We start from the raw sequence: 115343 nt of genomic DNA, 5'->3' as shown, positions 1-115343 counted from the left end.
CTGGACAGCCTGCTGGATATTGAAAATTCACAAGCCGCCCGGGAAGCCTTGCAGGCTTTTCTTGATGCCCTGCTCTTACCCCTATCACAACTGTCTGATGCTCTGGCACACAGTCATTTCAGTCATGTCGAAAAACCCCGACAGTTGGTTAGCTTGCAAACTTAAGAACCCCCTGCCAACTAAAAAGCCCGGCTTAGAGCCGGGCTTTACCAACAGATTTAAGAGACTAGAAGAGCAGGTGCTTAGCCAGCAACCCAGCGCTCACACCAGCCTTTTGCCTCAACACGGAAGTTGTTGGGCTGCAGCAGAGAACAGCTTTCGGGTGGGTTGTTACCCTGCTCCCAGAAAATACAATTATCACAGTATTGACCTTCTGTGGTGCTCTCTTTGACATAGCCCAGGGCAGCTGCCGCAGGGTTATCTTCGGTGATCTGCTTTCTTTCTGCAAAAGCCTGGCTGGTCAAAGCACCCATTCCCAAAGGAAGAGCAGCCAAACCAAACAAACCTTTTTTCATAAAAGCGCGACGACTGGATTGAAAAGCCATAGGTCACCTCATCATCTTTTATAAGTGTTCCTGCAGTTCAAGCTGCAGGGAGAATTTAATATCAAGCACCCTGAAAGTAGGGATTTAAATACCGGGTTCCAAGTGTCTCTAATTAAAGACAAAAGCTAAGCTGGCTTTCCTGTAGCAAAAACCGGACAATACTAATTAACCTATCGATACAAGGTATTAAGAGCCAGCCCATGGAATACCTGCTCGAACACAGCACCCGCTATCAATATGCTGCCAATGTCACCCTAAGTCATAATGAAGCGAGGCTTTTGCCCCGCAACCTTCCCTGGCAGACCTGCAAAAACACCCAACTAAATATTTTTCCAACACCCTTGCGTCAACATGAACGTCGGGATTTCTTTGGCAACCGGGTGGTTTATTTTGCAATTGAAGAGCTGCATTCCAGCCTGGAAGTCACCGTAACCAGTCAAGTGACCACCTACGCACCACCTCAGTTTCAATACGGTACAGGGCCCACCTGGGAAGAAGCCAAAGCCCTCTTGGCTCCAGGTAGCCACAAACACGCTCTGGCTGCAGATGTAGCCACGCTTGAAGCCCGTATTTTCACTCTCGACTCCCCTTTTGCGAAAAGGCACTCCCAGCTTGCTGACTTTGCCCGCAACAGCTTCTCTTCAGACCGTTTGTTAATTGATGCCTTACAAGAATTCAACCAGCGTATTTTTCAGGAATTCACCTACCAGCCTCACTTTACAACGCTGGCCACTCCTGTTTTGGAGGTATTGGAAAATCGTAAAGGGGTTTGCCAGGATTTTGCCCACTTGGCGATAGCTGCACTCCGCTCTCTGGGGTTGGCAGCCCGCTATGTCAGCGGTTATCTGGAAACCCAACCACCGACTGGCCAGGAAAAGCTGAAAGGAGCTGATGCCAGTCATGCCTGGCTGAGTGTTTTTATTCCCGGCTATGGCTGGATGAACCTTGACCCAACCAATGGCATTCTACCCAACCAGCGCTATATCACTCTCGGCTGGGGCCGGGATTATGCCGACATTACTCCGCTCAAGGGAGTCATGAATGGAGGCGGTCATCATCACCTGGAAGTGGCCGTTGATGTACTCCCCCAGAACCCATGACCGGGCAGGCATAAATTCAGCCACTGAAGTATGGTAAATCCGAGTAAATTAGGGAAGAATGCTGGAAAGATCAGCCTTTATTGGAGCTTGCATGCTGCTCACTTTTTTATACCGATTGGCATGTACACGAATAGCTTGGCTACTTCTGATCGGCCTGTTTTGGTCACTGCCCTCTGCTGCAAGCAGTCTTCACCTGGTAGGTTGGGAGTATCGCTGGGGAGATTCACCTTTTAACGAACAGGGCCCTGAATGGACTCAGGCTGATGAACCTGAAGCTTGGCATTCCCTAGCCTTTCCTTCCAACCCACCCAACCGCTCAGGCCAAGAGCAGGTTTGGTATCGTACCCAGCTCCCCGAGAATCACTGGCAAGACCCGGTAATCTATATTTACAGCATTGATTTACTGGCTGAAGTCTATCTGGGCGAACAAAAAATCTATCACTTTGGAAAGCTGGATGAAGAAGGCAAGGGGCGCTTTGCAGGCTGGCCTTGGCACCTGATAGAGCTACCCGAAGACTTTGCAGGCCAAACACTCTATTTTCGAGTTTATTCAGACTATACCGACATAGGCCTTTGGGGCGAGGTCAAGCTCATCGAAAGAGCCGATCTACTACTCAGAATCATTGACACCTCCTGGTTTGATTTACTGGTGATTCTGTTTTGTGTGCTGGTCGCTCTCTTGGCACTGGTGTTTGCGGCCATGCAGGCCACGACCCGCAAGTCCTTTTTATACCTGAGCCTGTTGCTCCTGGCTGCCGCTGGCAAGCTGCTCGGAGAAAACCAGGCCGTTCAGTTGATTCTGGATGCGCCACTTTTTCGTACCTATTTAGCAGCCGCCTCCTATTTCAGCCTACCCTTGTTTATTTACCTGTTGCTTAAGGAATGGGTTGGCAGCCTGGACCGCCAGTTAGCCACTTATATGGTCTTTGTACATCTGGGATATTTGGCCTTGGCGACTCTTGCTTCTGTATTGGGCTGGGTGCAACTATCCATCACCTACCCGGTTTTTGATCTGCTTTTCACCTTAAGTCTTGCCTTGCTGCTTTACCTAACCGCCCGTCATTTCAAACAACTGCAACAAGACGAAATGCTGGTTATTTTGGCCTTCTGGGTACTCTCTGTTTTCCTACTAGTAGACATGGCAGTGGCTCATGGCTTTTTACCCTGGGGTCGCTTCCCGCTCTCTCTGGGGGTGCTGATTTTTGGACTGACTTTGCTGGTCCTGGCGCTTACTGACTACAAGCGTACCCAAAAACAAATTCAAGAACTCAATACCACTCTGGAAGAACGCATCAGTCAGCGTACAGCCTCCCTGCAAGCCTACGCCCAACTGGAAAGACAACGTTCTCACCAGCTCCATTTACTCAATCGCTATAACCAGGAATTGGAAGAAACGGTAACCCAATTGGAGACTTGCAACCATTTGGAAGAGGCCTGCAAATTCCTGGAGCAAAGATTTTCAGAACTCTTCCGGCCTTATCAAGTGATTTTTAAGCCCTTTGATGTCCACTCCCAAGTAGCCAACGATCACATGAAATGGATGCTAATGATCGAAGATATGCAGCTGGGCCGTCAGCCTCTCGCCTGGTTGCAGCTGCAGCCAGATACCTCTCTGGATGACCAGCAGCAACTGGAACAGCTAACTCAATTTATCGGGCGGGCTGCTGATCGCCTCTCGATGACCTTAACCGGCATCAAACTACGTCAGGATTTGCAACGCCTTTCCTATGAAGATGCCCTGACCGGATTAAAAAATCGTCGTTACCTGGATGAATCTCTGGAGCGCGAAGTCAGCTTGGCCAAGCGCAATAAATCAACGCTTGCCGTGCTCATGTGCGACCTGGATCACTTCAAAAGTTTCAACGATGCCTATGGTCATGATGCTGGTGATCAGGCGCTGCGCAATCTGGCCAGCCTACTGCAAGAGCACTTTAGAGAAACAGACCTTCCCTGTCGCTTTGGGGGAGAAGAGTTTGTCATCATCATGCCCGGTGCCAGTGAAGCCATAGCCTTGAAACGGGCCCAGGAATTGCTCTCTCAGCTAGCTGCAAGAAACCTCTACTATCAGGGCAAAAACCTGGGCCAAATGACACTTTCAGCAGGCATTGCCATCTGGCCCTGCAAAGCCCTCACAGCTCAGGAGCTGCTTAAAGCTGCCGACCGGGCGCTTTATCTGGCTAAACAAAAAGGGCGCAACCGGGTGGAGATGGCTAATAACAAAGATGCTTAGTGATCGTCTGACTGCTCAGCTGCCGTTGGCTGCTGATTTTTAGCCAGGCCAGCTTTCATCAGGGCGACCGGGAAAAATACGGCCAGCGGCTGTTGAGCTATGGCTCCTCCCAGGCTGGAAAATAACTCACGAAAACTGCTGATCTGAGTTCCTCTGGCTTTAAGAGCAACACTTAAAGCCAGTGAAAAGCTCACCCAGAGATTCACAAAACCGATCATCAGCACCCACAGCAAATTGAGCAAAAACTCCAACACGCCCAAAGAACCACTAATACTGGCATAGCCCAGGTTGGCTGAAGAAAAGGCAACGTGGCGTATATCCAGAGGCAGGCCCGTGAGATACCCCAGATAACCCGTCATGCCCAAGAGAACTCCAAATAAGAAATTCCCCGCCAGGGCACCATAATTATCGTGCAGATAATCAGCCAGGCGTTCCCGATGCCTTTCACTGAAAAGCTTAACCATAAGCGGGTGGTAACGGAGGCGTAGACGTAGTTCCAAATAGTCAGCCCGGTTATCAAAAAAACCAGCCAAAATGCCGGAACAGAAGAGCCAGACACCGGCAATTGCCGCATAAAAGAGGGCCAGGCCAGTGATTGGGGCCAAGGCACTGAGTTGGTAAGCGACCTGCTGCTCAGTCAGCAAGGGCTGATTCAATAGCCAATAACTAAGCAGCGATAACCCCATCGCCAACAAAATAGCCGTACTTACATTTCCCCACACAGCTGCCCATTGAGAGCGATTCACATCGATGAGTAGATCTGCCAGCTTGCGGTTGCTGGCTCGTGCATTTTCACCCTTTTCCACTTCAGCCGCAAAACTGGCTGCGGTCATCGCTGGCTGTTTGGTGGCAATAGTAAAATGCAGCAGATGCACCAGGACAAAACCCAGACCATAATTCAGGCTGACCAAAAGAGCTTCTACACCTCGGGACAGCCCCAGGCTTTCCAGCATAATTTTAATCCAGGCCATGAGGGCAATGATCAAGCCAGCCCCGGCAGCCGATTTAATTAAAGCCCAATAGTTTTTCCTGTCCTTGGCAATATAATGCTCACCGTGGTCACTTTTATTCTGGGTAATACTGCGCGAGAGCATCCGTGTAGAGTTTTGCCAGAGGGAACGAACTCCTTTTTTCTCGATGCTGGCTTCCACTAGCTCTTGAATTAGCTTGGCTTGAACCTGGTACTTTTCTTCAGGTTGGTTGCTAGTTAGCAACTTCAGTAGCGTCTGCATACGGTTTAAAGTTTGGTCCAACCGCTCCAGCAAGTGAGCCAAACCAACCGATGAGCCTGAACCAGCCCCCCGGCGGCGTAATCGCGCCACCTGTTCATGACTTTGATCCAGCATGACCCATAAATGAGCCGGATCCTGAAGCGGATATTCAGGCTCTTCCAGTCGCTTCCAGGCACTGGCAACCATCAGCTGCATTTCACGCTGCAAAGCCACCAGTGGAGAGTCCAGCTCAATTAAGCGCTTATCCAAACGCATCAAATCAGGCTCCAGTTCCTCGGCTGCAACCCAGATCGACAACATTTCGAGAGCATGGAGCCCTTCCTTGTAAAAGTGCTTGTCCAAGGTTACCCGTTCACTGACATCCAAATAGCGATGAATAGCCTGAAAAACTTGCAGCCAAGCATCCCTTGGCAGAGTGGCAAACCATAGAGCATCCTTACTGTCATCAAACACCAGGCCCAAAACATCTTTCAAGTTATCCAGGTCGCGAGGTGCTGGATTGACTCGGTCATAAAGGCGGCTGATAAATTCTCGTGTAAATCCACGACGCGAAAAAATACCCAGGGTCACCAAAGCAGGATAGATATGGGTTTCCTGAAGACCTAAGCAGAATTCATGAGCTAGGTGAGAAGCCAGCTCCGGCTGCCGCTGTAAACACTCCAGAAAAGCCGTAAAAGCTTCAGGAGCCTGCTTGGGGCCAGCTTCACGAAACCAGCTTACCAAGAGTTTTGCTAACTGCAGAGCACCTTCAGTGGCTTGCAAATTGTCTAGAAATTCATCCAACGGGGCCGACTTCGACACGATTACGTCCCTTTTCTTTTGCAGAATAAAGTGCCTCATCAGCTGCTTCGATCAAGGCTTCAACTGAGTTCAACTCTTCTGAACCCATCACCCCTACTGAAACAGTTACATCAATCATTAATTCATCATCACCCATAGGCTTGGATGCAATGGTTTTTCGCAGGCGCTCCAGCACACCTACAGCTGCTTTCAGAGGGGTATCTTGCAATAAAACCAGAAACTCTTCACCACCGTAGCGATAAATTCGGTCATAGGGTCTGACGCTTGCTTCCATGTTATCAGCCAACTGCTGCAAGATTTTGTCACCAAAGGCATGACCATGAGTATCATTAACCGCCTTGAAATGATCCAGATCCAGCATAGCTACTGAAAAAGAACGCCCACTTCGCCTTGAAGATTCCAACTCATCTTCAATATCTCTTTCCATAACATTGCGGTTGTAAAGACCGGTTAATTCATCCAACTCGATCAGTGATGAAGTAATTTGCACACGTAGCTGATCGCCCAACTCATTGAAACGCTGCACCGCTCTGAGGAAGGTCGCAAAGTCTGCTGAATCCAATTGCTGCTCACTGGCCTTGATGAGCAGCTCTTCAGTCATTTTCCGTATCTGTTCCTGTTGTACCAATAGCCGTCGATAGAAGGGGCTGGAGTCCACTTCTTCCAGATAAACATCGCTCAGCCATTCCTGAAAGCCACTACTTGCTTCTATCGAAAATCCAGGATCCAGGCCACCTTCAAGATCAGGAAATTGCAACTTGAAGATCACATTCAAAAAGTAGCGTTCCTGCGCTTTTAAGGCACGCCTCAGATCACCTAGAAAGTGATCCATATCCTTCGTTTCCTGCTTGGTCATCACCTAAGCCTTTAATTGTTAAGGTTGACTGCTTATACACGAGACATCAAAACCTGTCGACCGTTGTGTTTTACCCTATACTGGAGAAAATTTTCTAGCGATCGGAGGTAATATGGGACTTCTTGTTGAAGGCCAATGGCATGACCAGTGGTATGACACGGACTCAACAGGTGGGCGCTTTGAGCGCTCCAAAAGCCAGTTTCGTAATTGGGTAACCCCTGACGGAAGTGCTGGACCCAGTGGTAAAGCCGGGTTCAAAGCAGAACCTGAGCGCTACCATCTTTATGTTTCCCTGGCCTGCCCCTGGGCGCATCGGACGCTGATTTTCCGCAAGCTCAAAGGCCTGGAAGAGATGCTCAGTGTTTCCGTCGTGCATTGGTACATGGCAGAAAATGGCTGGACCTTTCAAGATGGGCCCGGTGTTATCCAGGACAGTGTTAATCAAGCTAAGTTTATGCACCAGGTTTATACGACGGCGGACCCCCACTATTCAGGCCGCGTAACTGTGCCTGTGCTTTGGGACAAAAAGCAGAACACCCTGGTCAGTAATGAATCGGCTGAAATTATTCGGATGCTTAATTCTGCCTTTGATGAAGTCGGCGCTTTGGAAGGGGACTACTACCCTGAAGAACTGCGCGAAGAAATTGATCGAGTCAATGCGCGGGTCTATGACGAGGTCAACAATGGCGTTTACAAGTCGGGTTTTGCCACCAGCCAGCAAGCCTACGAAGAGGCGGTCATTCCTCTATTCAAGGCCTTGGATTGGTTGGATACGCGACTGAGCAAGCAGCGTTATCTGGTAGGTGACCGGGTGACTGAAGCAGACTGGCGACTTTTTACCACGCTGGTTCGTTTTGATCCCGTCTATGTCGGCCACTTCAAGTGCAACCTCAAGCGTATTGCCGACTACCCGAATCTCTCTGGCTATCTGCGTGAGCTTTACCAGTGGCCTGGGGTGAAGGAAACGGTTGATTTCCAGCATATCAAAGGCCATTACTATCAGAGCCACGATATGATCAATCCGACCCGCGTGGTACCTCTGGGCCCTGAACTGGATCTGGAGCAGCCGCATCAAAGGGATCACCTCTGAATCAGTGCAACCGCCTTTTTCCAGTTAAGCTGGTTGCTGACTGATTCCAGCTCCCCTGCTTCTCTCCCGGCCAGGCCAGAGTGTACCAAAGCCCAGCCTGAGCCGGGACAGCGACCAGCAAGCTGAGTAGGCGCTGACTAAAAATATCCAGTAACTCATCCCGGTTTTCGGTTTCATTCATAAAAAAGTTGTAGCCCGCCAGCAGTGCCTGGGCAAAGTCTGCCCAGCCATGGTATTCACTGGTAATTTGTTTACGGACTTTGGCCAGCCACTGTTGCAGAGCTTCTTCATCCAGCCAGTCTACCTGATAGCCAGCAACTGCCAAGTCAACCAATTGCGCCATGTCCCAGGCAGTCAAATCCAAATCATTGATGCCCAGCGCATTATTTTTCACTCTTAGCAGTCGCTGGTAGTAGGCTTCTTGTTCTTCATCCCGTTCATCCTGTTCCTGGATTTCGATTTCCATATCCAGGCGTTCGCTATTCAGGGTAAAGGGAGAAAAGGCAATCATGTATTCCTGACGATCTCCGGCAAGCAACAGATGATTGAGAAAATCAGTCAGATCTTCAGCATCCTGAAAAAGATGGGTTTCCTGAAGCAGATTTCTTAATTCCTGACGCGGGTGCTGAGGCAGTTTTTCCGGCCAGGACCAATGAATACCGGTTAAAGGCCCTACCAGATTCAGAGTCGCTAAATCCGCTTCGCTAACCGCCTTGCCGGGTTCAGTAAAGCGTACTGGTGGCCGTTTCCAGGGTAAAAAGCGAAACAGACTTCCTGGATCCTTAAGATGCCAAGCCAGCTCAGCAAGCAGCGGCTTTTCTTCACCACTCAAACTCAGCACTTCATCCCAGCCCAACCAGGCTTCTACCAGAGCCTGAGCGGAAGGATAATGCCAGCTTAAGTATTCTTTTAAAGCCAAGGCCAGCTGCTCAATTTCTTTCAGCGAGTAGTGCCCTGTCTCCAAGGCTTTAACCAGATAAAACGCATACTTCTCTGCCATCACGATACCGGCAGGATGCTTAACCTGATCGGCCAGCAGCGGAGACTGCTCTTGCCAGGCTTCCCAAACCTCATCGACGGCAGCCAGGTTGGCAGGTAAAACCGGAACTTTACCAACCCGGCAGTTCAGTGCCAGTTGGTCATAATGATGGACGCGTCCAGGTTGCCAAAAGCGCGCCAGAGTAGGCGTCAATTTCTCATCCGGGTGAATATCCAGACCCGCAAAAAGATAGTCTCTGGCCTCGTGACGGCGACTCTCCGGCAGGTCATCCACAGCCAGACCTGTTAGTAGGCTCACATCATCCCGTAAGCTGGCAAGAAGGCTGGCCAGCATCAGCGGATCATCCAAACGTTTTGAATAATGACTCAAAGCATCCCGAAAATCCGGATGATCCAAAGACAATGCCTGCCAATCCAACTGCTGCATAGGTGAAAAAGGCAGTGTCAGTAGCTGTTGCCAGGTCGTTTCCAACTCAGGGCTCAGAGTAAAATCAGCCTGAGTCTGCCAAAAACGATAGCCTTGCAAATAACTGGCAGCCACCTCTTCCCAGGAGCCATAACGGCTACGCAGTAGCCAAAGCGCAACCAAAGCAAAGCTTCGCCATTCAGTTGCGGTAAAATAGCCCGCCAGATAGCCTGCCAAAGCCAGGTCCGCCATGCGCACCCAGTCCCAGGCTGCCACGTCCAGGGTTTCCAGGCCGGAGCCAACACTTTCTTCCATCAGCTCGGCATAGTTTTCCATGCCTTCAGGCAGTTCTTGTCGCCACTCCAGACGTTCTTCGTCTGAAGCTGTTTTTAACCATTCAAAATCCAGCTGCCAGGCATAACGCTGGCCTTGACCACCCAACCAATAGATTAATTGCTGACAGTCACTGGCATTATGCACCTGCCAATAGTTATTCAGCGTGGCTTGCACATCCGGCCAAAAACGCTCCCGCAAATAGGCGGCATCCTTCAAGGGCTGTCGATACACAACAAAGCTGGACGAGCGCACTGCCAGAGCATAACCCAGAGGGGTGGAACGCACTTGCAGCTCAGGGGGTAAATGACGTTGATCCGGTCGCAGCACCCAGGGAACATCCAAAGGCTCTGACCAACAATCCAGTTGGGCTTCTCGCAGTAACGCCAAACGTAATTCAGGGTAGCCACTGGCCTCAAGTTCATTGAAGAGGCTGCCGATATCGGGACATATCTGCTGCAAGCGCTGTGCAAAGAGTGCCAACCAAGCCTGGCTTTCATTTGCTTCCAACCAGTGCAATCGCTCCAGGGAAGCGATAACCTGTATACTGGTTAGCAGTTTATTGGCAGTCTTATCCTGCCAGGCTTGGTACAAAAAAGCATAGGCATCTGCCAACTGGCTCAGGCGGAGTTCAGCCAAAATCTCGGCGTTCTCACGATCATCCTGAGACAAGTGCAAAAGAGGACTTAACCAGGTGGACAAGGAAACAGACAAACACTACCCCCAGGGGAATTAAAGACTTAACAGCCAGCAGAAAAGCTGTCTATTCTAACTGAGTGAGACGCGGCCTTCACTGAAGAATCACGGAAAAAGACCATGAAATACCCAATTTTTGTTAAATGGATCTATGCGCCCCGAGAAGAAGATGACGGTATCCGCATTTTAGTCGATCGTCTATGGCCTTATGGACGGGATAGAGATGAGTTGGGTGTTGATCACTGGTGGCGGGATACCGCACCCAGTAGCGCCCTTAAGCGCCAATATTCACAAGGCGAAATCAATTGGAAGGATTTTGCCCGACTTTATCGTAATGAACTCTATACCCACCCTGAGCGACTACGCTCGCTGAAAAGCCTGGCTGAGAAAGGCAAGGTGACTCTGTTGGCTCTGGAAAGAGAACCGGAACAGAGCCACGTCTCTTTGTTGCGTGAATCCCTGGAACTGTGGCATGACCAGGAAATTAGCGAAGAATCAAAGTCGACGGTGATTCAAGGCCGGTAGCTGGCGGCGTATTTCAGCCAGCCGCTGGGCATTTAGCTCACCACTGACCAAGCCTTCCCCTTCGGGCAAACAGGACATAACCTCGCCCCAGGGGTCAATTAAGAGGCTATGGCCCCAGGTTTTACGGCCATCGGCGTGGCTTCCGACCTGAGCAGGTGCCAGAACATAACACTGATTTTCAACTGCTCTGGCCCTTAATAGCAGCTCCCAATGCGCCTGCCCGGTAGGCACCGTAAAGGCTGAAGGGACAACTAGCACATCCACTTGATGCAAGGCACGGAAAAGTTCAGGAAAACGCAGGTCATAGCAAATCGCCAAACCGACTCGGCCAAAAGGGGTATCAAAGGTCACCGGCTGATCGCCAGGTACAAAGGTCGCGCTTTCGTTATAGCTTTCATCACCTTTTCGAAAGCCAAACAAATGAATTTTGTCGTAACGTACAACCTGGCGGCCATCGGGACCATAAACCAGACAGGTGTTGGTTGTTTTGTCTTCAACATAGGTTTTTAACGGCAGGCTGCCAGCCACCAACCAAATTCCCAAGCGAGCAGCCAGGGCTGACAAGGCCTCCTGTAAAGGCCCCTGCCCTTCTTCTTCAGCCAAGGCCAGGCGATCTTCCAGTTTTTTGCTCAGTAAGGGAAAAAACTCCGGCAAAGCAACCAGTTGGGCACCGGCTTCAGCCGCTTGAGTAATCAGTTTCTCGGCAGTCGCCAGGTTGCCCTGCCAGTCATCACTGGTATTCATCTGCACTGCTGTCAGGGTAACAGCAGCATCCAGGTGGGAAAAACTTCTTGGATGCATCATAGGACTAGGCACTCCTGGGCTAGAAAAGCAACATAGTTAACCGGCTATTTCTAAGTTAAAATGCCAGTTTACTCTTGAGTCTTACCGCCAACAACTTCAGGAAGCGTTATGGCACCCAGCATTTTCTTTTTGCACTTCATCGGTTTGGCCATCGTTATCCTTGGCCTCAACCTGCGCCCCAAACGTAAACTGCTGGGCACCAGCATGGCAGTCCTTGGTTTTTTGGTGGCCACCAGCCCGGTATGGTACGGGCACTTCATCGGCCCCAGTCCCAGTGAACTGCGCCAACAACAAATCCAGGAATACATGATTCCCGATCGGGAACCGACAAGAGACTGATTGCATGCAAAACGCACTACTGAAAAACAATGACCTTCTTGCCCAGCTCAAAGGTCAATTGCGCGAATCCACACCTCGCGTTGAAGGTCGCATTAAAGCCACGGATAAAGGCTTTGGCTTTTTGGAAACCGACAAGGGCGAGCGCTATTTTATTCCGCCCCCCTATATGAAACAGGTGCTCAATGGCGATCAAGTCAAAGCTATCCTGCATGAAGAAGCAGACCGCAAGGGCGAAAAACGTGAAGTCGCTGAGCCTGAGGAACTGCTGGAAGCCGGGCTTGGCCGTTTTATCGGTCGCGTTCAGAAGATCAAAGGCAGATTAGCAGTAGTGCCCGACCAACCCAACTTTAACCTGGCGCTGAAAGGCAAGTGCGTATCCGGGCTCAATGAGCAAGACCTGGAAGATGGTGATTGGGTTGTTGCCCACCTGGAACGCCACCCCCTAAAACCCAAGGACAACAGTTTTTTTATTGAAGTCACTGAGCTGGTTGCCAAAAAGGACGATCACTACGCCCCCTGGTGGGTGATTTTGGCGCGTCATGCCCTACCCCATGAGCAGCCAGTCATCGAAGAAGACTGGACCCTGACCGACCTTGAAGGCCTGGTACGGGAAGACCTGACCAACATTCCCTTCTTCACCATCGACAGTGCTTCCACCAAGGATATGGATGATGCGCTTAGCATTACGCCGCGCACTGAAGGCGGCTGGCAGCTGCAAGTGGCTATCGCTGACCCTTCCGCCTATGTACCCGAAGGCAGTGCTGCGGATATCGAAGCCAAGGCGCGGGCCTTTACCCTCTACCTGCCTGCACGCACCGTGACCATGCTACCCAAACAGCTTTCTGACGATCTCTGCTCACTGAAAGCGGGTGAAAAACGTCCGGCCCTAGTCGCTACCCTAAACCTGGATGCAGAAGGCAAGTTGCTGGAAACCACTGAATTCAAGGCAGGTTGGATTCAATCTCAAGCCAAGCTGGATTATCAGGAAGTCTCCAACTGGCTGGAAGGCCAGGGAGACTGGCAGCCAGAAAATAATGTGATTGGCGAACAACTCAAACACCTGAAAGCCTTTGCTGAACAGCGCTTGCAGTGGCGGCATGACAATGCGCTGGTCTTTAAAGACCAACCGGATTACCGCTTTATTCTTGATGGTGAGGGTCGGGTCACCGACATCGAGGTGGAAGAAAGACGCCTGGCTCATAAAATGGTTGAAGAAGCCATGCTGCTGGCCAATGTTGCCGCAGCAGACTTTCTGGCCCGTGAAATAGGCCAGGGTATTTACAATGTGCATCAGGGTTTTGATCCTGAGAAGGTCGCCAATGCCCTCAAGCTAATCGAGGAGCAGGGCCTGGCCTACCATGAGGAAGCCTTCACTGCTGAAAATCTGGACACCCTGGCGGGTTTCCGCCACCTGCGTTTGGCGCTGGATGATCTGCCTTCCGGTTGGCTGGATTCGCGGCTTCGTAAACACCAGGGCTTTTCCCTGCTGTCCACGCAACCCGGACCTCACTTTGGCCTGGGCTTTGAAAGCTATGCCACCTGGACCTCGCCCATTCGCAAATATGGTGATCTCATCAACCACCGCTTGATCAAGTCTGTGCTGGCCCAATCTCAACCGCCACACCTGGAACCTGAACTCACCGAAGAGTTGACCGCCGCACGCAAAATCAATCGCATGGCGGAAAGAGATGTTAAAGACTGGCTTTATGCCCGCTTCTTAGAGCCTAAAGTCGGTGAACGCTTTCAGGCGCAAATTATCAGCATTAACCGGGGTGGTTTGAGAGCCAAATTGCTGGCTAACGGCGCGGTAGTCTTTGTGCCCGCTTCCAGTATTCACAGCAACAAGGATGAGCTCACCTGTGATGCTGAGCATGGCTGGATCCTCTTGAAGGACGAAGTGATTTACCGACTGACCGATGAAATCCAGGTTGAGCTCAGCGAAGTTCGTGTCGATGAGCGTAATCTGATCGCCCGTCCGGCTGCTTAATTTTGGAAGCTATCTAACAATGACTTTTGCTGCCTGGTTGTCTGTCGCCAGTATCTGCCTGCTGGGTGCTGTTTCCCCCGGCCCCAGCTTGGCGATGGTATTAAGACATACTCTGGAAGGGTCGCGCTGGCAAGGCATGCTGGCGGCCCTATCGCATGGTGCCGGGGTTGGCCTCTATGCCCTCTTGGTCGTACTCGGCTTGGGTCATCTCCTGGCCGAGCAGCCACTGGTTTTCAGCCTGCTCACCTATGCAGGCGCTGCCTACCTGGCTTGGTTGGGCTGGAAAGCACTAAGTGCCGCCGGTTCCGGGCAGCTACAAACACCGCAAGGCTTGGGTGAAGGCTCCTTACTGGCCGCCATTAGAGATGGCTTTTTGGTGGCTTTTCTTAATCCCAAAATTGCCATCTTTTTTGTCGCCCTCTTTGCTCAGTTCCTTCAGCCCGGGCAGGCTCTGGAAGGTAAACTCATTCTGGCAGCCACGGCCTGGATGATTGATACCGGCTGGTATCTGCTGGTCGCCTACGGGCTTTCCCACTCCCTGGTACTCCCCTGGTTACAGCGGCATGCTCTCTGGATCAACCGTATTACGGGGGTATTGTTATTGTTGTTGGCACTCAGAGTGGTGACCCTGTAGAAAAACTAGTAATCACCAAAGAGCTGATTGGTAAACTGAAAGCCAATACTAATCCGATAATTCTCGTGGTCATAGTCAATCAGGCTTTCGCCATAGCCGGCATAACCCTGTATCAGACCTCGTAAACGCCCATACACCGGAAAAGACCAATCCAATTGAGCGCCTGCCTTTTCAGTCTGGGGATTGCCCTTGAGAGTTAGCACATATTCATGCCTGGAACGGGTGTAGGCCAAACTCAAATCCAGATAGCCAATATAATCTTCCAAATCAGGATTATCGTCTTCACCCCGAAATCTTGGCAGTTTAATGCGCGGTGTCGCTTCCAGCATCCAGTTACCCCGCGACAGAACTGAGCTGACATATAAATAATTCCAGCTACGGGACTGAGGTTCGGTGCGGCCATTGGATTGATGCGCGTACCCAAAACGGTTCCAGTTATTGTTCAAGCCGAGAAAGCGGGTTCCATTGGCATAGGTAAAAAAGATTTCAGGGGTATAGTTGGTTTCCCGGAAGGGCTTGGAAGCATCATTGTTGTAGGCCTGCCACCAGGAAGTCTGAGTATAGGCAAAGTGAATACTGCCGCGATTATCAAACAAATCTTCCATTAAAGGGACTTTGACACTCAACTGAAACTTGATTTCTACCGGGTCCAGGTCCGTATTTTCTTGAATATACTCAAAGCGCTCCTGATTGGGGTTGCTTGAATAGCTAGCAGGAAGGATATAGTTGCGTCTGTGTGGAGTAAAAGAGAAGGGATTAGCTGCTAGCTGACGCTCCTGATTGAGACGCCTTTCCAAGCTGGTTTCCTGATATTCGAATTCGTAATCTCTAACCAACTGGCTGTATTCCACCAGGGTTTCACGCAACAATAGCTGATACTCTGAAATGCGACTACGCAGATCTTCAGCCTGATCAGCAGTCGCAGCTTCCTCAGTATCAGGGCCTTGAGATTCAGAAGACTCCTCTGCAGCCACCCAAAGCGGCCAACACAAAAGAAGTGCCAGAAGAAAGCGAAACGTCATTTAAAGGGTCCTTAACTTGTCCACTGTGGCTCTTGCTGCCAACGCCGTGTCCATTCTAACAGTTGTTCAGCGGGCAAGAGCCGGGCAATCCCATAATCCTGAGCCAGCTCACACCCCAGTTCAAGCAAGCGTTCACCATGGGCAAGTGTTTCAAATTCTTTAGCGTTGAATTAACGTTCAAAAAAATGGCTTACGCTTTAGACGCTGGACATCTTCCGGTCGGTCAACATCCCAGACCACTTGCGGTTCAGACCAGTGGACTCCTAGTTCTTGCATGATTGCTCGTGTCTGTTGCATCACCTGCTCAGTCCCCCAGCTTAGATTCTGAAAAATAGCCGGGCAGGGTTGATTTAAACCAACCAGAGCATAACCCCCATCTTCAGCAGGCAAAAAAACCGCATGTTTTTCGCTCAAGGACTGAGCACAGATTTCTAGCAGTTCTGGGGTAATCAGAGGGCAATCACTACCCATCAACAAGGTAGGCCGGTTATTACTGACAAACACCTGATGCATGCGCTGACCCAGATCACCTTCGGGTTGCGGGCATCTTTTCAGGGTAGGCCAGTCGCTGTTTAGTTGCTCAAAAAAAAGATGCTGAGGGTCACCGGCTGTCCAGAGAGTCACCTGAGCTGAAGGTAGCTGCATCGCCTGGTTTAGCGTGTGTCTGACCAGCCGGGTATGCAAGTCAGCTGCGCCTTCGGCCCCGAGCGCGGGAATCAGGCGAGTTTTACACTGCCCCGGCACCGGTGCACGGGCCAGCACTGCCAAGTCTAGATTCATGAATAATAATCCTTAACCAGCTGTTGTGCCGAAACACCTCGCCAGTAGCGCCAACGCAGGGACCACATTAAACCCACAGTGCGCCAAAAGCCTTGTTCATCCCAGCGCCTGCCCGAGGTGATTACTTTTTCTTGGCAGCTAAGCGGTTTTCTTAACTTTTTCAGCCGCTTGCTTATTTCCACATCTTCCATCAGGGGTTGGTCAGGAAAACCACCAACCGCCTGGTAAAGGGAAGAGTGCATAAACATCAACTGATCACCCGTTGCTATGCCTGTCAGCCGTGAACGCGCATTCATCAAGCCTGCGACCAAAAACAACAGGGGATGCCGCCCCTGAATAACCACATCAAAACGCCCCCAGGCAGGGGTTGGGCTGGTTGCCAATTGCATTAGGCGTGCTTCAGCAGCAGGCGTCAATCGAGTGTCGGCATGCAGAAAAAATAGCCACTCACCTTGAGCCGCTTGAGCCCCTGTATTCATCTGCCAGGCACGCCCTCGGGGACTGGTTAGTAACTGATCCACCTGCTCTCTAGCGAGATCCAGGCTGGCATCCGTACTGCCCCCATCCACCAAAATCAACTCACACCCCTGATTGCGAAGCCTCTGAAGACCCGCTAAGAGTTCAGGCAACTGCCTGGCTTCATTACGCACCGGAATAATAATGCTGGCTGCAACCAAAGTGATTCATCCTCTTGTACTCTTGTAAGAAAGAGTTTTAGTTAACGACTAAGGAAAACCCCTTAGATACTATTTTTCAGGAGATGTTGTCATGCAGGTTTTCTGCCTTGCCACACCGATCAAGCTTTTAGTGCTGGGCCTTTTCGCCGTTGGTGCTTATGCCGACCAGCAGCAGCCCCCCGCTTTTTCCCAAACCGGATTAGAAGGCTGGGAAACAGAAAGCTTCAAAGGCCAAACGGACTATAAAATAGTCCAGGCCGGTGACCAGCAGGTGCTCTTTGCCCATACCCAGCAAGCCGCTTCAGGCCTGGGCTGGGAAGGTGAACCTGACTTAAAGCAGACGCCCTGGCTACATTGGTGCTGGCGGATCAGTAACACCTATCCTGGCCTGGATGAAACCACTAAAGCAGGTGATGATTACCCAGCCAGAGTGTATGCGGTGGCTTCAACCGGTTTTTTCCGCTGGCAGGTACAGGCTTTGAACTATGTTTGGGCCAGTGAAAAACCTCAAGGCAGTGACTGGCCCAATGCTTTTACTTCGCGTGCTCATCTGGTCGCTCTGCAATCGGGCGATGATCAGCTCAGTCAATGGGTTGCTGAGAGCCGTAATCTCATTGAGGATTTTACCAGCTACTTTGACAACAGTGATCCTCAGATACAGGCCCTGGCACTGATGAGCGATGGTGACAATGCTCAGGTCGAAGCCCAGGCCTGGTATTCCGACCTGATCCTCAGTGCCAGTGAAACTCATCCGGGTTGTCCAACCGAACCGCCGGAAAATTCAGCGGCGGGTGAAGGACGTCCATAAAAATAACCCTGAAAACTCAGGCAACCCAGGTGCATCAGCAGATCTGCCTGGGCCTGGGTTTCCACACCCTCGGCCAGTACTTTTAGATCCAGGGCTGCACCTATGGAAATCACTGCCTGACAGAGTGCCTTGTCCTGCAAGTCATCCGGTAAGTCCTTGACGAAAGCCCGGTCAATTTTAATTTTACTCACCGGCAGGCTTTTCAAATAAGCCAGGGATGAATGTCCGGTACCAAAGTCATCTACCGACAGGCTGACTCCCAGGTCGGCGAGCTGATTCAAAACCACCAGGGCTTCTTGGGTGTTATCCATCACTGCACTTTCGGTGATCTCCAATTCCAGCGCCTCAGCTGGTAAACCTGTTGCTTCCAGCACGGCTTTCACCTGGTGGACTAATTTTGAGTCACTCAACTGCACGGTGGAAAGATTCACCGCTATCTTAAAAGCTTCCCAACCGGGTTTTTGCCGCCAGAGCACCGCCTGACGGCAGGCCTGCTCCAACACCTGCTGACCCAGCTCAATCACCAGACCGGTTTCTTCAGCCAGGGGAATAAATTCTGCGGGGGAAATCAGGCCCTCATCAGGATGACGCCAGCGCACCAGAGCTTCTGCACCCAGAATACGGCCACTGGCTCCATCCACCTGTGGCTGAAACCAGGCTTCCAGTTCGCCACACTGCAAGGCCAGTTTTAACTGCTCCAAACGCTGACTGCGTTTTTGCAGCTGCTCATTCAAGCCAGTAACAAAAAAGCTGACCTGCTGATTAGCGGCACCACCAGCACTGGTCAAGGCCAAATCAGCCTTGGCAATCAGGCTGGAATAATCCTTACCATCATCTGGATAGAGGGCTACACCAACACGAGCATCGCAATTAAGGGACTTGCCCTGCCATTGATAGGCAGGAACCACGGCAGCTATCATTCGCTCGGCCAAGCTGACCACTTCATTCAAATCCCGATAACCGGGCAAATAGACCCCGAAAATATCGCCGCCAATGCGGGCCAGAGTCATGCCCGGTTCCATTTGTGCTTGCAGACGTTGCGCCACTTCTTTCAAAACCTGGTCACCCGCTTCATGCCCAGCAACACCATTAATCGCAGCAAAGCCTTTGAGTCCCAATGCCAGAACCGCCAGGGGTTTATCCTCAGCCTGCATTCGGGTTAAGGCCTGCGACAAGCGATCCTGAAACAGGGCCAGATTGGGTAGGTTGGTTAATTGATCATGGTTGCGTTGATGCCTGAGGCTTTCTTCATAGGCCTTGCGTTCGGTGATATCTGAACCATAAAGATTGATATAACCCGCCTCGGGAAAAGGCACCAATTGAAAAGCAAACCACTGTTCCTCCAGCTGATACTCCAGCGAGTGACCCTTGTTTTGCTCCAGTACACTCAACACCACTTGCTGCCACTGCTGCGGCAAAAGCTCGTCCGTTTTCACTTGCCAATGATCCAGAAGGGGCTGACTGGCTTTATTGGCATAGAGCAAGCGCCCCTGGGGATCAACGCGCATTACCGGCTGGGTATTTTCATCAGGAAAGCGAGCCAAGGAAGCCAAGCGCCCAGCAGTGACTTGCAACAGTCGATCAAACTCTATCGACAGATCCCCCAACTCGTCCTGACGATCCAGGGTGCCCAAATAATTCAAGTAATGCTGCTGGTCTTCGGATGCTCTTTGCATCTGCTGGCGTAGTAAAAGAACAGGGCCCAGCACCAAATATTGCAGAACTAGCAGGGTTGTTACTGTGACCACCGAAGCAATCAACAGAATCAGGCCAATAATCCGCCAAACAAAAGCAATCAGTTCCCCGGCGACCTGCTCAGTATTCAGGCGCAGTAAAACCTCTTGTTCATTCAGCAACCGGCCTGCGGGGAAAATCACTTCGGTTCTCTGGCCTGCTTCGATTCTTTGCAGCCGCTCTCCAGGCTTAGGCCGAGTCTGTAGGGTTTCACCGCTTTGTAGAGTCACTTCGCCCTGAGGTGTTTGCACCCGCACACCTTCCACCAGCGTCTGGTCAACCAGATGCTCCAGATGGGCGGCATCCAGTTCCGGCAAGGCTTTGACCGCCTGATAGCCTGCTTCCTGAAGCGCCAGCAAGCGATCCCTTTCATAATTAAAATAGGAAGGCAGCAGGATAATGGCCTCAATCAGCAGGATGGCAGCAAAGACCGCCCCAGTCACTAGCCAACAGAGACGGCACTTCACCAGGCTTTTATTGAACTCCTGCATAACCTTCTCCTGCTACTTCAAGCGCCACTGATGGTATTTTTTAAGCCAGGCCAGAACCTTTTCAGGCGCATGGGCCTTTTTCCAATTGCCGGCAGCAAACTTATTGGCTTCGGTCATTGTTGGATAAATATGAATCGTACCCAGCAGCTTGTTCATCCCCAGGCCATGTTTCATGGCCAATACAAACTCAGCAATCAAATCCCCGGCATGGGGCCCCACCAGCGTCACTCCAAGAATTTTATCCTTGCCTGGTGGCGTCAAAACCTTCACAAAACCATAGGCCTGACCATCAGCCAGGGCACGGTCCAGATCATCAATGCCATAGTGGGTCACCTCATAGGTCACGCCCTGCTTCTGGGCTTCTTTTTCATTCAAACCCACCCGCGCCACTTCCGGGTCGGTAAAGGTTGCCCAGGGTAGAAAAGAATAATCTACTTTGAAGGATTTAAGATGACCAAAGAGCGCATTCACCGTGGCATGCCAGGCCTGATGCGAGGCAGCGTGAGTCAGTTGATAAGGGCCGACCAGATCGCCACAGGCATAGATGCTGGGATAAAGGGTTTGCAGATAGGCGTTGGTTTCCAGTGTCCTTCCGGGTTCAGGCAAGAGGCCCAGTTCTTCCAGGCCATAGCCGGTCAAACGTGGTTTACGACCCACCGCCACCAGAAGACGATCAAAGGCCAGCGTCACTTCTTCGCCCTGGTTATTGGTGGCAATCAATAAAGTTTCTTTGCCCTTTTTTTCAATGCGCACGGCCTGATGTTCCAGCCTGATATACACACCCTCTGCCTGCATTTTTTGTAGCACAGCGGCACTGGCATCGGCGTCTTCACGCGGCAGTAGTTGGGCACCTCTTTCCACCTGAGTCACCTGCGCACCCAGACGCTGAAAGGCCTGACTCAACTCACAACCGATGGGGCCGCCTCCCAAAACCAGCAGGCGCTCGGGCAGCTCCTGGAGATTCCAGAGGTTATCTGAAGTCAGATAATCCACCTGATCCAGACCCGGCAATTCAGGCACCAGCGGTTCTGCACCTGTGGCCAAAACAATACTGCGACTGGTCATCCGCTGGGTTTCACCGGAATTCAGAGTAATCTCCACTTCCCAGGGCGACAGCAAACGGGCTGTGCCTTCTTTAACCTCCACCCCCAGGCCGGTAAAACGTTCCACTGAATCATGCGGCTCTATCTGTTTAATAACCTGGTGAATACGCCCCATAACCTGTTGAAAATCCACCTCGGGTTCCTGGCTTTTCAGGCCGTAATTTTCCGCTTCACGCATTTCCTGGGCCAGACGGGCCGAGCGTATCAAGGCCTTGGAAGGCACACAGCCGGTATTCAGGCAGTCACCGCCCATCTGGTGTTTTTCCACCAGGGCCACCTTGGCTTTCACGGCAGCCGCAATATAAGCGGCCACCAGGCCCCCACTGCCCGCCCCTATGACCAGCAGATTGGTATCAAAGCTTTTGGGTTTGGACCAGCGACTGAGGTGTTTACGGCTCTTAAAGACGTTCAACAGTTTGCGGGCCAACAAAGGAAAGATCCCTAAGAGTGCAAAGGAAATCAGGAGCGAGGGTGAGAGCACATCACCGGGGCCACTGATTTGGGCCAACTGAGTACCGGCATTCACATAAACCACCGTTCCTGCCAGCATACCAACTTGACTAACCCACCAGTAGGTCCAGACCTTGATGGGTGTCAGACCCATGACCAGATTGATCACAAAGAAGGGGAAAGCCGGAACCAGGCGCAGAGCAAACAGATAAAAGGCTCCTTCTTTTTTCATGCCTGCATCCAACTTCGTCATGGATTTGCTGAAGCGCGTCTTGACCCAATCACGCAACAGAAAGCGGGACACCAGCATCGCCAGAGTCGCACCCAGGGTAGACGCAAAAGACACCAGCAACAGACCCCAGCCCAGACCAAAAATGGCTCCACCCGCCAGGGTCATTATTGCAGCGCCAGGTAAAGAGAGGGCGGTTACCCCAACATAGATTAGAAAATACAGTCCACTGAGCAACAGCGGCTGAGCAGCCCGCAAGGCAAGAAGTTCATCCTGCTGGCGTTTGAGGTTGTCAAAAGTCAGCGCATCCAGCCAGCCCAACTGCCAAACCAGCAGCACCAGGGCCACGACCAGAATCAGGAAAAAAAGTTTTTTGAACATGACCAGCATCCTTAATTTTTATTCAGTGTAATGCTTGGTCGCAGAAAAAGGGCAAAGCTTACAAAGCATTTATAAACAGCTGCAAAGGCTTAGTTAGCTCAAGACTTAACCCAAAAAAGGCGCTGCAGCGAGTAACAGTAACACCAAGGCCCAGGAAGGCAGTTTCCAAACCTGCATCAACACCAGACCCGTCAATACCAATGCCAGTTCCACCGGGCCATGCAGACTGGAAGTAATCAGAGGATCATAAAGGATGGCGCCTAAAATCCCGACGACTGAAGCATTGGCCCCTTTCAGCCCTGACTGCGCCCAGGACTCTTGGCGCAGTTGATTCCACCAGGGCATTACCGCCAATAACAACAGAAGGCCTGGCAAGAAGAGGCTAACCAGCGCCACTAGGGCACCCAACCAGGCAGATGTACCCGGAATCAGAGCGCCCAGATAGGCGGCAAAAGTAAACAAGGGACCAGGTATCGCCTGAGCGACCCCATAGCCGGCCAGAAATTCATCCGCAGCGACCCATCCCTTCTGTACGGTTTCTGCTTCCAAAAGCGGCAGGACAACATGCCCACCACCAAACACCAGTGCACCGGCCCGGTAAAAAGCATCCACTAGGGCCACTAGTGCAGATCCTGGCAAGGCCAGTAAGGGCAGCCCCAAGAAAAGAAGGACAAAAACCAGCAGACAGATTTTCGCCAGTCGCTTACTGACATAGCTGATTTCAGCAATGGCAGTTGTTGTTTCCTGTTGATGGGGTAAAAACCACCAGCCCAGCAGGCTGCCGGTAATCAGAGCCACCAGCGGCGTGACCACCCCCAACCAGGGGCTGGCTAAAAGGACGATCAAGGCCGCCAGCAGGCCCAAACTGGCTCTTGCCGGATCAGGGCAGAGATTTTTACTCATCCCCCAAACCGCATGAGCCACCACCACCACAGCAACTAGCTTAAGGCTGACAATCAAGCCAGTGCCCAAGACTTCTTGAAAGGTCAGGCTACCCCAGGCAAAAGCAAACAGCAGCAAGGCAGAAGGTAGAGTAAAAGCCAGCCAAGCCAAAAAACCACCGGCCAGCCCCGCTCTTTGTAAACCCAGCGCAAAACCAACCTGACTACTGGCTGGGCCGGGTAGAAACTGACACAAGGCCACCAGATCGGCATAATCCTTTTCTTGTAGCCAGCGACGCTTTTCAACAAACTCCTGACGAAAATAACCCAAATGCGCTATAGGTCCACCAAAGGACGTCAAACCCAAGAGCAGAAAAATACGACCCACTTCCAGGAGTCTTTGCATGCCAATAATCCTTCCCTCAGGCCACAGCCGGCCTTCTGAATTGCCACCAACCTATCACTAGGACGACCAGCAGCACCGGAGCCAGCATGGTCAAATTCAAAAGCTCCCAGCCCAGGTAGTGCATCAGCTGTCCGGACATCAACGAACCCAGGGCAACGAATGAAAAAATAATAAAATCATTCACACCCTGCACCTTGCCTCTTTCTCTTTCACTGTGCAGTCGGGTTAACAGGGCACTGCCACCGATAAACAGGAAATTCCAGCCGACACCCAAAAGCACCAAGGCGACCCAAAAATGCGCCAGCGTTTGCCCCTGAGTAGCAACAAGCGTCGTTGCCGCCAGCAGCAAGGCACCCACTAACAGTATTTTTTCTACACCAAAACGGGCGATTAGACTTCCGGTCACAAAAGAAGGCGCAAACATTCCCAGCACATGCCACTGCATGATGAAAGCCACCTGACTCATTTCAAAGCCTGCCGAACGCATCGCCAGGGGTGTTGCCGTCATCACCAGAATCATGACGGCATAACCCACAGCCGCCGCCATGACCGCAGCAATAAAAGCTGGCTGAGCGGCGATCTGTTTCATGGGGCGCAATTCATCACCTGGTTGAGGCTCACCACTGGGCGGCACCTGCAACTGACTCAACAGCCCCAGAGCCACCAAAGCCAGCAAGGCAATCATCAAATAGGGGCCGCCCAGAGGCACCCTGGCAATCCAGTCCACCAACAGGCTGGCATTCCAGGGGCCCAAAAAGGCAGCCACAACCCCGGCCGCCATGACCAAGGAAATCGCTCGGCTTTTGAAGGCCGGGCTGGCAACATCCGCTGCGGCAAAGCGGTAATACATGGCAAAACCTTGATACACCCCGAGCAGCAGATTACCCGCTGCAAATAGCCAGAAGGAATCCAGAGCAATTGCAGTGAAACTAAGCAGGCCTCCACCGAGACCACCCAGGGTAACTCCAACCAGAAAGCCCAGCCGACGGCCAACCTTTTTCATAAACAAGGAAGCTGGAAGGGTTGAAACCACCGTCCCCAGCATCATCATGGCAATGGGTAGCGTCGCCAAGGCAGGATCTGGACTCAAATGAGCTCCCACTACACCACTTAAAGTCATCACCGTGATGGAGGCAATCATAAACAGCATTTGGCTGGTCACCAGTATGGCAACATTACGTTTTTCATGGGCAAGGCCTGACATAATCAGTACCAACTCCTTAGCAAGACTCAATCGACTGCTTGAATAGTCTTTGATCAGAGCCCTAATATCAAGCCGATCACCCCAAAGGGGCTGCATCCTTCAAGGATAAAGAGGTTCCTTTATGAATCCTGGACCAATAGGAGGCCCAGGCATCCGAACCTTCCGGCCAGTAATTCAGAAACCACTCTTGCCAGGCTGAGGCATCATAATGCAAAGGCAAGGCTTCATAAATCAATCCCTGATAGGAGGTCGAATAAAGCGACTTGACTGGCCCCGGCTGGGCAGCAATACGTGTCACCACGCCATAAAGGCCATCATTAAAGTTGGGCATTCCGGCAGCACCATTATTAATAATCACACCTTCCGGATAGCGGCGACTCACGGGTTGGCAGGTGTGGGAAGAAGCAAAAGCATCTACTTTTGCTGCTTGCAACCAGCTGCGGATACTAGCCTCACGTTCCGGCTCATCAATACCTTCCCGATCCAGACCCCAACCCGCCAGGGAAGCGGGGTCACCATGTACCAGTGCCAAAGTTCGCCCGCCGACTTCAACCTTCATAAAGGAAGGCAAGGCTTTCAGGCTATCTAGAAGGGCTTCATCCTTTGGCATTTGCTCTTTTAACTTTTGGTGAATTCGATTGGAGCGCTCCACCAGAGCCTGATCAACTTTCTCCGGGTAGGCACAACCACAGCCCGCATCAGCGGCATCCCGTGCCAACTCTTTTTCCACATTACCCGCCAAAGCATCAAAAGCCCCAACCCCTTCCTGAATCCAATTAAACCAGTGATCTTCAGCATCAAACCAATGAAAGTCACCATTAAATACCACGCGCGCGCCTGGCTCCCTGGCAACCAATTCCTCAACCGCCTTGAGCGCAAAAGGATTGCCATACAAGCCGCCCACCACATAGAGCACATCACAGAAAAAGGCTTCGGGTGCTGCTGCTATATCTTCAGGCCGATACTGATAATCCAGGGGGCAGCTACGCCCGGCAATCAAATCACTCATCTTGCATCCCCCACCAAAAACTGATCATGCCCACTGACAAAATAAACACCGTCAGTAGCAAAAGCTTGCTGTAGTCATGCTCAACACCTGTCCAGTAACCTATCCAGTTCAGATAACCAGAGGTTTCCAGGAAATAAACCACTGAGCCACCCACAGCAAACAGAAAATTAACCAGGAAGCTCCACTGGGCCACCTGCCGATTCATCCAGATGCAAAAAATGATGATCGGTGTCAGAAATAGCGAAGCCGTGCCACTCACCGCAACCGCTGCATACAAATCATTGGTGCCGAAATACACCAACAACAAACCACCCAGGGTGAAGAGCAACATGGCGAGCCGCCCCCGGTTGGGTTCTACCCGGCCCATACCCATATCCACTATTGCCAGCTTGGATGCACTGGACAGAGTGGAATCCAGAGTTGAAGCGGCTGAAACGATCAACGCCAAACCCAACAGAAAAATAGCCGGCGTGCCCAAAAGTCGTTGCAGGGTTGCCATCATCTCCTCATCACCAACCCGGTGCAGGCCTGCAAAGACCCCCAGCAAACCAAACAAGACAATGAAGGCAGTGGAAATCCAGAAGGCTTGAATAAAGCTTTTACGGGTGGTTCTGCGATCAGCCAGGAAACCCCGATCCATCATCACCGGATCATGTAAGGGGTAGCTGATAACCTGCAATAGCGCTACCAAAAGTAGTATCCACCCTGGGCTGACCAATTCGGGTGAACTCGTAACCAGAGCAGGCAGATCAAATTGGCTGTGGCTAACCAGCATCACCAAAAGCACCACAAGAACTGCCACAAGCAGCAGCATCTGCTGCACATCGGTTCTCAGGGAAGCACTCAAACCACCCTTGAGTGAGTATAAAAGCGTGATACCCGCAACGGCCAGAATGGCCAGATTATAGGCACCCGAACCAGCAGCACCAAAAACGATACCCACCACCAGCAAATTGGCAAATACTTCTGATAGCAGGCGTAAGGAAACCAAAAGGTTGTAGCAAACCACACCCAGGCGACCAAAACGGTCACTGAAAAAACCCTGGATATTGCTATAGCCCTGCACAAACCTTAGTCGATCAATAATCAACCAACCGGTTAGAAAAGAACCATAATAAACGGCATAAGCCAGGGTTCCGGCTATCCCGAAAAAATAGCCCAGCAAGGCCGCATTCATCAGGGAGCGTGCAAAAATCCAGGTCGTGACCTGGGAAAGAGTCAAGGTCCAGACTCCGGGAGCATATCCTGGTTCCTGCCCTCTAAAAAAACCTTCTACCGTTCGCACACGAGGAGCAACCCACCAGCTCAGCCCGGCAATAGATAGTAAGACCGACAAAAGCATTGCAACCTGAAAAGAGGAAGTAATCATCTTCCTTATCCTCGAACAATTATTTATGGCTTGGTCGCATTTCTCCAATCAGTCTTACAAAAGAATCAAAAAATCTTTGTCCTTCTGTTCAATTAAACCCTTCATGCAAGGACACAATAAGCGGACAGGTGATTCTGCCTTGATACTCCTGGCATCGGTCAATCATCTCTCCCAGAGCCATCTCGATTTTCACTAACCCGTCGATTTTTTCACGCACATCCTGCAATTTGTGCTCCGCAAGAATGCGGGCTTCCTGACAAGAAGCACCATCCTCCAGGCGAAGCAAGTCGCCGACTTCATCAAGACTGAAACCCAGCTGCTGCGCCCTTTTTACAAATGCCAGCCTCCTGACATCCGTATCGCCATAACGCCTGACACCCCCAGGCGGGCGTTGTGGCTCCTGTAACAGCCCCCTACGCTGGTAATAACGAATGGTTTCAATATGAACCTTCGCTGCCTTGGCCAGGCCACCGATGGTCAATGAGTTTGCTCGATCTGACATAGTGCTTGACTCCGTAGCTCACTACGGAAGTAACCTTATCCCATCAAACAAAGCAATAAAAGGAGCTTCAAAATGGGTTATAACAAAAACCTGCATATCGCAGTCATCGGTAGTGGTGGAGCTTCCATGGCAGCTGCTTTGAAGGCGGTGGAGCGCGGGGCACGTATCACTCTAATCGAACGCAGCACTGTCGGCGGCACCTGCGTCAATATAGGCTGCGTACCTTCAAAAATCATGATTCGGGCTGCGCATATTGCCCAGCTACGCAAGGCAAGCCCTTTTGATGACGGGCTGAGTGCCCAACCAGCAATAGTGAACCGAGAAAAACTGCTTAAACAACAGCAAGCTCGTGTCGAAGAGCTGCGTGACAAAAAGTATCAAAACATATTGCACAACAACCCCGCCATCACTGTCTTCAGTGGTGAAGCTCAGTTTGTCGATACCAATAATCTGCTAGTCAAATCAAGTGATGGTAATGAGCAAAAAATAACCTTTGATCGTGCCTTTATTGGCACTGGTGCCCGTCCTGCAGAACCACCGATACCCGGCCTGGCTGAAACTCCCTACCTCACTTCCACCAGTGCGCTGCTACTGGATATCCTGCCCGAACGACTGATCGTCATGGGTGCCGGCTTCATCGCTCTGGAATTGGCCCAGGCCTTCGCCCGGTTGGGTAGCCAAGTCACCGTGTTGGCCCGAAGCGGCCTGTTGTCCAGCGAGGATCCAGCCATCGGCGAGGCTCTGGAAGTTGTATTAAAACGTGAGGGCATTGAGCTACTCAAACAGACCCAGGCCAACCGTATTGACTATACAGACCAGGAATTCATTGTGGATACTCATTCTGGCACCTTGCGGGCAGACCAATTACTGATAGCAACCGGTCGAACTCCCAACACTGAAGCGCTCAATCTGGAGAGCATCGGCATTAAAACCCAGCAGGGTGCAATTCTGGTGAACGATCAATTGCAAACCTCAGTCCCTGGTATTTATGCTGCTGGTGACTGCACCGATCAGCCACAATTTGTCTATGTCGCCGCTGCCGGGGGCAGTCGGGCTGCCATCAACATGACAGGAGGTGAAACAACCCTGGATCTCAGCGCCATGCCCGGGGTGATGTTCACTGATCCTCAAGTTGCAACCGCAGGTCTGACAGAAAGCCAAGCGCTGAAGCAGGGTTTCAACATTGATACCCGCGTACTTGACCTGGAAAATGTGCCCCGCGCGCTGGTGAATTTTGACACCCATGGATTTATCAAGATGGTAGCCGAACGTAATTCAGGGCGTTTGTTGGGAGTACAGGCAGTCGCACCAGAAGCTGGTGAGCTGATCCAAACGGCAGTCCTGGCACTAAGAGCAGGCATGACGGTACAAGACATCAGTAATGAGTTGTTTCCTTACCTGACCCTGGTGGAAGGCCTCAAACTTTGCGCACAAACCTTCACAAGGGATGTAAAACAACTATCTTGTTGTGCGGGATAAAAAACCACTTGTCTAAAAAGCAACCGAATGTGAGATGATGCACAAAACTTCTTGGGCCAGGATGTGTAAGAAAAGCAGCTCGATAGCGACGGAATAGAAAACAGGAGTCAGTCGCCATGCGTAACAACCAACCCGTCAATGCCACCGATTATCCTCTGGATGAGCGCAGCGTCATCATTTCTCACACGGATGCCAAGGGGCAGATCACCTATGTGAACGATGACTTCATTCACTTTTCCGGCTTCAGTGAACAGGAGCTTCTGGGACAGCCTCACAACATCATCCGGCACCCGGATATGCCACCCGAAGTTTTTCGGGATGCCTGGGCCACGCTGAAAAAAGGTCGCGCCTGGCAGGGTATTATCAAGAACCGCTGCAAGGATGGAGGCCATTACTGGGTCAAGGCCAACATGAACCCGGATGGTCAGGGCGGTTATATGAGTGTTCGCCTCAAACCAACAACTGATGAAATTCATCAGGCTGCTCAGCTTTACCAACAAATGCAAAAGGGTCGGAAAATCCGCTTTCATCTGGGGCATGTCATCACTCCGGGGATTCTGGGCCGTATTGGTCGCTACCTGGATAACCTGGATTTCCCCCGTAAGGCTATGCTGCTTTATTTAATCAGTTTTCTTGGCATGGCTTTGGCTGCCTTTTTCGAAATCCTTCGCTCCAGCGACCCTGCCCCTTTAATTCGCTTAGTCGTATTAATGGGCGCAGTGGGTACAACCGGCTTACTACTTCTCTGGTATCTGGTCACCAAACAGTTAACACGGCTCAAACAGTTGAGCCATATTGCACTGGAAATAGGTAAGGGTAACCTGCGCACTGAAACACCTTTAGGCAAAAGTGATGCCATAGGCCAGGTGTTTAATGCCATGCAAACCCTGCGCAATCGCTTTTATGAAATGGCCTTCCAATTCAGCCGTTCATCAACCTCCCTGAACCAGTCCGCTGATGAGCTGGTCGCTTCCAGCAAAAAAACCGCTTTAGGTGCGCAGGAACAATCTGAAGCAGCGGCAAGTATGGCTGCCGCTCTTGAAGAGCTGAGTGCTTCCGTTGAACAAATCGGAGAAAACGCCAAAGCCGCGCATGAAGCTTCAACCCAAGCAGGGCGGGCTGCCAACAGTGGTGCTCAAGCGGTCAATGAAAGTACTCAGGAGATTGCTTCCATTGCTGATGCTGTCCGAGAGTCCTCAGAAGAGCTGGAAGCCTTGGATGAACTTTCCAACCAAATAGGCAGTATCGTTGAAACCATTCGCGGCATCGCCGAACAAACCAACCTGCTGGCACTGAACGCAGCGATAGAAGCAGCCCGAGCCGGTGACCTGGGCCGAGGTTTTGCAGTTGTGGCTGATGAAGTTCGCAACCTGGCGGAAAGAACCTCTAATTCCACCGAAGATATTACCGGAATGGTTCATCAGGTTCAGGAAAAAACCAAACAGGCCGTGGTACGCATGCGTGAAGGCGTAGGACGTGTCGAGCAGGGCGTTAATACTGCCAGAGAAGCCAGCCACTCAGTGGCCAATATTGAAAATGAAACCAACCGCGTGGTTCAGGCCACTTTGGATATTCAGCAGGTGCTGCAAGAACAAAGTGTTGCCGCCAGAGAAGTTGCTGAAACCATCGAGAAGATTTCAACCAAAGCGGATGACAATGCTGCTCAGTCCGACCAAACTCAGGGAGCCAGCGAACAACTCAGAGCTATCAGCAGCACCATAGAAAACCTCACCCGCCAGTTGAAAATCTACTAGGCCCCAGACTTTCGGTGACTGAGTTCATTTTTAACAGCACTGTAGGTAGCAACACAGAAGGGAACAAGAAAATTCATAAAGAAGTGGGGCCAGCTGATGGATGCAGCGCCCCAAAGGGCACTGCCTTGATTGATTAGATTGAGAACAATACCAACAACCAAGGCTATTTTGATCGCATTGCGTATCACCTTAGGCAATAAACACAAGGAGCAGTAATAACCTAGCTTTGCATTCATGACGCCCCCTTCTCTTCATCACCCTGCAGACGCTTTTGCCACTCCGGCCCCAGTTGATGCAGCAGATTCAATTGTTGGTGACAGTTGCGGCAACCCTTGCAGAGCATTTCATGCATTTTCAGACTCCAATGCTCCTTGCGCGTCAGGCTTCTATCCTGGCTGGCCGACATGAGTTGGGTGGCTTGTTTACAGGTCAGCATTGGATACCTCCTCACTCAACCAACCTTTTTCCAAGCACTGGCGCAGCTTCATTCTGGCCCGATACAGAATCACCGAGCAGTTATTTTCAGAAATACCCAAGAGTTCGCAGATATCACAGATTTCCATTTCCATCAGTTCGCGCAAAGAAAAAACTCTAGCTGGAACATCTGGTAAATGAATCATGCAGGCATCAAAAACCCGCCAAAAATGGCTGGAAGCCAGGGCCGCTTCTGGGTCACCCCAGGTCTGGGGCCGGGCTTCACTTTCCCAGAAACCTGAGTTTTTAAACTGTCTGTCCAGTTCTTCTTCACTGGGCCAGGCTGCCTCGTCCAGCAACCAGTTGCCACGTTTTTTTTGGCTACGAAAGATATCCAGAATTTTAAATCGCAGAATACCAAACACCCAGGTTTCAAACTGGGAGCGGCCATCAAAACTATCCAGCTTATTAAAAGCGGCCAGCAGAGCCTCCTGCACAGCATCTTCAGCTTGATCATCAAACCTCAGCTGCAAGCGTGCAAACGCCAGCAACCTGGGTCGCAAAGCCTCCAGGCGCTGGCTCAAGTTTATAGAATCAACTGGCTTTCCATGCATTTTTGGCGAAGGCCTCATTCAAGGGTGGGTTGGTAAGGTGGTTAGTATAGTTGCTCAGTGTTTTCAAACCAGCAGCCAAAACCACTTCCATCACTTGTTGCTGCTCAAAACCGGCAGCTAGAAAAGCATCCACTTCTTTTCCAGCCCAACCCTGCTTATTAACAAGGGCTAGAGTAAACTCAGCTAACGCTTGAAGGCGCGGGTCACTGATTGGGCTTTCATCCCGCAATGCATTAATAACTGCAGCATCAACACCTGCACCCTGTGCCAAAGTGGTATGAGCAGCCACACAGAACTCACAACCATTGGCAACACTCACCGCCAGGAGCACAACCTGCTGCTCCTGAGCAGAAAGGCTGGAGCGCCCAAAAATATCTGAAAGCGTCTGATAGCCTTCCAGAAGTGTCGGTGCATTAGCCATCATCCCATACATGGAGGGGACAAAGCCCAGTTTATCCTGAGTGGCTTGCAGCCTTTCTTTAGCCTTATCTGGTGCGCTTTCCGGGGTATGTAGAGTAAAATCAGTCACGGGTAACTCCTTATTGGATTAAGCAAGCTTTCACTTTTCAGCTTAATCCCTGTTACCTACAAAAAACGGCTTTTGCGTCCATTATTTAGCCGAGTGCGTCCGCTTCACCTGACCCGGCGCATCCTGCCAAAAGTCTTTGAATGCTTTGCGAAAAGCACTTTCTGAACGATAGCCAACGTCCATAGCAACTTCCAGGACAGACTTACCCTGAGCCAATTCTTGCCTGGCTCGATGCATGCGAAGGTGACGCAGATAATCACCGGGAGTTTTGCCCAGGGTTTCATGAAACTGACTAGCCAACAGCGAACGTGCCACTCCCACTTCCCGCGCCAAGGCAGTGACCCCCCAGTCTTTTTGAGGTGTTTCATGCATCAAAGCCAGGGCAGTATCAATATAAGCAGGTACTGAATTTTCCAAAGCCTGGCGATTTACTGCACCCTGCTGCAAAGCAGCTCTCAACAAGTAAATAAGCAAGGGCTCAGCCAAAACTTCCAGAATACGGGAAGCAGCCAACTCCTGATGACTGGCTTCAGCTTCCAACAGCCTTAATAGATGCCCGAGAGGACTGGAAGCCTCCAAATGAGCAGGAAGATGCAGTAAGGGTGGAAGCAACCGAAACCAGCCAGGAAGGTAGCCCTGACAAAAATGAAAATAGCCGCAGATTAAACCCACACCAGGCAAGCTTGCCTGCAGAGGCACCTCCTGAGCGGCCTGATTAGCAGCAACCACAGGCTGCAATTGATGTCGGCGATCACGAGCAAAAAAGAGTAGATCACCTTGCTTTAACAGGATTTTCTCACCATCCGGCCAAACCAGGTAGCATTCCCCTTCTGTTACCAAATGAAAACTGGGATCTTGGGGAACATCATGTTCCAACAACCAATTGCCACAATGCTTACCAACATGAAACAACTGGCCGTGGATACCCAAAGGCTGTACCAGACGGGACAACCAGTCTTCCTGTTGCATACTGACCTCTCTCCCCTTAATAGGCTGGAAGAATGATAAACTTGCCTCTTTCAATCGCCAAGGAACCCTCATGAGCACCCCGGCAGACAGCATTCACTTCTTTAGTTGGCAAAGTCGTATTTCCCTGCTTCTGCCCGTCGGTTTTGAGGAATACCAGGAAAATGCATCCCAGCATAGCGTGATTTATGCCGATGATCTGGACCCAGCGGATGAACCCGGTGCGCGTATTCTCGCCAAATGCACTCAGCTTTTTCCAGGCCAACAGCAGGCCGATCTGAAGCTGGCAGAAGAAACCGCTGCCCTCCCCGGCCATCAGTTGGTGCAACGTGAGGAGCGCCTTCTGGCAGGTTTTCCTGGCATTGCTCAACAGTTAAACATCCAGGATGACCAGGGCGAAATCCTCGCCCTGGAGGCCTATATTCAGGTGGATGAGCAACTTTTTTCGCTTAACTGCCGGGCACCAGCTCAGCACTCAACAACCTACCTACCCATCTTCCAAAAGTTGCTGGAATCCATACGGCTGATCTTCCTGTCTGAAGATCGGCCCGCCAGCCTTAACCCGAATAGCGGTCATTTGGCACATCAACACCTGCGGCTCTCGGCCTGGTTGCCGGAAGGCTGGATGCCCCTGGAAGAAAAACCTGAACTGCTGCGTTTCTACGGACCTGCCGTTGCTGGCGAATCGGGCTACCAGCCTACTTTTAGCATTACCCTGGCTGAACCCAATGATTATTCCAACAGTGACTGGATGCAACAACTCATTGAGGAGCGGGTGGCACAGCTTCAGGAGTCGGCCAACTACCGTCTGCTGGAAGAGCGCAGCCTGCAACTGCCTGATCAAATGCCCGCCAGGCTGATCAGCTACCGCTGGCAACCTGATGATGACCACTATTTCCAGCTCTTGCAGGTCTTCATTCAAAGTGGTTATCGCGATTTCTACCTGATCAATGCCGCTACCCTGGAGCCCCTGGCCGAAGAACACCTCCCACTTTTCGACAAGATGCTGGAAAACCTGAGGTTTTTGCCTGCGTATTGAAGGCTGTTTAGCATAAATCAGGGTTTCCTAGGCAATAGCAGTAGCTGTGTAGAACGCCTGGTATCGATCTGGAAAACGGAAGGTCTTGATTGCTGTGCCTACAAGCTTCTGTCAGGATGATGCCAATAACTCAGCCTGGCAGGAGCTCAGCATGCCGCAAGAAAAGAATCGCCGCTATTCATCCCCCGTGGTCGATGGTATTGGTAAATCAGCTAGTCGCGCCATGTTAAGAGCCGTTGGCTTCAAGGATGAAGACTTTCAAAAACCCCAGGTAGGTATTGCCTCGACCTGGAGTAATCTGACCCCTTGCAATATGCACATCAACCGCCTAGCCGAAGAGTCAGCCGCCGGTGCCGACGAAGCAGGGGGTAAATCCCTGATATTTAATACCATTACCGTGTCGGATGGCATCGCCAATGGCACTGAAGGCATGAAGTATTCACTGGTCTCCCGCGAAGTGATCGCTGACTCCATTGAAACAGTCGCTGGCTGCGAGGGCTTTGATGGTTTGGTGGCCATAGGTGGCTGTGACAAAAATATGCCCGGCTGCATTATGGGTCTCGCTCGACTGAATCGACCCTCTGTATTTGTCTATGGCGGCACCATTCTGCCCGGCGAAAACCACACAGATATCATCTCTGTATTTGAAGCAGTCGGTGCCCATGCTCAGGGCAAGATGGATCTGATTGAAGTCAAACGCATCGAAGAAACAGCCATTCCCGGGCCAGGTTCCTGTGGCGGTATGTACACAGCCAATACTATGGCCTCGGCGATTGAAGCCCTGGGTATGAGTCTGCCGGGCAGCTCGGCACAGAATGCCGTATCCGACAGCAAATTGGAGGATTGCCGTGAAGCAGGTGCTGCGGTTCTCCAACTGCTGGAAAAGGACATCAAGCCTTCCGACATCATGACTCGAAAAGCCTTTGAAAATGCCATCACTGTGGTTATTACCCTGGGCGGCTCCACCAATGCAGTGCTGCATTTGCTGGCCATGGCCAATACAGTGGGCGTGGACTTATCCCTGGAAGACTTCACCGAAATTGGCAAACGTGTACCGGTACTGGCCGACTTGCGACCCAGTGGCCATTATATGATGTCGGAACTGGTGGCTATTGGCGGTATTCAGCCTCTGATGAAAATGCTGTTAGAGCGCGGACTGCTGCAGGGCGACTGCCTGACGGTCACTGGCAAGACGCTGGCTGAAAACCTGGCTGAGGTTGCACCCTACCCCGAAGAGCAAAGCATCATTCATGCCTTCGACAATCCCATCAAAGCCGACAGCCACCTGCGTATTTTATACGGCAACCTGGCACCCACCGGAGCGGTTGCCAAAATCACAGGCAAGGAAGGCACCCACTTTACCGGTCGGGCCAGAGTGTTTCATTCTGAAGAAGAAGCTCAGGAGAAAATTCTTGATGGCCAGGTGGTTGCCGGTGATGTGTTGGTGATTCGCTATGAAGGCCCCAAAGGCGGACCAGGTATGCGCGAAATGCTCAGCCCCACCTCGGCCATTATGGGCAGAGGCCTGGGCAGCGAAGTTGCCTTAATAACAGATGGGCGCTTTTCCGGGGGCAGCCATGGTTTTGTGGTCGGTCATATCACACCCGAAGCAGCCGAAGGTGGCCCCATTGCGCTGGTCGAAGAAGGCGATACCATCACCATTGATGCCGTTAACAACCGCATCGAACTCGAGGTTTCTGAACAGGAACTCGAACGCCGCCTGCAGGCCTGGCAGCCGCCCCAGCCTAAATACACCCGGGGAGTGCTGGCAAAATATGCACGCCTTGTTGGCTCCGCTTCCAAGGGTGCTTTAACCGATTAATAAAAAGTAGCCTAGTCGTATAAACTCTGAATAATTCGGCACTGGGCTACCTTGCCACCTCGGCACTGATGAGCGACCCCTCTTAGCTCGTCAGCCAAGGCTTGTAAGGAGGCAATGCGCTCTTCCAGTTGCTGCAGATGATGGCTAGCCATCTCGTCAGCCGCTGTACAGTCGGCATCTGGATTGTCTGAAAGCTCCAGAAGGTCACGAATGGCTTCCAGCTGCAAGCCCAGATGACGACCGTGGCGAATAAAGCCAATACGCTCCAGTGCCGCTTGGTCATAGTAGCGGTAGCCCTGCTCGCTGCGCTGAGGATGAGGCAAAAGACCAAGCTTTTCATAGTGGCGAATGCTTTCTGGTGAGCAGCCGGTTCGGGTAGCGACTTCACCAATACGATATTTCTCTGTCATGGTCTTGACCCTGTAACGATTACAGGGTTTAGGCTAGCTCTAAATACCTATGGCGACAAGCCCTATTGGAGAAGAGAAATGCAGTTTGCAATGGAAATCTTAAGTGTTGCTTTAAGCGCTGCCCCCTGGCTGCTGTTGGGTCTGTTTATTGCTGGGCTGATTAAAGCCTGGTTACCAGAACGGCTATTACAACGCTGGATGGGCGGTCAGGGACTGGGCAGTATTTCGCGAGCCGCAGTCATTGGCATGCCCCTACCCTTGTGTTCCTGTGGTGCGATTCCCACCGCGCTGGCCTTGCATCGCGGCGGTGCCGGGCGGGGGCCAACCACCTCCTTTCTAATTAGTACACCCGGCGTTGGGGTGGACTCAGTTTTGCTGACCAGTGTGCTGCTGGGGCCTTTTATGGCCGGGATGCGAGTTCTGGGTGCCCTGGTAACGGCGATCACCACCGGCCTGCTCGTTGGCTTAACCCACTCTAAAAACCAACCAACCGCTCAATCAGAATCCAGTTCCTGCTGTGCCTCCAGCAACTCAGGCTGTGGCAGCAGTGAGGCAAAAACCAGCGAACCGATAGGCTTGAGTAACGGCCTGCGCTATGCCTTTAGCGATCTGCTGGATGATATCAGTGCCTGGGTTTTTGCCGGTCTTCTGCTTGCTGGAGTGCTGGTCACTCTGGTGCCACCGGCAACCCTGTCTGGCCTATCCGGTGGCTTGCTCCCCTTGATGTTAATGGCGGTAATCGGTATTCCGCTTTACATCTGCGCAGCAGCAGCGACCCCTATTGCAGCTGGCCTGCTGTTGACGGGCATTTCACCCGGCATGGCTTTAGTGTTTTTGCTGGCCGGCCCCATTACCAGCCTGGCCACCCTGGGACTTTTGCGTCGGGAATTCGGCACCCAGGGCTTGCTGATTTATTTGGGCAGTATTCTGCTGGTCACCGTCACTCTTGGCTGGTTGCTGGATTATCTGTTAACTTTTACGGATCTCAACCCTGTGACTCAGGCCAGCCAGGTGCAGGAGCTACTGCCCTTTTTCCTGGAGATTCTAGCCCTGCTGCTACTGACTACCCTGGCTGTTCGACCCCTGAGACGACGACTGCTGGGTTTCTGAATCCGCTTTGGGAAGGGGTTTGAAGGGCATCAGCAACAGGTCTTTCAAACCCAGCTTTTCCTGCATTTGCTGGTAATCCAGCCCCAGAGTCATCTTTAAATGGCCGTCTTTGGGGTCCTGGGTATAGGTGCCCAGCAACCTGTCCCAGATGGAAAGAAAAAAACCATAGTTACTGTTGGTTTCCCGCGGGTGGATGGAGTGGTGAATCCGATGCATATCTGGGGTGATGACAAACCAGCGGATGACTCTTTCCAGACGAGGTTTAAGGCGGATATTGGCATGACTGAACATGGAAGCGGCATTGAGCAGAGCTTCAAATACCAGCACCGTCAGCGGATGCAGACCCAGGGCGGCAACCACGGCTACCTTGTAGATCAAGGACAAGAGGATTTCTAGAGGATGAAACCTTAAGCCGCTAGTAACATCCAGATCCAGGTCGGCATGATGCACCTGATGCAAACGCCAAAAAAACGGCAAAGCATGCGCCAGCACATGCTGCAGGTAGATGGCCAAATCCAGCAACAAAAGACCGATCAAAAAAGCCAGCCACCAGGGCAGCTCCACAAGGTTGAGCAACCCCCAGCCTTCAGCCTGAACATGCACAGCCATCAGTACAGCCGCTGCCCCCAAGGTGGCACGCTGAATGACCACATTTAAAGCGATCAGCCCCAGGTTAATACCCCAGCGTTTTTTGCGCGACTCGCGCCACTGGCGCTTGGGCTGCCAGAATTCCAGGCTGGCCACCAGCAAGAGTACTAGGAGAAAAATACCCAGTCTGAAGGTCGCTTCACCGTCCATTTTTACTCCTTATTGTGACAAGGCTCCACCGCAACTACTGCCCTGGCCTGCGGTGCAGCCATAGCAATGATCCGCGACACGAATGGGTTGGCCCTGCAGGTCAGCATCCAAAAGATCCTGCAGATGAACCGCTTGTTGGGCATCACCCAGGGGCAGTTGGAGTTGCTGGTTGAAATCACAATCATGTACCTGGCCCAAATAGTCCACCGAGAGGGTATTCAAGCACATCAGCCCCGGCAGGGTGGCATGATTAAAGCTGGCTTTCAGCAGATCCATATAGGTTTCAAACTCACCACGGCTGATCAGGGTGCTGCCAAAACGCTGAATCGGCATGTTGGCAAGAGTTAAAAGATGATTAAAATGAATACCAAAATGCTTGTACAACTCTTGTTTATATGCAGCCTCCAATTCCTGCTGAGCAGGCGGCAAACTGGGACCGAGCGGGTTATACACCAGATTCAACTGCAGGCCACTGCCTTCCTTGCCATAACCCAGATCATTAAGTTGCTTGAGTCCTTTCAAACTGGCTTCAAATACACCATCACCCCGCTGGGCATCGACATTTTTCGCCGAATAGCAGGGTAAAGAAGCCACCACTTCCACTTGGTTCTCAGCCAAAAATTCTGCAGTCGTTTCCTGTCCGGGTTCACAAAGAATCGTCAGGTTGCAGCGATCAATGACTTTCACATCCCGCTTACGCGCTTCCTGAACCAACCAGCGAAATTGGGGATGAAGTTCAGGCGCGCCCCCGGTAACATCCAGAGTATGAATGCTCGGGTTCCGATCCAGCATGGCTAACAAAAGTTCCAGCGTTTCCTGACTCATCGCTTCTTTGCGCTTGGGGCTGGAAGCCACATGACAATGAAAGCAAGACTGATTGCAGGTTAGGGTAATATTGGCCTGTAAAACTTCCAGCTGACCGCGAGCCAGGGCTGGAAAGTCGGTTGCTATCAAGCGTGGCAGGGTGGCATGCATCTGAATCTCCTTAAGAATTCGCTATCGTGTTCAGTTTAGTCGTTGCTTTCCTGCATATCTTACATAGGCCTGAAAAAAATCCATGAGTTCAACTACTTCTTACCTCGAAGCGGCCAAGCATTGGCAACTTTTGGACTCCTGGTTGCACCAACATCGGCCCTTCTGGATTGCTCAGCCTTTTACTAGCCAGCCTGACTGGACTCTCCATTATCCTGAAATGGCAGCCTGGCTGGAAAACCTGGGAACTGCTGATTGCGAAAATTTTGAGCAACACCCAGATCAACTCTGCCAGCCACTGCAAGCCTGGTTACCTGCGCTTGCAGATCGCAGCCACTTGCTTGAACTACCCCTGGTGGGCGGCAAAGACTGCAGTCTGCCAGAAAAATACGCTAAAGCCATGCCTGGTCGCAAACGCCTTCAAGCCGGTGCTCTGGTCGGTGCCCTACTGCCACTGCCAAGCCCTATCTTTGATTGGTGTTCTGGCAGCGGTCATTTGGCCCGTACGCTAGCCGCTCAAACTCAACACCCGGTTCTGGGTTTAGAAAAGGATATACAACTGGTCAACAAGGGTAATCAACTGGCAGAAGCCGCTGGGGATGCCGTCAGAATTCAACAGCAGGATGTCCTGGCTTTCAAAGAGGCTTGGCCCCAGGAGCCGCATGGCGTGGCCCTGCATGCCTGCGGTGATCTTCATCGCCAGTTAATCAAAAAAGCCATTCAACATCGCCTGCCACGTCTGAGTTTTTCGCCCTGTTGTTATCACTTGATTGCAGCCGATAGCTGGCAGCCCCTCTCCCAACAGGCCAAAAACAGCCTTTTACAAGGGCTGGATAAGAGCTTGTTACGTCTGGCCGTTCAGGAAACTGTCACTGCTCCCGAACGGGTAGCCCGCCAAAGAGATCAACTCAAAACCTGGCGATTGGGCTTTGATGCCTTGCAGCGCCAGCTATTTCAGCAGGATCAGTATTTACCCCTGCCCTCGGTTTCACCGCGCTGGCTGCAAGGCAGTTTTGCTGATTTTTGTCGCTGGGCTGCAGAACACAAGGGACTCCAACTGCCACCTCAAATCGATTTCAGTGAATGGGAAGAACGAGGCGAAAAGCGCCTGATTCAGGTTCAACGCCATGAGCTTCTCAGGCACCTGTTTCGCCGCCCTTTGGAGATCTGGCTGGTCCTGGACTATGTATTAGCACTTGAGGAAGCTGGCTATCAGGTCAAGCTGGGGCACTTCTGTAAGCGGGAATTAACGCCTCGTAACCTGTTAATTGATGCCTGGCTTCCAGAAATGAAAATGGCCCGCTCTCAAGAGCAGGCCTAAATCGAATTAAGGCAGGATCAGGCCGCTTTGTCTTCACTGGCCTGATGTTCCAGGGTCGACCGCTGTTGTTCATCCTGTTGGCTTTCAATAGTGATGCGCTTGGGTTTCATGGCTTCAGGAATCACCTTGACCAGATTAATTTCCAGAAGGCCATTTTGCAGGCGCGCACCCTTGACTTCGACATGATCAGCCAAGCTGAATTTGCGCTCAAAAGAGCGGAAGGCAATACCCTGGTGAACAAATTCACGTTCTTTATCCCCCTCTTTCTCAGCTTTTTGGCCTTTGATTGTTAACAGGCCGCCTTCAACCTGTACATCTAGTTCGCTTTCTTCAAAACCAGCAACCGCCAGGGTAACGGCATAGTGGTTTTCATCCACGACCTCGATGTTATAGGGAGGGTAACCACCGGCATTCTGCTCGGAACGCAAAGCCGAATCCAACAGACTGCCCAGGCGATCAAAACCAACACTGCTACGATAGAAGGGAGTCAGGTCAATTGAGTTCATCATCAGATCCTCCTCTAAGCAATCGATCAACAAACCCAGTTAACAACAGTCAGAAAGCCTCTGGAATCGACGACTTTCTTGGTTTTTTTAGATGGGGTCTTTGCTGTTTTTTTCAAGCCTAAAAAAATCTCTTAAAAATAATTGTACAATCCTTGACAGAAACCTATACATGGTCCACCTTATACATGGCGTAGCAAACCTATGAACACAACAACCCAGCAAATATCAGGAGTAACTCATGGAAGTTCTATCTTTCGGTTCCGACAACATTGAAAACAGCCTGGCCAATATGTCCAAGCAGCAGTTGGATGATGTTGCCTTCGGTGCGATTCAACTTGATGGACAAGGCAAAATCCTGCAGTACAACGCTGCAGAAGGTGATATCACCGGACGTGATCCCGGCAAGGTTATTGGTAAGAGCTTCTTTAAAGAGGTCGCTCCCTGTACTAACCGCCCCGAGTTCAAAGGTCGCTTTGATGAAGGTGTTAAATCAGGCAACCTGAACGTCATGTTCGAGTACACCTTTGACTATGAAATGAAGCCCACCAAAGTGAAGGTACACATGAAAAAAGCCCTCACTGGTGATAGCTACTGGGTCTTCGTTAAGCGCCTTTAATCACTTAAGGAAACAGGGGTCAGCATGTCTAATCTGGAACTCTCATCAACACAGCTATTTGAGGTCACTCGATCACTACTGGCTGATGAACTCAAGGGGCTTCGCCCTCATGCCGTTGAGGAGATATTTCCTGAAGATTGGAAGGCTGACACCTGGATTTCTACCCCACTGAGTGGTCATCAAGCCTTATCCCTTCACGCTGATTCTTTGGAGAGAATGGCACTGGCTACTCGGGTGGCTGATTTTTTTGAAATTCGTGAAAGTGGTTTGGAAGACTATCTACTGCGCTTCAAAACTCTGGGCGAATGGGTCGAACTGGTCCAGGAAGCACGCAAGCGCGGCTCGCGCAATTTAACCTTTCTAACCTCAGGCAGCAGCGGCGAGCCCAAACCCTGTCCGCAATCCTGGGACACCCTGGTCAATGAAGTTGATTACTTTCGTGAATACTTTACATCACTTCAAAAAGAACCCATCAAACGTATCCTGGTACTCAACCCCTGCCACCATATTTATGGCTTTCTATTTTCGGTGATTTTACCCGACCGCTTACAGGTACCTGTCATCCGGGGTCATCAGGCTTTTTTTCAGGTTCAAGGCCGCAAACTTTTGCCCGGCGATTTGATCGTTGGTTTTCCCTATGCCTGGAAACAGCTGGCACGCAGCCAAAAAACCTTTCCTGAAGGCATTATCGGCCTGACATCCACCGGCCCCTGTGATCCAAAGGTTATCGAGCAGCTTCATCAACAAGGGCTGCAATCACTCGTTGAAATTTACGGCTCCAGTGAAACCGGGGGCATCGGTTATCGTGCCAACCCCCAGCAACCCTTCCAGCTACTGCCCCGCTGGCAGCGTTTTGAAGACAGTAACGAGTTACTGCTGGAAAAAGCTTCTCATCAACCGGTTGCCCTGAATGACTTACTGGAATGGCAAAACCAGCAGGCCTTCTATCCACGAGGCCGACTTGATGAAGCCGTACAAGTCGGCGGAATTAATGTTTTTCCCCAACAGTTGGAAAAGCGCCTGCAAGACTTACCGGGTGTTGAAGCCGCCAAAGTACGCCTGATGTCACCCAGCGAAGGAGAACGCTTGAAAGCCTTTATAGTTCCTGAAGTAGAGGCAGCCAAAAACCCTGAAGCCCTTATTCGACAACTAGACAACTGGTGTCGACAGCATCTGGCTGCCGCTGAGCAACCCAAAGCCTTTACTCTGGGCAGCCAATTACCCGTCAATGACCTGGGTAAATCCTGTGATTGGCCCTTGCAAACCCGTCCGCTTCCATTAAATGAGTAACCATCCATGACTAGTATTCAACTGACCGGTGCGGGATCTCTAACCAGTCATCAACTGGAAGCCATCAGTTTGGGCAGCCGCTTGCAACTTGGAGAAGATCGCTGGCAAGCTGTTGAGCAATGCCGGGTTTTCCTGGAGCAACTGATTGATGACAAACGCCGTATCTATGGTGTAACGACCGGCTATGGCCCCCTGGCCAATACCTATGTTGATACAGCTGCTTCAGCCCGTTTACAGCAGGGTCTGGTTTATCATCTCAGCAGTGGCACAGGCCCGCTACTGAGCAAGCAACAAGTCAGAGCCATTATGGCCGCCCGCGCAGTGACCCTGGCTCGTGGCCATTCCGCCATTCGTCCTGAAGCCTTGCAACTACTGCTCGACTGCCTGAATCAAGACCTGATCCCTCAGGTCCCCGCCATAGGCACCGTAGGTGCCAGTGGTGACCTAACGCCTCTGGCTCATATTACTCTTGGTCTTATGGGTCAGGGTGATGTCTGGTGGCAGGGTGAAACCCTGAATGCCGCTCAAGCCCTGGAAAAAGCCGGACTTCAGCCTTTGAACCCTGAAGGCAAAGATGCCTTGGCACTGGTTAATGGCACTTCAGCCATGACCGGTATGGCGGCACTGAATACCTGTCAGGCTGAGCGTCTGTTAAAGCTTTCTGTCACCCTAACAGGTCTTTATGGCGAACTGCTGTCCGGTCATCTAGAAGCTTTACAGCCCGGCCTGGCTGAGCTGCGTCCTCACCCAGGTCAAGCCTGGGCTCAGCAAGCGCTTCTCAATGCCTGCCAAGACAGTCAGTTACTTCAGCAGGTAGAGCAGCCTCCACCCCGCTTACCTGCCGATTTACCCGAAGGCGAGGCACGACATCATCAGCCTTTGCCCCAGGATGCCTATACTTTCCGCTGCGCTCCCCAGCACTTGGGCGCGGTCAAAGACACGCTGGATTTTCATCAGCAGGTGGTTGACCGGGAAATCCATGCCGTCACCGACAATCCACTGTTTCTGCCGGAAAGTGGCGAAGTACTCCACGGCGGTAACTTCTTTGGTCAGCATATTGCTCTGGCTGCTGATGCACTCAACAATACCTTAATCACCCTGGCTGTACACAGTGAAAGACGTATTGCTAGGATTACCGACCCTTCAATGAATCATGGCCTGCCACCCTTCCTGCGTGGTAATAACAATGGCCTGCACAGTGGTTTTATGGGTGCTCAGGTAACAGCTACTGCCCTGGTTGCAGAAATGCGAACCCAGGCCAGCCCAGCCAGCATTCAATCCATCGCTACCAATGCCAATAACCAGGATGTGGTGACGATGGGTACTCTGGCAGCCAGGCGCTGTGCGACCACTCTTGAGCGTTTAAGTGAACTTCTAGCCATTGAAAGCCTGATTCTTAGCCAAGGCTATGAACTCAAGGGCGGTGCCTCAGCCGGCTTTTCCAAGTCAGCCACGCAACTGCATCGAGCGGTGCGCAAAACAGCCGATGGCCTGACCGATGACCGCCCACTTGCTGGCGATATTCAACAACTGAGCCAACAATTTACCAACCCCACCCTGATGGCACCTTTTTTAACATAATCAAGCTTGTAGTTTTATCAGAAAGCCTTCAGTCTAAGCCTCCTGTAAATCCATCTGGCCGCAAGGAGGCTAAATGACACCCCTCATCTGGATAGCTATTGGCCTGCTGCTGATTCTCTCTGAATTGCTGGCCACCAGTATTGTTGCTGTTTTTCTTGGCCTCGGTGCTCTGGCTGCGGGCATTGCCCTGCAGCTCGGCTGGGTCGACAGCCTGACAGCGCAACTGGTGGTGTTCAGTCTGGTCAGTGCCACCTCCCTGTTGCTTGCCCGTCGAAAACTGAAAACCTGGTTTGTCGGTGAAACGCGTAACACTCAAAATTCCAATCAGCACTTTCAACAGGAAATTGGACAAAGGGTCGAAGTCATCGAAGATTTTCAACAGGGTGCAGGACGCGTCCTTCTCAATGGCGTTCCCTGGGATGCTTACAGTGAAGACTCTCTCAAAAAAGGCGACATCGCCTGGGTAACTGCCAACCGCGGCATCCAGCTGTTTGTTACTCAGCAATCCCCCAACTCAGCAACATCCAAGGAGTAGTAGAATGACTAATGTGGATTTTGGTAGCCTTCTGGCCATTGGCCTGGCACTTTTTGTTGTTATTACTGTGCTCAAGTCAGCACGCATCGTTCCACAAAGATCCAACTTTGTAATTGAACGCCTGGGCAAATATAACCGGACTCTGGATTCTGGTTTTCACATCCTCATCCCCTTTATCGACAAGGTGGCCTATGCTCACACACTCAAAGAAGAAGTGATCGATGTTGAGCGCCAGGCTTGTGTCACTAAAGACAACATCCAGGTCGGTATCAATGGTGTCATGTACATCCAGGTGGTGGATGCTCACCAGGCCAGTTATGGCATTAACAACTACCGCTATGCTGCTTCCCAGCTGGCCCAGACCACCATGCGTTCGGTGATTGGTCAAACAGACCTGGATAAAACCTTTGAAGAAAGGGCCAAAATCAACGAGGAAGTGGTCCGCGCCCTGGATGACGCCGCCAAGCCTTGGGGCATCAAGGTATTGCGTTACGAAATCTCCGACATCGAACTGCCGGCCAGCATCAAGGATGCTTTGGAACAGCAGATGCGTGCCGAGCGTGAACGCCGCGCTGCCATTGCCAAATCCGAAGGTGAACGTCAGGCCATGATCAATGTTTCTGAAGGTCAGAAGCAGGAAGTGATTAACCTCTCGGAAGGTGAAAAGCTCAAACAAATCAATGAAGCTGAAGGCCGCGCCCAAGAAATTGAACTGATAGCAACAGCAACTGCTGAAGGTCTTCGTAAAATCGCTCTGGCAATCAAAGAAGAAGGTGGCCGTGATGCCGTCAGCTTGCGCGTTGCTGAGCAATACGTGAAAGAATTCGGTAATCTGGCGAAAACCAACAACACCATGATTATTCCAGCTGAACTGGCTAATATTGGTGGTGCCGTAGCCGGTATTACTGAGGTTCTCAAAACCGCTCAAGGCGTTAAATCAGCTTAACGCTTAAGGCCGACTTGCCCCAGCTGGAAGGCCTTTGTATGCTGGCTGGAATATCCTCTAATTCAGCCAGTATCGGGGCCAGAATGCAGCGTTTTTTCAACTACCTCAGCAATCTGCTGGGAATTGACAAGAACTCCACTTCGCATACAGAGAAATTAATTTCTGTTGCAGGTGTTCTGATCGGCCTGATTACCATCCGGGAAATATCCAGCTGGTATCTGGCCGACAGCAGCTCACTGCTCATGATCGCCTCCATGGGTGCCAGCGCCATTCTGATTTTTGGTATGCCTCATGGTGCCCTATCCCAACCCTGGCCGGTCATGGGCGGTCACCTGGTTGCTGCAACCATAGGCGTTACCCTGAGCCGCTTTTTCCCTATTGATTGGTGGACACCCGCCCTGGCTGTAGCCTTGGCCATGGGTGCGATGCACTATCTGCACTGCATTCACCCACCAGGTGGGGCAACCGCCATGATTGCGGTCATTGGTGGCGAACAGGTGCACTCTCTAGGCTATGCCTATCTCTTTACACCGGTATTAATGAATGTCGTCAGCCTCTTACTGGTTGCCATTCTATTCAACAGTCTCTTTCCCTGGCGTCGCTATCCGGTTTACCTGGCCTTGTCTTCTTATACCGAACCCCAGCTACCGAAGAATTTTTCTGCGGAACCCGAACCTGAAGACTTTGATGCTGCCCTGGCCGAGCTGGATTCCTATCGCGACATCACTACCGAAGAGTTGACCGAGCTTTACCAACGTGCCAAATACCAGGCTTCCTTAAGAATTGAAGAAGAAAACCGCAAGCGTCAAGAAGAAGCCAGGCGAAAGCGTAAAGTGAATCGACTGCTCAAGAAAACATCTTGAGAAACCTCGCTGATCCTTCCTGGTATCAAGCCAGGTGCTTTAACGAAACCTCGGTATTATCCACGACCTTACGCATTACAAAGCTGGAATGAACGCCTGTCACCCCGGGAATTTGGGTAATGGTATTCAATAGAAACTCCTGGTAGAACTCCATATCCGGCACCACCACCTTAACGGTGTAGTCTGCTGATTGTCCGGTCACCAGAAAACATTCCACCACCTCCGGGCAGCTGCTGACAATACGATCAAACTCGGCAAAACGATCCGGGGTATGACGATCCAGAGCAATTTGGATATAAGCCGTCAACTTCAGTCCCAGTTTGGACTGGTTCAAGCGCGCCACATAGCGGCTGATATAGCCTTCATACTGTAACTGCTTAACTCTGCGTGAACAGGGAGAAGGAGATAGGCCCACCTGTTCAGCTAACTCCTGATTGCTGATACTGCTGTCTTTTTGCAAAGCATCCAGGATACGACGGTCGGTACGGTCCAATTTCATCACACTCACCACCAATAAAAAAATGACCAGTGCAATCTATCACCCAAAAAACAATATATAAAGCAATTGGAAATCAAAATACTGAAAATAAAAAGCATATCCGCAATCTTTCATCCTTTGCTTTCAGCTACACTGATCTACATCAAATTCTCCATCCAACAGCCAAGCGAGCGATGACCATGACAGCTTTTGATCACACCAAGTATCGCCCTTTCCAACCCGTCAACTTGACGGATCGTCAGTGGCCCAATCAAGTATTGGATAAGGCACCCATCTGGTGCAGTGTTGATCTACGTGATGGTAACCAGGCACTGATCGACCCCATGACGGTTGAGCAAAAAAAGCGCCTTTTTAAGCTGCTGGTTAAAATAGGCTTTAAGCAAATCGAAGTCGGCTTTCCAGCAGCTTCCCAGCCTGATTTTGATTTTGTGCGGGCCTTGATTGACGAAAACCTGATTCCGGATGATGTCACTGTTCAGGTACTGACTCAGGCTCGTGAACACCTGATCGATCGCACCATTGAGGCTCTGAAAGGTGTCAAAAAAGCCATCGTGCACGTTTACAACTCCACCTCGACAGTCCAGCGCGAGCAGGTGTTCCAGATGAGTCGTGAAGAAATCACGGCTATTGCCGTTCAGGGGGTACGCTTGGTTAAAGAGCGGGTGGCCCAGCACCCGGACACTGAATGGCGCTTGGAATATTCACCTGAAAGCTTTACCGGTACTGAGTTGGATTTTGCAGTCGAAATCTGCGATGCAGTAGTCAAAGAATGGCAACCCACACCAGACAACAAAATCCTTCTCAATCTGCCAGCGACCGTGGAAATGTCCACGCCCAATGTTTTTGCCGATCAAATTGAATGGTTCTGCCGTCATATCCAGCAAAGGGATGCCGTGGAAATCAGTCTGCACACCCATAACGACCGCGGCTGTGCCGTGGCCGCTGCTGAATTGGGTCTGATGGCTGGGGCTGATCGGGTTGAGGGCACGCTGATGGGTAATGGCGAGCGTACCGGCAATATGGATGTGATCACCCTGGCCATGAATCTGTACAGCCAGGGTGTCGACCCAGAGCTTTATTTGGCCGATGCCGAAGAAATTGTTGAAGTCGTCGAAGCCTGCACCCAAATTCCTGTGAATCCACGTCATCCTTACGTGGGCGAACTGGTTTACACCGCCTTCTCTGGCAGCCATCAGGATGCCATCAAGAAGTCTTTGAGCCGACAAGAGCCTGAACAAGGCTGGAATGTGGCTTATTTGCCCATAGACCCCCAGGATTTGGGTCGCAGCTATGAGGCCGTTATTCGCATTAACAGCCAGTCTGGCAAGGGCGGTGTTGCCTATATTCTGGAAGCTGACCAGGGCTTAAAACTGCCACGCTGGTTACAGATGGAGTTTTCCCGCAAAGTTCAGGCAAAAACCGAAGCGGAAGCAAGAGAATTGAAGCGCCAGGAAATCTGGGACACCTTCAACGCAACCTATCTTGCTCATCCGGACTTAGCCGAATTGGTCAGCTACCAGTTGGAGCGCAGTGACCAGGATTATCTGACGGCAGTGATTCGCCAGCGGGGTGAAACCCGTGAACTGCGTGGCGAAGGCAAGGGGGCGATCCATGCCCTGACGGAAGCATTAAAAGACCAATTGGGCTGCGAAATCCAGGTCACCGAATACAATGAGCATTCCCTGGCAACCGGAAGCGATGCCAAGGCTGCAACCTATATTCAATTGCAAGTCGGTGAGCAAACCTTCTCAGGCGTTGCCATTAGCGAAGACACTGTTGCTGCCAACCTGAATGCGGTCCTGGCAGCAGTCAGCCCAGCTTTGGTCTCACGGCAAACCCAGGCGGCTTAATCAGCTACTGGCCTCATCTATCATTGAGGCCACCTGTTCAGCGGTTGCTGCCGCCAGGGTCCATCCCAAATGACCATGGCCGGTATTGTAATAAACACTGGGTGATTTACCTGGCCCAACCCTGGGCATCATGTCCGGGGTCATGGGCCGCAAGCCCGTCCAGGGAACCACGTCATTTGTAGCCACCCCAGGAAAGAATTCTTCAACCCAGCGAATCAGTGGCTGAATGCGGTCAGCACGAATATCCTTGTTGTAGCCATTAAACTCGGCCGTACCTGCAACCCGCAGGCGCTGAGCTCCCAGACGACTGGAGACCAGCTTGTTGGCTTCATCCAAAAGACTGACATTAGGCGCAGCAGCCCGGCTGTCTTTATCTTTGAGGCGTACCGTAATGGAATAGCCCTTAACCGGATAAATCGGCAAGTGGTCACCCACTTGCGCGGCTAATTTTTTACTGCCCACCCCGGCACAAATCACTACCTTGTCATAGCTAACCGGCTCTCTTTGTTGGTTGTTTTCACCAGCAACCACCCAGGTTTTGCGTTGGTCGGTCAGCAATTGAAAGACCTGCTGGCGATAGAGGATTTTTCCGCCCAAACGCTCACAGGCTGCAGCCAAGCCTTGTGTATACTTGTGAATATCGCCCGTCGCATCGCTGGGTGTGTAGTAGCCCGAATAGATTTTACCTTGCAGACTTGGCTCAATTTCTTTGATTTCTTCGGGAGTAACGGCATAGCGTTCAAGGCCGGACTCCACCAGGAGTCGGTGTACTCGCTCAGCTTCATGAAATTCTGCTTCACTGCGATAAATGTGTAGTATGCCCTTTTTCTTTAAATCAAAATCAATGCCTTCTTCCTTTGCCCAGCCGAACAAGTGCTCACGCGCAGCGAGTGCCAAGCGTACCGTTTCACAGGTGTTTTCATCATGCCTGGGAATAGCACCAACGAATTTTGCCATCCAGGATATTTTTTGCCAGGAGGGCTTGGGATTCACCAGCAATGGAGCTTCAGGTGTAAACAGCCAACGCATTCCTTTCAAAAGGGTCGGCCAGGAGTTCCAAACGGCAGCATTACTTGCAGAAAGCTGACCACCATTGGCATAGGAGGTTTCCATGGCAGCATAACGCTGAGATTCGTAAAGGGTGACTTCATAACCCCTGCGCAAGAGGGCATAGGCTGTAGTAACACCAGCAATACCTCCACCAATAACGGCAATTTTCTTCATGCTGCCTCCACTTAACAAATTTATTGTTAAGTCTAGACAAATTTATCTAGTTTTTTCGACCAAAAAAATTATTCAGACCAGCAAATCTATCTAAATAGAATGAAATGACAGTTTTTTCTTCGATCTACCTTTTTGGAACCAGGTTCCTTAAAGCCTGGCATGTCTTTTGTGCTCAAAAAACAGCATCACCCCTTCAACCTGTTGGTTGTGATTGGACTGGTAGGGCACCAAGCGCAAGAGCAGGTCTTCATTTTCAACCTTAACCGGAAAAGCCTCTTCGGCATTCTTTTCTATTGCATTCAAGAGAGCTTGACGAAAATTAGGCAGGTCCAAATTAATGCCCAGAGTAGTAATCGTCTGGCCCAGATCACTGCTGACCAAATCAAAAAACTCAGATGCGCGAGCAGTAAAGCGCTGCACCCTGAGACGATGATCAACCAGAATGATGTTTTCATTCATGTGAGCAAGCATATTCTCAAGGTGGCTATTGGCTTGCTCCAGCTCATAGGTTTTGACTTCCAGTTCTTCATTAACTGTAGAAAGCTCTTCATTGGTTGACTGCAATTCTTCGTTGGCTGTTTGCAGCTCTTCATTCGTTGACTGTAATTCCTCATTGGCCGATTGTAATTCTTCGTTCGTCGATTGCAGCTCTTCATTGGTGGTTTCCAGATCTTCTATAGACGACTGCAAACGTTCCTTGAAGACATTAATTTCCCGTCTCAAATTTTCATTGCTGATCTGGCCTTCTTCACTCAGCAAGCCAGTGCCACTGATAAATGCCTCACTAAGATCAACTTCTGTAAAGGTCAACACATACAACTTGCCGCTTTCTTCCAGTTCAACCTCTTTCATATTCAGAAATAGGGCTTTCTCGGCTTGGTTCTGGTTATAAAAAAGCGCTTGGGTTGAAGCTTGACCTTCTTGCCGCGCTTTTTGTAGCAGAGCACGGGTATCAATTTTCAGCTCATCCCGAATCAGGGACAAAATATTGGTATCTATACGGCCCTGAGGAAAGCTGAGGTACGGACTAACATTACCCCGCAGGTGCATTACCTGACCTTCAGAGTCCAGCACTGCGGCTGTGGGCAACAACTTCTCTATCAGCATGCGATCAATCTGTTCAGCCACATTCTTCTTTTCTTGCGATAAGGCTGGTTGCTGATCATCTTTATGCTTGCGCGATCCCAAGAGGCTAGCGGCACTGCTCGCTTGGTCCCTACGCTTAGAAATACTGGTTTTCTTGCGGACAAAAATCTGGCTTTGCTTTACCAAAGGCTCAAACAGCTCAGGGTCAGCTGCTTCTGACTTGCCAAGGAACAAATAGCCTCGGGAGTTCAGCGCAAAATGGAAGGTCTTGAAGACCTGTTTTTGCAGCTCTGCAGAGAAGTAAATGAGTAGATTGCGGCAACTGATTAAATCCAGGCGTGAAAAGGGTGGGTCCATAATCACATTCTGGCGTGCAAAAACCACCTGATCACGGATTCTCTTCTGAATGAAATACTGGTCACCCTTAAGGGTAAAATATTTCTTCAGCAGCTCGTCAGGCACTTCTTTAACTTGAGACTGACTAAAAATACCCCGTCTTGCTTGGGATAATGCAAACTCATCAATATCTGTAGCGAAAACCTGAAAAGGAACCTCTTTTTGCAAACGAGAACGGGCCTGCTGCAACAAAATGGCAATCGAGTAGGCTTCTTCACCGTTGGCACAGCCAGGAACCCAAATACGTAGCTGATCCTGATCCTCCGTTTCCTCCAGCAGCTTATCCAAAGTAAGAGCCAAGTCTTCAAAGGCCTGTTTATCCCGGAAAAAGGAAGTCACCGAAATCAGTAAGTCCTTGAACAGGCTTTCCACTTCCTTACCAGAAGAAAGAAACAGAGTGACATAGTCATCCAGAGTCACTACCTTGTGAACGGCCATCCGTCTTGCGATGCGCCTCTGGATCGTTTTCATCTTGTAGCCACTAAAGTCATAACCGGTCTGGTCATAGATTCTTTGAAAAATCTTTTCCAGACTGGATTTAACCTTGGGCACTGAGAGCTTACTGAGGGTTTTGCCTGCAGAAACAATAAAATCCTGAATTTCGTGGGCAATTGCAGCCGGTGGCAGGGTTAGGTCAACAAAGCCGGTATCCACCGCAGCTTTGGGCATCCCTGAGTACTTCGCAGTTTCTTCACTTTGGGTAATGACCAAACCGTTGGCTGACTTGATCGCCATAACACCTTCAGAGCCATCCGTTCCTGTTCCGGAAAGAATAACGCCGATGCATTGTTCACCCTGATCTTCAGCCAAACTGGTCATCAGCATACTCGCTGAAGGTTTGGGCCCCACTTCAGCGGCTGGTTTGAGTTGCAATTGCCCTTGTTCAACCAAGGCATTGTGGCCAGGCGAAATAATATAGATCTCACCTGGTTGGGGACGTATATTTTCTTCAACCAGATGAACTGGAAGCCGGGTGCTACGGCTGAGTAGATCTTTTAAAAGCGTTGGATGCTTGGGGTCCAGGTGCTGGGCAATAATAATGGTGGCATTGATATTTGTATCAAAGGCACTCAACAGGTCTTTCAAAGCATCTAGTCCACCTGCCGAGGCACCAACAGCTATCCAGTAGGGTTTCTGACTTTCATTTGCTTCTGAATCTGACAAAACCGTCGACTCATCTGTCATTCGTTCACCCTTTCATAAATATATAAAAAATAAGACTAGCAAACTGCTTTTCAACTTAACAACGAAAAAAACCGCCACTTAGGCGGTTTTGAGCATTATCTTAACTCTAAGTTCAGATAATTCGCTTACGTATGGCCGATGAAACCTGCTCTACTGCGATCACCACTACCAGGATAACCAGAATAATCGTCATCGCCTGATCAAAGCGGAACATGCGCATAGAGGTTGAAAGCTCTACGCCTATCCCCCCCGCACCCACTAGTCCCAAAACCACGGCTGAACGAATGGCTTTTTCAATACTATAGAGACTGGTTGCGGTAATGGAAGCCATGGACTCAGGAATAATGGCTCCAAAAATCACTGACATACGGCCAGCACCCGTTGAGCTTAAAGCTTCGGAAGGGCCGGGACGAATTTCTTCGATGCGCTCCGAAAAAAAGCGCGCGCAAAAACCTATGGTATCCATGATGATTGCCAATATCCCGGCTAAAGGCCCCAGGCCTACCGCCACCACAAAGATCAAGGCCCAAACCAGATCAGGCACAGTACGCAGCGTTGCCACGATCATTCGACTAACCCAGCGCACCACCGCATTCGGCGAGGTATTTCGTGAACAAAGAAGTGCAAAGGGCAGGCTAAGCAAAACTCCGAAAAACACCCCAACAATAGCCATATTCAGGGTTTCCAGCATGGCCCACATAATGGGTTCCAGGCGGCTGGTATTTGGAGGCCAAGCCTGAGCAAAAAAACCACCCAGGTTGTTAACCCCCTGCAGCATGCGGGCACCATTAATATCGGCTGAAGCAAAGCCCTGAATAAAAAAGGCAGCAAAAGTGATGATCACTACCCAGGTAAAAATTGAAGGCGAGGTAAAACGTGCTGGAGCCTTGAAGGCTCCCAAATCTACTTTAGACATGCTATTTATTTCCAATAATCGATCAAGCAGCGGAAGTCTGGAGTTCAGACACGCCCTTCCAGTTTTCAGGGGCATCAACCCGCACCTGACCCCTGTAAAGACCTTCCAGCTCTGCCTTGGTTATCGCGCCTTTGCGAGCATCTATATCCACCTGGCCCGCCTTCATGCCTATAAAGCGTTCACCATACTGAAGGGCAATATCCAGTTGATGCAGAGTGCAGATCACCGTTAAACCCTGCTCTTGCACCACGTCCCAAAGCAGCTCCATTACTTCCTGACCTGATTTGGGGTCCAGGCTGGCAATAGGCTCATCAGCCAAAACAATTTCTGGTTCCTGCATCAGCATGCGGGCAATAGCAACGCGCTGCTGTTGTCCACCCGAAAGCTCTTCAGCTTTACGGTCAGCCTTGTCAGCAAGACTGACTCTTTCCAGACAAGCCATCACCTTTTCGCGCTTTTCCTGGCTGGCAAAAGGCCCCATGCAGCCCAGCAGGCCCCAACGACTGGAACCCAAGGCACCATAGAGAACATTTTGAAAAACACTTAGGTTGCCAACCAGGTTGAATTTTTGAAAAACCACACCCACCTTGTTGCGCATAGCCATCACCTTGCGTCGAGATGCTTTTTGTAGGGATTGATCCTGAATCAGGATTTCTCCCTGATCGGTCGGCGTCAAACCGCAGATAGAACGCATTAAGGTGGATTTGCCACAGCCATTGGCCCCCAGAAGAATGACCCCTTCACCCTTCTGAACTTCAAAATCCAACCCACGAAGCACATGGACCTTGCCAAAACTCTTGTGCAAACCGCTCACTTTAATCTCGGACATTTTCACCTCACTGAATCTTAAAAGGCCCGATCAAGATCGGGCCGCTTGACCTGAATAACGAATTAATTCAGAGGAAAACCAACCAGTGCATAGGCTTCAGTAATCCGGTCATACTCGTCTTCGGTGAGATCATTTACAAAGCGTGAACCAACATATTTACGACGTTCGCCTGGGCCAAGAATCGCATCCATCAAGGCATCGCCATGCTCGTACATCTTCTCGCTGACATAGGCAACACAAGCATCACTGATGCCACCACGGGCAACAAAGATATCGCGCGGCATGGTGTCACTTTCAGCAATGACCCGGTAACGACCATTAGGATCACGCTCTTCAAGGCGGGCGACATCACGCACACCGCTGCCCATGGCATCGACATCACGATTGACCAGGGCTTCAAAGCGAGCACCATCCAGCAAAGAAATGCGCAGGTCGCGATCAATGTCAAAACCGGCTTCATTAAGCATCATTGAGGGGATGATGTGCCCGGTAGTGGAACCAGGGTCTTTCATGGCAATGTGCTTACCACGCAGGTCTTCCAGGCTGTAAATACCACTGTCTTCATGGACGACAAAGGCCGTGCCATATTCGGTACGCTCAATGCCGACCATCATTTTTACATCCTGACGCGCACGCATTACCGCATATTCAGAAGGACCAGCCAGAATCATATCTACCTGCTCAAATTGCAGAGCGTTAACCGTAGCCGTGCGATCACTGACCGGGAAGAATTCGATATTGATATCGAGGATACCGCCCAGCTTTTCCTGAAACTGGTGGTAGGTGCGCACCATTTCTTCCATGCCCTCAATGCCGGTATCGGCAAAACGCAAGGTGGAAGGGCAAGACTGAGGACCCGCCAGCGCCGAAGTGGCAAACAGGGTGGAAACAGCAAAAACGCCAGAGACAAGAGCTTTCAACTTCATCTTTCTACTCCAAGGATTAACAGTTAGTAAAAACAGTGCATCCTTGCAGCAATGTGCTTACCTTGAAGTAGAAAGATGACAGAAGCGTTAAGAAGAATTGACCCGTTAATGACGAAAACGTGAAATAGAGGGTTATTGCCAAAAATAGCGCGCTAGCATCACCAGGCAGACGGTGACCAATAACGGCTTAATCAAACGACTACCACCACGGATTACTGCATGAGTCCCTAACCAAGCGCCTAGCACCTGACCGATCAACATAACCAAGCCTGCCAACCAAAGAACTTGTCCACCGAAAATAAAAACGCCGCAGGCTGCTAAGTTGGTCGCAAAGTTCAACAATTTGGCTCGCACTGTGGCATCGAGCAGGCTATAACCCCTTAAAGCCACTGCTGAGGTTGCAAAAAAGGAGCCGGTTCCGGGGCCAAACATACCGTCATAAAAACCGATCACCGGAACCACTGCTTTACGATACCAGCCTTCACCGATGCGTGGACGCGTGGAGAAATCGCCTGCTTTTGGAGCCAGTAGATAGTAAAAAGCGATACCCGCCAGGACGAGGGGAATCGCCCAATCAAGAAGATCAGGATTAATAAAATGCACAGACCCAGCCCCTAAAGCGGAACCGATCAAGGCAGCCAGAAAAACCCCCCGCATCTCAGACCAAACCAGGAGTTTGCGTCTAAACAAGGTTAAGGAAGCGGTAAAAACCCCAAACACGCTTTGCAGTTTATTTGTCGCCAAGGCTTCCAACGGGGCGGCACCCGCAAGCAACAAAGCAGGAATGGTAATCAAACCACCACCACCGGCAAGAGTATCGATAAAGCCGGCCAGGAAAGCAGCCAAAAACAACCAAGCCAGTATCTCAAACGTGATTTCCAAGGAATTCTCCCCAAAAAAGCCCAAAGCTTAACTCAAAGCAAGCCAGGTGTTTTATAATCTTATAAATTCTTTGGCTTGGAGCTAGATCATGCCTGCTTGGTTATCCCAGTTTTTTATTCGTGATTCCGCAGTAGTAGAACTGATCCATGGGCATCATCATCTGGGTCTTACTCTAGTTTCCATTCTGATTGCAATCATTGCTTCTTACTCGGCTTTAACCCTGGCAGCCGCCGCACGTTCCCGAATGCTTGGCTCTATGCGTCGCCTCCACTTGATATCCGGTGCCCTGGCTTTGGGTGCCGGGGTTTGGGCAATGCACTTCATTGGCATGCTCGCTTTCGAGCTTCCCATTAATATTCACTATGACCCTTTGATCACCGCTTTATCTATGCTACCCAGCCTTCTTGCCGCCTGGATAGCCCTTAATCTTTTGGCTAAAGCCACTTTAACCATCTCTCGCCTTCTCTTGGGTGGGTTAATTGTGGGATTAGGTATTGGCAGCATGCATTACTTGGGTATGGGTGCCATGGTTATGGAGGTTCAGCTTCGCTATGACCCTAGCTGGTTTTTACTTTCCATCGTTATTGCCGCCTTACTGGCTATGCTGGCTTTGTGGATCAGCTTTGGTTTACGGCATTTGCTACTACCAAGCTACCAGATTCGCCTAATCGCTGCGGTAGTGATGGGTTTTGCAATCAGTGGTATGCATTACACTGCCATGCATGCCGCACGCTATGTCGTCATTGAAGGCCAACCCTTAATAAGCAGCCCAGATCACAATAACCAATTTGCATTGGGCTTGACTGTCGCTGGAGTCTCTCTCCTGATTGGAATCCTGATCACTGGTATCAATGCCTTGATCAGATATCGTGAACTCTATCGCAAAAGCCAAGAAACCACCGCCTACCTAGAAGCTATTTTCGATACTGCAGTTGATGGTCTAATCAGCATTTCCGAAAAGGGTAAAATTGAAAGTTACAACAAGGCCGCTGAACGTATTCTCGGTTACCCTGCCTCTGAAATTCTGGGCCGCAATGTTAGCCAGCTAATGCCTGAACCTCACCATAGCCAGCATGATTCTTATCTTGAAAACTATCTGAAAACCGGCCAAGCAAAAATTATTGGTAAAGGCCGTGAGGTGATGGCTTTGCATAAGGATGGCCATGAAGTTCCTATTCGCCTGGCTATTGGTGAATCCCGTGTTGGCAAGACGAGTCACTTTGTCGGTTTTATCACTGATATCAGTGAACGTCATGCCATGGAACAGGCCCTCCAAGAGCGTGAAAAACAATACCGAACCCTGATTGACAATATTCCAGGTGTTACCTTTCGCTGCAGGATTGATGAACACTGGAGTGCCATTTTCATCAGTGAATCCATTGAAGAACTAACCGGCTGGCAGCAAGAAGATTTTCTGAAAGGTCGTATCCATCTAGTCAACTTGATTCATCCTGATGATATGGAACTGGTTAATCAAACCATTGATGACGCTTTAGCAAAACGCCGCTCTTATACTCTGGAATATCGTTTAAAGCATAAACAAGGTCACTACCACTGGGTTTCCGAATCAGCAACTGGGGTTAGGGATGAAGCGGATCAACTGCAATGGATTGATGGCGTTCTGCTTGATATTACCGATGCCAAGAAGCGAAATGCTGAGTTTTCAGCTTTACTCAGAGCGGTTGACGATGCCACAGGGGTTTGTGAGCTGGATGCCTGCGGCCGCATTCGCCGAGCCAATGCAAACTACACCCAAATTCTGGGTTATCAACCCGGTGAGCTGAATGGCACCAACTACCATGAATTAGGCTCGACTGAACCAGCCCAGATTGAAGCTATGCAAGAACTTTGGGACGCGGTTCGCGCTGGTGAACTGGTACAAAGTGAGTGCGCCCGTGTTGGTAAAGATGGCCAAACACGCTGGGTGCGCATTTCACTCTGCCCGGTTCCCAGTCCCATGGATGAAGAGCTAAGAGTTATCGAACTCTGTTCAGACCTAACTCAGCGTCGACAAATGGAAATAGAATTAGTGGATGCCAAGGAAAGAGCTGAAGAGGCCGCCGCTGCCAAAAGTAGCTTTCTGGCCAATATGAGCCATGAAATTCGCACACCCATGAACTCCATCCTGGGCTTCACTGACTTGGTACTGGATACCTCGCTTTCCAAACAACAAAGAGAGCATCTGAACAGTGTTCGCAGCTCGGCTGGCTCTCTACTCAGTCTTCTCAACAGTATCCTCGACACAGCCAAGCTGGACAGCGGCGTCACCGAACTGGAAAATCGGGACTTTTCACTGCTGGATATTTGCAAACAGCTTCAAACCAGCTTTGGCCTGATGGTTTCAAAAAAAGGGCTGACTCTGCATTTAGACTATTCCGAACAGCTTTCCGCATTTTTTAAAGGCGATACCCTAAGAATTCGCCAGATACTGACCAACCTGCTTTCCAATGCCGTCAAATTCACTGAACAGGGTGAAATTCACCTTCATGCCAGGCCGCATGAACGGGGTAAGGGCGTACTTATAGAAGTTAGGGACACAGGTATCGGCATACCTCCAGACCGCCTGGATAAAATTTTTGATCCCTTTGCCCAGGCAGATGCCAGTATGACGCGACGTTTTGGCGGTACAGGCTTGGGCACGACCATTTCCAAACAGTTGGCTGAACTGATGGGTGGCAAGCTGGAAGTAAGCAGTGAGGTGGGAGTCGGTTCCTGCTTCCGCCTCTATCTACCCCTCACACTCGGGCAGCCTACAGATATTGAACAAACCTCTGAGCAGGAGCCTGAATTACCATCTCTCTCCTTGCTTATTGCTGATGATGTTCCCCAAAACCTACAACTGATTCAGACTCTACTGGAAAAAAGAGGGCATCAGGTCACCACAGCAGAAAATGGACGCCAGGCTCTGGAGCTCTGTCAGCAACAGCCTTTTGACTTAGTCCTCATGGATGTACAAATGCCTGAAATGGACGGTCACCAAGCCACCCAGGCTTTACGGGCCTGGGAAAAAGCCCAACACCGGGAACCGCTTCCTGTTATCGCCTTAACAGCCAGTGTGATGGAAGAAGACCGCCGTCTGGCAATAGATGCAGGAATGAACGGCTTTGCCAGCAAACCGCTGATTATTCACCAGCTCTTAAATGAAGTAGCCAGGGTACTGGGCATTAACACCTTACCCACTTCATCGTCTAAAAAATCAACAGACCATCTGATTCTAGACTCTGAAACCGGCCGCCAGCTTTGGGGTAGCCAGCAGGCTCAGGAGAAAGCCATTCAGCGTTTCTTGAAAGAACCCGACCATCAACCCCAAGCACTGGAAAAACTTTTATTGGAAAACCCCCAACGGGCAACAGCAGAAATGCATCGTTTAAAAGGCTTGGTTGCCAATCTCGGTTTACCGCGTTTGGCCAAAACCTTTGCAGAACTGGAGCAAGCCTTAAAGGACAAAAAGCTTCCGGCCTCCCATCGACTCTTTGAAGAATTAGCCGCTTGCCAGCAGGCCCTCAGCCAAGCTGATGCACAGGAAGAGGCTATGCTAGAATCATCCAAAACGGACACTTCGGCTAACAGACCAGAACTGGGAGCGGCTGATCACCAAGCCTTAACTCAGCTGATTCAGCTGTATCAACAGGGTGAAACCGCCAGCGCGCATCTGGAAGCCTTGGCCACTCACTTACCTGGCAAACTAGTGAACGAAGTGCGCCAGTTGATTGAAGAGTTCGAACTTGAAAAAGCAGCTGAATGTCTGCTGAATTACCAACAAGAAGTTTTCCAACAAGAGGCTGATCATGACTGATCAAAAAACCCTACTCCTCGTAGATGACGAGCCTGTTAACCTGCAAGTGCTTAAAAATATTCTTGAAGCAGACTATCGTCTTCTTTTTGCAAGATCCGGTGAACGTGCACTGCAGCTGGCACAGCAAGAAGAACCCGACCTTATTTTGCTGGATGTCATGATGCCTGGACTTTCCGGTCATGATGTTTGCCAGCAACTCAAAGCAAATGAACAAACGGCAGCTCTTCCCGTTATCTTCGTCACGGCTCTATCCGATGCAGAAAATGAATCCTTTGGTTTTGAACTGGGAGCCGTGGATTATTTAACCAAGCCCGTTAGCCCCCCGGTGGTTAAGGCCAGAGTTAAAAACCACCTTTCTCTGGTCCGTCTTGAAGAGCTTAAAAAAACCCGCCTGGCCGTCGTCCAGCGTCTCGGACGAGCAGCTGAATACAAGGACAATGAAACTGGCCTGCATGTCATTCGGATGAGCCTTTACTCTCAGGTACTGGCGCATCACCTGGGATTCAGTGAAAAGGATGCTGAAGAATTACTCAATGCAGCGCCCATGCATGATGTTGGCAAAATAGGCATACCTGACTCGATACTTCGCAAACCCGGCAAGCTGGATGCAGAAGAATGGGAAGTCATGAAAACCCACACTCAAATTGGCGCGGAAATCATCGGTGAAGATGGCTCCAGGCTGCTGCAACTGGCCCACAGTATAGCTTTACACCATCATGAAAAATGGGATGGCAGCGGCTACCCACAGGGCTTAAAAGGTGAAGCCATTCCGCTGGAAGCGCGTATTGTCGCTCTGGCTGATGTCTTTGATGCCCTAACTTCAGAACGGCCCTACAAAAAAGCCTGGACGGTAGAAGCTGCCTTAGACCTGATTCAACAAGAAACCGGCAAGCATTTTGACCCCAGGATTGTCGAAGCCTTCAACAACTGTCTGCCGACAATTTTGGAAATCCGTGACCAGTGGCAGGAAACCCGCTCAGACTCCTAAGAAGAGTCATCATTCTGTCATCAAGAACAGCCAGTCTGAAATCACCCTGACATCTAGGAGATCTGTTCATGGTGAGACTGGAAAAGAAAGCAACCCGCCTCTATGTTCTTGATACGAACGTCCTTCTGCATGACCCCTCAGCCCACATGACAGAATGGCAAGCTGGTGGCTCAATGATGACGGGTTGATGAAATGCCTTGTCACAGAAGCTTAAGGATTTAGTCGCCTGACTGTCATCCGAGTTTTGCACACTGCAAGCCAAGTAAACAACAGGATTTAATGATGCGCTTGGCTATGATTACCGAAACCTTTCTTCCCGATATCAATGGCGTCAGCAAGACGCTAGGCCAGCTTTGTCGTGGTCTGATCAGTAAGGGAGTTGAAGTGGATCTGGTTTGGCCAGGAGTCACCGATGCCAGCTTTGCCGGACTTTCCAGCTGGCAGGCGGCAGGGCATCAACTCCCCGGTTATAACACGCTGAAGTTCGGCTGGAAGCTACCGGGTCGAACCAAAAATTACTGGCGCGGCCATCCACCTGATATTTTTTATATCGCCACCGAAGGGCCCTTGGGCCTGGATGCACTGCGCTATGCAAGACGCAGGAAGATTCCGGTGATTACTGGTTTTCATACCAATTTTGACCAGTATTTACAGCATTACCGGCTGGGCTGGCTGAAAAAGCCCCTGCAGGCCTATCTGAAAGCTTTTCATAAAGCGTCCCATCTGACCCTCACACCGTCTTATCAACAGCAGCAGGAATTAATTCAACAGGGTTTTGGAGAAGTCGACCTTCTGGGGCGTGGCGTTGATACTCAGCTATTTCATCCGGATAGGCGTAGCTTGAGCTTTCGAAAAGAACTCGGCGTTGCTGAAGAAGACCTTTTGGTCGGCTATGTGGGCCGACTTGCCGGTGAAAAAAACCTTCCTTTGTTGCTTAAGAGCTTTGCAGCCATTGAAAAAAATCATCCCAGAGCCCGCTTACTCTTAGTTGGCGAAGGCCCTTGGGAAACTGAAATCAGTAAGCACTGTCCTTCAGCCATTCAAGTCGGCTGCCAACAGGGCGAGGCACTTGCCAACTTCTACGCCAACCTGGACTTGTTTCTCTTCCCCAGTCTGACAGAGACCTACGGCAATGTGGTTGCTGAAGCGCTAGCCAGTGGTCTGCCTGTTGTGGCTTTCGATCGCGCCGCTGCCAGGGAATTGATTCGTAATGGGCAAAGCGGCTGGCTGGTCAGTCTTGATGAAGGTGAGTCTGGGTTTGTGAATGCCTCCTTGCGTATGGCTGAGGAGGAGCACCTGCGTTTAGTAACCGGTCGCTTGGCTTTCCAGAGCATGCAACAGCGTGGCTGGGAAGAAGTAATTGAGCGTTTTTATCAGCTATTGATGGCTAACCTGCAAGGGGGAAGAACCCATGAGTATAAAACACAACCCACCGCTAGAACGCCCCAGTTGGATCGTAAAATGTGAACGCCTGGATTTGGAATTGGGTCGCTGGCTAAATTTTTGCAGTGTTTGGCCACTGGTCTGTCAGCCCTTCCGCTTGATTAGTCGCCTGGGAGATGGCTTGATCTGGTATACAGTGTTCTTGCTGTTACCCTTGATGTTTGGTTGGGCGGGCCTAATGCTGACTTTGCAACTGGCGGTCAGCGGCCTCTTTTGCACCTGGATTTATTTGCTACTCAAGCGTTCAACCAGTCGCCTGAGACCTTGTGATGCCAGTGATGCGATTCAGGCCAGGATGCCACCACTTGATAAGTACAGCTTTCCTTCTGGTCATACCCTGCATGCCGTTGCCTTTTCAACACTCCTAATCGCCGCCCTGCCTTCCCTGGCTCCTTGGTTACTTGGCTTTACTCTACTAATTGCCTTATCCCGCTTGGTATTGGGTCTGCATTATCCTTCCGATGTCCTGGTTGGTGCTCTCTTGGGCTGGCTGCTGGCACGCTTGAGTCTGGCCATTCATCTGCCACTACCCCTATGAGAAAACCGCATCGACTTCAGCCAAGTGCTTTTTCTTATCGGCTTCACTCAGCCAGGAGCCGGCAAAAGCATTGCGTGCCAGCTGATGCAGGTGTTCACGGGTCAGAGGAAGTTGGTCAATCACAGCCCGGTAGTTATCCATCATATAGCCGCCAAAATAAGCGGGATCATCCGAGTTAACCGTTGCCTTGAGCCCTTTCTCCAACATGGTGACCAGGGGGTGGTCCTGCATCGAATCAACAACACAAAGTTTTAAGTTGGAAAGCGGGCAAACCGTCAGCGTTTGACCTGTAGCGACCAAACGTTGAACCAGGGCGTCATCCTCCAGCGCACGGTTACCATGATCAATCCGATCCACCTCTAACTGATCCAGAGCTTGCCAGACATACTCAGGAGGACCTTCCTCACCGGCATGAACAGTAATGGGTTTACCCAGCTTCTTGCATTCAGCAAAAACCCGCGCAAATTTTTCCGGTGGATGCCCCTTTTCCGAAGAATCAAGACCAAAGCCATCCAGCTGGTTCAGGTAGGGCCGGGCCAACTGCAAGGTTTCTAAAGCACTCTCTTCTGACAAGTGCCTTAGGAACGACAGAATCAAGCGATAGCTAATTCCCAGGGTCGCCTTACCGGCTTCCAAAGCACCATGAATACCAGCCAACTGAATACTCAGAGGAACGCCTCTTTCCAAATGCGCCTGGGGGTCAAAAAAGATCTCAACATGAACAACTCTGTCCTCGTGCACACGCTTTAAATAGGCCCAGGTCAGATCATAAAAATCATCTTCGGTCAGAAGTACCGACATACCCGCATAGTAAACATCCAGAAACTCCTGCAGATTGTTGAAAGAATAAGCCGCTTTCAGTTCATCAACACTGGCATAGTTCAGCCGCACATTATTTCGCTTAGCCAGTTTGAAGACCAATTCAGGCTCAAGGCTACCTTCAATATGCAAATGCAGTTCGGCCTTGGGCATTTTTTCGGCAAGTTCTAGCAATTCGGATTTCATAAGCACCTCAAAATTCTTATTGGCGAGCTTGACGGGGATTAGGCGGCTCCACCGACAGGGTCGAACGCCAGGGGTTAATATCTAGCCCTCCACGGCGCAAATAGCGTGCATAGACGGTCAGTTGCTGGCATTGGCATAAACGCAAAAGATCAACGAAGATTTCTTCAACACAGTGTTCGTGAAAGTCGCCCTTTTCACGGTACGAAATCAAATAGGCCAGCAGAGATTCAGGATCAATTTTTGGACCCTTGTAATGAATTTGAACACTGGCCCAATCCGGCTGCCCGGTAACCGGACAGTTGGATTTAAGCAAATGACTAACCAGGGTTTCTTCAACCACCTCATCACTGGTCACCTTCAACAGCTCAGGTGCCGGGGTATAATGGTTCACTTCAATATCCAAATCATCCAGACACTCACCTTCCAAAGGGCGAACAGGAAGACCGTAATCAGCCGGATGCAGGATGACTTGAACTTCGCTGCCTGAGGCCTGGGAGAGGTCCTGAGTCAGTCTCGCCAAAACCTCTTCCTCACTGGCAAAGCGGGTCAGGTTAAACGAGTTCAAATAGAGCTTGAAGGATTTGGATTCAATGATATGACTGGACGTTGCAGGAAAATGAAATTCCGCCAGACGCACCAACGGCTTGCCCTTGCTGTTAAGCCAGGAAAGCTCATAGGCATTCCAGATATCGACACCCTGGAAAGGCAGCTTGCCAGCACTTAGGCCCAGGCTGCTGCGGCCTTGCTGACGAGGTAGGGGGTATAATACTTCTGAAGTATACTGATTGATATACTGAGTTTCTTTGCCCAAGGGCGAGGTTTCTACTCTGGGTGAATGCATGACCGAAGAACCTGAACCGAAAACAAATGAAGCTTGAGGATAACATTTTAAAGCATGTATTACGGTGAAAAATTCAATGCCTGGACCCACCTGATTGGTGCTTGTCTGGCACTCATTGGTGCTCTGGTTCTGATCGTCCTGGCCGCACTGCAAGCAGATCCCTGGAAGGTGACCAGCGTGACCATCTATGGTACTGCCCTCTTTATCCTTTACATCAGCTCCACCCTCTATCACAGCCTAAGAGGCCCGATTAAAAAGCTGCTGCAAAAGCTTGATCACCTTTCCATCTATTTGCTCATTGCCGGTAGCTACACCCCTTTTTGCCTGGTCACCCTTCGCGGACCCTGGGGTTGGACGCTGTTTGGTATTGTCTGGGGATTGGCCATAGCTGGAATGCTACAAGAGATCAAACCCCGATCCGAAGCCCGGGTGCTTTCCATAGTCATTTACGCCGTGATGGGCTGGATTGTTTTGGTTGCCGTTAAACCCCTGATTGAAGCCTTGGGCATGGCTGGGTTTGCACTACTTACGGCAGGTGGGCTTTTTTATACTCTGGGCATTATCTTTTATGCCTTTGACGACCGCTTCCTGCATTGGCACGGCATCTGGCATCTCTTTGTGATGGCCGGCAGCTTGCTGCACTACCTGGCCATCCTTTTTTATGTTCTTTGAGAATTAAGGAAAGAACACAAACTTAACGACAAACAAAGCAGCCAAAACATAAACACTAATGCTGACCTGCTTGCCCTGGCCCGAAAAGAGCTTGATAGCCGCATAGCTGACAAAAGCCAATGCAATGCCGTGGGCAATCGAAAAAGTCAGTGGCATGGTCAAGGCTGCAATCAATACCGGAGCCGCTTCAGAGACATCTTCCCAGTCGACTTTGGAAAGGCTGCCCGTCATCAACACAGCGACATACAAAAGAGCGCCAGCAGTTGCATAGGCAGGAATAGAGCCAGCCAGAGGAGCAAAAAACAGACTGACCAGGAAAAGGCCTGCAACTACAACAGCGGTCAGACCGGTACGTCCACCGGCTGCTACACCCGAAGCACTTTCAATATAGCTGGTGGTTGAAGAAGTACCCAGAGCCGAGCCGATAACCGTTGCAGAAGAATCCGCCAGCAAGGCCTTCTTAATACGGGGCAGTTTGCCGTCTTTATCCAGAAGCTTGCCACGCTCAGCCACACCAATCAGAGTCCCGGAAGTATCAAAGAGGTCAACAAACAGAAAAGCAAAGATGACACTAATCATCGCCACTTCAAAAGCACCGGCAATATCCATTGCCATAAAAGTAGGTGCTATCGAAGGCGGCATGGAAACCACGCCACCGAACTCATTGTGGCCTAACAGCATCGCCACCAGGGTGACACCCAAAATCCCCAGCATGACCGCACCAGTAACCTTCATGTAGGCCAGGGCAGCAATCACGAAAAAGCCCATAAAGCCGTAAATGGCTGCGGGGTTCGATAAATCACCCAGGGTAACCAGAGTGGCCGGATGCTCAACGACTATGCCTGCATTTTTCAAGGCAATGATTGCCAAAAACAAGCCAATACCTGCTGCTATGCCCAGCTTCAGCGAGGAAGGAATGGAGTTGATCACCCATTCACGAATCTTGAAGATACTAATCAGTACGAAGAGCACGCCTGACAGGAAAATAGCCCCTAGAGCCACCTCCCAGGAATACCCCATTCCCAAAACCACACCATAAGTAAAAAAGGCATTCAGGCCCATTCCTGGTGCAAGAGCGATGGGGTAATTGGCCCACAGCCCCATGATTAGACAGCCAATAGCCGCTGCCAGGCAGGTAGCGACAAAAACCGCGCCCTGGTCCATACCTGTTTGAGCCAGCATGGTAGGGTTAACGAAGATAATATAGGCCATGGTCAGGAAGGTGGTAACCCCGGCCAAAACCTCTGTCTTCACGGAAGTTTGATGAGCAGTAAGTTGAAAGAGGCGTTCAAGCATCGCATTAGACCTTTGCTAAATGAAGCGGGCATTTTAACGGCCAGCCAGAGATGAGCAACCCCGACCGACGAAAAGTTTAAGCTGTTAATTAAAGCAATTAGTGTGCCATGGCTTGCCACCTACCTATTCCAGCCCTTCTGGTGTATCCTTGGATGTTATTTTTTAGACCTTCAGACTTCAAGGCACCAGACAACCTATGGATAAGCAGAAGACTCCCTCGATCCCTGATTACCAACCCAGTCAATTGGAAAAAACCGCTCAGGTTTTTTGGGAAAAGAACAAGTGTTTCAAGGCTGTGGAAGATGCCAGCAAAGAAAAGTTCTACTGCCTGTCAATGTTCCCCTACCCCAGCGGCAAGCTGCATATGGGCCATGTTCGCAACTACACCATTGGCGATGTCATTAGTCGTTTCCAACGCCTGCAGGGTAAAAACGTTATGCAACCCATGGGCTGGGATGCCTTTGGCCTACCCGCTGAAAATGCCGCCATGAAAAACAAGGTAGCGCCAGGTAAATGGACTTACGAAAATATTGATTACATGCGGGGTCAGCTCAAAGCACTCGGTTTCGCTTATGATTGGGACCGCGAATTTGCGACCTGTGATGCTTCCTACTACAAGTGGGAGCAGTGGTTCTTCACCAAGTTGGTCGAAAAAGGGCTGGTTTACAAGAAAAACGCCGTGGTCAACTGGGACCCAGTGGATCAGACCGTACTGGCCAATGAGCAGGTCATTGAAGGGCGTGGCTGGCGTTCCGGTGCTCAAGTGGAACGCAAGGAAATTCCCCAGTGGTTTTTGAAAATCACCGACTATGCTGATGAACTACTGAAAGACCTGGATACAGTAGACTGGCCCGAACAGGTCAAAACCATGCAGCGCAACTGGATTGGCAAATCCCGCGGTGTGGAAATGACCTTTGGCCTGACTGATCAAGCTGCGACTGTCCTGCCTGAAGGCCTGCGTGTTTATACCACCCGCCCCGACACCCTCTATGGTGCCACCTATGTTGCTGTAGCAGCCAGTCATCCACTGGCCAAAGCCGCCGCCAAAGACCAACCTGAACTGGCCGGCTTTCTAGAAGAATGCGCCCAGGGCGGCACCTCTGAAGCCGAACTAGCCGTCATGGAAAAGAAAGGCATGGCAACCGGCTTTACAGCTGTACACCCACTAACGGGTCGCCAAGTGCCCATTTGGGTCGCCAACTTTGTCTTAATGGAGTACGGCACAGGTGCGGTTATGGCTGTGCCTGCGCATGACCAACGTGACTGGGAATTTGCCAGCAAATACGGTATTCCCATCGAACAAGTTATCGAGCCCATGAATGGTGAAGACTGTGATATCAGCAAAGAAGCCTTTGTGGAAAAAGGCAAGCTGGTCAATTCTTCTCAATTTGATGGCCTGGAATTTGAAGCGGCTTTCAATGCTATTGCCGGTGAGCTGGAACGCCAGGGCAAGGGTGAAATCAAAACCAACTTCCGCCTGCGTGACTGGGGTGTTTCCCGCCAGCGCTATTGGGGTGCACCCATCCCGGTAGAAAATGGCCCTGCGGGTGAAACCCGCCCGGTCAAAGATGAAGACCTGCCTGTTGCCCTGCCGATGGAAGTGGAGTTTGATGCCAGTGGCGGCTCTCCCATCAAAAAAATGCCCGCTTTTTATGAACTGGGTGATGGCTGGGAAAGGGAAACCGACACCTTTGATACCTTCATGGAATCCAGCTGGTATTTTGCCCGCTTCTGCTGTGCTGACAATGATGAAGCCATGCTTGATGAGCGCGCCAACTACTGGCTACCCGTTGACTATTATATCGGCGGTATCGAACATGCCATCCTGCACCTGCTTTATGCGCGCTTCTTCCACAAGCTAATGCGTGATTTTGGGCTGGTCAACTCCGATGAGCCTTTCAAGCGCCTGCTCACTCAGGGCATGGTCGTGGCTGAAACCTACTACCGTAACAATCCCGATGGCAGCAAGGACTGGTTCAACCCGGCTGATGTTGAAGTGGAAAAAGACACCAAAGGCCGCGCCGTTAAAGCGACCCTGATCAGCGACAACCAACCCGTGGAAATTGGCGGCATCGAAAAGATGTCCAAATCCAAAAACAACGGTGTTGATCCCCAATCCATGATCGACCTCTATGGTGCCGACACCGTACGCCTCTTCATGATGTTTGCGGCACCGCCCGAGCAATCCCTGGAATGGTCTGATTCCGGTGTTGAAGGGGCCAATCGCTTCCTGAAACGCTTCTGGCGCCTGACACACCAGCATCTACTGGCCGGTCAACCAGGCGACCTGGATACAGCTCAACTCAATGAAGAGCAAAAAGACCTGCGCCGCAAAACCCATGAGACCATTCAAAAAGTCACCGATGACATGGCACGACGGATCACCTTCAACACTGCTATTGCTGCGATGATGGAGCTGAGCAATAGCCTGAGCCGCTTTGATGCCTCCGATACCCTCAGCCTTGCCGTAGCCCGTGAAGCCTATGAAGCTCTGGTAGTGATGCTCTCTCCCATTGCCCCCCACACCTGCCATCAACTCTGGTTAGATCTGGGCAAGGAAGGCAATGTGATCCAAGCCCCCTGGCCTCAGTTCGACAAGAGTGCTCTAACGCGTGACTCCATCGAAATGGCAGTCTCAGTGAATGGCAAGGTGCGCGCCCAACTCTCGGTTCCTGCCGATGCCGACAAAGAAAGCATCGAAAAGCAAGCCTTGGCCGATGAAAAGGTACAAAAGCATCTGGAAGGCAAGAGCCTGCGCAAGGTCATCGTCGTGCCCGGCAAACTGGTTAACCTGGTGGTTGGCTAAAATGCTTCATGCCTGGCGTGAACATCCAGCACTCAGGCTTGCCCTGGTGCTGGCTCTGGTGGTCTTCATCAGTGCCTGTGGCTTTCGTCTGCGCGGCTATATTCAGCTGCCAGCAGAATTCCAGCCTTTGCACATCCAGGCTTCAGGCCCAGCTCGAAACCTAAGCCAAACACTAACACGCCAACTGGAGCAGTCAGGCATAGAACTGACCAGCTCCACAGCGCAAGCCCGCCTTCGCCTGGAACTGTCCAATCTGGAGAGCAGTGAGCGCCAGGTTATTTTTGGTGTCGTTGAAGAATATGAAATGGAACTCAGCGTTAAGGCCACAGCCCGTGATGCTGAGGGTGAACCCCTGTTTACTGATGAAGAATTTCGTGCCCAGCGCCAATATAGCTATGATTCAGATAACGACACGCTTCTGGCCAGGGATAGCCTGAGAAGAGAGCTTCGCGAAGCCATGGAAAGCGACCTAATTCGTCAATTAACACTTCGCATTCAGGCTCTGGAAGAGCGCCATGAAAGCAACCCCTGACAAACTGCCCGGCCTTCTCCAGAAAAAACTACCCCCGGTCATTTGGGTTAGTGGTGACGAACCCCTGCAACTGCTGGAAACCACAGACCTTATCCGGCGTCGTGCCCGAGAAACCGGCATTGAAGAAAGGGAAGTTCAAGAAGCTGGCGCCAACTTTGCCTGGAAACAACTAATTGAAGCCAGTGCCAGCCTGTCGCTCTTTGGTGGCAGTAAACTGGTTGAAATCCGCATGGCCAGCAATAAGCCAGGTAAAGAAGGCAGTGAAGTCATCCAGCAACTTTGTAAAGAAGCTGCCAACACCCCAGACATTCTCCTATTTACCAGCCCAAAACTGGATGCTGCCCAGCAAAAAAGTGCTTGGTACAAGGCGCTGGATCAAGTAGGACTTCATGTTGCTATCTGGCCAATAGAAGCTTCACGCCTGCCAGCCTGGATCAATCAGCGCTTTCAGCAGGCCGGAATTCAGGTTGATTCAGCCGCAGTTCAGCTACTCACTGAAAAAGTCGAAGGCAACCTCCTGGCTGCCAGCCAGGAAATTGAAAAACTGCGTCTATTTGTTGAACCCGGCCAGCTACTCACAGCCGACCAGCTCATCAACCTAATTGAAGACGCCAGCCGCTACAGCCTGTTTGACTTGGCCGACGCCTGCCTGGAAGGCAAAGCTGACCGAGCCGTAAAAATTCTTTATGGCCTTCAAGCTGAAGGAACTGAAGCACCCTTACTGCTTTGGGCACTGACCCGTGAAATTCGTCAAACCGGCAAACTCCTGCATCACCTCAAAGAAGGCCTGCCCTTTGACAGCATTTGCAAACAGCTAGCCATCTGGGACAGACGCAAACCCCTCTACCGCAAAGCCAGCCAGCGCCTGAAGCTTAAACAAACCCACCAACTCCTCTTGCTTGCCGAACAAGCCGACCAGGCCATCAAAGGCTCCGGAGAGCCGCTTAATGAGCTAATCCTAAAACTGGTGATTGGATTTGCCAAGAACCCCAACTAATCAACCAGCTGAATACTAGCTAGCGTTTTGGTACTTCTAGAAAATCAAGCAGATCACCTATGAGTAATCTTTCCATAAAAAAAGCCCTGATTTTTTTAATCAGGGCTTTTAAATTCTGGCGGAGGAGGAGGGATTCGAACCCTCGATACGTTGCCGTATACACACTTTCCAGGCGTGCGCCTTCGACCACTCGGCCACTCCTCCGTACAAGTGCGGCGTATACTACTGACTGACCTGAAAAAATGCAACCCAAACAAGCAGTTTTTTTAGCTCAGCTCTTGCCCAAGGCGACATAGGTTCCTTGATAAGTGAAGGCTATCCTACCCTGTTGACGTGCTTCTATGTGTAATTGAATGCTGCTACGTCCCTTTTCTGCATAGCTTTCCAGAAAGCGTTGAGGCTGGCCTTCTTCTTCGCACCAGCAGAGCATTTCAAAGTCTTCTGTAAGGGGTGCCGTAAAACGGTTGCTGGATTCCTTAACCACCACTGGGCAGCGTTGGCTGGTTGCATCCAGCAGCAGGGTGACATAACACCAGCCTAATAAGGTTGCCAAACCAGCGACCCCACCGCCAAAGCCCGTACCCTTATCATTCACCAGGGAAGCCAGCTCCAGTTCCGCGACCAGTGCCTTTTCCTGCCATTGTAAGCTTTTGATCCCCATGTGATCGGTTAAGGGAATAGCGGTTTTCAACCAGGGCAAAAAGTTGGAATCTATCTGCTGCATCAAGTCCATTTCTCAACAAACTCCTCAAGCGAGTGTTCAGGCAGAGGTTTCTTGCGACCGGCCAGGCTGCCCAAATATATGAAACCGACCAACTCATCCTGCTTGTTCAGACCCAGCTTTTCTTTAACCAAGGGATCAAAACAAACCCAACCTGAGCGCCACATACCGGCAAAGCCTTCTGCTTCGGCTGCCAATAGCAAGCCATGCGCCGCACAGCCCGCAGAAAGTAGCTGTTCACTGGCTGGCACCTTGGGGTGCTCCTGAATTTTTGCAACCACGGCAATAACCATAGGTGCTCTCAACGGCTGTTTAGCCATCTTGTTTTGAACTTCAATATCAACACCTGGATTACGGACCAACTCTGCTTCCACAAAGATTTTACCCAGGCGCTCACGGCCTTCGCCAGAGAATTCAATAAAATGCCAGGGACGCAGGTCAGCATGGTCAGGAGCACGCAAAGCAGCCTGGTAAATACGCCCCAAAGCTGAGCCCTGAGGGGCCGGGTCAATCAGCTTGGGATGTGAGTTTCGGTTTAACAAGAGTTCGATTGCTTGCATAAAGTAACTCCAGGTTTGCAATTTTTTAAGGCCTGCTGGTTGCTCCCAGGTGTTTAGAGGCTTAATCTGTAAAGATAATCTTGCCGCATAACAAACACCTTTGAGGACAGCTTACCATGGTGTTATATCCCCTGGCAGTGGTGCTTATTGCACAACTGGGAATACTTTTACTGGTGATCATTTTTTACCAGCGCTTGCAGAAAAAACGCCTCTTGAAGGAACTGGAAGGCTTCAAAGGAGCAGACAACCATCAAGAACCGCATTTTGCTGAACACGATGGGCAAGAGGCTGCCTTTGATAAAGAACAGGCGGCACTTCTTCTCAATCGCCTTAACCAAAATTCAGCGGATATCACCAGTGAAGCGCCTGCTGCCAAAGAACTCTGCCAGCATCAAAAGGAGCTGGTAGAAGCACTGAGTGATTGCCTGCAACTGCGCCTGGAGCCAGCGGATGAACCCAGTCCAATCATTCCTGACAAGGATGAGGCCGATGACTCCGACGATATTCTCAGTCAAGCCGATCTGGATGAAGCCCTGGGTGAAAGCCCGGAAGAACTGGAGGGCCTGGAAGATTTTGAAGGCCTTGAAGATCTGGACAGTGAGCCAGCTACAAGTGAACCAGCCAGCCCGAAAGCTGAAGCAGAAGAGTACGACCCCTTAATCAATCCTGAAAAAGCGGACATGGACAAAGAAAGCGAGCTGCCTGAAGATACCCTGCAGAAAACGCTGGATAACTTGGATGAGTTTGATTTCAGTGGTTTGGAAGAAGAGCTGCTGAAGGATGATGATCAAAAGTAGGCCACAGGGGCCTACCTTTGACAAACACTTATTGGCGAATACCCCGCCCCCGCTCCAGCAGCCAAAGCGCCAAACTGAAGAAGACCGCAATAAACAGGCAGATCGCGCCCAGCGCAGCCCAGTGATTAATATCCGAAATACCCAGAATGCCGTAACGGAAGGTATTGACCATATAGAGGATGGGATTGAGCAGCGACAACCCCTGCCAAAACTCCGGCAAAAGATGAATCGAATAGAAGACCCCACCCAGATAGGTCAAGGGTGTCAGAACAAACGTAGGTACGATAGCGATATCATCAAATTTGCGGGCAAAGAGCGCATTGATAAACCCGCCTATGGCAAACAGGATGGCCGTCAGCACCACTACCGTCATGGTCACGAAAATATTGTGGACCGTCACTTCGGTAAAGAAGAGCGCCAAGAGGGTGACCATAAAGCCAACCATCAGACCGCGGGTCACCCCACCCAACACATAACCGGAAAGAATCACCCAACTGGGTACCGGTGAAACCAAAATCTCTTCAATTGAGCGCTGGAATTTACTGCTAAAAAAAGAAGAGACCACATTGGTATAACTGTTGGTGATCACGGACATCATGATCAAGCCGGGCATAATGAATTGCATGTAATTATAACCATCCATCTCCCCGATACGGCTGCCGATCAAATTGCCAAAAATCACAAAATACAGCGCCATAGTGATGGCTGGCGGCAGCAATGTCTGCACCCAGATACGTGTAAAGCGACGGACTTCTTTGGTCACTATGGTGGAAAAAGCCACCCAATAAAGACGCACTCTCATACTCGATCCACCTTAGCAGCCGGATTGGCATCCGCTTTAAACTCACTTGCAGCTGTTTTTTCGACCAGGGAAACAAAAAGCTCTTCCAGACGGTTGGCCTTGTTTCTAAGGCTGATCACTTCCTGGTTTTGACCCTTCAGTGCAGAGAAAACCTGACTGATGTTTTGCCCTTTGCGTACTTCCACTTCCAAAGTCGTTGCATCCAACAGGCGGCAATTGAAGCCAGGCAATTCAGGTGCTTCCTGTAGTTCCCCCTGAAGGTCCAGCAGGAAGGTTTCACTGTTCAGCTCACTTAACAAGCCCTTCATGCTGGTGTTCTTGATGATTTCACCCTGATCAATAATGGCAATATTTCGACACAGGCTTTCAGCCTCTTCCAAATAATGGGTGGTCAAAATAATCGTGGTGCCCTGGCGGTTAATCTCTTGCATAAAGGTCCACATAGAGCGGCGCAATTCAATGTCCACGCCAGCAGTGGGCTCATCCAGGATTAATAGCTTGGGATTATGAACCAGAGCACGGGCAATCATCAGGCGGCGCTTCATGCCTCCGGAAAGCATACGCGCTTGCTGATCCCGCTTGTCCCACAAACCCAGATCACGCAGCAGCCGCTCAGTGCGGGGGCGTGCTTCCTTTTCGGTCATCCCTTGATAACCCGCCGAAGTCAGCACGATATCTTCAACCTTTTCAAAAACGCTGAAGTTAAATTCCTGAGGTACAACCCCCATCATTTGCTTGGCACGGGCAAAGTCTTTATCAATATCAATACCAAAAATATGAGCCTTGCCAGCGGTCTTACGCACCAGGGAACAAACGATACCCAGAGTGGTCGACTTACCAGCACCATTAGGGCCAAGAAGAGCAAAAAAATCGCCTTCTTCAACATCCAGGCTAATCCCTTTAAGCGCCTGGTGACCATTGGCATAGGTTTTTTCAAGATTCTGTAATGACAGGGCTTTCATAGTGAAATGCTTGCCTTTATAAGAAAAAGTTGGTGAATTCTACCAGATTCCTGACTGATTAACTTCGGGCAAGAATTATCGGATCAGCTAGACTGAAAACTGAGTGACCCACAAGGAGTTATAAATGTATCGCAACCTGCGTTTATTCTTTCTGACCAGTCTACTGCTCCTCGGCCTGGCCGGCAGCCTGGGTGGTCTGCTCGCCTCGACCCCTGAATCCCAAGCAGAAAGGGGTACGGCAGTTCTGCTAACCGTTAAGGGAGCCATCACTCCAGCCACTTTGGATTACCTGGAAAGAGGCTTGCGTAAAGCCGAACAGGAAAACGCCGAAATTTTAATTCTCAAACTGGATACTCCCGGCGGGCTGGATTCAACCACCCGCGATATCATCAGTTTGTTTCTGAACAGCAACACACCTGTCGCTACCTGGGTAGCTCCTTCAGGCGCGCGCGCAGCCAGTGCCGGTACCTATATGCTTTATGGCAGCCATGTTGCCGCTATGGCCTCGGCCACCCACCTGGGCTCGGCCACCCCTGTTTCCATGGGTGGCGGCCTGCCCGGTGAAGAAGCCAGTGATGACTCACAAAAAGATAATGCGCGTGAGGAAGAGGCAGAAGCTCAAGAGGAAGAACAGCAGCGTCAGGGGTCTTCCGCCATGGAACGTAAAGTACTTGAAGATGCAGTCAGCTATATCAAAAACCTGGCTAACCGGCATGGACGTAATGCCGAATGGGCTGAAAAAGCAGTACGTGATGCGGATAACCTGACCGCCAGCGAAGCTCTGGAAATGAATGTCATCGACCTGATGGCTGACAACCTGGATGAGCTTTTACAAGCCATGGATGGACGTGAAGTGGTTATGACTGGTGATACAACCCGAGAACTTGCTACCGTCAATTTGGAGGTTATCGAGTTTGATCCTGACTGGCGCACACGCCTGCTCTCGATCATTACCGACCCTACAGTGGCCTACTTCCTGCTCATTTTAGGCTTTTACGGGCTGATTTTTGAATTTTCTAATCCGGGAAGCCTGGTACCCGGCATCCTCGGCACCCTTTCTCTGTTACTGGCTCTTTACGCCTTTCAAGTGCTGCCGGTTAACTATGCAGGCTTGGCCTTGATACTCTTTGGGGTGGCGCTAATCGTCGCTGAAGCCTTCGTGCCCAGTTTTGGAATTTTGGGTATAGGGGGTGTTATTGCTTTTGTCTCTGGATCGGTATTGCTTATGGACTCAACGAACCTGGCTGTTTCTTTACCGCTCATTGGCGGCGTTGCTTTAATCACATCTGCTTTCATGCTCTGGGCTGTCACCCGTTTTATGGGGCTGCGCAAACGCAAACCTACCATCGGGGAAGAAGCCGCTCCTGGTGAAGAATGTGAAGCCCTGGAGGATTTTACCGGCAAAGGCCGCGTTCGCTTCCACGGTGAAATCTGGAAAGCCCAACTCCAACTTCCTGAAGCCAAGGCCACCAAAGGAGAGCATTTAAAAGTCATTCGTGTGCAGGGCCTGACCCTGTACGTTGAAGCTGCTGTTTCTTCCAACCCACAATCAGAAGGTGCCACATCATGATTATCAGCTATCTGACACCGCTCGTTCTGCTGCTTTTACTCCTGGCCGCAGCCATCCGCATCCTGCCGGAATACAAACGGGGCGTAGTCTTCTTTCTCGGTCGCTTTCAGGCGGTTAAAGGACCAGGGCTGGTGATTATCATTCCTGGCATCCAAAAAATGGAAGTTGTTGATTTACGTATCATCACTCTGGACGTTCCTGAGCAGGATGTTATTTCCCAGGATAACGTCACTGTGAAGGTCAATGCCGTGCTCTATTTCAGAGTCATGGACCCTCAAAAAGCCATTATCAATGTTGAAAATTTCGTCAACGCCACCAGCCAATTGGCCCAAACCACTCTACGCTCAGTGCTGGGCAAGCATGAATTAGATGAAATGCTCTCCGAAAGGGACAAGCTGAACAATGATATTCAGGAAATCCTGGATGTGCAGACGGAAGACTGGGGCATTAAAGTGGCTAATGTGGAAATCAAGCATGTTGATCTGGATGAAAGCATGATCCGCGCCATTGCCCGCCAGGCTGAGGCAGAACGGGAAAGACGCGCCAAGGTCATTCATGCCGAAGGTGAATACCAGGCATCCCAGAAGCTTCTGGACGCCTCGGAAGTGCTATCCAAAAACCCGGCTGCCATTCAGCTACGTTATCTGCAAACCCTGAATGACATGGGCAATAAAAATGCTTCCACCATCGTCTTCCCCATTCCCATGGACTTGATAGATAGCTTTAAAAAGTTTGCTGACAAAAAGGATTAACCATTGATCGCGCTTGGAAAGCGCTCCCACAATAAAGGGCTTAGCTGTGGGAGCGCAGTCCTCTGCGCGAGGCTTAGAGTAGGAGCGCAGTCCTCTGCGCGAGGCTTAGAGTAGGAGCGCAGTCCTCTGCGCGATAATTGAAGCCAGCTCTGGATCGCGCTTGGAAAGCGCTCCCACTTATTGATTCGAGCTGGCATTGTAGGCTACAGAAAAGGCGGCCGAATCTTCCAGGTCGCCATTTTCCAATAGGCGTGGATAGGTCACTTTTCTTTCACGGCAGCGTCTTGCCAGGTCGGGGTAGCAGGCTTCAAAGAAAAGACGCTGGTAGTCAGCATCAGCAAGGCGCGGTTGGTCGAAAAATCCAGCTTGACGTCTTTGGCGACAAGCTTCGCTCAGCAATAAAGCTGCAACCACAGAAACATTCAGCGATTCCACCATGCCTTGCATGGGTACGATAACATGCCCATCAGCCAGTTCTGCTGCTTCGTTACTGACCCCTTCCAATTCAGCACCCATTAAAAAAGCGGTGGGCTGGGTAAAGTCTAGTTGATCATAGGGCTGGGCACTAGCGGAAAGGTGGGCAGCCAAAATCCGAAAGCCGCGCTCTTTGAGGTGGGCAATGCCTTCAGCTGTGCTCGGGTGCTTGTTAACCCGCACCCAGTGCTGGCTTCCAGCGGCACGGCGGCGGTAGGTTTGGAAGTCTTCATCCGGCCAGACCACATGACATTCAGGAACGGCAAAGGCATCACAACTACGAATAATTGCGCTGATGTTATGGGGCTTGCTAACCCGGTCGGTAATGATTGTCAGGTCAGGTTGGCGCCTATCCAGGACTTCCCGGATACGCGCCACTCGTTCTGGCTTCATAGAGCGTTAAAAATTAAACCTGAGTCAACCAGCCGTGAGTGTCCTCACTGCGTCCCCACTGGATGTCATTCATCATTTGACGCAATTTGGCAGTCATGGGGCCAGGTTTGCCACTACCCACGGTATATTCTTTGCCTTCATAAATCAGTGTACCTACAGGAGCCAGAACCGCCGCTGTACCTGACAGGGTGGCTTCTGTACCAGGCTTGGCTGATCTTTCCAGTAGCTCTTCAATGCTCAAGTCTCTTTCCTGAACGTCCATACCCAGGTCTCTGGCCAGCGTCAGTACTGAATCTCGGGTCACGCCATGCAGAAAGGTTGAGTCCAGAGCGCGGGTAATGATTTCATTACCATCAATCAATAGGAAGTTGGCAGCACCGGTTTCCTGGACCTGACCGTCAGGGCAGTAGAGTACCTGATCAGCCTTCACTTCCGCTCTGGCTTCCATCATTGAAGGCAGGGAGCTGGCATAGTTGCCACCACTTTTGATCATGCCCATGTGCGGAGCGCAGCGCATGCCATCTTCTTTAAGTAGCAAACGTAAAGCAGTGCTGCCACCACTAAAATAATCGCCTACAGGTGACAGCAGCACATAAAGTAGCGAGGTGCTGGATGGTGCCGCTGCCTTGCCGATGGCAGGCTCAGTGCCGATATGCGTTGGCCGGATGTACAGCGAACCAGGAGGCTCAGGAACTTCAGAGGCAAAGCGGCCAGTGATTTCAACAATCATCTGTTCCAGCTGTTTTTCATCGATCGCAGGCAGGCTCAGCAAGCGTGAACTCTGGGCCATACGCTGGATATTCCTGTCCATGCGGAAAATATTGATGCTGCCATCAGCATGGCGAAAGGCTTTCAGGCCTTCAAAGCAGGTGCTGGCATAGTGCAAAACATGAGCACCAGGGTGCAGGGTAATGGAATCCGAGGGGACTATCTCTGGAGTCGACCACTGGGCCCCATCATAACGACTCAAGATCATTTCTGGTGTAAAAACAGTACCGAATGCGGTCATCCCCTTAACCCTCTAAATGTGTTGTTGTTAAAAAAGCTTATATTACAAGGAAACAGGTGACTTGCCCAACCCACTTATGCATCCTATATAAAAACACTGGCCTTATCGCTCCAAAGCAGCAGTTCAACTCTACAATCCGGAGGTTTTGTGAAGCAACTAACTCTGATTCGCCACGCCAAATCCAGTTGGAATCATCCCGGCCTCAGTGACTTTCAGCGCCCACTCAACAAGCGTGGAAAAGGTGATTTGCCCGGCCTGATCCAACGTTTGACTGAGCAGTTACCTAAGCCCGACCTGCTTATTTTTAGCGGTGCACAAAGAACCCTGGAAACCAGTCAGCCCTTGGCTGAAGCCTGGCAACTGGATGAGCAGACTTATTTGGAAAGGCAGGAAGCCTATGAGGCTTCTTTAAATACCCTGCTCTTGTTGTTGCAGGAGCAGCCAAATGAGTGTCAGAACCTGGTTTTGGTGGGGCATAACCCAGGCATGTCAGAATTACTGGCTTTTCTCAGTAACACACCGCCCCGGCACTACCCGACCTCAGCCTTTGCTCACTTAGAGTTAAGTATTGATTCCTGGTCAGAAATCACTCAGGGTTCAGGTGAATTAAAGATCTTTGACTACCCAAAACTGCACTCAACTGCAAATAACTAAAAGCAATACTCGTAAGTCAGCCTGCTTACTTCCCCTTGCATGTCTGCTCAGGTAAGTTGAAGACTAAGAAGTCCAAAAAAAAGGATAACAAATGCTTCTCTCAGCTCGCCTTAAAGTACTTCTGGCTGGCGTCTTCAGCCAGGTTCTATGCATCGGGATTGCCCGTTTTGCTTATACTCCCTTGCTACCCATCATGCAGGACCAAACCTGGATGGGCGATGCAACGGGCGGCTGGTTGGCTGGCATTAACTATATGGGTTATATGGCTGGTGCCTTATTGGCAGCTTCAATTGCTGATTTGCGCTTAAAAGATACTCTCTACCGCCTGGGCCTGGTGTTAGCAGTTACCACCACGGCTGCCATGGCTCTGACAGACAACCTAACCTTGTGGATTATTCTGCGTTTCTTTTCAGGCCTGTCTTCTGCTGCCTCCATGCTGATCGTTTCCGGTCTCATTTTGAATTGGTTAATTCGCCATCATCACCGCGGAGAACTGGGTATTCACTTTGCCGGTGTCGGTGTCGGGATCGTAGTTGCAGCCTTGGCTGTTGAACTCATGCTATATCTCAGCCAAGGCTGGGCTGCTCAATGGCTGTGGCTATCCCTGTTGGGTTTGATTCTGGCCATTCCAGCTTGGCTCTGGCTACCCAGGCCCGAAACCGCCAATTTAACCACCAGCGGCTCTACACTGACAGACAGCCCTCCAACCAAGCGTTTTATGTGGTTGATGCTCACGGCTTATTTCTGCGCAGGTTATGGCTATGTCATTACAGCCACCTTTATTGTGGCCTTTGTTGAACAACAACCTGCCCTGGTCGGCATGGGCCCTACCTCTTTTGCTCTGGTTGGCCTGGCCGCAGCGCCTGCAGTAATGATTTGGGATTTGGTTGCTCGCCATGTCGGTTATCTGAATGCTCTGCTGTTGACCCTGGTTTTGCAGATCGGCGGGATTCTTCTGCCGGTGATTCATACCAGCTTGCCTGTCGTGCTCTTTAGCGCCCTCTTGTTCGGCGGCACCTTTATTGGCTCGGTGAGTCTGGTACTAACCATGGCTGGACGCCTCTACCCGACCAAACCCGCCAAACTTATGGGCAAGATGACTCTGGCCTATGGTTCGGCACAGGTGATCGCCCCTTCACTAACCGGTATGTTGGCCGCCTGGACCGGGCATTACAACCTGGGCCTCTGGATTGCTGGCGGCTTTGTGATGCTGGGTACTCTGCTGGTGGTCTGGCTAAAATTCACCGACCAAACAGCTCAAGAACTGGATGCTTCGGCCAAGCTGGTCAAAGCAAGTTAGCGGTTGCCAGGTAATTAATCAGTTGTTGTTTCAGCCAGCTGGCTACCTTGCCCTGCAAACTGCCGTTGATTTGGAGCAGATAGCAAGCTTGCCACTGGCTGGCATCTGCCTTGCGCAAAACCCTTAATTGACCGGCAGCCAGGGCATCGGCGATCAGAGGTCTGGGTAAATGTGCCCAGCCACTGCCTTCCAGTACCGCATCCCGAATCAGCTCAAATTGGGTCAGGGCCAGATAGTTGGCACTGCCCAGAATTTCCGGCACCAGTTCTTCCTGTTCATCCATATAGGCCAGGGTTACCTGGGTTTCGGAGCGTAGATCTTCAGGCATCACCACGCTCAGACGACAGAGGGGATGAGAGCTGGCCGCAACGGTTAGCAGACTCACCTGCCCCAATTCCTGATAATCCAGTTGCTCATAGTTGTCCCTGTCCCCTGCTAGCCCTAAGGCCAAATCCACGGCCTGATTTTCAACCAGGGCAGGCAACTCCTGAGGCGGCGCGAGATAAACGGAAACTCCGGTCAGAGGAAATTTGTCTTTGAGATCGCGCATGGTTTGTCGCCAGAAGCTTTCTGGCAGGGCATCATCGCGGGCAATCCGCAAAGCCACTTCCACGCCCTGGCGCTCCTGATCGCAACGAGCAGCCACACGGCGATAGGCCTGTAAAAAGCGCAAACAGTCCGGCTGAATGGACCAGGCCAGACCGGTCGGCTGAAGTTCATTGCCAGAACGGTCAAAAAGGCTGGCCCCCAGCTCATCTTCCAAGGCTGACAAGGCGGTACTCAAGGTGGTGCGGCTGCGACCCAAACGCCGGGCAGCGGCAGCAATGGATTCTTCCTCCAGAACAGTCAGAAAAATCTCGGCCTGATCAGTACGCATCTTTATCCCTCCAACAGGTGACGGAAAAACCGTCGCCTGGCGATTACCTGTTTTCTAAAAGAGCCGATTATACTGCGAGTCCTTGCCAGGAAGAGCAAAAAACCTGGCATCAATGACGTTTTTTTCGACTCTTGAGGTGTTTCATGTCTTCCTTAAAGACCACATCCGAACAATCGGTTTTGGTCATTTCAGCAGTTGGTGGCGGGCTTTTTGCTGTGACTGCTTTGGTTTGGGGATTGGTATCTGGCTCTTTGGCCATCCTTTTTGATGGTGCCTATTCTTTGATCAGCCTGGGTTTATCCTTAGTTTCTCTGGTTGCCCTACGCTTGGCTCAGGCACCTGCAAACAGCCACTTCAATTTTGGGCGCCCTTTAGCAGAGCCGCTGGCAATCGCCTTCAAAGCCTTGGTTTTATTTGTTCTCTGCTTGGGTTCGGCAGGCTTGGCGATTCATGCCCTTTTAACGGGTGGGCGTGAGATTCAGGCTGGCATGGCGATGGGCTTTGCTTTTTTAAGCCTGGTAGGCTGCGCTTTAATCTGGTTTTTTCTGACCCGGCGTCAGAAAAAACTGGATTCCTCTCTGGTGGAGGCGGAAAGCAAACAATGGCAGATGGATACACTATTAAGTGGTGCCGTCTTGTTGGGATTTGGTCTGGCTTGGTGGCTGACTCATCTGGGTCAGCCTCAATGGGCCGCTTATGCAGACCCTGGCATCGTGCTTTTGGCTTCAGGTTATTTTCTGATGATGCCCATCAAGCTGCTGCGCCAGGCACTCAGCGAAATTCTGCTGGCCAGCCCTGAGCCCCAGTTACGCCGTGAGGTTTATCGGAAAATTGCCAGTCTGGGCATTCACCGCAGCCAATGCCGCATGGCACGTTTTGGCAATCATTTATTGCTGGAAGTGGATTTACCCTTGCATCGGCTGAACCGCCTGCAACTGACGGTCGAAAAAGTCAGCGCCCGCTTACAGTCCTTGCCTGTGGAACCGCTGGTTCGGCTGAATATCTGCCAGGAAACCAACGATTCCTACAGTGTTTAAACGGTTTTAGCTTCCAGCTTGAAGCCAACACTGCAAGCTAAATCAGCAAAACCAGGGAAGGACGTATTGACCGTCGCACAGTCTTTTATAGTAATACTACCTGAAGCCCGCAAACCAGCCACCGCAAAGCTCATCGCAATGCGGTGGTCATGATGGCATTCAAGACTGGCTGAAGTGAAGACAGCTTCTGCTTCGCCCTTACCCTGAATATCAATCCCATCCTCCAGCACGGTGCAGTCGACACCCAAGGCCTGAAGGCCATCGGCCATCACCTGAATACGATCGGACTCCTTGACGCGCAGCTCTTCTGCACCGCGCAGTCGAGTGGTACCGGAGGCACAGGAAGCAGCAACAAACAAAGCCGGGAACTCATCAATCGCCAGGGGCACCTGATCTTCGGGGATATCGATCCCCTTTAATGGCTGGTAGCGCACACGAATATCCGCCACCGGCTCGCCGCCCACTTCACGCTGATTGGACAACTCCAGGCTTGCACCCATCAAACGCAGGATATTGATGACGCCATCCCGAGTGGGGTTGATGCCGACATGCTCCAGGGTCAGGTCACTGCCAGGTGTGATGGCAGCAGCCACCATAAAGAAGGTCGCTGAGGAAATATCGGCTGGGATGTCAATCTCACAGGCAGTCAGCTTGCCACCACCGACCAACGAGGCGGTTGCACCTTCCTTTTTCACCGGATAACCAAAGCCTTGCAGCATCCGTTCAGTGTGGTCGCGGGTCGGTGCGGGTTCGGTGACCGAGGTTTCACCTTCTGCCCAGAGACCGGCCAGCAGCAGACAGGATTTAACCTGGGCCGAAGCCATGGGCAGATCATAATGAATGCCCTTCAGTGGCTTGCCACCCTTGATTTTTAGCGGTGGACGTCCGCCTTCAGCAGCTTCGATTTCCGCACCCATCAGGCGCAGCGGATCGGCTACCCGGCCCATGGGGCGCTTGCTGAGAGAAGCATCGCCGGTCAGTTCACAGTCAAAGTTCTGAGCGGCCAAGAGACCGGCCAGCAGACGCATGGAGGTGCCGGAATTACCCAAGTACAGAGGGTCTTGCGGGGCTTTCAGGCCCTGCATGCCCACACCATGAATGGTCACTTCGCCGTTATGCGGGCCTTCTATCAGCACACCCAGATCACGGAAGGTTTGCAGGGTCGCCAGGGCATCTTCGCCTTCCAGGAAACCCTTGACCCGCGTGATGCCTTCCGCCAAAGCGCCCAACATGATGGAACGGTGGGAAATGGACTTGTCGCCCGGCACACGAATCTGGCCCTGAACAGGACCGGCACCCGGCTGGGTGACAAAATTGATGGTTTGGTTTTGCATGGTTTGATAGCCCGTTTCATTGAGCAAAGCAGTAAAATAATCTCTTGCTGATTTGGCATGGGTAAAGGTACTCACCAGCTCTTCAGCATCCTGTTCGGCCACCGCAGTACGCAGACGCTGAACGCCTTCCAGAAACTCATCCAGAGCGCCCAGGGTTGCTTCACGGTTGGCCAGAAAAATATCCCGCCACATAATGGGATCACTGGCGGCAACTCTTGTGAAATCACGAAAGCCCCCAGCGGCATAGCGAAAAATATCCAGGCGCTCATCACGCCGCGCCAGAGTATCCACCAGAGAAAAAGCCAGTAGATGGGGTAAATGACTGGTCCGCGCCAGCACCTGATCATGCTGATCGATGGGCATTTCCAGCACTTCGGCCCCGGTCTCTTGCCAGAGAGCCCGAACCAGTTGCAAGGCCTGGGGGTCAGTGTTTTCAGCAGGCGTGAGGATCACCTTGCGCTGCAAAAACAGCTCGGCATCAGCGGCGGAAACACCACTTTTTTCCTTGCCGGCGATCGGGTGGCCCAGCACCAGACGAGGTGGCAGTTCACCAAAGACCCGCACAGCCGCTTCAGCCACTGAGGCCTTGCAGGAGCCAACATCAGTAATCACTGCGCTGCTTTTCAAATGGGGTTTCAGCGCCTGGAGAACGGATTCCATGGCCAATACTGGAACCGCCAGCAGAATCAAGTCAGCGTCCGGCACCAGTTCTTCCAGGCGGTCACTGGCTTGATCAACAACGCCCAGGGTCAAGGCCCCCTGGCGCTCATCCTGTGCCAGATCCACACCCAGATACTGCTCAGCAAAACCTGCCTTGCGCGCCGCCAAGGCAACTGAGCCACCAATCAGCCCCAAACCCACAACCAGCAGCTTGTTAATTGCAGCCACGAATTAAAGCACCTTGCTCAGCGCATCAATAAACTGCTGGTTTTCTTCCGGCAAACCAACGCTGACACGCAGGTGGTTGGGCATGCGATAGGGGCGCAGAGGACGGACGATCACGCCTTCCTTAAGCAGGGCGGCGTTGACTCTTTCACCGTCATCCACCTCGACACAAATAAAATTACCGACCGAAGGGATGTAATCCAGCCCCAGCTCACGAAAAGCAGTTTCCAGTTGCAGTAGGCCCGCCTTATTGGTGATGACTGAACGCTCCAGATACTCCCTGTCCTGATAGGCGGCTTCAGCCGCTGCCAGAGCCAGGGCGTTGGCATTAAACGGCTGGCGAACCCGATTCAGGGTTTCGGCAATCTGTGTAGACGACAGGCTGTAGCCTACCCGCAAACCTGCCAGACCATAGGCCTTGGAGAAGGTGCGGCAGACAATCAGATTAGGATAGTCATCCAGCAGCTTCAGGCCATCCGGGTAGACGTTTTCATCAACATACTCAAAGTAGGCTTCATCCAGCACCACCAGCACCCGCTCAGGCACTTGATCCAGAAAATCCCGCACCTGCTTTTCCGACAGCCAGGTGCCGGTGGGGTTATTAGGGTTGGCGACAAAAACCACGGAGGTCTGTTCATCCACTGCGGCGGCCATGGCATCCAGATCATGCCCCCAGTTCACCGCAGGTATAATCTTGTGCTCAGCGCCAGCAGCCTGGGTGGCAATCGGATAAACGGCAAAGGCATAGTCGCTGTAAACCGCATTGCGACCCGGTGCCAGCCAGCAGCGGGCTATCAAATCGAGCAGGTCATTGGAGCCATTACCCAGCGTAATCTGACGCGGGCTGATTCCCAGCTCATGCGATAACAGCTGCTTGAGTCGAAAGCCACTGCCATCCGGGTAGCGAGTCAACTCAGTCAGCTCTGCCTGTATCGCTGCCACAGCCTTAGGACTGGGGCCATGCGGGTTTTCATTACTGGCCAGCTTAACAATACGCTCCGGGTCCAGACCCAGCTCACGCGCCACTTCATCCACCGGCTTGCCCGGCTGATAAGGCATCAAGCCCTGAATACCCGGATTGGCTTCTTTCAAAAAATCACAGCTCATCTTGTTATCCTTTTAAAGAACACCCTTGGGATAAGACCCCAACACCTTCATATCCGCCGCCTGGTCACCGATTTCTTTAAGCACAGGCTGCACACCTGAATCTTCCACATGACCAGAAAAATCGATAAAGAAGACATAGTTCCAGGCGCCGGAACGGCTGGGACGACTTTCAATACGTGTCATATCGATATTGTGACGATTGAAGGGCTCCAGTATCTGATGCAGGGCACCTGGCTGATTGCGCATGGAGACCATCAGGGAAGTCTTGTCATCGCCCGAAGCGGGCACCTTCTGACGACCAATAATCAAAAAGCGCGTGGAGTTGTCCGGGGTATCTTCGATGTTCTCGGCCAGGCGCTTGAGTTGATAGAGTTCAGCCGCCATATCGCCTGCAATCGCCGCTGAGTGCCATTCGGTTTTCACCTTACGTGCCGCTTCGGCATTGGATGGCATGGGCACTCGCTCAATACCTGGGTAATGGGCATCCAGCCACTTGCGGCACTGGGCCAAAGAAGAGGCATGGGAATAGATGGTGGAGATTTTGTCTGGGCGGGTGTTTTCACCCACCAGCAGATGCTGATGAATCCGCAGGACCACTTCACCACTGATCTGCAAGCCGGAATCCATAAAGCTATCCAGAGTATGGCTGATCACCCCTTCAGTGGAATTTTCAATCGGCACCACACCATAGTCGACACTACCGGCCTCGACTTCACGGAAGACTTCATCAATGGCCGCCATGGGTACGCTGATCGCGGAATGACCAAAGTGTTTGATCGCTGCCTGCTGGGTAAAGGTGCCTTCTGGCCCCAGGTAGGCCACCTTGACCGGACGCTCCAGGGCCAGACAGGCCGACATTACCTCACGGAAGAGGCGGGCGATTTCTTCATTAGATAAAGGCCCCTCGTTGCGCTCCATAATAGCGCGTAGTACCTGGGCTTCGCGTTCAGGACGATAGAAATGCGCAGACTCACCTTCCTGAGCTAATTTAACCTGGGCAACCTTCTGGGCGCACTGAGCACGCTGATTAATCAGTTGTTGCAGTTGCTGGTCGATGGCATCAATTTCTTTACGGACTTCAGTCAGATCCGGCAGTTGGTTTTCTTCCTGGCTCATCGGCAGTTAACCTCGGGTTTTGGCAAATTCAGTCATGAAATCAATCAGGGCATCCACGGCGGCTTCAGGCACGGCATTGTAAATACTGGCACGCATCCCACCGACACTGCGGTGACCGGCCAGATTCAGAAAACCAGCCTTTTCAGCTTCTTGAAGGAAAACCTTGTCCAGTGTTGAATCCGCCAGAGTAAAGGGCACATTCATGATCGACCGATTAATGGGGGCAATAGGGTTGGCATAGAAATCATTATCATCAATAGCCGCGTAGAGCTTTTGCGCCTTGCGCTGATTGATTTCAGCCATCTTGTCCAGGCCGCCAATATCCTTTTTCAGCCAGTCAAACACCAGACCGGACAAGTACCAGGCAAAGGTGGGTGGCGTGTTGTACATGGAGCCATTTTCAGCAAAAGTCTTGTAGCTGAACATGGTTGGCATTTCCGGTTTTGCCTGATCCAAAAGATCTTCGCGCACAATCACCAGCGTCAAACCAGCCGGGCCAATATTTTTTTGGGCACCGGCATAGATGACACCAAAACGGCTGATATCAATCGGTGCGCTGAGAATATCCGAAGACATATCACAAACCAGAGGCACTGAAGTTTCAGGAATATAATCAAACTCCAGGCCACCAATGGTTTCATTGCTGGTGTAATGCAGGTAGGTGGCATCGGCACTGAGTTGAATAGCTTCCTGGCGGGGTACGGCAGTCAAGCCATTGTCTTCAGCGCTTGCCGCCAGGTGACTGGACAGATAACGCTTGCCTTCGGCAATCGCTTTTTTACCCCAGATTCCTGTATAAATATAGTTGGCTGAGCCGCCCTTTCCACCCAGGTTCAAGGGCACCATGGCAAACTGGCTGGATGCCCCACCCTGCATAAACAATACCTTATAGTTAGCAGGAATCTTCAGCAGCTCACGCAAATCAGCTTCAGCCTGCTCAGCAATGGAAACAAACTCATCACTGCGATGACTCATTTCCATCACTGACAGGCCGCGACCCTGCCAATCCAACATCTCTTCCTGGGCACGTTTAAGTACCACTTCGGGCAAGGCCGCCGGGCCTGCACAAAAATTGAATAGTCGACTCATGGATCCACTCTTGATCAAGACAGATAAATGCGAGCAATGATACAGCAAAAAGCAGGCAATCGCTTCACTCCAGCAATAGCAATTGATCGGCCAGGCGTTCAGCATCTTCCGGACGGTGACTAACCAGCAAAGCCGCCCGCTGACTGGCCTTGATTTCTTCGCGCAGCCAGTCACCTGCCAGCTGGCGATGGTGATCATCCAGAGCACTGAAGGGTTCATCCAACAGCACCAAAGGCTGAGGCCGCAAGACTGTACGAATCAACGCCAAACGCTGCTTTTGCCCACCGGAAAGCTCACTGGGTTTGCGTTCCAAAAAGGCTGCCACCCCCAGCAACTGGCAGGCGTTCAATACCTGCTGCCATTGGTGAGTAGAGGGAGAAGCATTAGGAAATCCCAGCTTCAGGTTGGTGGTGATATCCAGGTGTTCAAAGAAGTTCTGTTGTTGAAACAGCAAGGACACAGGGCGCTTTTCTGCAGGCCAGTTTTCTACCGAATCGCCTGCAATCACCAGACAACCGGATTCAATCGGCACAAAACCAGCCAAGGCTTCCAGCAACGTGGTTTTGCCGCAGCCACTGGGCCCTTTAATCACAGCAACTTCTCCTGCATGGAGTTGCAGATTATGCTCCCAGAAATGGGTTCCCTGGCGTATTTGAAGCCGCTGAATTGCCAGCAAAGGCGTTTTTTCACCTCTTGATGCCAAGCTCATCGCAACACCTGGGCAGTGGCTAGTTTGGGCAAGGGCAACTGGTTGCTGGCTTTAATGCAATCCAGCACCACTGTGGATTTAACATGGCTGACGCCAGGAATGGCAACCAACTGATCCATCAAAAAATCGGAGAAAGATTTCAGATCCTCACTAATCACCCGCAGCAGGTAATCAGCATCACCTGTGACTGAATAGCCTTCTTGAATGGCTGCAATTTCCTTGATTGCCTGATGAAAGCGTTGGGCAGGATTCTCACCATGTTTTTCCAGCGTCACACTGACGAAAGCCATTACATTCAAACCCAAAAGCTCGCGATTAAGATGCGTCGCATAGTGATCAATCAGCCCCAGTTGCTCAAGCCGCTGCAAACGCCGTGAACACTGCGAAGAGGATAGATTGACTTGCTCTGAAAGCGCCACCTTGGAAAGACGCGCGTCTGCCTGCAGTACTCTAAGGAGCTGCCAATCATATTGATCCAATTCCATTAACAAGGACATCACCTCACCCCCTTCAGACGATGAATGAAAAGCGCACCAAAACCTTAACTAATGAAGAATTCATGCACAGCAGCCCGATTATAGGCATAAGAATGCACAGAAAAACCCTCTTTTACAAACTATAATCTGTTAAAGGCTTTGCCGCCTGAATCTATTACAAAAACAATTTTGAGGTTCTTACCATGTCAGCGCTTTCCAACTCTGAACAACGTGCCAACCCCATGGGCACTGATGGCTTTGAATTTATTGAATACACGGCTGAAGATACCCAACAACTGGAAGCCCTGTTTTTATCCTTAGGCTTTACTGCTGTAGCCAAGCACAAATCCAAAAAAGTCACTCTTTATCGCCAAGGCGATATCAACTTCATTATTAATGCTGAGCCCGATAGCTTTGCTCAACACTTCGCCCGCAAGCATGGTCCCAGTGTTTGCGCGATTGCTTTTCGGGTAGCCGATGCTGCTGCAGCTTTTAAACGTGCTGTGGAGCTGGGCGCCAAACCGGCAACCAATAAAATTGGCCCCATGGAACTGAATATTCCCGTCATTGAAGGAATTGGTGGCAGTCTTATTTATCTGGTCGACCGCTATGGTGACCAAGATTCCATCTATGATATTGATTTCCAACCCCTCGAAGGTGTTGACCCTCACCCCCAAGGAGTTGGGATGACCTATATCGACCACCTGACGCACAACGTCTATCGCGGCAATATGGATCTCTGGGCTGATTTTTACACCCGCCTCTTCAATTTCAGAGAAATTCGTTATTTCGATATTGAAGGCAAGCTCACCGGACTCAAATCCAAAGCCATGACCAGCCCCTGCGGTAAAATTCGCATTCCCATCAATGAATCTGCCGATGACAAAAGCCAGATTGAAGAATATCTACAGGCCTACCAAGGAGAAGGTATTCAACATATTGCCCTGGGTTGCAGTGACATTTTGGCAACTGTTGAAGAATTACGTGGGCAACAGGTTAAATTCATGACTCCTCCACCCGACACCTACTATGAAATGTTGGATGAGCGCCTGCCTGGTCACGGTGAAGATATTGCACGACTTAAGCAAAATGCTATTTTGATGGATGGCGCCCCCACCCAAGAAGGGGGTCGCCTGCTGCAAATTTTCACCGAAACGGTTATCGGCCCGATTTTCTTTGAACTTATTCAGCGCAAAGGCGATGAAGGTTTTGGTGAAGGCAACTTTCGTGCTCTTTTTGAAAGCATGGAAAGAGATCAAGTACGTCGCGGTGTTTTGGCCGATGATTGAGCAGCCGAACGCTCTAAAAGCGCTAAGCCAATAAAGGCCAATAGCAGCAACCCCAAAGAGGCCAGAGCCGCTTCAACCAAACGGTAACTGGCCGCCAAATCATAAATCAGCCAGGGCAGGGTTCGTTGCTGCGGCTGACCAAAAATGCCAAAGATTGCAAAGTCACCTAAAGCCAGCACGAAACACAGCCCTGCCACCCGCTGCAGGGCTGGTTTCAAAAAGGGCAAAACAACCAAGTGCCAATGCAGACCCCAGGATAAGCCCAGACTTGCAGCCAAACGTTGATAACTGGCCTGATAGTCTTGCACCACAGGTTTCAATTGATAAAACACAAAGGGTAAGGCAAGCAAAGCATTCAACAGAATGACAGCCAACCAGCCCCACTCCAGCCAGTTGATCCGATGCATAAAAAAGATGTAAATCCCCACTGACAAAACCATTCCGGGAATCACCAAATAATGCAGGGCGACCACTTCCAGCAAGCGCTTCCATCTCAGCGATACAAGAGTGACTGACTGCCAGGCCAGCCAAAGCCCCAAGCCTGTTGCTATTAAAGTTGCGCTGACAGCAAAAAGCAGGGACCAACCACTTGCTTGCAATAAGGCCATCCACGGCAGACCATCCAACCCACGACTGAAAGCACGCGGCAACAAGCTCAAAATGGGCAGAGTTAAAAAGAGCAGGACCAGCCCATAAATCAAGCGCCCCACCCATAAAGTCAAAGGATGAGCACTCGGTCGCCAAGCGTCTGCTGAGCTGCTGGGTGCCAGCCACTCCAAACGACTCCAGCGACTAAACAGCCAAAAAAGACCGCCAGCAATTAAAAGCTGCGTCCAGGCCAGAAACAGAGCTTCAGAGGGATTAAAGTTATATTTCAGTGCTTGATAAATAGCGACTTCCAGAGTGCTGGTTGCCGGACCACCACCCAAGGCCAAAACCACCGCAAAACTATTGAAACAAAGCAGAAAAATAAATCCAAACAAACCAGGAAGAAGAGCACGCAAAGCGGGCAATTCCACCAAACAAAAGCGCTGCCAGGGGGTTAAGTGAAGCTGAGCCGCCAACTTCCAAGCAGAAGGAGGAATCGCTGCCCATTGAAAACTGAGCACTCGCAGTGCAAAAGGAAGGTTAAGAAACACATGCGCCAACAAAATGCCGCTTAAACCGTATAGCTGCCAGCCACTGGTTAACCAGGGTGTTAGCCAGCCATTGCGCCCAAAAACCAGCACCAAACCAGTAATCAAGATCAAGCTGGGCATGACAAAACACAGCAAACACCAGCGTAGAAAAACTGCCTTACCCGGTAGCTTTTGATCAAGTGCCAAGGCTCTGGCCAACGGCAGTGCTAAACCAACAGAAAGCAGGCTACTCAGAAAAGCCTGCCAAAGCGTGAAGCGCAACACCTGCCAAAACCAAGGGTCCTGCCAGAGCTGAGTTTCAGGAGTAGCTTCCCAACCCGTCAGCGCCAGCAGAGCCAGTAGGCTGATACCAAAGAGCAAGGTCACAGCCAGCAACAATGGCAAGCGTGGAAAAATACTTGTCACTGGATGCAACCGCCGACACTAGTGCGATAAAAAAGGGAGTCAGGTACGAACTTGTCAGGACGCGTGAATACATCCCTGTAAGCTCTGCCTGCAACTTCCTGTTGCAGACAGCCTGCCAAGCTGCACACTGACTCCCTAGTTAATACGTTAGGAATCCTGCAGACACTCACCGACTCACTGCACTCCGCCATTCCCGAATCCATTGCTGACGTTGCTGGTGGATTTGTTCAGGAGTAAAACCGACAGCTTGCGGCTGGATCAGGTCACCAAAAGCTTCAGGCAGGTCCACGCCTTCAATCACGGGCAGCATCCAGTTGGTCACTGGAAGTATTTCCTGAGCAGTTTCACTCAGCAGGAAGGCTAAAAAATCACCGGCCAATTCTTTTTGCTTCGCATGACGACTGATAGCCGCTACCTCTATCTGACGAGGATGGCCTTCGCTAAACTTAGCCGCCTGATAGCGATCGGTTTCTTCAACAATTTGATGGTAAGCCGGTGAGGTGGTGTAACTCAGCACATAGTCTGCTTCACCCTCAAGGAACAGGCTGTAAGCTTCTGACCAACCTTTAGTGACCGTGACTGTTTGCTGACGCAGTTGACTCCAGGCATCAGCAGTCTCGTCACCATAGAGCGCCTTCATCCAAACCAGGAGCCCCTGACCGGGTGTGCTGGTTCGTGGGTCCTGGTAAATGACTGAAGCATCTGATTCAAGCAAAGCAGCCAAAGAACTCACAGGCTGAGTTGTTTCGGAATCATAAATAAAGGCAAAGTAGCCGAAGTCAAAAGGTAAAAAATCCTTGTCTTGCCAGGCTAACTCAGATTTAAAATTAAAATCTTGTAATTCCAAACCGTGGGGCTGCACCAGATCAAGCGAACGCGCTTCTTCAATCAAGGCATCATCCAAACCCAAAATAACATCAGCCCGCGTAGAGGCTCCTTCAAGGCGCAATCGATTAAGAAGGCTGACACCATCATCCAGGCTGATATATTCCAATTGGCAGGCACACTGAGCTTCAAAAGCTTCTTTTATTTGGGCGCCCGGCCCCCATTCACTGGTAAAAGAGCTATAGGTATAAACCGTAAGTCGATCTGCAGTTGCCAAGGTAGAAAACGAAAAAATCAAGGCAGTTAGCAAGACCCAGCTTGCCAATTTGCCTGAAAAGCAAGATTTCAACATAAAAGTAGCCCGTGTCATCCCACTCCCTACGCCGGTATGATCCGGATCAGGTTCAGCGGGTAGAATTTCTCAGCCAAGTGACTTAAAGTCAGAGGCACCCCGATGAGACAGGCCTTCATTGTACAACAAAAATGCAACTTCACCTGCCCCCCTTACCCCCTGAACTGCAACCCTTGGAAAAGCCAAAGTTTCTTGCCAAAGGCACAGGTAATAGCCACTGGTTGCTGATCACCCGCAAAGGTGAGCTCATCTGGCGTCAATTCGGGCAAGCTCCTGGATGCAACCATGAACGCGAAGCCAAAATTCTTCAGCTACTGCAAAATCGAAGCTGGGTTCCCTGGTTAATTCGCAGCTTACCCAGCCGAGGACTCTTGTTTTACAAAACTCCTGGCGATCACCCCCAGGCGGAAAAACTACGCCCTTCAACCCGTCAAGCGCTCTTGGAAATTCTGGTCGATCTCTGGCAGCAACCTTGTGATCTCCCTGGCATCAACTATGAAGACCTGGTCTTCAGCTATTGGCAAGAAACCGGTTATGCAGCACCTCTGCAACCCTTGGTCGAACAACTCAGAACACTCGCCAACAGGTGGCCTGAACAGCAACAGCTAACCCACCATGATCTGCATCCCGGTAATCTACTTTTGAATGACCAGCATTGGACGCTGCTTGATTGGGAATATGCGGCCCCAGGTAACCCCTGGATTGATGCCGTTGCACTGGATCGTTGGCTGAATTTGTCCGACACTGAAAAAGAACATTTAATCAGGGCCTTGCCGGATTTGGGCCTGGACAACCCCTGGCAAGCAATGACGAACTGGCTGGAAGGACTGGATCAACTCTGGCAGGCTGCAAGGACCCGGCAACAGGAGTAACTATGCGTCTTTACCGTTTCCTGCGTTACTTTATTCGTTTACTGGTACGCCTTTACTTTCTGCGCGTTGACTCCAGCAACAAAGAAGCTGTGCCCCCTTCAGGGCCGGTTATTTTGGCTGCCAACCATCCCAGCTCCATTCTCGACTCAGTATTACTAGCAACCGAATTGACCCGCCCGGTTAACTATCTGGCCAAAAGTGAACTCTTTCGATCACCCGTATTGGCACGTATATACACCTGGCTGGGGGCCATACCCATTCGTAGAGGAAAGGGTGAAACGGCCAAACGCGAAGCCTTTGAACAGGTCTATTTACGGTTGGAGGAAGGCAAGTGTGTAGGTATTTTTCCCGAAGGGCGCAACTCTCCCCATCTACAGCTGGCTAACCTGCGCTCGGGAACCGCACGCATGGCGCTGGAAGTGGAAGCCCGTAACAACTATCAACTGGGTTTGCAGGTCGTTCCCGTTGGCATCAACTTCCAAAACCGGGAACTCTTTATGTCTTCGGTGCTGTTACGCTTTGGAGAAGCTGTGCAAGTAGCTGATTTCGTACAGTTGCATCGTAAAGATCCCGAAGAAGCCATCCTCCAACTCACGCGTCATCTGGAACAAAAGCTACGCCAGCAAGCCAACCACCTTGAAGACCTAAGGCTGGGTCAGCTTATTGAAGACCTGGGCGGTGTTTATCAGCAAGCCGTAGCCAACCGGCATCAGCCCTCCAACACAGCAACACCCTCAGGGCACTGGGGACGCATCTGGCACTGGCTTATCGGCTGGTTTCGGCCCAGCCCTGTTGAACTGGATAACCTGCAAGAGCTTTTTGAAGGGCGCAGCCAACTCAATCAAGCTCTTTCCCGAGCCAGTCTGCTGGAACCCGAACTGGTGGACGAGTTAAACAGACAAGTAATCCGCTACAAGGATCACCTGCGTCAGCTCAATCTAAGGGATGACCTTGACCAGAATTTTGCCCAGCCGCTCAAAGAAAGGTTATTACGCTTGCGCATGACCCTCTATGCCCTGGGCATGGCGCCCTTTGCAGCTTACGGCGTTTTGCATAACCTTTGGCCCTGGCTAATCGCCCGTTTTTTCGGCAAACGCTTTCATGATGAAGCCCTGAGAACCTTCGCCTACTTTGGCGTTGGCCTGGCAGCCTTTATAGGCACCTACCTGATTTTTGGCTTTTGGCTATGGCGATTTACTGATCGCAACCTAACTGGCAGCCTGATCTATCTGGCGACCCTACCCCCCACAGGCCTGATCGCCCTCCACTACCGAACACGCATCACCCAGTATCGTCATAAAATTCTGGTGCGCACCTTCCTACTCAAGCGTGAAAGCCTGATGAACAAACTGGAAGATGAGCGCCAAAAAATTGTTCGACTACTGGAAAAACTCCATGAGCGCTATGGTGATCCGCAAGGTTTTTAACCTAAAAAGCCGGCACGACCGCACCTTGATATTGGTTGTTGATAAACTCACGTACCGCTTCGGTTTTTAAGGCTGCAACCAGTTGTTTGAGAGCAGGATTGTCTTGGCGGTCTTCATGAGCAACCAGGATGTTGACATAGGGTGAGTCACTACCTTCCATGATCAGGGCATCTTCTGTTGGATTCAGTCCTGCTTCCAAAGCATAGTTGGTGTTGATCAGTGCCAAGTCCACCTGACCCAGAATACGTGGCAGGGTGGCAGCTTCCAATTCACGGAAACGCAGGCGTTTGGGGTTGTCTTGGATATCCCTTGGGCTGGCAGTGATGCCTGCATCAGGGTCCAAGGTAATCAAGCCCGCAGCTTCTAACAGTAGGAGTGCTCGCCCACCATTGGTTGCATCATTGGGCAAGGCTATCTGGGCCCGGCTGGGTAAGTCATCCAGTGATTGGTGACGCTCAGAATAGGCTCCAAAGGGCTCAACATGAACGCCAGCTACACTAACCAACCGGGTACCGCGGCTTTCATTGAAGTTGGTCAGGTAAGGCTGATGCTGGAAAAAGTTGGCATCCAGGCGACCCTCATTAACCTGGGTATTAGGCTGCACATAGTCAGTAAAGACCCTAACCTGTAGGTCCACTCCCTGCTCGGCCAATGTTGGCTTTAAAAATTCCAGAATCTCTGCATGGGGAACAGCTGTCGCTGCAACCTGAAGTGTCTGGGCTTGTGCCTGCATAGAGAAGGCAACCAACGCCAGCAGGCCGGTCAAGATTTTTTTCATCAATAAGTCTCCTTGTGAGAGAGGTCTAGCAGCCGGGTAGGCTTATTTTCGTGAATAGTGCACTACCAGCCGATCACCGACCGACTGAAGGATCTGCACCAAGACTAATAACAACAGGACAGTAACAACCATGACATCAGTCTGGAAGCGCTGATAACCAAAGCGAATAGCCAGGTCACCCAAGCCTCCAGCACCCACAACCCCAGCCATTGCCGTATAGGACACAAGGGTGATGGCTGTCACGGTGGTGGCAGCAATAATACCGGGACGCGCTTCCGGCAACAAAGCATTAAAAATTATTTGCTTAGTCGTTGCGCCCATCGCTTGGGTGGCTTCAATAATGCCTCTATCCACTTCGCGCAAAGCAGTTTCTACCAAGCGTGCAAAGAAGGGAGTGGCACCCACCACCAAGGGAGGAATAGCGCCAGCAACACCGAGCGAGGTTCCTGTAATCATGACCGTCACCGGAATCATCACTATCAGTAGTATGATGAAAGGCAATGACCGTAGGATATTGGTTATTAACGACAAGATGGCATAAAAACCCTTTTGCTGAAAAAGCTGCTTAGGGCCGGTTAAAAACAAGAGCACACCCAAAGGCAAGCCGAAAATCACTGTAAAAAGCAAAGACCCACCCAGCATCAACAGTGTCTCAAGAGTGGCGATACCTATCTCATACCAGTCCACATTAATCAGTAAGGCTTCCATTAGCGCATAACCTCCAGGTGAACATCAGAGGCTGACAAGAGCTCCATTGCCTGCTCCAGCTCTCCGCCATTAAAGGCAACGATCAACTGTCCATAGGGAACTTCACGTATACGATCTATCCTGCCGCTTAGGATGGTAAAATCCACACCCGCCTCTCGAGCGACCCGCCCCAACAAGGGTTCATAAGTCGTTTGTCCGTGAAAGGTGAGGCGCAGAATACGACCTTCAACCTGAGCAAAATCAGCATGCAGTTCTTGCTCGTCAATTTGCTCAGCTTCTTGGACAAAGCGCTTGGTTGTTGGGTGCTGAGGATGCAAAAACACCTCTGCAACGGGTCCCTGCTCAACAATAAAACCAGCATCCAACACGGCAACCTGATCACAGATTCGGCGGATTACATCCATTTCATGGGTAATCAATACCAGTGTCAAACCCAGGTCACGGTTAATTTCAGCGAGTAGCTGTAAAACCTGACCCGTGGTCTGAGGGTCCAGGGCGCTGGTGGCTTCGTCACAAAGCAGGATTTTTGGGTCTGTAGAAAGGGCACGTGCAATCCCAACCCTCTGCTTTTGCCCACCCGATAACTGGGCTGGGTATTTGTTGGCATGCTCTTCAAGCCCAACCCTTTTGATCAGGCTCGCCACCTTGTCAGCAATAGCTGAAGAAGACATTTGACCAGCCAGTTTCAAGGGCATGGCCACATTCTCAGCCACTGTTTTTGATGACAGCAAATTAAAGTGCTGGAAGATCATACCCACCTGACGTCGGAAGGCACGCAGGCCTTCAGCTTGTAGGCTGGTTACCTCCTGGCCAGCAACTTCGATACGCCCACCACTGGGTTCTTCCAGGCGGTTGATCAAGCGTAGAAGTGTGGATTTACCTGCTCCTGAATGACCAATCAGGCCGTAAATTTGTCCGGCAGGAATTTCAAGATCACAGGGTTGAAGAGCCGGGATCATCCGGCCTTCGGTTTTGTAGGCCTTGTGGACCTGATGAAATTTAATCACTGGAATTACCTTTGGCTTCCCAAAAAACAGAATCCCGGCACCTGGCCGGGATTCGACACTCATTAGTTGCTTTAGGGCCTAGTCTTCAGAAGACTCTTGATCAGCACTTCCTGTTGCTTCCAGATCACCATCTTCATCAAGGGCTTCTTCAACATCTTGCACCCGAACGGTTCCACACAGGGCTTCTTCTTCAGCCAAGCTGATGAGTTTTACGCCCTGAGTGTTACGCGAAGTGATGGAGACTTCATCAACACGTGTGCGCACCAGGGTGCCCCGGTTGGTGATCAGCATCATTTCTTCACCATCTTCCACCTGAATCGCGGAAACCAGAGCACCATTGCGGGCACTGGTTTGCATGGCGATCACACCCTGACCACCACGACCCCGCAAGGGGAATTCCTGCAGGCGTGTACGCTTACCATAGCCATTTTCAGAAGCAGTGAGGATATAAATCGGACGTTCGCCTTCCTGCACAGTAACCGGTGCATCAGTGATGGTTTCTTCCTGACCTTCTTCACCCTCGGTTTCTGCATCGATTTCAGTGGAGCGGGGAATAATCAGGCTAATGACTTCTGCATCTTCAGGCATGCGCACACCGCGAACACCGCGTGCTGTACGACCCATCGCCCGGACATGATTTTCTTCAAAGCGAATGGCCTTGCCAGCGCTGGTGAAGAGCATCACATGGTCACTACCATAGGTAATGGCCGCACCGACCAGACGGTCGCCTTCATCCAGATCCAAAGCAATCAAACCATTGGAGCGCGGACGCGAGAACTGATCCAGAGTGGTTTTCTTAACCGTGCCCCGAGCCGTTGCCATAAATACAAAGTGGTCTTCAGGATAATCACGGACCGGCAGGATGGTGGTGATCTGTTCACCCTCTTCCAACGGTAAGAGGTTAACCAGCGGCCTGCCACGTGAACCCCGGCTACCGGTAGGCACATCATAAACCTTCAGCCAGTAGACCTTACCACGGGTTGAGAAGAGCAGAATGGTGTCATGCGTTGAGGCCACCAATAGATGCTCAATGACATCTTCATCTTTCATCGCCGTGGCCGATTTACCGCGACCACCTCGACGCTGGGCACGATAATCACTCAGCGGCTGGGTTTTGGCATAACCGGTACGCGACAGAGTAAACACCATGTCTTCTTCTGCAATCAGGTCTTCCATGGAGAAGTCCTGACGGCTGGCAATGATTTCACTGCGACGCTTATCAGCATATTCATTGCGAATAGCGGCCAGCTCTTCACGGATCACCTGCATCAGCAATGCAGGATCGGCCAGAATGGCCAGGAATTCAGCAATTTTATCCAGTAGCTCGCGGTATTCAGTCAGGAGTTTTTCGTGCTCCATGCCGGTCAGGCGATGCAGACGCAGATCCAGGATCGCTTGTGCCTGAACGGGTGAAAGGCGGTAGCTCTGCTGATTTTCAGACAGACCCATGCCTTCTTCCAGACCATCGGGTTTACAGGCATCAGCACCGGCACGCTCCAGCATCTGGACCACCTGGCCGGGTTGCCAATCTCTGGCCAGCAAAGCTTCCTTGGCTTCAGCGGAAGAAGGCGATGCCTTGATCAGTTCGATGATCGGATCAATATTACTCAGAGCAATCGCCAGGCCCTCGAGTACATGACCCCGCTCACGTGCCCTGCGCAATTCATAAACGGTACGGCGAGTGACCACTTCCTGGCGGTGACGAATAAAGGCTTCAAGCAACTGCTTGAGGTTCAACAGCATGGGTTGGCCATCTTTCAGGGCCACCATGTTGATGCCAAAGACATTTTGCAGAGAGGTTTGTGTAAAGAGGTTGTTGACCAACACCTCTGGCGACTCGCCTTTTTTGACCTCAATAACGATGCGCATGCCGTCTTTGTCCGACTCATCACGCAATTCAGCAATGCCTTCGATTTTCTTTTCTTTAACCAGCTCGGCAATCTTTTCGATCTGGCGCGCCTTGTTGAGCTGATAAGGAATTTCAGTAAAGACGATCGCTTCGCGGCTGCCGATGGTTTCAAAGTGATGCAGGGCACGCATGTAAATACGACCCCGGCCCGTACGATAGGCTTCAACAATACCGGCCTTGCCATTGATGATCGCGCCCGTGGGGAAGTCAGGACCAGGAATGTATTCCATTAAATCATCAATGGTCAGATCAGGGTCATCGATCAGTGCCAGGCAACCATCGACCACTTCACCCAGGTTATGCGGTGGAATATTGGTCGCCATGCCCACAGCAATACCTGCAGAGCCATTGACCAGCAGGTTGGGAACGCGCGTTGGCAGGACTTCAGGAATTCGCTCGGTGCCATCGTAGTTGTCAACGAAGTTAACCGTTTCCTTGTCCAAGTCAGCCAGCAATGAATGGCTCATTTTAGCCATGCGAATTTCGGTATAACGCATGGCGGCAGGAGAATCGCCATCGATGGAACCAAAGTTACCCTGCCCATCGACCAGCATATAGCGAAGGGAAAAAGGCTGAGCCATACGGACAATAGTGTCGTAGACTGCCGAGTCGCCGTGCGGGTGGTATTTACCGATCACATCACCAACGACACGCGCTGACTTCTTATAGGGTTTATTCCAATCATTATTCAGCTCGTGCATGGCAAAAAGAACACGGCGGTGTACCGGTTTCAGGCCATCACGAACATCAGGCAGGGCGCGTCCGATAATGACGCTCATCGCGTAATCAAGATAGGACTGCTTAAGCTCGTCCTCGATATTGACTGGATGAATCTCTTTGGCGATTTCAGCCATGCATCTTCGTCCTTCTGCGGTTGTATGATAACCGGACAAGTATACCCTGTTGTGGTCTTCAGGTCATGGTCATGCAGCTTTTTTGCGGAAAATCCAGTAAGATAAAAAAAGCCCTAACGCAACAAACACTAATGTAGAAGGAGTCTGTCGATGAGCAGCTCAAATGAAATTACCAAAGCCCGCGCCCTTTCAGAGCTTCGCCAATTCCTTAAAAAGCTGTTGTTGGAGCCCGGCACCCTGGAAACCACCCTGGAAATAGCCAAGCGTCACTATGGCGACCACAAGATGCTCGACAAGGTGGCCGAAGACATTACCAATGAAACTCTGGTTAAAATTCCCGAAGATCCAGAAGAACGCAGCGAAGCGGACAAGCTATTTTTGGAGCTTCTCAAAGAAGTGGTTGAGGAAAGTCAGGCACTTTATTAAGCAAGCCTTTTGTCTACAACGGCCAGGGTGACAGAAGCCCTGGCCAGTAGCCTATCCCAGCGCTGATCGGCAAAAAGATCAGATTCAACAATAATCAGACTACGTCCAGGTTTGATAACACGGGCACGGCAATTCAGCTCTTTGCCCAGGACAGGCCTCAAAAGACTGATTTTAAAATCAGCCGTCAGCACCAACTGCCCTTCACCAATCAGCGTGGCCCCAGCTGCTCCACCGGTATGATCTGTCAGCGTACACTGGACACCGGCATGCACATAACCGTCCTGCTGCTGATGGTCTTCACGCACAGGCAAGCGGGTTTCACAATAACCCGGTGCTACTTCTACCGTCTGCAATCCCAAAGCACGCGCAAAAGGAGCCGCCTGGAGAATACGCTCAACTTCTTGATGATAGTTGGGGTTGGCCGGTTGAAAGTCAGCTGACATAGGCTTTTCCTTGTTGTTGTTTACCAACAGCCTATATCAGCCCCAGCAAAGAAAACACCAGCAAACACGACCTGCTAGTCAGCAAATAGTTTGATTGAATCCGCGCCAACAACAGTTCACTATTTACACTCAAGTGCGATAGTAAGCCAACTTTTTTTGAATCTGATCGCAAGAAGTCAGTAAGGCTTCACTTTGAGCACTTACTTCTTCCATTTTGCCAAGATTAAATTCGGATGAATCATGGATGAGGGAGATCTTCTCACTGATATCAGCAGAAACCTGGCTTTGTTGCATTGCCGCACTAGCAACCTGAACGTTAACGCTATTGATTTGATCTAGAGTCGCAAGAATGTTTTTAAAGGCTTCTCCTGAAACATCTGCTTTGCCAACATTCTTCTGCATCTGCTCTTGTGCATCAGCCATTAGTTTACGAGCACGACCAACTGCTAGCTGCATACGATCAATCATTTGTCGTATTTCTTCGGTAGAACTTTGCGTTCTGCTAGCTAGTGAGCGCACTTCATCAGCCACTACAGCAAAACCACGTCCGTGATCACCGGCTCTTGCTGCTTCTATCGCAGCATTCAGTGCCAACAAATTCGTTTGCTCAGCAATATCGTTAATTACTTCAAGAACTACTGTGATTGACTGGCTTGCTTCCGACAACTCTGAAGTTACCTCTACAAGCGTTTCGGTGCCTTTTGCCTGCTCATTGATTCCTCCAACCAGCTCATCCATCAAGCTACTCCCTTCACTCGCCAACTGAACAGCTTTTTCTGATGCTTGCTCACCTTCCCGGGCATGTTCAGCTACTGAGCGTGCAGAGTGATGCATTTCCTGGATAGCTGTGGCTACCTGCTCTGTACTTTCATTCTGATTTCGTAGTGATTCAGTAGATTCGCGACTAATGACCTTTAGCTGATCAACCGACTTTGCCAAAGGTGTCAAACTGTTTGTGGTATCCCGAATACTGCCCTGTAGACGTTCTAGTAGCTTATCGAAACTTCGCGCCATATGCCCTAGTTCATCCCGGGCAGTGGAATTGAAGCGCCGTGTCAGATCTCCACCACCTTCTGCAAGATCTTCAAGAGCATGGATAGTCAGTTCGAGTGGCCGCACAACCATACGGCGCAAGAGCACCACTAATAATAAACTCAACAGAGTACCTGCCGCTGCCAGAGTCAGTAGGATAGTACCTGAAGCCTGCAGAATACGCTGTTGCACTTCTTGAACAGGGTAACCGGCAACAATCTGGTACCCCCAAGGTGTAAACTGCTGTTCATGTAATATCCAATTACCTGTGTTTTCTAACCCTTCCTGAATCTCGCCAGTTTGAAGGTGCTCTGAATGAAAACGCAGGTTGCCGCGAGCATCCAGCAGTGCAACGAAACCGCTATCAAGGATACGGGTTGCAGCAATAACATTATTCAAGGTATTTAAATCAGCTGAATAACCAACATAAGCAATACCAATTACTTGTCCTTGTTGATTATGGATAGGCTCATAACCAGTCAAGAAAGGGTTACCAAGAATATCCACTTGACCATAAAAGGCTTCTCCTTCCAGCAAGGCACGAATAGCAGCTCCCTGAGGATCCAACAAAGTACCTATGGCTCGCTCCCCATCGGCCCGACGAACATTAGTTGAAACACGAACAAAATCATCGCCTCTTCGACTAAATAGAGTTGCCGTGCCTCCCATGATACGAGTTAGGCCATCCACTAAATCATAATGCTCTGCCTGAGCTTGATCTCCAATAAAAAGCTGGGGCACCGCCTGATCGTTAATTTGAACTGAAGGTCCTTGGTCAGGTATGCCCTGCTCCTCTATCCGCTCTATTAACAGTGCCATGCTACTTTTAACTCGCTCAGCCATAATACTGTCAGTTACTTCAAGGAGTCGGTCGAGCTCTTGCATCACTTCTTGGGTTTGGTTATCTGCCGCTTCAGTGATTTTTTGTTGCTCCTGCCAAGCAAAAAATACCACAGCTGAAAAAGTCATTAATGCAATGATCAAAACTGTGGATAGCAATATTTTTTTCTGTAAAGACATAAAAAAAACCCTTAATTAGCATTGATGCGTTCCAACGTTCAACCAAAGTATTAACTTAATCTTTTTATTGATCTGCATCAGAAAAAATTTGTAATCCGGCTTACAAATAAGAAAGCCTTATGTACAGCATAAAAATAGCTCGCTCATCCTTACTGCCTGATAACCTGAAAAAAACAGCGCTGGTCAGCAGCTACAAACTTATTGAGAACTTAAAAACAGCGGCAGGGCTTGGGAACAACTAAACCAAAACCGGCTAGATCAATCTAGCCGGTTTTTTTGGGTTATTACAAGAGAACCGGTATATTTATCAAGCTCGGGTCCAGGTGGTCCCGTCTTTGCTGTCTTTGAGAATAATGCCTTGGGCTGCAAGATCATCCCTTATTCGGTCGGCTTCAGCAAAGTTTCTTTCTTGCTTGGCCATCAGGCGTTTTTCAATCAGGGTTTCGATGACATCCGGATTGATGCTGGCAGCTTCTGTTTGCCCCTGAAGGAAATCTTTCGGTTCCTGTTGCAGCAGGCCCAGAATAGCGCCCAGTTCTTGAAGTTCACCAGCCAAAGCAGCGGCCAGTTGAGTGTCTTCGCCTTCTCTCGCTCGATTGACTGCGCGTGTCAGATCGAAGAGTACGGCCAGAGCTTCTGGTGTGTTGAAATCATCATCCATGGCAGCATAGAAGTCTTGTCGCCATTGGCCCTGTTCATTGACACGTTGTGGATAAACAACCGTTTCTATGCCATCCAGCGCGGTATAGAAACGCTCTAAGGATTTACGAGCATCCTTCAGTGCCGTATCGGCATAGTTGATTGCCGAACGATAGTGGCTGGATAGCAGCAGATAGCGCACCACTTCTGGGTCATGAGCCTCCAGGATTTCACGGATAGTGAAGAAGTTACCGAGGGATTTGGACATCTTTTCTTCATCCACACGCACCGCTCCGGCATGCATCCAGGTATTGACGTATTTCTGACCCGTGGCAGCTTCACTTTGAGCAATTTCGTTTTCATGATGAGGAAAAGGCAAGTCGGGTCCGCCACCATGAATATCAAAGGTATTGCCCAGGCAGCAGGTCGACATGGCTGAGCATTCGATATGCCAACCAGGACGCCCATCACCCCAGGGTGAAGGCCAGCTGGCTTCACCGGGTTTGGCCGCTTTCCAGAGTACAAAGTCCAGGGGGTCTTCTTTGAAACTATCCACTTCAACACGAGAACCGGCTTGCAGCTCATCCAGCTTGCGATTGGTCAGCTGACCATAGCCTTCAAACTTGCGGACTCGATAATAGACATCACCGTTTTCAGCCGCATAGGCATAGCCCTTGTCTTCCAGGGTTTTGATCAGGTTTAGAATATCTTCAATATGGGCTGTAGCACGGGGTTCAATATCCGGACGTAGGACACCCAGACGCGCCTCGTCTTCGTGCATGGCAGTAATCATGCGTTCGGTCAACTGGCTGATTTCTTCACCATTTTCATCAGCGCGCTTGAGGATCTTGTCATCTATGTCGGTGATATTGCGGACATAGGTGACCTCATAGCCCCGTTCACGTAGGTAGCGGGTAATCATATCGAAAACCACCATCACCCGGGCATGCCCCAAATGACAAAGGTCATAGACAGTAACACCACAGACATACATTTTGATCTTGCCTGCTTCCAGGGGTGTCAGTGGTTCTTTTTTACGGCTCAGGGTGTTGTAAACGCTTAGTTGAGGTAAAGAGGTCATTTTAGCCCTGCTTTTTCTGCATTTTAGCCCAGGAGTCCTTCAGGCTGACTGTACGGTTAAAGACAAGTTTACCGCCTGCGTCAAGCGGTTGATGATCACGGCGATCGGCACAGAAATAACCCACGCGTTCAAACTGAAAATGATCTTCGGGCCGTGCCTGTGCCAAAGAAGGTTCGCAAACCGCTTGGACGACTTCGAGTGATTCAGGATTCAGGTGCTCCAGGAAGTCCTTGTCTTTATCGGCATCGGGGCTTTCCACCTGAAAGAGGTTGTCATACAGGCGTACTTCAGCCGGAACACCTTTAGTAGCGCTCACCCACTGAATAACACCCTTAACCTTACGCCCTTCAGGATTCTTGCCCAGGGTGTCGGGATCATGTGAACAGCGCAGTTCAATAATCTCACCCTGCTCATCCTTGATGACTTCATCACAGCGAATCACCCAGGCATTACGCAGACGCACTTCTTTACCAGGGGCAAGCCGGAAGAACTTTTTCGGTGGATCTTCCATAAAGTCATCCCGGTCAATATACAGCTCCTTAGTAAAGGGTAGCTGACGTTCGCCCAGGTCTTCACGAGCTGGGTGGGAGGGTGCAGTCAAGGTTTCTTCACGACCTTCGTCCCAGTTGGTGATCACCACCTTCAAGGGGTTAAGTACTACCATCGCCCGGCGTGCTGAGTGTTCCAAATCATTGCGCAGGGCAAAGTAAAGCATGTTGATGTCCACAACACCACCGGCGCGATTCACCCCAACCAAGTCACAAAAGTCGCGGATTGATTTGGGCGTAAAACCCCGGCGACGCATCCCGGACAGGGTCGGCATTCGCGGATCATCCCAGCCTTCAACAATGCTTTCATCGACCAAGAGCTTGAGTTTGCGTTTGGAAGTAACTGTATAGTTGAGATTAAGACGCGCAAATTCAGTCTGCACTGGCTTGCATGGCACTGGCAGGTTATTCAAAAACCACTCGTAAAGCGGGCGATGATCTTCAAATTCCAGCGTACACAAAGAATGAGTAATGCCTTCGATAGCATCTGACTGACCATGGGTAAAGTCATAGCTGGGGTAGATGCACCAGCGATCACCTGTTTGGTGGTGATGTGCATGGCGAATGCGATAAAGAATGGGGTCACGCAGGTTGATATTAGGAGCGGCCATATCAATCTTAGCCCTTAGCACCTTGGCACCATTGGGGTAGTCACCAGCACGCATTTTTTCAAATTCGGCCAGGTTTTCCTCAACACTGCGATTGCGGAAGGGGCTGTTTTTACCTGGCTCAGTCAAGGTGCCACGGTATTCACGCATCTGCTCGGCATCCAGCTCGCAGACATAGGCCTTGCCTTCCTTGATCAGGTGGAGCGCCCAGTCATACAGCTGGTCAAAATAATTGGAAGCAAAACGTACTCCGCCCGCCCATTCGAAACCCAGCCAGTTGATATCCTCTTTAATGGCATCAATAAATTCCTGGCTTTCTTTTTCAGGGTTGGTGTCATCAAAACGCAGGTGACAATCACCACCAAACTCTGCCGCAATTCCAAAGTTCAGGCAGATGCTTTTGGCGTGGCCGACATGCAGGTAACCATTGGGTTCAGGAGGAAAGCGGGTCACGACTTTTTGTTGCTGACCTGCTTCACGCTGCTGTTGAATCATGTTGCGGATAAAGTTGGTTGCAGCAGAAATTTCGGCCTGGCTCATAGCTCTCGCTTCTTAACGGGTTGGTGAATAAAAGCAAAGACAGTTATTATAACAGGATGCTTGTTTTTATTCCCAACTCATGGAGTTAGTACAGTGTCTGATAGCAACCCACAGGTTCGCCTGACCACCAACAAGGGTGACATTACCCTGGAACTCAACGCAGAAAAAGCCCCCAAGACTGTTGCCAATTTTATCAGCTACGTCGAAAGCGGCCATTATGACGGCACCATTTTCCACCGGGTCATTAGTAACTTCATGATTCAGGGCGGTGGTTTTGACGAAGACTTCAACCAAAAGCCAACCCAGGCACCCGTTGAAAATGAAGCTGACAATGGTCTTTCCAATGTAACGGGTGCTGTTGCCATGGCCCGCACCATGGACCCCCACTCAGCCAGCGCTCAGTTCTTCATCAATGTCAAAGACAATGATTTCCTTAACCACAGCGGTAAAAGCATGCAAGGCTGGGGTTATGCTGTCTTTGGTCAGGTTGTTGAAGGCATGGATGTTGTTGAAGCCATCAAGGGTGTTGCCACAGGTAACAAGATGGGCCACCAGGATGTGCCCAAGGAAAATATTGTGATTGAGAAAGCAGAAGTCGTTCAGTAATTCATGCTGCTGTTCATTTCTGACTTACACCTGCAAGAAGAACGCCCCCGGTTAACCCGGGGGTTTTTCACTTTTTTGGAAGAGCAGGCCCCTGAAGCCGAAGCCCTCTATATTCTCGGCGATTTTTTTGATGTCTGGATTGGCGACGATGCCATGACCGCTTTTCATCAGGAAGTTGCTGCTGCCTTAAAGAAGTTGACCGATCAGGGAACCTCAGTCTACCTGATGCATGGCAACCGGGATTTCGCCTTGGGGCAGAAATTTTGCCGCCAAGCGGGCTGCACCCTGTTACCCGACCCCAGTGTAATTGTGCCTTTTGGTGAGCCTCTACTTCTTATGCACGGCGATCTGCTCTGTACAGATGATGTGGACTACCAACGCATGCGACGTGTTTTCCGTAACCCTCTGGTTCAGTTCTTCCTACTCAAGCTACCCATCAGTTTTCGACGTAAGTTGGCCGCTCAAACGCGTAAAACCAGCAAAAAAGCTTCGCGGATGAAAGCAGAAGACATCACTGATGCTCATCCTCAGGCTATCAATGATTATTTACAAAACCACGCCGTAAAAACATTAATTCATGGGCATACCCACCGACCAGACATTCATGACGAACCAGCGGGAAAACGTTATGTATTGGGCGACTGGAGTGATGATCAGGGCTGGAAGCTGGTCATGACCCGTGAAACTCTTAAGTTACTTTCTTTTCATTTCTAAACCGCAAATCACTTGCAGTCCCAGACAAGCCAACTAATCTGAAAGTAAATATTCAGAGGCAATCCCAATGCGGCTAGCACTGGCGCAAGAAACTCCTCCTGTTTCCGTAGATGCAGCACTTGAGAGGCTAGAACAATTATGTTTTCAGGCCAACCAAGCAGGTGCAGATTTACTATTGACCCCTGAAATGAGCCTGACAGGTTATCAGTTACGCCTGGATGAACTGCAAGACTGGTCAGAAACCCCCTTGCTTGGCCCACTAACCAACAGAGCCAGTGAACTGGCCAAGAAGTATCATCTGGCTGTCGTTGTTGGTTACCCCGAGCGCTCCAGCTATCTTTATCCCTACAACTCAGCTTTGCTTCTTTCCAATGAAGGAGAACCGTTACTCAACTACCGAAAAACCCATTTGTTTGGTGAATTGGACCGCTGTCGCTTTCAAGCCGGTGAGCAGTTGATGAAACCTATCAACCTCCACGGCTGGTCGGTTAATCTGGCTATCTGCTATGATGTCGAGTTCCCGGAAGTAGTGCGCAGTCTGGCACTTAAAGCGACCCAGTTGCTTCTGGTTCCTACCGCCAACATGCACCCTTATACCAGTATTCCCCTGCGTCAAATTCCCGTTCGTGCAGAAGAAAATGGCATCTGTCTGGCTTATGCCAACTACACAGGCCGAGAAGGTCAGTTAGAGTTTTGTGGGCTTTCTTGTGTATGCGATTCCTGCGGAAAAGATCTGGGCCGCCTGAATGCTCTCCCCGACCTCTTGATCGTTGATCTGGATACAGAACAACTCCTCAACAGTCGCCACGCTACCTATCTTGCTGATCGGAGACCCGAGCTTTATGACTAAAGCTTTTTCCATGTATGGTCCAGACTTTACCTTTGCTTATGATGATTGGTTGGCACATCCCGGTGGTTTGGGCAAAATCCCTGAACACCAACAGGGGCAGCCTGTTGCCATTATAGGCGCAGGCATTGCCGGCCTGGTTGCAGGCTATGAGTTGATGAAACTAGGCTTGAAGCCCATTTTCTACGAAGCCGGGCGTATTGGCGGTCGCCTGCGTTCAGCCGAATTTGAGGGTTCTGAAGGCATCATTGCAGAACTGGGTGGTATGCGTTTTCCCGAATCCTCGCGTGCCTTTCATTACTATCGTGAGCTTTGTCAGTTGGATAAGGCCCCTTTTCCCAACCCCTTAACTGAAGCCGCTGGCTCAACAGTCATCGAGCTTGAAGGTCAGCGCTATTACGCCCAAAAGCTTGAAGACCTGCCGCCACTCTTTCAAGAGGTGGCAACTGCCTATGACCAGGCTTTAGAAGAGCAGGCTGATTTTTCACGTTTACAGGCCGCCATAGCAGCAAGAGATTCAACAACCATTAAAAGCATTTGGAATCCCTTGGTTAAAGAGTGGGATGAACGCACTTTTTATGACTTTATCGCTTCTTCGCAAGCGTTTCGTAAACTCAGCTTTCATCACCGCGAGGTCTTCGGACAAGTCGGCTTTGGTACCGGCGGTTGGGATTCGGATTTCCCTAATTCCATGTTGGAAATCTTACGCGTCAATGCCACCCGCTGCGATGATGATCAATACCTCATCCCCGGAGGAGCTGAACAGCTGCCTCGGCGGCTCTGGCAGAAAACACCCGATCACTTGACCTACTGGCCAACAGGAACCAGCTTACAAAAACTGAATCAGGGGGCTCCACGGCCAGCAGCCCGCAAAATACATCGCAATTCTGATCAGCAACTCACCATCACCGATGCCAATGGTCACCAGGATAGTTTTGCTGCCGTTATTGCCACCTGCCAAAGCTGGCTGCTCACTACTGCAATCGATACCCAGGAGGATTTATTCAGTCACAAACTCTGGATGGCGCTGGATCGAACCCGCTATATGCAGTCATCGAAAACCTTCGTCATGACAGACCGACCTTTTTGGAAAGCCAAGCACCCCAAAACAGGGGAGGACCTAATGTCCATGACTCTGACCGATCGTCATACCCGGGGCACCTATTTGTTTGATCAGGGTGATGATCAGCCAGGTGTGATCTGCTTGAGCTATGCCTGGATGTCGGATGCTCTAAAAGTGATGCCACTAACTGCTGAAAGGCGTGTTCAGCTAGCTCTGCAAGCCCTGAAAAAGATTTATCCCGATGTCGATATCGCCAGTCATCTGTTGGGTAACCCCATCACCATCAGTTGGGAAAAGGACCCCAATTTTCTAGGCGCCTTTAAAGGTGCCCTTCCCGGGCATTACCGCTATAACCATCGTATGCACAGTCACTTTATACAAAAGGATTTTCCAGCACACCAGCAAGGACTCTTTCTGGCTGGTGATGATATTAGCTGGACGCCTGCCTGGGCTGAAGGGGCCGTGCAAACAGCACTTAATTGTGTCTGGGGCGTTCTCAATCATCTGGGCGGTGAAGATCATCCAGACAACCCCGGCCCTGGTCAACAGCCTGAAGCCTGCCTGCCTCTTCGATTGGATGACTGACCAATAATTGCACCATTTTAGCGCAAGATCTAAACCCAACCCCAGCAAACGGGCAGGAATTTGCACTAAATTGGTGATCAATCTTGCTTTAAGCCTCTGAAATGATGCCTAACCTACTGAAATAAGGTTATTTTCATAGGTGGTACAGCTTTTGCTATATAGACATCATAGCTTGATACAAATCAATAAGAATAAAACTCCCCGCTTCCATCACTCTTACACAATTGGAGAAATAGCAATGACGCTATTGCAAAGCCATAAAATGAATCTGTCCAGTGCAGAAAGACGTTGGTTACCCGTCTTTGGAGGCAACGGAAAGCTCAAACTTGGCTGGAGTTGTTTTCTGAACCGCGAACTCTACCCAGTTATTGAACAGGTTTTTGAAGGAATTGCTTCCACCCGCGTTAAGCTACTTTTCGAATGGACAGAAAGCCATTGGCAGACCCTGCATGAGCTGGCAGAAAAGCTAGAAATCAGTGATCAAAGTAAAATGCAGGAGCAGTTACTAGCTAAGAAAGAACAACTCTCTGCCTTATCCGAACTCTTTTTTATTAGCAAGGATGGCGAAATCCTTGCTTCCACCGCCTCAGGCCGCTCCGGTAACCTCCATCAAGGCCCAACGCTGGGCAGCGCCTTACAACAAGGCTTGAACAGTCCTTTTCTGCATGGCCCCTACTCAGATCAAACCACGCTAGAGCTGGGTCCCTCCTCATCCAGTTTCCATGACGCCATGACTCTGATGTTCTATCAGCCAGTGGTTAAAGACGGGCAAGCAGTCGGCTGTCTTTGCGCCCGCGTCCCCAATGATGTACTGGGTGACCTGATCCAACGTGAAGCAGGCCACGTCTACCCTGAATCAGGTGACAACTACATCTTTATGGTCGAGTCACGCTTTGACCAGTCGATTCTGCCAGGAACTGCTTTATCGCGCTCACGCTTTGAAGACAGTACCTTTTCTCATGGTGAAAATCTTAAAGAAGGCATTCACACTAAGTGGGGTACTGTGAGCGTCCAAAAACACACAGAATTGGAACTGCGCTTCACCGACCCGGCAACAGGCAACCTTCACCCAGGTGTCAGAGAAACTATAAACAATGGTAGCAACCTGTTTATCACCTACCCAGGCTATTCAGATTACCGCCACATTCCTGTTATTGGTAAAGGGGTCACTTTTCAGCTTCCCGGCTCACCCGATAAATGGGGCATGATGTGCGAAGGTGACTTAGAAGAAGTTTATCGCCGTCGTTCAATCAGTGTCAGCCTGATGAATACCTACTTGCTAACCGTAGCAGGCTTTTTAGGGGCCACCACCCTGCTGCACAGCTATGCACCACTGGGCGACCTCTCAACACTGGCCGCCAATACGTTGCTTTTAGGCATATCAGCCTGGATCTTTTCTAATCTTGGTCCTAAGCGTGTGGCAGAACGCCTGCGCAATACCACCAAAATTATCCGCACTATTGCAGAAGGTGAAGGCAATCTAAGACAAAGACTGGATACCGAAAAACTCTCTAAAGACGAAAGCGGCAGCATGGGCCGCTGGTTCAACAGCTTTCTGGACAGCCTTGATGGCATCATGGGGCAAGTCATCCACACCACGGAAGCAGTTAAAGAAAACAATGACATCATGCTGGAAAGAACCCAGGAAGCCAGTCACACCAGCCAGGAAGTGAACCAGGTGATAGGACGCATGCTGAGTCTGGTTGAAGAGCAGGTGAATGAAATCAGCCAGGCTACTGAAACCGCCAACACTATGAAAACAGCCATGGATGAGGTGGTCGAAAAAGCCAGAGAACAGTTCGAAAGTGCCAGAACCAGCACCCTCAGTATCCGCAAAGTTGTCGATACCACCGCGCAAAGAGTTCAGAAATTGGACAGCCGCATGGGTGAAATTGGTGATATCGTCGAAATGATTACCGAAATTACCAATCAAACCAACCTCTTGGCTTTGAATGCAGCAATTGAAGCCGCTCGTGCTGGAGAAGCTGGACGAGGCTTTGCGGTTGTTGCTGATGAAGTACGCTCTTTGGCAACAAGAACTGCAGAAGCAGCAGGAGACATTCGTGAAACAGTCACCGGCCTGCAGAACGAAACCCGCAGCGCTGTTGAGTATATGGAAGATGGCGTCAAAGAAGTTGATATCCGCCTAAAAGAAGCTGAAAACAACACTTCTGAAAACCAAGAACTTCACCAGGCTGTTGAGCAGATGTTTACCATTATTACTCAACTCAGTGAACGCAGTGAGTTTTATGGCTCTTCAATTCGCCAGGTTGAAGTGGCTTCAGGTGAGATGCTCAGTGTTATGGATGAGCTGCAGAACTCTGCAAACCATGTTCGCTACTCGACCCAAACCCTCCAACAGCTGGTTGGTAAATTTACCGTCAGCCAGCAAAAGTAAAGGTTTCTTCAGGAGTACTTGCCCTTTGCCAGCTCACAAGAGCTGGCTTTTTATTGCCAACTACCCTGGGCTCAATCAACCTTTCTGACAGGTTCCAGATACATCAGCCACCTGGCCAGATTTTTTGGCTCATCCCAATCAATTTGTGAAACCTAATCAACAGGCATAAAAAAACCCCCAGCTTTGAGCTGGGGGTTTTTCTTTAATAAGTGCCTGACGATGACCTACTTTATTCGCACCTTCCCTGGTGCTCACCCTGCGGGCCGTCCTTCGACCGTTCTGATGGGTTCCAGACCCATCAGTCACATGCCATGTTCAAGTAGGTTTTCTGACCATAAAAAAACACCCCTTGAGAGTTATCTCAAGGGGTGTTTTTGGTAGAAGTGCCTGACGATGACCTACTTTCACATGGGGAAGCCCCACACTATCATCGGCGCTGAGCGGTTTCACTGCTGAGTTCGGCAAGGGATCAGGTGGTTCCCACTCGCTATTGTCGTCAGGCGTAACTGGTTGGTTGCTGGCGGTGTTACTAAGGCCAACAGCCTAAAAAGGGGCAAGCAATCTCGTTCGCTTCGTCAAAGCATCATCTGTTTCGTATCCGGTTTACGTCGTTTCAGTACCGCTTAAAACCGTTTGGGTGTTATATGGTCAAGCCTCACGGGTCATTAGTACCGGTTAGCTCAATGCATTGCTGCACTTCCACACCCGG

102 protein-coding genes, 1 tRNA gene, 1 rRNA gene and 1 riboswitch (1 of these 105 running past the window's edge) are annotated in these 115343 nt (G+C 50.7%); of the genes, 45 read left to right on the top strand and 59 right to left on the bottom strand.

The features are described 5' to 3' along the window. A protein-coding gene (locus tag BM185_RS00525) for a circularly permuted type 2 ATP-grasp protein (protein ID WP_091957725.1) crosses the window boundary here: on the top strand, positions 1-165 show its final stretch. It extends 2370 nt beyond the left edge of the window; 165 of the gene's 2535 nt are visible here — the last part of the coding sequence; its start codon lies off the left edge, out of view; it ends in the stop codon at positions 163-165. A gap of 77 nt (positions 166-242) precedes the next feature. Here the strand turns inward: BM185_RS00525 and BM185_RS00520 are convergent, their stop codons facing one another. Then, positions 243-545 (bottom strand): high-potential iron-sulfur protein, encoded by a 303-nt coding sequence (locus BM185_RS00520; RefSeq protein ID WP_091957722.1) that lies wholly within the window; start codon positions 543-545, stop codon positions 243-245. 200 nt (positions 546-745) lie between these two features. Here BM185_RS00520 and BM185_RS00515 point away from each other — a divergent pair, with 200 nt between their 5' ends. Together BM185_RS00515 and BM185_RS00510 are read left to right on the top strand one after the other, a co-directional pair. After that, positions 746-1645, top strand: coding sequence for a transglutaminase family protein (locus BM185_RS00515; RefSeq protein WP_091957719.1), 900 nt, complete (start codon positions 746-748; stop codon positions 1643-1645). Between the two features lie 91 nt (positions 1646-1736). Next, positions 1737-3875: a GGDEF domain-containing protein gene (locus BM185_RS00510; protein WP_177203422.1), complete on the top strand. Its 2139-nt coding sequence runs from the start codon at positions 1737-1739 to the stop codon at positions 3873-3875. On the opposite strand, the gene BM185_RS00505 is transcribed toward BM185_RS00510, so the two are convergent. Then, positions 3872-5908 carry a site-specific recombinase gene (locus BM185_RS00505; RefSeq protein WP_218149354.1) on the bottom strand — a complete coding sequence of 679 codons (2037 nt, stop codon included), beginning with the start codon at positions 5906-5908 and terminating at the stop codon, positions 3872-3874. The genes BM185_RS00510 and BM185_RS00505 overlap by 4 nt on opposite strands. Further along, complete coding sequence (locus BM185_RS00500) at positions 5883-6740, bottom strand: GGDEF domain-containing protein (protein ID WP_177203421.1); 858 nt, start codon at positions 6738-6740, stop codon at positions 5883-5885. Before BM185_RS00500 ends, BM185_RS00505 begins: the two co-directional genes overlap by 26 nt. 136 nt (positions 6741-6876) lie before the next feature. On the opposite strand from BM185_RS00500, the gene BM185_RS00495 reads away from it, so the two are divergent. Beyond that, a complete protein-coding gene (locus BM185_RS00495; protein ID WP_091957709.1) occupies positions 6877-7854 on the top strand; it encodes a glutathione S-transferase family protein in 978 nt (325 codons plus the stop codon). Position 7855: 1 nt separating this feature from the next. Here BM185_RS00495 and BM185_RS00490 read toward each other — a convergent pair whose 3' ends face one another. Next, positions 7856-10306 (bottom strand): YbeU/YbeR family protein, encoded by a 2451-nt coding sequence (locus tag BM185_RS00490; RefSeq protein WP_091957707.1) that lies wholly within the window; start codon positions 10304-10306, stop codon positions 7856-7858. Between the two features lie 102 nt (positions 10307-10408). Here BM185_RS00490 and BM185_RS00485 point away from each other — a divergent pair, with 102 nt between their 5' ends. Beyond that, complete coding sequence (locus BM185_RS00485; protein WP_091957704.1) at positions 10409-10813, top strand: DUF488 domain-containing protein; 405 nt, start codon at positions 10409-10411, stop codon at positions 10811-10813. Here the strand turns inward: BM185_RS00485 and BM185_RS00480 are convergent. Continuing rightward, positions 10784-11617 carry a carbon-nitrogen hydrolase family protein gene (locus tag BM185_RS00480; RefSeq protein WP_218149353.1) on the bottom strand — a complete coding sequence of 278 codons (834 nt, stop codon included), beginning with the start codon at positions 11615-11617 and terminating at the stop codon, positions 10784-10786. The genes BM185_RS00485 and BM185_RS00480 overlap by 30 nt on opposite strands. A 108-nt stretch (positions 11618-11725) precedes the next feature. Between BM185_RS00480 and BM185_RS00475 the strand changes: the two genes are divergently transcribed. From BM185_RS00475 to BM185_RS00465, 3 genes are read left to right on the top strand one after another with little or no spacing between them, the layout of a single operon-like run. After that, the gene (locus tag BM185_RS00475) at positions 11726-11956 is read left to right on the top strand and encodes a hypothetical protein (protein ID WP_091957702.1); all 231 of its coding nucleotides are present in this window, start codon (positions 11726-11728) and stop codon (positions 11954-11956) included. 4 nt (positions 11957-11960) lie between these two features. Then, positions 11961-13943: an exoribonuclease II gene (locus BM185_RS00470; RefSeq protein ID WP_091957699.1), complete on the top strand. Its 1983-nt coding sequence runs from the start codon at positions 11961-11963 to the stop codon at positions 13941-13943. 19 nt (positions 13944-13962) lie between these two features. Next, complete coding sequence (locus BM185_RS00465) at positions 13963-14577, top strand: LysE family translocator (protein WP_091957697.1); 615 nt, start codon at positions 13963-13965, stop codon at positions 14575-14577. Positions 14578-14582: 5 nt separating this feature from the next. On the opposite strand, the gene BM185_RS00460 is transcribed toward BM185_RS00465, so the two are convergent. From BM185_RS00460 to BM185_RS00450, 3 genes are all read right to left on the bottom strand, one after another. Further along, positions 14583-15599, bottom strand: a complete 1017-nt coding sequence (locus tag BM185_RS00460; protein WP_091957694.1) for a phospholipase A — start codon at positions 15597-15599, stop codon at positions 14583-14585. Positions 15600-15776: 177 nt separating this feature from the next. Next, on the bottom strand, positions 15777-16379 hold the full coding sequence (locus BM185_RS00455) for a TIGR04282 family arsenosugar biosynthesis glycosyltransferase (RefSeq protein WP_091957691.1): 603 nt from the start codon (positions 16377-16379) through the stop codon (positions 15777-15779). Next, positions 16376-17056: a TIGR04283 family arsenosugar biosynthesis glycosyltransferase gene (locus BM185_RS00450; protein ID WP_245751640.1), complete on the bottom strand. Its 681-nt coding sequence runs from the start codon at positions 17054-17056 to the stop codon at positions 16376-16378. The genes BM185_RS00455 and BM185_RS00450 overlap by 4 nt, the downstream gene beginning before the upstream one ends. A gap of 91 nt (positions 17057-17147) precedes the next feature. On the opposite strand from BM185_RS00450, the gene BM185_RS00445 reads away from it, so the two are divergent. Next, on the top strand, positions 17148-17864 hold the full coding sequence (locus tag BM185_RS00445; RefSeq protein WP_091957687.1) for a DUF3047 domain-containing protein: 717 nt from the start codon (positions 17148-17150) through the stop codon (positions 17862-17864). Here the strand turns inward: BM185_RS00445 and BM185_RS00440 are convergent. The 7 genes from BM185_RS00440 to merR all read right to left on the bottom strand — a co-directional run bounded on the left by BM185_RS00440 (position 17804) and on the right by merR (position 27623). Next, positions 17804-20089, bottom strand: a complete 2286-nt coding sequence (locus tag BM185_RS00440) for a putative bifunctional diguanylate cyclase/phosphodiesterase (protein WP_091957684.1) — start codon at positions 20087-20089, stop codon at positions 17804-17806. The genes BM185_RS00445 and BM185_RS00440 overlap by 61 nt on opposite strands. A gap of 12 nt (positions 20090-20101) precedes the next feature. Further along, positions 20102-22252, bottom strand: a complete 2151-nt coding sequence (locus BM185_RS00435; RefSeq protein ID WP_091957683.1) for an FAD-dependent oxidoreductase — start codon at positions 22250-22252, stop codon at positions 20102-20104. A 105-nt stretch (positions 22253-22357) separates the two neighbouring features. Further along, complete coding sequence (chrA, locus tag BM185_RS00430) at positions 22358-23539, bottom strand: chromate efflux transporter (protein WP_091957680.1); 1182 nt, start codon at positions 23537-23539, stop codon at positions 22358-22360. A 16-nt stretch (positions 23540-23555) separates the two neighbouring features. Further along, positions 23556-24743: an MFS transporter gene (locus BM185_RS00425; RefSeq protein ID WP_091959823.1), complete on the bottom strand. Its 1188-nt coding sequence runs from the start codon at positions 24741-24743 to the stop codon at positions 23556-23558. Positions 24744-24819: 76 nt separating this feature from the next. After that, the gene (locus BM185_RS00420) at positions 24820-25752 is read right to left on the bottom strand and encodes a metallophosphoesterase family protein (RefSeq protein WP_091957677.1); all 933 of its coding nucleotides are present in this window, start codon (positions 25750-25752) and stop codon (positions 24820-24822) included. Further along, complete coding sequence (locus BM185_RS00415) at positions 25745-27121, bottom strand: SLC5/6 family protein (RefSeq protein WP_091957675.1); 1377 nt, start codon at positions 27119-27121, stop codon at positions 25745-25747. Before BM185_RS00415 ends, BM185_RS00420 begins: the two co-directional genes overlap by 8 nt. A gap of 88 nt (positions 27122-27209) precedes the next feature. Further along, on the bottom strand, positions 27210-27623 hold the full coding sequence (gene merR / locus BM185_RS00410) for a mercury resistance transcriptional regulator MerR (protein ID WP_091957673.1): 414 nt from the start codon (positions 27621-27623) through the stop codon (positions 27210-27212). A gap of 72 nt (positions 27624-27695) precedes the next feature. On the opposite strand from merR, the gene merA reads away from it, so the two are divergent. Together merA and BM185_RS00400 are read left to right on the top strand one after the other, a co-directional pair. Next, positions 27696-29102: a mercury(II) reductase gene (merA, locus tag BM185_RS00405; RefSeq protein ID WP_091957669.1), complete on the top strand. Its 1407-nt coding sequence runs from the start codon at positions 27696-27698 to the stop codon at positions 29100-29102. Between the two features lie 116 nt (positions 29103-29218). Further along, positions 29219-30856, top strand: a complete 1638-nt coding sequence (locus BM185_RS00400) for a methyl-accepting chemotaxis protein (protein ID WP_091957666.1) — start codon at positions 29219-29221, stop codon at positions 30854-30856. Here the strand turns inward: BM185_RS00400 and nrtS are convergent. From nrtS to BM185_RS00375, 5 genes are all read right to left on the bottom strand, one after another. Further along, positions 30853-31092: a nitrate/nitrite transporter NrtS gene (gene nrtS / locus BM185_RS00395; protein WP_091957664.1), complete on the bottom strand. Its 240-nt coding sequence runs from the start codon at positions 31090-31092 to the stop codon at positions 30853-30855. The two genes, BM185_RS00400 and nrtS, sit on opposite strands and share 4 nt — an antisense overlap. Continuing rightward, positions 31089-31292, bottom strand: coding sequence for a zf-HC2 domain-containing protein (locus BM185_RS00390; protein ID WP_091957662.1), 204 nt, complete (start codon positions 31290-31292; stop codon positions 31089-31091). The genes nrtS and BM185_RS00390 overlap by 4 nt, the downstream gene beginning before the upstream one ends. Then, on the bottom strand, positions 31279-31854 hold the full coding sequence (locus BM185_RS00385) for a sigma-70 family RNA polymerase sigma factor (RefSeq protein ID WP_245751637.1): 576 nt from the start codon (positions 31852-31854) through the stop codon (positions 31279-31281). Before BM185_RS00385 ends, BM185_RS00390 begins: the two co-directional genes overlap by 14 nt. Positions 31855-31864: 10 nt before the next feature. Further along, complete coding sequence (locus tag BM185_RS00380; RefSeq protein WP_091957656.1) at positions 31865-32413, bottom strand: carboxymuconolactone decarboxylase family protein; 549 nt, start codon at positions 32411-32413, stop codon at positions 31865-31867. A gap of 81 nt (positions 32414-32494) precedes the next feature. Then, on the bottom strand, positions 32495-33382 hold the full coding sequence (locus tag BM185_RS00375; RefSeq protein ID WP_177203420.1) for an AraC family transcriptional regulator: 888 nt from the start codon (positions 33380-33382) through the stop codon (positions 32495-32497). A gap of 70 nt (positions 33383-33452) precedes the next feature. Here BM185_RS00375 and BM185_RS00370 point away from each other — a divergent pair, with 70 nt between their 5' ends. Together BM185_RS00370 and ilvD are read left to right on the top strand one after the other, a co-directional pair. Continuing rightward, positions 33453-34418 (top strand): hypothetical protein, encoded by a 966-nt coding sequence (locus BM185_RS00370; protein WP_143089452.1) that lies wholly within the window; start codon positions 33453-33455, stop codon positions 34416-34418. A 151-nt stretch (positions 34419-34569) separates the two neighbouring features. Then, positions 34570-36240: a dihydroxy-acid dehydratase gene (gene ilvD, locus BM185_RS00365; RefSeq protein WP_091959820.1), complete on the top strand. Its 1671-nt coding sequence runs from the start codon at positions 34570-34572 to the stop codon at positions 36238-36240. 11 nt (positions 36241-36251) lie between these two features. Here ilvD and BM185_RS00360 read toward each other — a convergent pair whose 3' ends face one another. Continuing rightward, positions 36252-36650, bottom strand: coding sequence for a MerR family transcriptional regulator (locus BM185_RS00360; protein ID WP_091957652.1), 399 nt, complete (start codon positions 36648-36650; stop codon positions 36252-36254). 78 nt (positions 36651-36728) lie between these two features. On the opposite strand from BM185_RS00360, the gene BM185_RS00355 reads away from it, so the two are divergent. Further along, positions 36729-37760, top strand: coding sequence for an SO_0444 family Cu/Zn efflux transporter (locus BM185_RS00355; RefSeq protein WP_091957650.1), 1032 nt, complete (start codon positions 36729-36731; stop codon positions 37758-37760). Here the strand turns inward: BM185_RS00355 and BM185_RS00350 are convergent. After that, positions 37707-38558, bottom strand: coding sequence for a sterol desaturase family protein (locus BM185_RS00350; protein ID WP_091957648.1), 852 nt, complete (start codon positions 38556-38558; stop codon positions 37707-37709). The two genes, BM185_RS00355 and BM185_RS00350, sit on opposite strands and share 54 nt — an antisense overlap. A gap of 9 nt (positions 38559-38567) precedes the next feature. Further along, positions 38568-39533: an arsenosugar biosynthesis radical SAM (seleno)protein ArsS gene (gene arsS, locus BM185_RS00345; RefSeq protein WP_091957646.1), complete on the bottom strand. Its 966-nt coding sequence runs from the start codon at positions 39531-39533 to the stop codon at positions 38568-38570. A gap of 82 nt (positions 39534-39615) precedes the next feature. Here arsS and BM185_RS00340 point away from each other — a divergent pair, with 82 nt between their 5' ends. Beyond that, a complete protein-coding gene (locus BM185_RS00340) occupies positions 39616-40851 on the top strand; it encodes a methyltransferase (protein ID WP_091957644.1) in 1236 nt (411 codons plus the stop codon). A 17-nt stretch (positions 40852-40868) separates the two neighbouring features. Here the strand turns inward: BM185_RS00340 and BM185_RS00335 are convergent, their stop codons facing one another. Further along, the gene (locus BM185_RS00335; protein WP_342713659.1) at positions 40869-41360 is read right to left on the bottom strand and encodes an Hsp20 family protein; all 492 of its coding nucleotides are present in this window, start codon (positions 41358-41360) and stop codon (positions 40869-40871) included. A gap of 235 nt (positions 41361-41595) precedes the next feature. Here BM185_RS00335 and pyp point away from each other — a divergent pair, with 235 nt between their 5' ends. The 6 genes from pyp (at position 41596) to BM185_RS00305 (ending at position 47188) form a co-directional block, all read left to right on the top strand. Continuing rightward, positions 41596-41973 (top strand): photoactive yellow protein, encoded by a 378-nt coding sequence (gene pyp / locus BM185_RS00330; RefSeq protein ID WP_091957642.1) that lies wholly within the window; start codon positions 41596-41598, stop codon positions 41971-41973. Positions 41974-41997: 24 nt separating this feature from the next. After that, a complete protein-coding gene (locus BM185_RS00325) occupies positions 41998-43263 on the top strand; it encodes an AMP-binding protein (RefSeq protein WP_091957641.1) in 1266 nt (421 codons plus the stop codon). Positions 43264-43269: 6 nt separating this feature from the next. Then, positions 43270-44844 (top strand): HAL/PAL/TAL family ammonia-lyase, encoded by a 1575-nt coding sequence (locus BM185_RS00320; protein WP_091957638.1) that lies wholly within the window; start codon positions 43270-43272, stop codon positions 44842-44844. A 73-nt stretch (positions 44845-44917) separates the two neighbouring features. Then, a complete protein-coding gene (locus BM185_RS00315) occupies positions 44918-45379 on the top strand; it encodes an NfeD family protein (RefSeq protein ID WP_091957634.1) in 462 nt (153 codons plus the stop codon). A 4-nt stretch (positions 45380-45383) separates the two neighbouring features. Next, positions 45384-46325: an SPFH domain-containing protein gene (locus BM185_RS00310; protein ID WP_091957631.1), complete on the top strand. Its 942-nt coding sequence runs from the start codon at positions 45384-45386 to the stop codon at positions 46323-46325. 38 nt (positions 46326-46363) lie between these two features. Continuing rightward, the gene (locus tag BM185_RS00305) at positions 46364-47188 is read left to right on the top strand and encodes an HPP family protein (protein WP_091957629.1); all 825 of its coding nucleotides are present in this window, start codon (positions 46364-46366) and stop codon (positions 47186-47188) included. A gap of 25 nt (positions 47189-47213) precedes the next feature. Here the strand turns inward: BM185_RS00305 and BM185_RS00300 are convergent, their stop codons facing one another. Next, positions 47214-47687 (bottom strand): Lrp/AsnC family transcriptional regulator, encoded by a 474-nt coding sequence (locus tag BM185_RS00300; RefSeq protein WP_091957627.1) that lies wholly within the window; start codon positions 47685-47687, stop codon positions 47214-47216. A gap of 179 nt (positions 47688-47866) precedes the next feature. Between BM185_RS00300 and leuA the strand changes: the two genes are divergently transcribed. Continuing rightward, positions 47867-49537: a 2-isopropylmalate synthase gene (gene leuA / locus BM185_RS00295; RefSeq protein ID WP_091959814.1), complete on the top strand. Its 1671-nt coding sequence runs from the start codon at positions 47867-47869 to the stop codon at positions 49535-49537. On the opposite strand, the gene BM185_RS00290 is transcribed toward leuA, so the two are convergent. From BM185_RS00290 to BM185_RS00265, 6 genes are all read right to left on the bottom strand, one after another. Further along, complete coding sequence (locus BM185_RS00290) at positions 49538-50761, bottom strand: D-amino acid dehydrogenase (protein WP_091957624.1); 1224 nt, start codon at positions 50759-50761, stop codon at positions 49538-49540. 147 nt (positions 50762-50908) lie between these two features. Beyond that, entirely contained in the window at positions 50909-53428 is a 2520-nt protein-coding gene (locus BM185_RS00285) for a chemotaxis protein CheB (protein WP_091957621.1), read from the bottom strand. Between the two features lie 112 nt (positions 53429-53540). Next, positions 53541-54344, bottom strand: coding sequence for a phosphonate ABC transporter, permease protein PhnE (phnE, locus tag BM185_RS00280; protein WP_091957619.1), 804 nt, complete (start codon positions 54342-54344; stop codon positions 53541-53543). Positions 54345-54366: 22 nt separating this feature from the next. After that, on the bottom strand, positions 54367-55173 hold the full coding sequence (locus BM185_RS00275) for a phosphonate ABC transporter ATP-binding protein (protein WP_091957615.1): 807 nt from the start codon (positions 55171-55173) through the stop codon (positions 54367-54369). 62 nt (positions 55174-55235) lie between these two features. Further along, positions 55236-56099 (bottom strand): phosphate/phosphite/phosphonate ABC transporter substrate-binding protein, encoded by an 864-nt coding sequence (locus BM185_RS00270; RefSeq protein ID WP_091957613.1) that lies wholly within the window; start codon positions 56097-56099, stop codon positions 55236-55238. 132 nt (positions 56100-56231) lie between these two features. Next, complete coding sequence (locus BM185_RS00265) at positions 56232-56981, bottom strand: TSUP family transporter (RefSeq protein WP_091957610.1); 750 nt, start codon at positions 56979-56981, stop codon at positions 56232-56234. Between the two features lie 88 nt (positions 56982-57069). Here BM185_RS00265 and BM185_RS00260 point away from each other — a divergent pair, with 88 nt between their 5' ends. From BM185_RS00260 to BM185_RS00245, 4 genes are all read left to right on the top strand, one after another. Beyond that, positions 57070-60777 carry a PAS domain S-box protein gene (locus BM185_RS00260; protein WP_091957607.1) on the top strand — a complete coding sequence of 1236 codons (3708 nt, stop codon included), beginning with the start codon at positions 57070-57072 and terminating at the stop codon, positions 60775-60777. Next, a complete protein-coding gene (locus BM185_RS00255; protein ID WP_091957605.1) occupies positions 60770-61765 on the top strand; it encodes a response regulator in 996 nt (331 codons plus the stop codon). The genes BM185_RS00260 and BM185_RS00255 overlap by 8 nt, the downstream gene beginning before the upstream one ends. 279 nt (positions 61766-62044) lie before the next feature. Next, complete coding sequence (locus tag BM185_RS00250; RefSeq protein WP_091957602.1) at positions 62045-63232, top strand: glycosyltransferase family 4 protein; 1188 nt, start codon at positions 62045-62047, stop codon at positions 63230-63232. Further along, a complete protein-coding gene (locus tag BM185_RS00245; RefSeq protein ID WP_091957600.1) occupies positions 63177-63746 on the top strand; it encodes a phosphatase PAP2 family protein in 570 nt (189 codons plus the stop codon). The genes BM185_RS00250 and BM185_RS00245 overlap by 56 nt, the downstream gene beginning before the upstream one ends. Here the strand turns inward: BM185_RS00245 and BM185_RS00240 are convergent. Both BM185_RS00240 and queF read right to left on the bottom strand, forming a co-directional pair. Continuing rightward, on the bottom strand, positions 63741-64751 hold the full coding sequence (locus BM185_RS00240) for an adenosine deaminase (RefSeq protein ID WP_091957597.1): 1011 nt from the start codon (positions 64749-64751) through the stop codon (positions 63741-63743). The genes BM185_RS00245 and BM185_RS00240 overlap by 6 nt on opposite strands. Positions 64752-64767: 16 nt before the next feature. After that, a complete protein-coding gene (gene queF / locus BM185_RS00235) occupies positions 64768-65592 on the bottom strand; it encodes an NADPH-dependent 7-cyano-7-deazaguanine reductase QueF (RefSeq protein ID WP_091957594.1) in 825 nt (274 codons plus the stop codon). 54 nt (positions 65593-65646) lie between these two features. Here queF and trhA point away from each other — a divergent pair, with 54 nt between their 5' ends. Next, positions 65647-66264 (top strand): PAQR family membrane homeostasis protein TrhA, encoded by a 618-nt coding sequence (trhA, locus tag BM185_RS00230; RefSeq protein WP_091957591.1) that lies wholly within the window; start codon positions 65647-65649, stop codon positions 66262-66264. Between the two features lie 3 nt (positions 66265-66267). Here trhA and BM185_RS00225 read toward each other — a convergent pair whose 3' ends face one another. Then, positions 66268-67560 carry an NCS2 family permease gene (locus BM185_RS00225; protein ID WP_091957590.1) on the bottom strand — a complete coding sequence of 431 codons (1293 nt, stop codon included), beginning with the start codon at positions 67558-67560 and terminating at the stop codon, positions 66268-66270. A gap of 196 nt (positions 67561-67756) precedes the next feature. Here BM185_RS00225 and leuS point away from each other — a divergent pair, with 196 nt between their 5' ends. The 3 genes from leuS to holA are packed head-to-tail and all read left to right on the top strand — an operon-like array spanning position 67757 to position 71895. Continuing rightward, complete coding sequence (leuS, locus tag BM185_RS00220) at positions 67757-70366, top strand: leucine--tRNA ligase (RefSeq protein ID WP_091957587.1); 2610 nt, start codon at positions 67757-67759, stop codon at positions 70364-70366. A 1-nt stretch (position 70367) separates the two neighbouring features. Beyond that, positions 70368-70898, top strand: coding sequence for an LPS-assembly lipoprotein LptE (locus BM185_RS00215; protein WP_177203418.1), 531 nt, complete (start codon positions 70368-70370; stop codon positions 70896-70898). Further along, positions 70882-71895 (top strand): DNA polymerase III subunit delta, encoded by a 1014-nt coding sequence (holA, locus tag BM185_RS00210; protein ID WP_091957582.1) that lies wholly within the window; start codon positions 70882-70884, stop codon positions 71893-71895. The genes BM185_RS00215 and holA overlap by 17 nt, the downstream gene beginning before the upstream one ends. A 116-nt stretch (positions 71896-72011) precedes the next feature. Here the strand turns inward: holA and BM185_RS00205 are convergent. The 3 genes from BM185_RS00205 to BM185_RS00195 all read right to left on the bottom strand — a co-directional run bounded on the left by BM185_RS00205 (position 72012) and on the right by BM185_RS00195 (position 73176). Continuing rightward, positions 72012-72099: transfer RNA gene (locus tag BM185_RS00205), tRNA-Ser, on the bottom strand. Positions 72100-72166: 67 nt separating this feature from the next. Beyond that, positions 72167-72628 (bottom strand): YiiD C-terminal domain-containing protein, encoded by a 462-nt coding sequence (locus tag BM185_RS00200; RefSeq protein WP_091957580.1) that lies wholly within the window; start codon positions 72626-72628, stop codon positions 72167-72169. Continuing rightward, complete coding sequence (locus BM185_RS00195; RefSeq protein WP_091957578.1) at positions 72619-73176, bottom strand: nitroreductase family protein; 558 nt, start codon at positions 73174-73176, stop codon at positions 72619-72621. Before BM185_RS00195 ends, BM185_RS00200 begins: the two co-directional genes overlap by 10 nt. A gap of 116 nt (positions 73177-73292) precedes the next feature. On the opposite strand from BM185_RS00195, the gene BM185_RS00190 reads away from it, so the two are divergent. Beyond that, complete coding sequence (locus tag BM185_RS00190; protein ID WP_091957576.1) at positions 73293-73973, top strand: hypothetical protein; 681 nt, start codon at positions 73293-73295, stop codon at positions 73971-73973. A gap of 28 nt (positions 73974-74001) precedes the next feature. On the opposite strand, the gene BM185_RS00185 is transcribed toward BM185_RS00190, so the two are convergent. Then, positions 74002-74775, bottom strand: a complete 774-nt coding sequence (locus tag BM185_RS00185) for an ABC transporter permease (RefSeq protein WP_091957574.1) — start codon at positions 74773-74775, stop codon at positions 74002-74004. Then, positions 74772-75737 carry an ABC transporter ATP-binding protein gene (locus tag BM185_RS00180; protein ID WP_091957571.1) on the bottom strand — a complete coding sequence of 322 codons (966 nt, stop codon included), beginning with the start codon at positions 75735-75737 and terminating at the stop codon, positions 74772-74774. Before BM185_RS00180 ends, BM185_RS00185 begins: the two co-directional genes overlap by 4 nt. Positions 75738-75861: 124 nt before the next feature. On the opposite strand from BM185_RS00180, the gene BM185_RS00175 reads away from it, so the two are divergent. Then, positions 75862-77307: an NfeD family protein gene (locus BM185_RS00175; RefSeq protein ID WP_091957569.1), complete on the top strand. Its 1446-nt coding sequence runs from the start codon at positions 75862-75864 to the stop codon at positions 77305-77307. Next, positions 77304-78059 (top strand): slipin family protein, encoded by a 756-nt coding sequence (locus BM185_RS00170; protein ID WP_091957566.1) that lies wholly within the window; start codon positions 77304-77306, stop codon positions 78057-78059. Before BM185_RS00175 ends, BM185_RS00170 begins: the two co-directional genes overlap by 4 nt. Before the next feature lie 177 nt (positions 78060-78236). Here BM185_RS00170 and trmH read toward each other — a convergent pair whose 3' ends face one another. Next, entirely contained in the window at positions 78237-78926 is a 690-nt protein-coding gene (trmH, locus tag BM185_RS00165) for a tRNA (guanosine(18)-2'-O)-methyltransferase TrmH (protein WP_091957564.1), read from the bottom strand. 13 nt (positions 78927-78939) lie between these two features. Continuing rightward, positions 78940-79935 carry a branched-chain amino acid aminotransferase gene (locus BM185_RS00160; RefSeq protein WP_091957561.1) on the bottom strand — a complete coding sequence of 332 codons (996 nt, stop codon included), beginning with the start codon at positions 79933-79935 and terminating at the stop codon, positions 78940-78942. A 147-nt stretch (positions 79936-80082) separates the two neighbouring features. Between BM185_RS00160 and BM185_RS00155 the strand changes: the two genes are divergently transcribed. Together BM185_RS00155 and BM185_RS00150 are read left to right on the top strand one after the other, a co-directional pair. Further along, entirely contained in the window at positions 80083-80589 is a 507-nt protein-coding gene (locus BM185_RS00155) for a SixA phosphatase family protein (RefSeq protein ID WP_177203417.1), read from the top strand. Between the two features lie 91 nt (positions 80590-80680). Beyond that, a complete protein-coding gene (locus BM185_RS00150; protein ID WP_091957555.1) occupies positions 80681-81889 on the top strand; it encodes a YbfB/YjiJ family MFS transporter in 1209 nt (402 codons plus the stop codon). Here the strand turns inward: BM185_RS00150 and BM185_RS00145 are convergent. Beyond that, positions 81876-82766 carry a LysR family transcriptional regulator gene (locus BM185_RS00145; RefSeq protein ID WP_091957553.1) on the bottom strand — a complete coding sequence of 297 codons (891 nt, stop codon included), beginning with the start codon at positions 82764-82766 and terminating at the stop codon, positions 81876-81878. The two genes, BM185_RS00150 and BM185_RS00145, sit on opposite strands and share 14 nt — an antisense overlap. Before the next feature lie 143 nt (positions 82767-82909). Here BM185_RS00145 and BM185_RS00140 point away from each other — a divergent pair, with 143 nt between their 5' ends. Continuing rightward, a complete protein-coding gene (locus BM185_RS00140) occupies positions 82910-83803 on the top strand; it encodes a cation diffusion facilitator family transporter (protein WP_091957550.1) in 894 nt (297 codons plus the stop codon). Here the strand turns inward: BM185_RS00140 and BM185_RS00135 are convergent. The 6 genes from BM185_RS00135 to BM185_RS00110 all read right to left on the bottom strand — a co-directional run bounded on the left by BM185_RS00135 (position 83800) and on the right by BM185_RS00110 (position 90540). Beyond that, positions 83800-86025, bottom strand: coding sequence for a bifunctional prephenate dehydrogenase/3-phosphoshikimate 1-carboxyvinyltransferase (locus BM185_RS00135; protein WP_091957547.1), 2226 nt, complete (start codon positions 86023-86025; stop codon positions 83800-83802). The genes BM185_RS00140 and BM185_RS00135 overlap by 4 nt on opposite strands. 3 nt (positions 86026-86028) lie before the next feature. Then, positions 86029-87129 (bottom strand): histidinol-phosphate transaminase, encoded by a 1101-nt coding sequence (hisC, locus tag BM185_RS00130; protein ID WP_091957545.1) that lies wholly within the window; start codon positions 87127-87129, stop codon positions 86029-86031. 12 nt (positions 87130-87141) lie between these two features. Further along, entirely contained in the window at positions 87142-88245 is a 1104-nt protein-coding gene (gene pheA, locus BM185_RS00125) for a prephenate dehydratase (RefSeq protein WP_091957543.1), read from the bottom strand. A 6-nt stretch (positions 88246-88251) separates the two neighbouring features. Beyond that, on the bottom strand, positions 88252-89334 hold the full coding sequence (serC, locus tag BM185_RS00120; protein ID WP_091957540.1) for a 3-phosphoserine/phosphohydroxythreonine transaminase: 1083 nt from the start codon (positions 89332-89334) through the stop codon (positions 88252-88254). A gap of 64 nt (positions 89335-89398) precedes the next feature. Next, a complete protein-coding gene (locus BM185_RS00115; protein WP_245751635.1) occupies positions 89399-90043 on the bottom strand; it encodes an ATP-binding cassette domain-containing protein in 645 nt (214 codons plus the stop codon). After that, a complete protein-coding gene (locus BM185_RS00110) occupies positions 90040-90540 on the bottom strand; it encodes an Lrp/AsnC family transcriptional regulator (protein ID WP_091957538.1) in 501 nt (166 codons plus the stop codon). The genes BM185_RS00115 and BM185_RS00110 overlap by 4 nt, the downstream gene beginning before the upstream one ends. Positions 90541-90722: 182 nt before the next feature. Here BM185_RS00110 and hppD point away from each other — a divergent pair, with 182 nt between their 5' ends. Further along, positions 90723-91808, top strand: a complete 1086-nt coding sequence (hppD, locus tag BM185_RS00105; protein WP_091957535.1) for a 4-hydroxyphenylpyruvate dioxygenase — start codon at positions 90723-90725, stop codon at positions 91806-91808. Here the strand turns inward: hppD and BM185_RS00100 are convergent. Continuing rightward, entirely contained in the window at positions 91775-93352 is a 1578-nt protein-coding gene (locus BM185_RS00100) for an ABC transporter permease subunit (protein WP_177203416.1), read from the bottom strand. The two genes, hppD and BM185_RS00100, sit on opposite strands and share 34 nt — an antisense overlap. Positions 93353-93518: 166 nt before the next feature. Then, positions 93519-94529 (bottom strand): thiamine ABC transporter substrate binding subunit, encoded by a 1011-nt coding sequence (gene thiB, locus BM185_RS00095; protein WP_091959807.1) that lies wholly within the window; start codon positions 94527-94529, stop codon positions 93519-93521. A 6-nt stretch (positions 94530-94535) separates the two neighbouring features. Then, positions 94536-94641, bottom strand: a riboswitch (TPP riboswitch). A 19-nt stretch (positions 94642-94660) separates the two neighbouring features. Here thiB and BM185_RS00090 point away from each other — a divergent pair. Together BM185_RS00090 and BM185_RS00085 are read left to right on the top strand one after the other, a co-directional pair. Then, entirely contained in the window at positions 94661-95401 is a 741-nt protein-coding gene (locus tag BM185_RS00090) for a phosphotransferase (protein ID WP_091957530.1), read from the top strand. Positions 95402-95403: 2 nt separating this feature from the next. Continuing rightward, positions 95404-96828, top strand: coding sequence for a 1-acyl-sn-glycerol-3-phosphate acyltransferase (locus BM185_RS00085; RefSeq protein WP_091957527.1), 1425 nt, complete (start codon positions 95404-95406; stop codon positions 96826-96828). A 1-nt stretch (position 96829) separates the two neighbouring features. Here the strand turns inward: BM185_RS00085 and BM185_RS00080 are convergent, their stop codons facing one another. The 4 genes from BM185_RS00080 to gyrA form a co-directional block, all read right to left on the bottom strand. After that, complete coding sequence (locus BM185_RS00080; protein WP_091957525.1) at positions 96830-97606, bottom strand: MetQ/NlpA family ABC transporter substrate-binding protein; 777 nt, start codon at positions 97604-97606, stop codon at positions 96830-96832. A 42-nt stretch (positions 97607-97648) separates the two neighbouring features. Next, positions 97649-98314 carry a methionine ABC transporter permease gene (locus tag BM185_RS00075; RefSeq protein ID WP_091957523.1) on the bottom strand — a complete coding sequence of 222 codons (666 nt, stop codon included), beginning with the start codon at positions 98312-98314 and terminating at the stop codon, positions 97649-97651. Then, complete coding sequence (locus BM185_RS00070) at positions 98314-99321, bottom strand: methionine ABC transporter ATP-binding protein (protein ID WP_091959804.1); 1008 nt, start codon at positions 99319-99321, stop codon at positions 98314-98316. Before BM185_RS00070 ends, BM185_RS00075 begins: the two co-directional genes overlap by 1 nt. A 78-nt stretch (positions 99322-99399) precedes the next feature. Continuing rightward, on the bottom strand, positions 99400-102084 hold the full coding sequence (gyrA, locus tag BM185_RS00065) for a DNA gyrase subunit A (RefSeq protein WP_091957520.1): 2685 nt from the start codon (positions 102082-102084) through the stop codon (positions 99400-99402). A 150-nt stretch (positions 102085-102234) separates the two neighbouring features. Between gyrA and BM185_RS00060 the strand changes: the two genes are divergently transcribed. Then, on the top strand, positions 102235-102510 hold the full coding sequence (locus BM185_RS00060; protein ID WP_091957518.1) for a hypothetical protein: 276 nt from the start codon (positions 102235-102237) through the stop codon (positions 102508-102510). On the opposite strand, the gene BM185_RS00055 is transcribed toward BM185_RS00060, so the two are convergent. From BM185_RS00055 to BM185_RS00040, 4 genes are all read right to left on the bottom strand, one after another. Beyond that, positions 102507-102953: a PaaI family thioesterase gene (locus BM185_RS00055; RefSeq protein ID WP_091957516.1), complete on the bottom strand. Its 447-nt coding sequence runs from the start codon at positions 102951-102953 to the stop codon at positions 102507-102509. The genes BM185_RS00060 and BM185_RS00055 overlap by 4 nt on opposite strands. 129 nt (positions 102954-103082) lie before the next feature. After that, the gene (locus BM185_RS00050) at positions 103083-105005 is read right to left on the bottom strand and encodes a methyl-accepting chemotaxis protein (protein WP_091957515.1); all 1923 of its coding nucleotides are present in this window, start codon (positions 105003-105005) and stop codon (positions 103083-103085) included. A gap of 307 nt (positions 105006-105312) precedes the next feature. After that, a complete protein-coding gene (cysS, locus tag BM185_RS00045; RefSeq protein ID WP_091957513.1) occupies positions 105313-106725 on the bottom strand; it encodes a cysteine--tRNA ligase in 1413 nt (470 codons plus the stop codon). 1 nt (position 106726) lies between these two features. After that, complete coding sequence (locus tag BM185_RS00040; RefSeq protein ID WP_091957511.1) at positions 106727-108421, bottom strand: glutamine--tRNA ligase/YqeY domain fusion protein; 1695 nt, start codon at positions 108419-108421, stop codon at positions 106727-106729. A 93-nt stretch (positions 108422-108514) separates the two neighbouring features. Between BM185_RS00040 and BM185_RS00035 the strand changes: the two genes are divergently transcribed. The 5 genes from BM185_RS00035 (at position 108515) to BM185_RS00015 (ending at position 114634) form a co-directional block, all read left to right on the top strand. Next, the gene (locus BM185_RS00035) at positions 108515-109027 is read left to right on the top strand and encodes a peptidylprolyl isomerase (protein ID WP_091957508.1); all 513 of its coding nucleotides are present in this window, start codon (positions 108515-108517) and stop codon (positions 109025-109027) included. A gap of 3 nt (positions 109028-109030) precedes the next feature. Next, on the top strand, positions 109031-109741 hold the full coding sequence (locus BM185_RS00030; RefSeq protein WP_091957506.1) for a UDP-2,3-diacylglucosamine diphosphatase: 711 nt from the start codon (positions 109031-109033) through the stop codon (positions 109739-109741). Between the two features lie 67 nt (positions 109742-109808). After that, the gene (locus BM185_RS00025; RefSeq protein WP_091957503.1) at positions 109809-110591 is read left to right on the top strand and encodes a carbon-nitrogen hydrolase family protein; all 783 of its coding nucleotides are present in this window, start codon (positions 109809-109811) and stop codon (positions 110589-110591) included. Beyond that, the gene (locus tag BM185_RS00020) at positions 110584-112236 is read left to right on the top strand and encodes a flavin monoamine oxidase family protein (RefSeq protein ID WP_091957500.1); all 1653 of its coding nucleotides are present in this window, start codon (positions 110584-110586) and stop codon (positions 112234-112236) included. Before BM185_RS00025 ends, BM185_RS00020 begins: the two co-directional genes overlap by 8 nt. Before the next feature lie 238 nt (positions 112237-112474). Continuing rightward, positions 112475-114634 carry a methyl-accepting chemotaxis protein gene (locus BM185_RS00015; protein ID WP_091957498.1) on the top strand — a complete coding sequence of 720 codons (2160 nt, stop codon included), beginning with the start codon at positions 112475-112477 and terminating at the stop codon, positions 114632-114634. A 385-nt stretch (positions 114635-115019) separates the two neighbouring features. Here BM185_RS00015 and rrf read toward each other — a convergent pair. Next, positions 115020-115135: ribosomal RNA gene (rrf, locus tag BM185_RS00010) — 5S ribosomal RNA — on the bottom strand. Positions 115136-115343 lie beyond the last annotated feature (208 nt).

The sequence above is a fragment of the Marinospirillum celere genome (assembly GCF_900112235.1).
GTDB classification, from domain to species: Bacteria; Pseudomonadota; Gammaproteobacteria; order Pseudomonadales; family Halomonadaceae; genus Marinospirillum; species Marinospirillum celere.
This window is presented reverse-complemented; position numbering and strand designations above follow the sequence as displayed.

What these genes read in the sequence shown, in the direction of transcription:
- BM185_RS00455 (WP_091957691.1), bottom strand. Translation starts at nt 16,379, where the DNA reads ATGAATCTAGACTTGGCAGTGCTGGCCCGTGCACCGGTGCCGGGGCAG.
- BM185_RS00140 (WP_091957550.1), top strand. Translation starts at nt 82,910, where the DNA reads ATGTCTTCCTTAAAGACCACATCCGAACAATCGGTTTTGGTCATTTCA.
- BM185_RS00515 (WP_091957719.1), top strand. Translation starts at nt 746, where the DNA reads ATGGAATACCTGCTCGAACACAGCACCCGCTATCAATATGCTGCCAAT.
- BM185_RS00480 (WP_218149353.1), bottom strand. Translation starts at nt 11,617, where the DNA reads ATGATGCATCCAAGAAGTTTTTCCCACCTGGATGCTGCTGTTACCCTG.
- BM185_RS00110 (WP_091957538.1), bottom strand. Translation starts at nt 90,540, where the DNA reads ATGTCCTTGTTAATGGAATTGGATCAATATGATTGGCAGCTCCTTAGA.
- BM185_RS00225 (WP_091957590.1), bottom strand. Translation starts at nt 67,560, where the DNA reads ATGCTTGAACGCCTCTTTCAACTTACTGCTCATCAAACTTCCGTGAAG.
- BM185_RS00325 (WP_091957641.1), top strand. Translation starts at nt 41,998, where the DNA reads ATGTCTAATCTGGAACTCTCATCAACACAGCTATTTGAGGTCACTCGA.
- BM185_RS00040 (WP_091957511.1), bottom strand. Translation starts at nt 108,421, where the DNA reads ATGAGCCAGGCCGAAATTTCTGCTGCAACCAACTTTATCCGCAACATG.
- BM185_RS00350 (WP_091957648.1), bottom strand. Translation starts at nt 38,558, where the DNA reads ATGGACGGTGAAGCGACCTTCAGACTGGGTATTTTTCTCCTAGTACTC.
- BM185_RS00415 (WP_091957675.1), bottom strand. Translation starts at nt 27,121, where the DNA reads ATGATTACTTCCTCTTTTCAGGTTGCAATGCTTTTGTCGGTCTTACTA.
- BM185_RS00240 (WP_091957597.1), bottom strand. Translation starts at nt 64,751, where the DNA reads ATGAAATCCGAATTGCTAGAACTTGCCGAAAAAATGCCCAAGGCCGAA.
- thiB (WP_091959807.1), bottom strand. Translation starts at nt 94,529, where the DNA reads ATGTTGAAATCTTGCTTTTCAGGCAAATTGGCAAGCTGGGTCTTGCTA.
- BM185_RS00020 (WP_091957500.1), top strand. Translation starts at nt 110,584, where the DNA reads ATGACTAAAGCTTTTTCCATGTATGGTCCAGACTTTACCTTTGCTTAT.
- BM185_RS00185 (WP_091957574.1), bottom strand. Translation starts at nt 74,775, where the DNA reads ATGAGAGTGCGTCTTTATTGGGTGGCTTTTTCCACCATAGTGACCAAA.
- BM185_RS00510 (WP_177203422.1), top strand. Translation starts at nt 1,737, where the DNA reads ATGCTGCTCACTTTTTTATACCGATTGGCATGTACACGAATAGCTTGG.
- BM185_RS00485 (WP_091957704.1), top strand. Translation starts at nt 10,409, where the DNA reads ATGAAATACCCAATTTTTGTTAAATGGATCTATGCGCCCCGAGAAGAA.
- BM185_RS00285 (WP_091957621.1), bottom strand. Translation starts at nt 53,428, where the DNA reads ATGACAGATGAGTCGACGGTTTTGTCAGATTCAGAAGCAAATGAAAGT.
- BM185_RS00090 (WP_091957530.1), top strand. Translation starts at nt 94,661, where the DNA reads ATGCAACTTCACCTGCCCCCCTTACCCCCTGAACTGCAACCCTTGGAA.
- serC (WP_091957540.1), bottom strand. Translation starts at nt 89,334, where the DNA reads ATGAGTCGACTATTCAATTTTTGTGCAGGCCCGGCGGCCTTGCCCGAA.
- BM185_RS00435 (WP_091957683.1), bottom strand. Translation starts at nt 22,252, where the DNA reads ATGTTCAAAAAACTTTTTTTCCTGATTCTGGTCGTGGCCCTGGTGCTG.
- hisC (WP_091957545.1), bottom strand. Translation starts at nt 87,129, where the DNA reads ATGAGCTGTGATTTTTTGAAAGAAGCCAATCCGGGTATTCAGGGCTTG.
- BM185_RS00260 (WP_091957607.1), top strand. Translation starts at nt 57,070, where the DNA reads ATGCCTGCTTGGTTATCCCAGTTTTTTATTCGTGATTCCGCAGTAGTA.
- pheA (WP_091957543.1), bottom strand. Translation starts at nt 88,245, where the DNA reads ATGAGCCAGGAAGAAAACCAACTGCCGGATCTGACTGAAGTCCGTAAA.
- BM185_RS00245 (WP_091957600.1), top strand. Translation starts at nt 63,177, where the DNA reads ATGAGTATAAAACACAACCCACCGCTAGAACGCCCCAGTTGGATCGTA.
- BM185_RS00340 (WP_091957644.1), top strand. Translation starts at nt 39,616, where the DNA reads ATGAGTTCAACTACTTCTTACCTCGAAGCGGCCAAGCATTGGCAACTT.
- BM185_RS00170 (WP_091957566.1), top strand. Translation starts at nt 77,304, where the DNA reads ATGATTATCAGCTATCTGACACCGCTCGTTCTGCTGCTTTTACTCCTG.
- BM185_RS00060 (WP_091957518.1), top strand. Translation starts at nt 102,235, where the DNA reads ATGAGCAGCTCAAATGAAATTACCAAAGCCCGCGCCCTTTCAGAGCTT.
- BM185_RS00420 (WP_091957677.1), bottom strand. Translation starts at nt 25,752, where the DNA reads ATGAGTGATTTGATTGCCGGGCGTAGCTGCCCCCTGGATTATCAGTAT.
- BM185_RS00305 (WP_091957629.1), top strand. Translation starts at nt 46,364, where the DNA reads ATGCTGGCTGGAATATCCTCTAATTCAGCCAGTATCGGGGCCAGAATG.
- merR (WP_091957673.1), bottom strand. Translation starts at nt 27,623, where the DNA reads ATGTCAGATCGAGCAAACTCATTGACCATCGGTGGCCTGGCCAAGGCA.
- BM185_RS00255 (WP_091957605.1), top strand. Translation starts at nt 60,770, where the DNA reads ATGACTGATCAAAAAACCCTACTCCTCGTAGATGACGAGCCTGTTAAC.
- BM185_RS00270 (WP_091957613.1), bottom strand. Translation starts at nt 56,099, where the DNA reads ATGAAGTTGAAAGCTCTTGTCTCTGGCGTTTTTGCTGTTTCCACCCTG.
- BM185_RS00160 (WP_091957561.1), bottom strand. Translation starts at nt 79,935, where the DNA reads ATGACCGCATTCGGTACTGTTTTTACACCAGAAATGATCTTGAGTCGT.
- chrA (WP_091957680.1), bottom strand. Translation starts at nt 23,539, where the DNA reads ATGCAAAGACTCCTGGAAGTGGGTCGTATTTTTCTGCTCTTGGGTTTG.
- BM185_RS00145 (WP_091957553.1), bottom strand. Translation starts at nt 82,766, where the DNA reads ATGCGTACTGATCAGGCCGAGATTTTTCTGACTGTTCTGGAGGAAGAA.
- BM185_RS00470 (WP_091957699.1), top strand. Translation starts at nt 11,961, where the DNA reads ATGCAAAACGCACTACTGAAAAACAATGACCTTCTTGCCCAGCTCAAA.
- ilvD (WP_091959820.1), top strand. Translation starts at nt 34,570, where the DNA reads ATGCCGCAAGAAAAGAATCGCCGCTATTCATCCCCCGTGGTCGATGGT.
- BM185_RS00200 (WP_091957580.1), bottom strand. Translation starts at nt 72,628, where the DNA reads ATGGACTTGATGCAGCAGATAGATTCCAACTTTTTGCCCTGGTTGAAA.
- BM185_RS00050 (WP_091957515.1), bottom strand. Translation starts at nt 105,005, where the DNA reads ATGTCTTTACAGAAAAAAATATTGCTATCCACAGTTTTGATCATTGCA.
- BM185_RS00520 (WP_091957722.1), bottom strand. Translation starts at nt 545, where the DNA reads ATGGCTTTTCAATCCAGTCGTCGCGCTTTTATGAAAAAAGGTTTGTTT.
- BM185_RS00075 (WP_091957523.1), bottom strand. Translation starts at nt 98,314, where the DNA reads ATGGAAGCCTTACTGATTAATGTGGACTGGTATGAGATAGGTATCGCC.
- BM185_RS00390 (WP_091957662.1), bottom strand. Translation starts at nt 31,292, where the DNA reads ATGCTGACCTGTAAACAAGCCACCCAACTCATGTCGGCCAGCCAGGAT.
- BM185_RS00190 (WP_091957576.1), top strand. Translation starts at nt 73,293, where the DNA reads ATGGTGTTATATCCCCTGGCAGTGGTGCTTATTGCACAACTGGGAATA.
- BM185_RS00495 (WP_091957709.1), top strand. Translation starts at nt 6,877, where the DNA reads ATGGGACTTCTTGTTGAAGGCCAATGGCATGACCAGTGGTATGACACG.
- BM185_RS00475 (WP_091957702.1), top strand. Translation starts at nt 11,726, where the DNA reads ATGGCACCCAGCATTTTCTTTTTGCACTTCATCGGTTTGGCCATCGTT.
- phnE (WP_091957619.1), bottom strand. Translation starts at nt 54,344, where the DNA reads ATGTCTAAAGTAGATTTGGGAGCCTTCAAGGCTCCAGCACGTTTTACC.
- BM185_RS00080 (WP_091957525.1), bottom strand. Translation starts at nt 97,606, where the DNA reads ATGAAAAAAATCTTGACCGGCCTGCTGGCGTTGGTTGCCTTCTCTATG.
- BM185_RS00460 (WP_091957694.1), bottom strand. Translation starts at nt 15,599, where the DNA reads ATGACGTTTCGCTTTCTTCTGGCACTTCTTTTGTGTTGGCCGCTTTGG.
- BM185_RS00025 (WP_091957503.1), top strand. Translation starts at nt 109,809, where the DNA reads ATGCGGCTAGCACTGGCGCAAGAAACTCCTCCTGTTTCCGTAGATGCA.
- BM185_RS00400 (WP_091957666.1), top strand. Translation starts at nt 29,219, where the DNA reads ATGCGTAACAACCAACCCGTCAATGCCACCGATTATCCTCTGGATGAG.
- BM185_RS00375 (WP_177203420.1), bottom strand. Translation starts at nt 33,382, where the DNA reads ATGCAACAGGAAGACTGGTTGTCCCGTCTGGTACAGCCTTTGGGTATC.
- BM185_RS00465 (WP_091957697.1), top strand. Translation starts at nt 13,963, where the DNA reads ATGACTTTTGCTGCCTGGTTGTCTGTCGCCAGTATCTGCCTGCTGGGT.
- BM185_RS00215 (WP_177203418.1), top strand. Translation starts at nt 70,368, where the DNA reads ATGCTTCATGCCTGGCGTGAACATCCAGCACTCAGGCTTGCCCTGGTG.
- holA (WP_091957582.1), top strand. Translation starts at nt 70,882, where the DNA reads ATGAAAGCAACCCCTGACAAACTGCCCGGCCTTCTCCAGAAAAAACTA.
- BM185_RS00355 (WP_091957650.1), top strand. Translation starts at nt 36,729, where the DNA reads ATGCAGTTTGCAATGGAAATCTTAAGTGTTGCTTTAAGCGCTGCCCCC.
- BM185_RS00335 (WP_342713659.1), bottom strand. Translation starts at nt 41,360, where the DNA reads ATGATGAACTCAATTGACCTGACTCCCTTCTATCGTAGCAGTGTTGGT.
- leuA (WP_091959814.1), top strand. Translation starts at nt 47,867, where the DNA reads ATGACAGCTTTTGATCACACCAAGTATCGCCCTTTCCAACCCGTCAAC.
- BM185_RS00320 (WP_091957638.1), top strand. Translation starts at nt 43,270, where the DNA reads ATGACTAGTATTCAACTGACCGGTGCGGGATCTCTAACCAGTCATCAA.
- BM185_RS00445 (WP_091957687.1), top strand. Translation starts at nt 17,148, where the DNA reads ATGCAGGTTTTCTGCCTTGCCACACCGATCAAGCTTTTAGTGCTGGGC.
- BM185_RS00425 (WP_091959823.1), bottom strand. Translation starts at nt 24,743, where the DNA reads ATGTCAGGCCTTGCCCATGAAAAACGTAATGTTGCCATACTGGTGACC.
- BM185_RS00440 (WP_091957684.1), bottom strand. Translation starts at nt 20,089, where the DNA reads ATGCAGGAGTTCAATAAAAGCCTGGTGAAGTGCCGTCTCTGTTGGCTA.
- BM185_RS00085 (WP_091957527.1), top strand. Translation starts at nt 95,404, where the DNA reads ATGCGTCTTTACCGTTTCCTGCGTTACTTTATTCGTTTACTGGTACGC.
- hppD (WP_091957535.1), top strand. Translation starts at nt 90,723, where the DNA reads ATGTCAGCGCTTTCCAACTCTGAACAACGTGCCAACCCCATGGGCACT.
- trmH (WP_091957564.1), bottom strand. Translation starts at nt 78,926, where the DNA reads ATGAAGCCAGAACGAGTGGCGCGTATCCGGGAAGTCCTGGATAGGCGC.
- BM185_RS00250 (WP_091957602.1), top strand. Translation starts at nt 62,045, where the DNA reads ATGATGCGCTTGGCTATGATTACCGAAACCTTTCTTCCCGATATCAAT.
- BM185_RS00175 (WP_091957569.1), top strand. Translation starts at nt 75,862, where the DNA reads ATGTATCGCAACCTGCGTTTATTCTTTCTGACCAGTCTACTGCTCCTC.
- cysS (WP_091957513.1), bottom strand. Translation starts at nt 106,725, where the DNA reads ATGACCTCTTTACCTCAACTAAGCGTTTACAACACCCTGAGCCGTAAA.
- BM185_RS00500 (WP_177203421.1), bottom strand. Translation starts at nt 6,740, where the DNA reads ATGGATCACTTTCTAGGTGATCTGAGGCGTGCCTTAAAAGCGCAGGAA.
- pyp (WP_091957642.1), top strand. Translation starts at nt 41,596, where the DNA reads ATGGAAGTTCTATCTTTCGGTTCCGACAACATTGAAAACAGCCTGGCC.
- BM185_RS00055 (WP_091957516.1), bottom strand. Translation starts at nt 102,953, where the DNA reads ATGTCAGCTGACTTTCAACCGGCCAACCCCAACTATCATCAAGAAGTT.
- BM185_RS00195 (WP_091957578.1), bottom strand. Translation starts at nt 73,176, where the DNA reads ATGCAAGCAATCGAACTCTTGTTAAACCGAAACTCACATCCCAAGCTG.
- queF (WP_091957594.1), bottom strand. Translation starts at nt 65,592, where the DNA reads ATGCATTCACCCAGAGTAGAAACCTCGCCCTTGGGCAAAGAAACTCAG.
- nrtS (WP_091957664.1), bottom strand. Translation starts at nt 31,092, where the DNA reads ATGAATGCAAAGCTAGGTTATTACTGCTCCTTGTGTTTATTGCCTAAG.
- leuS (WP_091957587.1), top strand. Translation starts at nt 67,757, where the DNA reads ATGGATAAGCAGAAGACTCCCTCGATCCCTGATTACCAACCCAGTCAA.
- BM185_RS00290 (WP_091957624.1), bottom strand. Translation starts at nt 50,761, where the DNA reads ATGAAGAAAATTGCCGTTATTGGTGGAGGTATTGCTGGTGTTACTACA.
- merA (WP_091957669.1), top strand. Translation starts at nt 27,696, where the DNA reads ATGGGTTATAACAAAAACCTGCATATCGCAGTCATCGGTAGTGGTGGA.
- BM185_RS00315 (WP_091957634.1), top strand. Translation starts at nt 44,918, where the DNA reads ATGACACCCCTCATCTGGATAGCTATTGGCCTGCTGCTGATTCTCTCT.
- trhA (WP_091957591.1), top strand. Translation starts at nt 65,647, where the DNA reads ATGTATTACGGTGAAAAATTCAATGCCTGGACCCACCTGATTGGTGCT.
- BM185_RS00180 (WP_091957571.1), bottom strand. Translation starts at nt 75,737, where the DNA reads ATGAAAGCCCTGTCATTACAGAATCTTGAAAAAACCTATGCCAATGGT.
- BM185_RS00370 (WP_143089452.1), top strand. Translation starts at nt 33,453, where the DNA reads ATGAGCACCCCGGCAGACAGCATTCACTTCTTTAGTTGGCAAAGTCGT.
- BM185_RS00030 (WP_091957506.1), top strand. Translation starts at nt 109,031, where the DNA reads ATGCTGCTGTTCATTTCTGACTTACACCTGCAAGAAGAACGCCCCCGG.
- BM185_RS00015 (WP_091957498.1), top strand. Translation starts at nt 112,475, where the DNA reads ATGACGCTATTGCAAAGCCATAAAATGAATCTGTCCAGTGCAGAAAGA.
- gyrA (WP_091957520.1), bottom strand. Translation starts at nt 102,084, where the DNA reads ATGGCTGAAATCGCCAAAGAGATTCATCCAGTCAATATCGAGGACGAG.
- arsS (WP_091957646.1), bottom strand. Translation starts at nt 39,533, where the DNA reads ATGCATGCCACCCTGCCACGCTTGATAGCAACCGACTTTCCAGCCCTG.
- BM185_RS00300 (WP_091957627.1), bottom strand. Translation starts at nt 47,687, where the DNA reads ATGAAATTGGACCGTACCGACCGTCGTATCCTGGATGCTTTGCAAAAA.
- BM185_RS00150 (WP_091957555.1), top strand. Translation starts at nt 80,681, where the DNA reads ATGCTTCTCTCAGCTCGCCTTAAAGTACTTCTGGCTGGCGTCTTCAGC.
- BM185_RS00360 (WP_091957652.1), bottom strand. Translation starts at nt 36,650, where the DNA reads ATGACAGAGAAATATCGTATTGGTGAAGTCGCTACCCGAACCGGCTGC.
- BM185_RS00115 (WP_245751635.1), bottom strand. Translation starts at nt 90,043, where the DNA reads ATGAGCTTGGCATCAAGAGGTGAAAAAACGCCTTTGCTGGCAATTCAG.
- BM185_RS00275 (WP_091957615.1), bottom strand. Translation starts at nt 55,173, where the DNA reads ATGTCCGAGATTAAAGTGAGCGGTTTGCACAAGAGTTTTGGCAAGGTC.
- BM185_RS00310 (WP_091957631.1), top strand. Translation starts at nt 45,384, where the DNA reads ATGACTAATGTGGATTTTGGTAGCCTTCTGGCCATTGGCCTGGCACTT.